Annotated in this window: 113 protein-coding genes and 3 tRNA genes (2 of these 116 cut by a window edge); 67 read left to right on the forward strand and 49 right to left on the reverse strand. The window is 35.2% G+C overall.

Going from position 1 to position 115,343, the window contains the following annotated elements:
- On the forward strand, positions 1-121 hold the end of the coding sequence (locus tag QWY87_RS14535; protein ID WP_290292543.1) for a (deoxy)nucleoside triphosphate pyrophosphohydrolase. 260 nt of this gene lie to the left of the window's left edge; only the last 121 of its 381 coding nucleotides appear in the window; its start codon lies off the left edge, out of view; the stop codon is at positions 119-121.
- A 146-nt stretch (positions 122-267) separates the two neighbouring features.
- On the forward strand, positions 268-1,077 hold the full coding sequence (locus tag QWY87_RS14540; protein ID WP_290292546.1) for a Cof-type HAD-IIB family hydrolase: 810 nt from the start codon (positions 268-270) through the stop codon (positions 1,075-1,077).
- On the opposite strand, the gene QWY87_RS14545 is transcribed toward QWY87_RS14540, so the two are convergent.
- On the reverse strand, positions 1,074-1,892 hold the full coding sequence (locus tag QWY87_RS14545) for a DUF6090 family protein (RefSeq protein ID WP_290292549.1): 819 nt from the start codon (positions 1,890-1,892) through the stop codon (positions 1,074-1,076). The genes QWY87_RS14540 and QWY87_RS14545 overlap by 4 nt on opposite strands.
- 110 nt (positions 1,893-2,002) lie before the next feature.
- On the opposite strand from QWY87_RS14545, the gene QWY87_RS14550 reads away from it, so the two are divergent.
- Positions 2,003-2,800 carry an aldose epimerase family protein gene (locus tag QWY87_RS14550; protein WP_290292552.1) on the forward strand — a complete coding sequence of 266 codons (798 nt, stop codon included), beginning with the start codon at positions 2,003-2,005 and terminating at the stop codon, positions 2,798-2,800.
- An 84-nt stretch (positions 2,801-2,884) separates the two neighbouring features.
- A complete protein-coding gene (locus tag QWY87_RS14555; protein WP_290292555.1) occupies positions 2,885-4,432 on the forward strand; it encodes a serine hydrolase in 1,548 nt (515 codons plus the stop codon).
- Between the two features lie 11 nt (positions 4,433-4,443).
- On the opposite strand, the gene QWY87_RS14560 is transcribed toward QWY87_RS14555, so the two are convergent.
- Both QWY87_RS14560 and QWY87_RS14565 read right to left on the reverse strand, forming a co-directional pair.
- Positions 4,444-5,499 carry a flavin monoamine oxidase family protein gene (locus QWY87_RS14560; protein ID WP_290292558.1) on the reverse strand — a complete coding sequence of 352 codons (1,056 nt, stop codon included), beginning with the start codon at positions 5,497-5,499 and terminating at the stop codon, positions 4,444-4,446.
- Between the two features lie 202 nt (positions 5,500-5,701).
- Positions 5,702-6,133 carry an Ig domain-containing protein gene (locus tag QWY87_RS14565; RefSeq protein WP_290292559.1) on the reverse strand — a complete coding sequence of 144 codons (432 nt, stop codon included), beginning with the start codon at positions 6,131-6,133 and terminating at the stop codon, positions 5,702-5,704.
- Between the two features lie 106 nt (positions 6,134-6,239).
- On the opposite strand from QWY87_RS14565, the gene QWY87_RS14570 reads away from it, so the two are divergent.
- The 20 genes from QWY87_RS14570 to QWY87_RS14665 all read left to right on the forward strand — a co-directional run bounded on the left by QWY87_RS14570 (position 6,240) and on the right by QWY87_RS14665 (position 22,384).
- Positions 6,240-7,118, forward strand: coding sequence for a PPK2 family polyphosphate kinase (locus tag QWY87_RS14570; RefSeq protein WP_290292560.1), 879 nt, complete (start codon positions 6,240-6,242; stop codon positions 7,116-7,118).
- Between the two features lie 45 nt (positions 7,119-7,163).
- Entirely contained in the window at positions 7,164-7,724 is a 561-nt protein-coding gene (locus QWY87_RS14575) for an Ivy family c-type lysozyme inhibitor (RefSeq protein ID WP_290292563.1), read from the forward strand.
- A gap of 111 nt (positions 7,725-7,835) precedes the next feature.
- Complete coding sequence (locus QWY87_RS14580) at positions 7,836-8,159, forward strand: hypothetical protein (RefSeq protein WP_290292566.1); 324 nt, start codon at positions 7,836-7,838, stop codon at positions 8,157-8,159.
- Between the two features lie 158 nt (positions 8,160-8,317).
- Complete coding sequence (locus tag QWY87_RS14585; RefSeq protein ID WP_290292568.1) at positions 8,318-9,265, forward strand: sugar phosphate isomerase/epimerase family protein; 948 nt, start codon at positions 8,318-8,320, stop codon at positions 9,263-9,265.
- Positions 9,266-9,519: 254 nt separating this feature from the next.
- Positions 9,520-9,942, forward strand: a complete 423-nt coding sequence (locus tag QWY87_RS14590; protein WP_290292569.1) for a SoxR reducing system RseC family protein — start codon at positions 9,520-9,522, stop codon at positions 9,940-9,942.
- 1 nt (position 9,943) lies between these two features.
- Entirely contained in the window at positions 9,944-10,897 is a 954-nt protein-coding gene (locus tag QWY87_RS14595; RefSeq protein ID WP_290292572.1) for a Fe-S cluster domain-containing protein, read from the forward strand.
- Positions 10,890-12,218, forward strand: coding sequence for an electron transport complex subunit RsxC (gene rsxC / locus QWY87_RS14600; protein WP_290292574.1), 1,329 nt, complete (start codon positions 10,890-10,892; stop codon positions 12,216-12,218). Before QWY87_RS14595 ends, rsxC begins: the two co-directional genes overlap by 8 nt.
- A gap of 1 nt (position 12,219) precedes the next feature.
- Positions 12,220-13,230: an RnfABCDGE type electron transport complex subunit D gene (locus QWY87_RS14605; RefSeq protein WP_290292576.1), complete on the forward strand. Its 1,011-nt coding sequence runs from the start codon at positions 12,220-12,222 to the stop codon at positions 13,228-13,230.
- Between the two features lie 2 nt (positions 13,231-13,232).
- A complete protein-coding gene (locus QWY87_RS14610; RefSeq protein WP_290292578.1) occupies positions 13,233-13,820 on the forward strand; it encodes an RnfABCDGE type electron transport complex subunit G in 588 nt (195 codons plus the stop codon).
- Positions 13,821-13,825: 5 nt separating this feature from the next.
- A complete protein-coding gene (locus QWY87_RS14615) occupies positions 13,826-14,431 on the forward strand; it encodes an RnfABCDGE type electron transport complex subunit E (protein WP_290292580.1) in 606 nt (201 codons plus the stop codon).
- A 3-nt stretch (positions 14,432-14,434) separates the two neighbouring features.
- On the forward strand, positions 14,435-15,010 hold the full coding sequence (locus QWY87_RS14620) for an electron transport complex protein RnfA (protein WP_290292582.1): 576 nt from the start codon (positions 14,435-14,437) through the stop codon (positions 15,008-15,010).
- Positions 15,011-15,074: 64 nt separating this feature from the next.
- Positions 15,075-15,338, forward strand: a complete 264-nt coding sequence (locus QWY87_RS14625; RefSeq protein ID WP_290292583.1) for a hypothetical protein — start codon at positions 15,075-15,077, stop codon at positions 15,336-15,338.
- An 85-nt stretch (positions 15,339-15,423) separates the two neighbouring features.
- A complete protein-coding gene (locus QWY87_RS14630) occupies positions 15,424-15,558 on the forward strand; it encodes a hypothetical protein (RefSeq protein ID WP_290292584.1) in 135 nt (44 codons plus the stop codon).
- Positions 15,559-15,956: 398 nt separating this feature from the next.
- Entirely contained in the window at positions 15,957-16,745 is a 789-nt protein-coding gene (locus tag QWY87_RS14635) for a gluconate 5-dehydrogenase (RefSeq protein ID WP_290292585.1), read from the forward strand.
- A gap of 161 nt (positions 16,746-16,906) precedes the next feature.
- Positions 16,907-17,062, forward strand: a complete 156-nt coding sequence (locus QWY87_RS14640) for a hypothetical protein (protein ID WP_290292587.1) — start codon at positions 16,907-16,909, stop codon at positions 17,060-17,062.
- A gap of 164 nt (positions 17,063-17,226) precedes the next feature.
- A complete protein-coding gene (locus tag QWY87_RS14645) occupies positions 17,227-17,586 on the forward strand; it encodes a hypothetical protein (protein WP_290292589.1) in 360 nt (119 codons plus the stop codon).
- Positions 17,587-17,935: 349 nt separating this feature from the next.
- Positions 17,936-19,834 (forward strand): hypothetical protein, encoded by a 1,899-nt coding sequence (locus QWY87_RS14650; protein WP_290292591.1) that lies wholly within the window; start codon positions 17,936-17,938, stop codon positions 19,832-19,834.
- Between the two features lie 110 nt (positions 19,835-19,944).
- A complete protein-coding gene (locus QWY87_RS14655) occupies positions 19,945-20,829 on the forward strand; it encodes a transporter (RefSeq protein ID WP_290292592.1) in 885 nt (294 codons plus the stop codon).
- Between the two features lie 117 nt (positions 20,830-20,946).
- The gene (locus tag QWY87_RS14660) at positions 20,947-21,720 is read left to right on the forward strand and encodes a sterol desaturase family protein (protein ID WP_290292594.1); all 774 of its coding nucleotides are present in this window, start codon (positions 20,947-20,949) and stop codon (positions 21,718-21,720) included.
- 49 nt (positions 21,721-21,769) lie between these two features.
- Entirely contained in the window at positions 21,770-22,384 is a 615-nt protein-coding gene (locus QWY87_RS14665; RefSeq protein WP_290292595.1) for a MarC family protein, read from the forward strand.
- 322 nt (positions 22,385-22,706) lie between these two features.
- Here QWY87_RS14665 and QWY87_RS14670 read toward each other — a convergent pair.
- Positions 22,707-22,780: transfer RNA gene (locus QWY87_RS14670), tRNA-Arg, on the reverse strand.
- A gap of 214 nt (positions 22,781-22,994) precedes the next feature.
- Between QWY87_RS14670 and QWY87_RS14675 the strand changes: the two genes are divergently transcribed.
- The gene (locus QWY87_RS14675) at positions 22,995-23,300 is read left to right on the forward strand and encodes a hypothetical protein (RefSeq protein ID WP_290292596.1); all 306 of its coding nucleotides are present in this window, start codon (positions 22,995-22,997) and stop codon (positions 23,298-23,300) included.
- Between the two features lie 60 nt (positions 23,301-23,360).
- On the opposite strand, the gene QWY87_RS14680 is transcribed toward QWY87_RS14675, so the two are convergent.
- The gene (locus QWY87_RS14680; protein WP_290292598.1) at positions 23,361-23,570 is read right to left on the reverse strand and encodes a hypothetical protein; all 210 of its coding nucleotides are present in this window, start codon (positions 23,568-23,570) and stop codon (positions 23,361-23,363) included.
- A 795-nt stretch (positions 23,571-24,365) separates the two neighbouring features.
- Here QWY87_RS14680 and QWY87_RS14685 point away from each other — a divergent pair.
- From QWY87_RS14685 to QWY87_RS14700, 4 genes are all read left to right on the forward strand, one after another.
- Positions 24,366-26,312, forward strand: a complete 1,947-nt coding sequence (locus tag QWY87_RS14685; protein WP_290292601.1) for a cupredoxin domain-containing protein — start codon at positions 24,366-24,368, stop codon at positions 26,310-26,312.
- Between the two features lie 99 nt (positions 26,313-26,411).
- Complete coding sequence (locus QWY87_RS14690) at positions 26,412-27,425, forward strand: pirin family protein (protein ID WP_290292604.1); 1,014 nt, start codon at positions 26,412-26,414, stop codon at positions 27,423-27,425.
- A 260-nt stretch (positions 27,426-27,685) separates the two neighbouring features.
- A complete protein-coding gene (locus QWY87_RS14695; RefSeq protein WP_290292607.1) occupies positions 27,686-28,099 on the forward strand; it encodes a hypothetical protein in 414 nt (137 codons plus the stop codon).
- A gap of 168 nt (positions 28,100-28,267) precedes the next feature.
- Positions 28,268-28,390 (forward strand): hypothetical protein, encoded by a 123-nt coding sequence (locus QWY87_RS14700; RefSeq protein ID WP_290292609.1) that lies wholly within the window; start codon positions 28,268-28,270, stop codon positions 28,388-28,390.
- On the opposite strand, the gene QWY87_RS14705 is transcribed toward QWY87_RS14700, so the two are convergent.
- Positions 28,381-28,803 (reverse strand): hypothetical protein, encoded by a 423-nt coding sequence (locus QWY87_RS14705; protein ID WP_290292610.1) that lies wholly within the window; start codon positions 28,801-28,803, stop codon positions 28,381-28,383. The genes QWY87_RS14700 and QWY87_RS14705 overlap by 10 nt on opposite strands.
- Before the next feature lie 368 nt (positions 28,804-29,171).
- Here QWY87_RS14705 and QWY87_RS14710 point away from each other — a divergent pair, with 368 nt between their 5' ends.
- Positions 29,172-29,522, forward strand: coding sequence for a hypothetical protein (locus tag QWY87_RS14710; protein ID WP_290292613.1), 351 nt, complete (start codon positions 29,172-29,174; stop codon positions 29,520-29,522).
- Between the two features lie 143 nt (positions 29,523-29,665).
- On the opposite strand, the gene QWY87_RS14715 is transcribed toward QWY87_RS14710, so the two are convergent.
- Positions 29,666-30,472 (reverse strand): 7-cyano-7-deazaguanine synthase, encoded by an 807-nt coding sequence (locus tag QWY87_RS14715; RefSeq protein ID WP_290292616.1) that lies wholly within the window; start codon positions 30,470-30,472, stop codon positions 29,666-29,668.
- 444 nt (positions 30,473-30,916) lie between these two features.
- Complete coding sequence (locus QWY87_RS14720) at positions 30,917-31,063, reverse strand: hypothetical protein (protein WP_290292618.1); 147 nt, start codon at positions 31,061-31,063, stop codon at positions 30,917-30,919.
- 794 nt (positions 31,064-31,857) lie between these two features.
- Here QWY87_RS14720 and QWY87_RS14725 point away from each other — a divergent pair.
- Positions 31,858-32,313, forward strand: coding sequence for a hypothetical protein (locus tag QWY87_RS14725; protein WP_290292620.1), 456 nt, complete (start codon positions 31,858-31,860; stop codon positions 32,311-32,313).
- A gap of 161 nt (positions 32,314-32,474) precedes the next feature.
- Here QWY87_RS14725 and QWY87_RS14730 read toward each other — a convergent pair.
- Both QWY87_RS14730 and QWY87_RS14735 read right to left on the reverse strand, forming a co-directional pair.
- A tRNA-Leu gene (locus tag QWY87_RS14730) sits at positions 32,475-32,558 on the reverse strand.
- Between the two features lie 66 nt (positions 32,559-32,624).
- Positions 32,625-32,697: transfer RNA gene (locus QWY87_RS14735), tRNA-Lys, on the reverse strand.
- A 110-nt stretch (positions 32,698-32,807) separates the two neighbouring features.
- Here QWY87_RS14735 and QWY87_RS14740 point away from each other — a divergent pair.
- Positions 32,808-33,326, forward strand: a complete 519-nt coding sequence (locus tag QWY87_RS14740; RefSeq protein ID WP_290292621.1) for a shikimate kinase — start codon at positions 32,808-32,810, stop codon at positions 33,324-33,326.
- A 1-nt stretch (position 33,327) separates the two neighbouring features.
- Here the strand turns inward: QWY87_RS14740 and QWY87_RS14745 are convergent, their stop codons facing one another.
- From QWY87_RS14745 to QWY87_RS14760, 4 genes are read right to left on the reverse strand one after another with little or no spacing between them, the layout of a single operon-like run.
- Positions 33,328-33,825, reverse strand: coding sequence for a phosphoribosyltransferase family protein (locus tag QWY87_RS14745; RefSeq protein WP_290292622.1), 498 nt, complete (start codon positions 33,823-33,825; stop codon positions 33,328-33,330).
- 6 nt (positions 33,826-33,831) lie between these two features.
- Positions 33,832-34,425: a class I SAM-dependent methyltransferase gene (locus QWY87_RS14750; RefSeq protein ID WP_290292624.1), complete on the reverse strand. Its 594-nt coding sequence runs from the start codon at positions 34,423-34,425 to the stop codon at positions 33,832-33,834.
- Positions 34,412-34,783, reverse strand: coding sequence for an RNA-binding S4 domain-containing protein (locus QWY87_RS14755; RefSeq protein WP_290292626.1), 372 nt, complete (start codon positions 34,781-34,783; stop codon positions 34,412-34,414). The genes QWY87_RS14750 and QWY87_RS14755 overlap by 14 nt, the downstream gene beginning before the upstream one ends.
- A gap of 16 nt (positions 34,784-34,799) precedes the next feature.
- Positions 34,800-36,323 carry a GFO_1087 family putative carboxy terminal peptidase gene (locus QWY87_RS14760; protein WP_290292629.1) on the reverse strand — a complete coding sequence of 508 codons (1,524 nt, stop codon included), beginning with the start codon at positions 36,321-36,323 and terminating at the stop codon, positions 34,800-34,802.
- Between the two features lie 142 nt (positions 36,324-36,465).
- On the opposite strand from QWY87_RS14760, the gene QWY87_RS14765 reads away from it, so the two are divergent.
- The 5 genes from QWY87_RS14765 to QWY87_RS14785 all read left to right on the forward strand — a co-directional run bounded on the left by QWY87_RS14765 (position 36,466) and on the right by QWY87_RS14785 (position 41,134).
- Entirely contained in the window at positions 36,466-36,975 is a 510-nt protein-coding gene (locus tag QWY87_RS14765; protein WP_290292632.1) for a GFO_1088 family ECF-type sigma factor, read from the forward strand.
- Complete coding sequence (locus tag QWY87_RS14770) at positions 36,962-37,429, forward strand: PG0215 family putative anti-sigma factor (RefSeq protein ID WP_290292635.1); 468 nt, start codon at positions 36,962-36,964, stop codon at positions 37,427-37,429. Before QWY87_RS14765 ends, QWY87_RS14770 begins: the two co-directional genes overlap by 14 nt.
- Positions 37,430-37,459: 30 nt before the next feature.
- The gene (locus tag QWY87_RS14775; RefSeq protein ID WP_290292637.1) at positions 37,460-37,981 is read left to right on the forward strand and encodes a GFO_1090 family protein; all 522 of its coding nucleotides are present in this window, start codon (positions 37,460-37,462) and stop codon (positions 37,979-37,981) included.
- Between the two features lie 10 nt (positions 37,982-37,991).
- Complete coding sequence (locus tag QWY87_RS14780) at positions 37,992-38,549, forward strand: GFO_1091 family lipoprotein (protein ID WP_290292639.1); 558 nt, start codon at positions 37,992-37,994, stop codon at positions 38,547-38,549.
- Positions 38,550-38,680: 131 nt separating this feature from the next.
- The gene (locus tag QWY87_RS14785) at positions 38,681-41,134 is read left to right on the forward strand and encodes a M1 family aminopeptidase (RefSeq protein ID WP_290292641.1); all 2,454 of its coding nucleotides are present in this window, start codon (positions 38,681-38,683) and stop codon (positions 41,132-41,134) included.
- A gap of 55 nt (positions 41,135-41,189) precedes the next feature.
- Here the strand turns inward: QWY87_RS14785 and QWY87_RS14790 are convergent, their stop codons facing one another.
- Positions 41,190-41,582 carry a helix-turn-helix domain-containing protein gene (locus QWY87_RS14790; protein WP_290292642.1) on the reverse strand — a complete coding sequence of 131 codons (393 nt, stop codon included), beginning with the start codon at positions 41,580-41,582 and terminating at the stop codon, positions 41,190-41,192.
- A 287-nt stretch (positions 41,583-41,869) separates the two neighbouring features.
- Here QWY87_RS14790 and QWY87_RS14795 point away from each other — a divergent pair, with 287 nt between their 5' ends.
- The 10 genes from QWY87_RS14795 (at position 41,870) to QWY87_RS14840 (ending at position 53,481) form a co-directional block, all read left to right on the forward strand.
- Positions 41,870-42,988, forward strand: a complete 1,119-nt coding sequence (locus tag QWY87_RS14795) for a M14 family zinc carboxypeptidase (RefSeq protein WP_290292643.1) — start codon at positions 41,870-41,872, stop codon at positions 42,986-42,988.
- Between the two features lie 94 nt (positions 42,989-43,082).
- On the forward strand, positions 43,083-43,568 hold the full coding sequence (locus QWY87_RS14800; protein WP_290292644.1) for an Lrp/AsnC family transcriptional regulator: 486 nt from the start codon (positions 43,083-43,085) through the stop codon (positions 43,566-43,568).
- 129 nt (positions 43,569-43,697) lie between these two features.
- On the forward strand, positions 43,698-45,677 hold the full coding sequence (locus QWY87_RS14805) for an alpha-ketoacid dehydrogenase subunit alpha/beta (protein WP_290292645.1): 1,980 nt from the start codon (positions 43,698-43,700) through the stop codon (positions 45,675-45,677).
- A 73-nt stretch (positions 45,678-45,750) separates the two neighbouring features.
- A complete protein-coding gene (locus QWY87_RS14810; RefSeq protein ID WP_290292647.1) occupies positions 45,751-46,257 on the forward strand; it encodes a lipocalin family protein in 507 nt (168 codons plus the stop codon).
- A gap of 11 nt (positions 46,258-46,268) precedes the next feature.
- Positions 46,269-46,943, forward strand: coding sequence for a YiaD family glycine zipper/OmpA-like lipoprotein (locus QWY87_RS14815; RefSeq protein WP_290292649.1), 675 nt, complete (start codon positions 46,269-46,271; stop codon positions 46,941-46,943).
- 96 nt (positions 46,944-47,039) lie between these two features.
- Positions 47,040-47,654 carry a nucleotidyltransferase family protein gene (locus QWY87_RS14820; protein WP_290292650.1) on the forward strand — a complete coding sequence of 205 codons (615 nt, stop codon included), beginning with the start codon at positions 47,040-47,042 and terminating at the stop codon, positions 47,652-47,654.
- 54 nt (positions 47,655-47,708) lie between these two features.
- Positions 47,709-48,467, forward strand: coding sequence for a sulfite exporter TauE/SafE family protein (locus QWY87_RS14825; protein ID WP_290292651.1), 759 nt, complete (start codon positions 47,709-47,711; stop codon positions 48,465-48,467).
- A 109-nt stretch (positions 48,468-48,576) separates the two neighbouring features.
- On the forward strand, positions 48,577-50,226 hold the full coding sequence (locus QWY87_RS14830; RefSeq protein ID WP_290292653.1) for an MFS transporter: 1,650 nt from the start codon (positions 48,577-48,579) through the stop codon (positions 50,224-50,226).
- Between the two features lie 35 nt (positions 50,227-50,261).
- A complete protein-coding gene (locus QWY87_RS14835; RefSeq protein WP_290292655.1) occupies positions 50,262-52,637 on the forward strand; it encodes a GH36-type glycosyl hydrolase domain-containing protein in 2,376 nt (791 codons plus the stop codon).
- 247 nt (positions 52,638-52,884) lie between these two features.
- On the forward strand, positions 52,885-53,481 hold the full coding sequence (locus QWY87_RS14840) for a 3-keto-disaccharide hydrolase (protein WP_290292657.1): 597 nt from the start codon (positions 52,885-52,887) through the stop codon (positions 53,479-53,481).
- A 101-nt stretch (positions 53,482-53,582) separates the two neighbouring features.
- Here the strand turns inward: QWY87_RS14840 and QWY87_RS14845 are convergent, their stop codons facing one another.
- From QWY87_RS14845 to QWY87_RS14855, 3 genes are read right to left on the reverse strand one after another with little or no spacing between them, the layout of a single operon-like run.
- Positions 53,583-53,756, reverse strand: a complete 174-nt coding sequence (locus tag QWY87_RS14845) for a hypothetical protein (RefSeq protein WP_290292659.1) — start codon at positions 53,754-53,756, stop codon at positions 53,583-53,585.
- A 10-nt stretch (positions 53,757-53,766) separates the two neighbouring features.
- Entirely contained in the window at positions 53,767-54,366 is a 600-nt protein-coding gene (locus tag QWY87_RS14850; RefSeq protein WP_290292661.1) for an SOS response-associated peptidase, read from the reverse strand.
- A gap of 31 nt (positions 54,367-54,397) precedes the next feature.
- Complete coding sequence (locus QWY87_RS14855; RefSeq protein ID WP_290292664.1) at positions 54,398-55,804, reverse strand: exonuclease domain-containing protein; 1,407 nt, start codon at positions 55,802-55,804, stop codon at positions 54,398-54,400.
- 101 nt (positions 55,805-55,905) lie between these two features.
- Here QWY87_RS14855 and QWY87_RS14860 point away from each other — a divergent pair, with 101 nt between their 5' ends.
- Positions 55,906-56,088: a CPXCG motif-containing cysteine-rich protein gene (locus QWY87_RS14860; protein WP_290292665.1), complete on the forward strand. Its 183-nt coding sequence runs from the start codon at positions 55,906-55,908 to the stop codon at positions 56,086-56,088.
- A gap of 18 nt (positions 56,089-56,106) precedes the next feature.
- On the opposite strand, the gene QWY87_RS14865 is transcribed toward QWY87_RS14860, so the two are convergent.
- Both QWY87_RS14865 and QWY87_RS14870 read right to left on the reverse strand, forming a co-directional pair.
- Positions 56,107-57,333 carry a multidrug effflux MFS transporter gene (locus QWY87_RS14865; protein ID WP_353959176.1) on the reverse strand — a complete coding sequence of 409 codons (1,227 nt, stop codon included), beginning with the start codon at positions 57,331-57,333 and terminating at the stop codon, positions 56,107-56,109.
- A 109-nt stretch (positions 57,334-57,442) separates the two neighbouring features.
- Positions 57,443-58,717 (reverse strand): alpha/beta hydrolase family protein, encoded by a 1,275-nt coding sequence (locus QWY87_RS14870; protein WP_290292670.1) that lies wholly within the window; start codon positions 58,715-58,717, stop codon positions 57,443-57,445.
- 1,346 nt (positions 58,718-60,063) lie between these two features.
- Here QWY87_RS14870 and QWY87_RS14875 point away from each other — a divergent pair.
- The 5 genes from QWY87_RS14875 (at position 60,064) to QWY87_RS14895 (ending at position 64,321) form a co-directional block, all read left to right on the forward strand.
- Positions 60,064-60,642, forward strand: a complete 579-nt coding sequence (locus QWY87_RS14875; protein ID WP_290292672.1) for a TetR/AcrR family transcriptional regulator — start codon at positions 60,064-60,066, stop codon at positions 60,640-60,642.
- A 37-nt stretch (positions 60,643-60,679) separates the two neighbouring features.
- The gene (locus QWY87_RS14880; protein ID WP_290292674.1) at positions 60,680-61,348 is read left to right on the forward strand and encodes a Rossmann-fold NAD(P)-binding domain-containing protein; all 669 of its coding nucleotides are present in this window, start codon (positions 60,680-60,682) and stop codon (positions 61,346-61,348) included.
- 12 nt (positions 61,349-61,360) lie between these two features.
- Complete coding sequence (locus QWY87_RS14885; protein ID WP_290292676.1) at positions 61,361-62,356, forward strand: NADP-dependent oxidoreductase; 996 nt, start codon at positions 61,361-61,363, stop codon at positions 62,354-62,356.
- Positions 62,357-62,379: 23 nt separating this feature from the next.
- Complete coding sequence (locus QWY87_RS14890; protein ID WP_290292678.1) at positions 62,380-63,540, forward strand: iron-containing alcohol dehydrogenase; 1,161 nt, start codon at positions 62,380-62,382, stop codon at positions 63,538-63,540.
- Between the two features lie 103 nt (positions 63,541-63,643).
- Positions 63,644-64,321 carry a type 1 glutamine amidotransferase domain-containing protein gene (locus QWY87_RS14895; RefSeq protein WP_290292680.1) on the forward strand — a complete coding sequence of 226 codons (678 nt, stop codon included), beginning with the start codon at positions 63,644-63,646 and terminating at the stop codon, positions 64,319-64,321.
- Between the two features lie 61 nt (positions 64,322-64,382).
- Here QWY87_RS14895 and QWY87_RS14900 read toward each other — a convergent pair whose 3' ends face one another.
- From QWY87_RS14900 to msrB, 4 genes are read right to left on the reverse strand one after another with little or no spacing between them, the layout of a single operon-like run.
- On the reverse strand, positions 64,383-64,646 hold the full coding sequence (locus QWY87_RS14900) for a glutaredoxin family protein (protein ID WP_290292681.1): 264 nt from the start codon (positions 64,644-64,646) through the stop codon (positions 64,383-64,385).
- Between the two features lie 19 nt (positions 64,647-64,665).
- On the reverse strand, positions 64,666-66,072 hold the full coding sequence (locus tag QWY87_RS14905; protein ID WP_290292683.1) for an FAD-dependent oxidoreductase: 1,407 nt from the start codon (positions 66,070-66,072) through the stop codon (positions 64,666-64,668).
- 4 nt (positions 66,073-66,076) lie between these two features.
- Positions 66,077-66,619 carry a peptide-methionine (S)-S-oxide reductase MsrA gene (gene msrA / locus QWY87_RS14910; RefSeq protein ID WP_290292684.1) on the reverse strand — a complete coding sequence of 181 codons (543 nt, stop codon included), beginning with the start codon at positions 66,617-66,619 and terminating at the stop codon, positions 66,077-66,079.
- Complete coding sequence (gene msrB, locus QWY87_RS14915) at positions 66,609-67,070, reverse strand: peptide-methionine (R)-S-oxide reductase MsrB (protein ID WP_290292685.1); 462 nt, start codon at positions 67,068-67,070, stop codon at positions 66,609-66,611. Before msrB ends, msrA begins: the two co-directional genes overlap by 11 nt.
- A 414-nt stretch (positions 67,071-67,484) precedes the next feature.
- Here msrB and QWY87_RS14920 point away from each other — a divergent pair, with 414 nt between their 5' ends.
- The 4 genes from QWY87_RS14920 to QWY87_RS14935 all read left to right on the forward strand — a co-directional run bounded on the left by QWY87_RS14920 (position 67,485) and on the right by QWY87_RS14935 (position 72,813).
- Positions 67,485-68,096, forward strand: a complete 612-nt coding sequence (locus tag QWY87_RS14920) for a DEAD/DEAH box helicase (RefSeq protein WP_290292687.1) — start codon at positions 67,485-67,487, stop codon at positions 68,094-68,096.
- A gap of 57 nt (positions 68,097-68,153) precedes the next feature.
- Positions 68,154-68,798 carry a thiamine phosphate synthase gene (locus QWY87_RS14925; RefSeq protein WP_290292688.1) on the forward strand — a complete coding sequence of 215 codons (645 nt, stop codon included), beginning with the start codon at positions 68,154-68,156 and terminating at the stop codon, positions 68,796-68,798.
- A gap of 136 nt (positions 68,799-68,934) precedes the next feature.
- The gene (locus tag QWY87_RS14930; protein WP_290292690.1) at positions 68,935-69,423 is read left to right on the forward strand and encodes a heavy metal-binding domain-containing protein; all 489 of its coding nucleotides are present in this window, start codon (positions 68,935-68,937) and stop codon (positions 69,421-69,423) included.
- Positions 69,424-69,471: 48 nt separating this feature from the next.
- On the forward strand, positions 69,472-72,813 hold the full coding sequence (locus QWY87_RS14935) for an AsmA family protein (protein ID WP_290292691.1): 3,342 nt from the start codon (positions 69,472-69,474) through the stop codon (positions 72,811-72,813).
- Here QWY87_RS14935 and QWY87_RS14940 read toward each other — a convergent pair.
- The 3 genes from QWY87_RS14940 to QWY87_RS14950 form a co-directional block, all read right to left on the reverse strand.
- On the reverse strand, positions 72,805-74,025 hold the full coding sequence (locus QWY87_RS14940; RefSeq protein ID WP_290292692.1) for an alpha/beta hydrolase-fold protein: 1,221 nt from the start codon (positions 74,023-74,025) through the stop codon (positions 72,805-72,807). The two genes, QWY87_RS14935 and QWY87_RS14940, sit on opposite strands and share 9 nt — an antisense overlap.
- A 100-nt stretch (positions 74,026-74,125) precedes the next feature.
- Entirely contained in the window at positions 74,126-77,683 is a 3,558-nt protein-coding gene (locus QWY87_RS14945) for a M1 family aminopeptidase (RefSeq protein WP_290292693.1), read from the reverse strand.
- Positions 77,684-77,686: 3 nt separating this feature from the next.
- Complete coding sequence (locus QWY87_RS14950) at positions 77,687-78,574, reverse strand: ABC transporter ATP-binding protein (protein WP_290292695.1); 888 nt, start codon at positions 78,572-78,574, stop codon at positions 77,687-77,689.
- 334 nt (positions 78,575-78,908) lie between these two features.
- On the opposite strand from QWY87_RS14950, the gene QWY87_RS14955 reads away from it, so the two are divergent.
- Together QWY87_RS14955 and QWY87_RS14960 are read left to right on the forward strand one after the other, a co-directional pair.
- Entirely contained in the window at positions 78,909-80,021 is a 1,113-nt protein-coding gene (locus QWY87_RS14955; protein WP_290292698.1) for a sensor histidine kinase, read from the forward strand.
- On the forward strand, positions 80,018-80,722 hold the full coding sequence (locus QWY87_RS14960; RefSeq protein WP_290292700.1) for a LytR/AlgR family response regulator transcription factor: 705 nt from the start codon (positions 80,018-80,020) through the stop codon (positions 80,720-80,722). The genes QWY87_RS14955 and QWY87_RS14960 overlap by 4 nt, the downstream gene beginning before the upstream one ends.
- Positions 80,723-80,846: 124 nt before the next feature.
- Here QWY87_RS14960 and QWY87_RS14965 read toward each other — a convergent pair whose 3' ends face one another.
- The 4 genes from QWY87_RS14965 to QWY87_RS14980 form a co-directional block, all read right to left on the reverse strand.
- Positions 80,847-81,089 carry a cold-shock protein gene (locus tag QWY87_RS14965; RefSeq protein ID WP_353959177.1) on the reverse strand — a complete coding sequence of 81 codons (243 nt, stop codon included), beginning with the start codon at positions 81,087-81,089 and terminating at the stop codon, positions 80,847-80,849.
- Positions 81,090-81,124: 35 nt separating this feature from the next.
- Complete coding sequence (locus tag QWY87_RS14970; protein WP_290292703.1) at positions 81,125-82,087, reverse strand: fatty acid desaturase family protein; 963 nt, start codon at positions 82,085-82,087, stop codon at positions 81,125-81,127.
- A 610-nt stretch (positions 82,088-82,697) separates the two neighbouring features.
- Positions 82,698-83,156 carry an FKBP-type peptidyl-prolyl cis-trans isomerase gene (locus QWY87_RS14975; RefSeq protein ID WP_290292704.1) on the reverse strand — a complete coding sequence of 153 codons (459 nt, stop codon included), beginning with the start codon at positions 83,154-83,156 and terminating at the stop codon, positions 82,698-82,700.
- Between the two features lie 144 nt (positions 83,157-83,300).
- Complete coding sequence (locus QWY87_RS14980) at positions 83,301-84,131, reverse strand: FKBP-type peptidyl-prolyl cis-trans isomerase (RefSeq protein WP_290292705.1); 831 nt, start codon at positions 84,129-84,131, stop codon at positions 83,301-83,303.
- 126 nt (positions 84,132-84,257) lie between these two features.
- Between QWY87_RS14980 and QWY87_RS14985 the strand changes: the two genes are divergently transcribed.
- A complete protein-coding gene (locus QWY87_RS14985) occupies positions 84,258-85,073 on the forward strand; it encodes a DUF1853 family protein (protein WP_290292709.1) in 816 nt (271 codons plus the stop codon).
- Between the two features lie 3 nt (positions 85,074-85,076).
- Here the strand turns inward: QWY87_RS14985 and QWY87_RS14990 are convergent, their stop codons facing one another.
- The gene (locus QWY87_RS14990) at positions 85,077-86,102 is read right to left on the reverse strand and encodes an NAD(P)-dependent alcohol dehydrogenase (RefSeq protein ID WP_290292712.1); all 1,026 of its coding nucleotides are present in this window, start codon (positions 86,100-86,102) and stop codon (positions 85,077-85,079) included.
- A gap of 43 nt (positions 86,103-86,145) precedes the next feature.
- On the opposite strand from QWY87_RS14990, the gene QWY87_RS14995 reads away from it, so the two are divergent.
- Positions 86,146-88,338, forward strand: a complete 2,193-nt coding sequence (locus tag QWY87_RS14995; RefSeq protein ID WP_290292714.1) for an amino acid permease — start codon at positions 86,146-86,148, stop codon at positions 88,336-88,338.
- Positions 88,339-88,365: 27 nt separating this feature from the next.
- On the opposite strand, the gene QWY87_RS15000 is transcribed toward QWY87_RS14995, so the two are convergent.
- The 7 genes from QWY87_RS15000 to QWY87_RS15030 all read right to left on the reverse strand — a co-directional run bounded on the left by QWY87_RS15000 (position 88,366) and on the right by QWY87_RS15030 (position 96,935).
- Positions 88,366-90,624: a carbohydrate binding family 9 domain-containing protein gene (locus QWY87_RS15000; RefSeq protein ID WP_290292716.1), complete on the reverse strand. Its 2,259-nt coding sequence runs from the start codon at positions 90,622-90,624 to the stop codon at positions 88,366-88,368.
- Positions 90,625-90,715: 91 nt separating this feature from the next.
- The gene (locus QWY87_RS15005; RefSeq protein WP_290293720.1) at positions 90,716-91,729 is read right to left on the reverse strand and encodes a zinc-binding alcohol dehydrogenase family protein; all 1,014 of its coding nucleotides are present in this window, start codon (positions 91,727-91,729) and stop codon (positions 90,716-90,718) included.
- A gap of 131 nt (positions 91,730-91,860) precedes the next feature.
- A complete protein-coding gene (locus QWY87_RS15010) occupies positions 91,861-93,168 on the reverse strand; it encodes an MFS transporter (protein ID WP_290292718.1) in 1,308 nt (435 codons plus the stop codon).
- 84 nt (positions 93,169-93,252) lie between these two features.
- Positions 93,253-93,759 carry a peptide-methionine (S)-S-oxide reductase gene (locus QWY87_RS15015; protein WP_290292720.1) on the reverse strand — a complete coding sequence of 169 codons (507 nt, stop codon included), beginning with the start codon at positions 93,757-93,759 and terminating at the stop codon, positions 93,253-93,255.
- The gene (locus tag QWY87_RS15020; protein ID WP_290292722.1) at positions 93,749-94,015 is read right to left on the reverse strand and encodes a peptide methionine sulfoxide reductase; all 267 of its coding nucleotides are present in this window, start codon (positions 94,013-94,015) and stop codon (positions 93,749-93,751) included. Before QWY87_RS15020 ends, QWY87_RS15015 begins: the two co-directional genes overlap by 11 nt.
- A complete protein-coding gene (locus QWY87_RS15025) occupies positions 94,012-95,574 on the reverse strand; it encodes a protein adenylyltransferase SelO (protein ID WP_290292725.1) in 1,563 nt (520 codons plus the stop codon). The genes QWY87_RS15020 and QWY87_RS15025 overlap by 4 nt, the downstream gene beginning before the upstream one ends.
- Positions 95,575-95,672: 98 nt before the next feature.
- Positions 95,673-96,935 carry a cation:proton antiporter gene (locus QWY87_RS15030; RefSeq protein ID WP_290292727.1) on the reverse strand — a complete coding sequence of 421 codons (1,263 nt, stop codon included), beginning with the start codon at positions 96,933-96,935 and terminating at the stop codon, positions 95,673-95,675.
- A gap of 161 nt (positions 96,936-97,096) precedes the next feature.
- Between QWY87_RS15030 and QWY87_RS15035 the strand changes: the two genes are divergently transcribed.
- Positions 97,097-97,972, forward strand: coding sequence for a sugar phosphate isomerase/epimerase family protein (locus QWY87_RS15035; protein ID WP_290292730.1), 876 nt, complete (start codon positions 97,097-97,099; stop codon positions 97,970-97,972).
- A 121-nt stretch (positions 97,973-98,093) separates the two neighbouring features.
- On the opposite strand, the gene QWY87_RS15040 is transcribed toward QWY87_RS15035, so the two are convergent.
- Positions 98,094-98,714, reverse strand: coding sequence for a YqaA family protein (locus QWY87_RS15040; protein WP_435389584.1), 621 nt, complete (start codon positions 98,712-98,714; stop codon positions 98,094-98,096).
- 248 nt (positions 98,715-98,962) lie between these two features.
- Here QWY87_RS15040 and QWY87_RS15045 point away from each other — a divergent pair, with 248 nt between their 5' ends.
- The gene (locus tag QWY87_RS15045) at positions 98,963-99,484 is read left to right on the forward strand and encodes a 5' nucleotidase, NT5C type (protein WP_290292732.1); all 522 of its coding nucleotides are present in this window, start codon (positions 98,963-98,965) and stop codon (positions 99,482-99,484) included.
- Here the strand turns inward: QWY87_RS15045 and QWY87_RS15050 are convergent.
- Together QWY87_RS15050 and QWY87_RS15055 are read right to left on the reverse strand one after the other, a co-directional pair.
- Positions 99,479-100,456, reverse strand: a complete 978-nt coding sequence (locus tag QWY87_RS15050; RefSeq protein WP_290292734.1) for an NAD(P)-dependent alcohol dehydrogenase — start codon at positions 100,454-100,456, stop codon at positions 99,479-99,481. The genes QWY87_RS15045 and QWY87_RS15050 overlap by 6 nt on opposite strands.
- 340 nt (positions 100,457-100,796) lie before the next feature.
- The gene (locus QWY87_RS15055; protein WP_290292736.1) at positions 100,797-102,584 is read right to left on the reverse strand and encodes a helix-turn-helix domain-containing protein; all 1,788 of its coding nucleotides are present in this window, start codon (positions 102,582-102,584) and stop codon (positions 100,797-100,799) included.
- A gap of 180 nt (positions 102,585-102,764) precedes the next feature.
- On the opposite strand from QWY87_RS15055, the gene QWY87_RS15060 reads away from it, so the two are divergent.
- The 3 genes from QWY87_RS15060 (at position 102,765) to QWY87_RS15070 (ending at position 106,880) form a co-directional block, all read left to right on the forward strand.
- Positions 102,765-104,948 (forward strand): amino acid permease, encoded by a 2,184-nt coding sequence (locus QWY87_RS15060; protein ID WP_290292738.1) that lies wholly within the window; start codon positions 102,765-102,767, stop codon positions 104,946-104,948.
- Positions 104,949-105,021: 73 nt separating this feature from the next.
- Complete coding sequence (locus tag QWY87_RS15065) at positions 105,022-105,804, forward strand: SDR family NAD(P)-dependent oxidoreductase (protein WP_290292740.1); 783 nt, start codon at positions 105,022-105,024, stop codon at positions 105,802-105,804.
- Positions 105,804-106,880, forward strand: coding sequence for a DUF1295 domain-containing protein (locus QWY87_RS15070; RefSeq protein WP_290292742.1), 1,077 nt, complete (start codon positions 105,804-105,806; stop codon positions 106,878-106,880). Before QWY87_RS15065 ends, QWY87_RS15070 begins: the two co-directional genes overlap by 1 nt.
- Positions 106,881-106,893: 13 nt before the next feature.
- Here the strand turns inward: QWY87_RS15070 and QWY87_RS15075 are convergent, their stop codons facing one another.
- Positions 106,894-108,132 (reverse strand): alpha/beta hydrolase-fold protein, encoded by a 1,239-nt coding sequence (locus QWY87_RS15075; protein WP_290292744.1) that lies wholly within the window; start codon positions 108,130-108,132, stop codon positions 106,894-106,896.
- A gap of 210 nt (positions 108,133-108,342) precedes the next feature.
- On the opposite strand from QWY87_RS15075, the gene QWY87_RS15080 reads away from it, so the two are divergent.
- Positions 108,343-108,933 carry a pseudouridine synthase gene (locus QWY87_RS15080; RefSeq protein WP_290292745.1) on the forward strand — a complete coding sequence of 197 codons (591 nt, stop codon included), beginning with the start codon at positions 108,343-108,345 and terminating at the stop codon, positions 108,931-108,933.
- Between the two features lie 230 nt (positions 108,934-109,163).
- Here the strand turns inward: QWY87_RS15080 and QWY87_RS15085 are convergent, their stop codons facing one another.
- The 6 genes from QWY87_RS15085 to QWY87_RS15110 all read right to left on the reverse strand — a co-directional run.
- A complete protein-coding gene (locus QWY87_RS15085) occupies positions 109,164-110,264 on the reverse strand; it encodes an MBL fold metallo-hydrolase (protein WP_290292746.1) in 1,101 nt (366 codons plus the stop codon).
- Between the two features lie 70 nt (positions 110,265-110,334).
- Positions 110,335-110,907, reverse strand: a complete 573-nt coding sequence (locus QWY87_RS15090; RefSeq protein WP_290292748.1) for a TetR/AcrR family transcriptional regulator — start codon at positions 110,905-110,907, stop codon at positions 110,335-110,337.
- A 51-nt stretch (positions 110,908-110,958) separates the two neighbouring features.
- A complete protein-coding gene (locus tag QWY87_RS15095) occupies positions 110,959-112,269 on the reverse strand; it encodes a DEAD/DEAH box helicase (RefSeq protein WP_290292751.1) in 1,311 nt (436 codons plus the stop codon).
- A 23-nt stretch (positions 112,270-112,292) separates the two neighbouring features.
- The gene (locus QWY87_RS15100; RefSeq protein ID WP_290292754.1) at positions 112,293-113,615 is read right to left on the reverse strand and encodes a DEAD/DEAH box helicase; all 1,323 of its coding nucleotides are present in this window, start codon (positions 113,613-113,615) and stop codon (positions 112,293-112,295) included.
- Positions 113,616-114,241: 626 nt separating this feature from the next.
- Positions 114,242-114,703 carry a monoheme cytochrome C gene (locus QWY87_RS15105; protein ID WP_290292755.1) on the reverse strand — a complete coding sequence of 154 codons (462 nt, stop codon included), beginning with the start codon at positions 114,701-114,703 and terminating at the stop codon, positions 114,242-114,244.
- Positions 114,704-114,710: 7 nt separating this feature from the next.
- Positions 114,711-115,343, reverse strand: the 3' portion of a protein-coding gene (locus QWY87_RS15110) for a sulfite oxidase (protein ID WP_290292756.1). Its footprint extends 588 nt past the window's final position; only the last 633 of its 1,221 coding nucleotides appear in the window; its start codon lies beyond the right edge, outside the window — the gene reads right to left on this strand; its stop codon occupies positions 114,711-114,713.

The raw sequence follows: 115,343 nt of genomic DNA on the forward strand, positions 1-115,343 counted from the left end.
AAGTGGTGAATTCACCTTGTCTGAACATGATGAAATTGCCTGGGTTACCGCTGCTCAAATGAAGGCTTATCATATGTCAGGGGCAGACCTTCCTATTATTGATCATCTAATTAGAAATTGAAGAAATAGGTACAAGGCTCAGGATGGTGATTTATTACCTTTTTATGCTTTTAAAACCGCTAATTAGACCTATATTTGCACGAAATTTCAAGCGCCTTATAGTATTAAAATCTTTCCTGAATATAAGCTCCAATTAAACCCGTTTCCATGCAAACTAAATTGATCTGTTCTGATATTGACGGAACCTTGTTGAATAAAGACCGTGAATTATCTACAAAGACCATTGCAGTGATTAAAGACATGGCACCTATTCCATTTATTTTGATCTCTTCAAGAATGCCTCAGGCTATGGAACATTTACAGGAAGAATTGGATATTACACATCTGCCACTGATCTGTTATAACGGTGGATTAATAATTGAAGGGGAAGAAGTAGTTCACAGTACAGAAATAAATTTGGATATTACCAAGGCCTTGGTCGATTTTTGCTCAGACACTGAAATCCACAGTAGTTTGTATCATGGCAGAGAATGGTATGTACCGGGAATGGATTTTTGGGCCAATCGTGAAAGCAATAATACAAAGGTAGTGCCTGTATTACAGGCAATCGAGATGACACTTGAAAAGTGGAAGTCAGAAGGTAAAGGAGCACATAAGATCATGTGTATGGGAAAACCAACAGAACTTGATTCTTTGGTTGCTTTTATCGAAAGCAATTATAATGATCAAATTATTGGTTACAGATCGAAACCAACTTATCTCGAAATTTCTCCTAAAAGTATTTCTAAAAAAACATCCTTAGAAACTCTGTTAAGTCTTCAATACCCTGAATTAGGACTTCAAAATGTAATGGCTTTTGGTGATAATTACAATGATGTGGATATGTTGAGTGCAGTAGGAGTAGGGGTTGCAGTTGAAAATGCTATTTCTGAAGCTAAAGATGTCGCTGATCATAAAACAGCTTGCAATATTGATGATGGGGTTGCCATGTTTTTGGAAGGATCGCTTTGTTCTTAATTATTTTTTTCAATATCAGACACAATTTCCTGAGCAAGATTTATTGTAGTTGCGTATAGATTGCGAAGCCGCATCGATTGAAAGCGCCTACCAAATACCATAACCTCTAATTGTTTATCAGAGAGTAAGCTCTTTTCATCAATTTTTGCTATACTTCTAGGGTCATCTTTATAAAATTCTGTTTGCCTGGGCCATGGATTTGTTTTGTTGTAGATCCATGAATAATTTTCTTTTACATAAGGTTCATACATTAGTTTGATATCTGTATTGGCATTTTCTTCCCTGCTAATTAATTGTTCGATATGTCTGTAATAATTTAATATTTTCACCTGTAGTTCCTCATTGATATAGGTTATTGAATTTGAATTGATAAGTGCGTCAATTCCACTTTTATTGACCTCAATATTATGTTCTAGCATTAAGGAAAGGATATACATCTGAATATTATCATCAATTGGTTTTAAGGTTTTAAATTGTTCTAAAGCAGTGTTACTGAAAAGGATGGCAGTGTCTGAAATGGACAGGAGATTTTCTGCCTGTTTCAAGTCGTCTTCAAGATTCAGTTTCAAAGTTGCTAAATGTTTATTTGCTTGGTCTGCATTATTTTTGTTCTGATTCCAGTTATTGATTTGCAAGGCGATTAGGATACCAATAACTACAAGTATGATCTCTCCAATGGCATATCTCATATACTTTATAGGTCGGTTATCATCTGCCATTTTTTTACGGATTTTTCTGAAAAAGGGGATCATGAACTTTGATAGTTTAGTGATAAATATAAGGATTACGACTAATTCTTGCTTCTCGATATTCATGAATATTGAATATTTTTCTCATTTCATGCATGCAGATTGCATAACTAAAAGTTGAGATTACCATAAATTAGTAGCAATTCAATCATATATTTGTAAAGAAAAACCGTAACATGAACCAGCAAGTTATTACCAGCCCGGATAAAGAGTCAACAGTAGTTATAGATCAAGGAGAGCTTGTTAGTTACAGTAAGTTTGGAGAAGAACTGATACACCAAAAAGGAGATAGAGGATGGGGCAATGCTGATACAGAGATGTTTCCGATCATTGGCCCAACTGAAGCCAATAATTTTAAAGTAACAACTGAAAGGGGTGAGGCTATTCAAGATCAACATGGACTATTGCGTGAAATGGCATATGAAGTGGTTGATCATTCCCGAGACACTTTGGTTTGTAAAAAGGTCTATAAAAAGAACACTAAAATTGAGAATTCGAAGTATCCGGCTAAATCTTCAGAACAATGGCTTTCCTGGCCATATGACTTTGAATTTAAAAAAATATTCAGTCTTAATGATGAAAAATTAAGCATTGAATTTGAGGTCGATGGTGAAAAAGGGATGCCTTTTATGTTAGGGTATCATCCTGCTTTCAGGCTTTCAGGCCATAATACAGAAAAAATAATGGCCAATGACAAAGAGATAAAGCTTCAAGACGTTTTAGATGCAGGAGCTATTGCCTTTAAAGTATTGGATAGCTCTGAAATCAAACTAATCAAAGAGCAAGGGTATCATATCCAGCTCGAAACAGAGGGGTTTCATAATTTTATGCTCTGGACTGAAGTTAAGGGAATGCTTTGCATAGAACCTATTACCGCTTATCCCTATACTGCAGGTAAACTTCTGGATAAATCCTTGTTTAAGGCATGTGATGGAACCGCTCATTTCAAAGTTAATATAAAGCCATTTAAGTGATCCATACACTTTTGAGTAAATAAGCTTTCAGCCGATATTATGGTTTACAATTTTACTAAATTGCCCTATAGCTAAATCTATATTATGAAATCAACACAATCCTTTTACAGTTTAATGTTTATTACATTATTCATCTCCTTTACGGCCTTTAGTCAATCAGATAAAGAGGTTGATCTGAAAGCTCTTGATGCCTATTATGCCAAAATGGTTAAAGACTGGGATCTTCCTGCTGCATCGATAGGTATCGTTAAAGATGGAGAATTAATTTTTACAGGAAACTACGGCGTTCTGGAAACGGGTAAAAAAGGTGGACCTGATGAGAACACTTTATACGCCATCGCCTCTAATTCTAAGGCCTTTACTTCTGCCATTATTGGGATGCTTGTACAAGAAGGAAAGTTGAAATGGGATGATAAAGTGAAAAGCCATTTGCCCTATTTTGCAGTTTACGATGAATGGGTTAGCGAGCATGTCACCATCCGGGATTTGTTAAGCCATCGGGTAGGTTTGGGTACTTTTAGCGGTGATAATATCTGGTATAAATCAGACAAATCATCTGAAGAAATAATAAAAAGCATCAAATATGTACCCAAGGCCTATGATTTTAGAGCTGGCTATGGCTACTCTAATTTAATGTATATCACGGCAGGGGAATTAATCAAAACAGTAACGGGGAAAAGCTGGGGAGAAAATGTTAAAGAACGAATTCTGATTCCATTAGAGATGAACCGAAGTATCACATCTTTAAATGATTTAAAGATTAAAGGTAATTATGCAACACCTCATAAAAGAGAAAAGGATGAAAATTTTGCCATTGACTGGGTTGATTGGGAAGAGGTTGCTGCTACCGGAGGACTTATTTCAAGTGTTTCTGATGTATCTAAATGGATGGTCTTTAATATGAATCATGGCATACATAAAAATGATACACTTTTAACTGCTGCCACCAGAAATATGATTTGGACACCGCATAATAATTTTAGTATTGACCATACTAAGCCGAATGATTTTGGGCGCCAATTTAGCGGATACGGTCTTGGATGGGGTCTAAGTGATTATCATGGAAAGTTACGCGTAGGACATACTGGAGGTTATGATGGCATGATCACAGCTGTGACGATGATTCCTAGTGAAAACCTTGGAGTTGTTGTTTTGACCAATGGAACAAAAAGCCCGATTATGGCAGCGACTTATTATGCGCTGGATCAATTCTTAGGGATTGATGGAAAAGATTGGTCGAAAAAGCATTTAGAACGCACTAATGGGCGGCAAGCAAAAAATGACAGCAGAATCGCTGACCGAATAGCTGCTCGTGTATTAGATACCAAACCAACGTTGGATGAGAAAAAGATTCTGGGAGATTATTACGATGATATGGTAGGCAAAATAAGTATTAGTAATGATGGCGATCGTTTAAGTTTAAAATTCGAACATCACCCTTTGCTTTCAGCTAAATTGACGCATTGGCATTATGATACTTATGAAATTCACTGGGATGAAGACCAGGCATGGTTTAGTTTTGGAACGATCAAAATTAATGCAGACAATAACCTTAAAGTGAAGGGCTTTGAATTTGATGTTCCGAATGATGATATCTTTTTTTACGAATTAAAACCAAAAAAAATAAATTGATGGTATTGTAGTTATTGCAATTTTGAAGCAATCTCTTTGGCATTGCGAACGGCACCTTCCATATACCCGGGAAACGCAGAGGCCGTTTCTGTACCGCCTATAAAAAGCCTTTCCTTTAAAAATGAATTTCTATATAGTTGATGCCCATTATTCTGATGCGGAAACAAATGGCCTTCATAAGGTGTATAAGTAAGCGTTTCATGTTGCCATATGAGCTCTTCATAGTTCAAATAATTTCTAACCCTTTGGCCATAGTACTTTTCAAGTTGTCTCATGATTAATTCAAGCCTTTCTTCCTTAGATATTGAATAATAAGCATTATTCAAAAAGCCTTTTAAAGCAAATCTATCTTGTTCAAAATTTGAATGATCATACATTTCGGTTACAGGACCTTGGTTACTAAAAATGGTACTGCTCAGCTTCATTTCATCCCAAAACGCATCCGAATAACTAAGTCCTATTTTAATTGATTCTCCCATCCAGGTATGGGTATTCTGTGCTATTTCATGAAGCTCTTCTGGTAATGAGGGACTAACTTTTATCGTATTAAGAAATAGAAAGGGTGGAAGTGTTGATACCACATGTTTAGTTTTGAATACGCCTTGATTTGTATTTACCAATAGAAAATCTTTACTTCCCTCAATGCTTTTTACCACGCAGCCCATAATTACATCTGTAGTTTTGATCTGTTGCGCTAAACTATTGATTAATAAATTGCTCCCTCCTTTGATTCTATAACTGGGTTCTTGATTTTGTGGTAAAGGCACAAGTTGGTGAGGGCTGTTTGTTGTTGGCTCATAAATGGCTGTTTCACCTAATTTCTGTTCAAATATATCAAGTTTTAGTTCCTTTAATAAAGCTAATAGTTGGCTGTGTTGCGGGCTGATCCAAGTAGCACCCATTTCAAGTGGCGTCTCATTATTACTTACTGTTAAAATACGTCCACCCGTCCGATTTCTCCCTTCAAGGATACTAATTTCCAAGCCTTTTTCTTTTAGATAATAGGCCAAAGCTAATCCAGTCAATCCTGCTCCAATGATCAGTATATCTTTCGTTGTGTCTTTCATGAGTGAATTTTGAATCCTAAAAGTAAGGCCTTAAAAGTATCAATTATTAACAACATTGCTCCACGTTTTCTAAGCGTCTATTCTTCATGTAATTACAATATAAGCAGAAAGATGTCGTTTTAATCCAAAATTTAAATGATTGGTTCGATTCGGTTCTTTTCCCCTCAGAGATATTTGGATTGGGCCATGAGTTTAAATTTTTTTATTCCTCAATTATGATGGTGTATTTTTGTCTGTCAGAATCCTTTGCAAAACAAAAACCGTCTCCGACCCCCGAAATAACATGAGGGAGTTTAACTTTTATTTTAAAGGTGTAAGTTCCAGCTTCTGTTGGTTTCCCAAAAATTTCAAAAACCCGGCCATCACTTCTGTAACCCAAGCCTGCGGGAAGATTTCCCGTCATGGAGAACTCATATTCAAAAGTTTCTTCATCTGCATTTTGGATATAGGCTGAAATAATCTCAGAATAACTGGATCCTACTTTACCAATTAGCATGTTTTTCCTTGGAAGTTTAGGGACAATCTTATCATTGCATTCAAGCAATTCATCAGTTAGCATTTCACAAGAATAGGAAAATAGTAAAATTGGCAAGACAAGAAGAAGTCTTTTTCTGAGGAGGAGCCGAAATAACATAATTCATAAGTTTATAATAGCTGCTAATTCAAATTCTGTGCCAAGCAAAATTCAAATTGTTTTTTTTATCTTTAGCCATAGCATTAAGCTTACTAAAACGCCTTAGATGAAAGATATCAATACCTCCATTTTTAAAGTGGACAGCACTATAGAATTAAATGTACTTCCAACTAAAATTAAATTGGAAACAGATACGAAGGAAGTAGAAAAAGAATTAAGACGGGTACGCAAAAAACTAGGTAAACTTCAAGACACTTTATATGCCCATGGAAAATATGCAGTATTGATATGTATACAGGGCATGGATACCGCAGGTAAAGATAGTATGATCAGAGAGGTGTTCAAAGATTTCAATTCTCGTGGAGTAGTGGTGCATAGTTTCAAAGTGCCAACCCCTCTTGAATTGGGTCATGACTATTTATGGAGACATTATATCGCTTTACCTGCTCGGGGTAAATTCGGTGTTTTTAACCGAACACATTATGAGAATGTTTTGGTTACAAGAGTGCATCCTGGTTATATCATGGGTGAGAACATCCCGGGAATCAATTCAGTTGAAGACATTACAGAAAATTTTTGGGAAGAGAGATTTGATCAGATCAAAAATTTCGAAGACCATATTGCAAAAAACGGAACCATCATTTTCAAATTCTTTTTACACCTTTCAAAAGAGGAACAGAAAAACCGTTTAATAAGGCGTTTGGAGAAAGAGGAGAAGCATTGGAAATTTTCTCCAGGTGATCTAAAAGAAAGGAAACTTTGGGATCAATACCAATTCTGTTATCAAGAAGCGATTAATAAAACGTCGAAGCCTCATGCCCCATGGTATACAATTCCTGCTGATGATAAGGCCACTGCCCGCTATCTTGTAGCCAAAATCTTATATGATACGTTGAAAATTTATAAAGACATCCAGGAGCCTGATTTAGATGATGAAGTGAAGGCAAAAATAAACATGTATATTCAGCAGTTGAATGAAGAATAATATGAAGATGAATATTATTGAACAAGAATTAAAATGTAATTGATTATGAATAAAATTGTTTTTTACCTATTGATATTGTTAGTAATTGTATCATGTAAGCAAGAGAAAAAATCAAATGAATATATCGATTCTCCTATAGATGTTCCGTTACCTATTGAAACTGAACTTCAGTTGGAGGAGGAAACAGAAGCCGAATTGCCGATTGTACCATTGGCTTATTTAAAAGCATATTCAGGGAAATACGCAACTCAAGAAAATCTATTGACAAATGGAGTCTTGTCGCAAAGACTTCAGAATTTGGAGCGGTTTAATTATAAAGCGCTGATACAAAATTATAACACAGAGACAAGCCTCGTTATCATAGACAATATTGTTCATATGAGTGGATGCAAACAGCACAATTGCCCGAGTAATGCCTATGACTTTTTTATCGATCTTGACAATGATAATATAAATGTCTTTTATTTTAGAAGTAATATGTTGCGTGTTTATCAGGAAAAGGGCTTGATCGAACTTCCTGCTGAGTTTGCAAAGGACTTAAATACTAAAAAGGACAATGCAGGGATCGGAAACCCGGATTCTATAGAGTCAAAATATGAGCTATAGAAGGTGTTGGTAGCAAAAAAGAACAGATAAAATTTTTGATTTCTCATATACTAAATACTGATATTTAGAGTTTTAAATAGAGGTGCACCTCTTATTCGCGCCTTTATTGTTATGAATATACTTCTCTTAATAGATGTTGGAAGCACCATTCTAGTGATCATTACGATGATCCTATGGATTGCTATAATGATCGAAAAATTCATACATCCTGCTTATAAGGATTTTTTCAGAGGAAGCCGTTTATGGCCTAATGATGAAGATGAAAGACGGCGAATTAAAAAATGTATTCAAGGCGTAGGGTTATACTATTTTACAGCTGTCTTGGTCTTACTTTTTTCTCCTGCAATGGCATTAATTATGGGATTTGGAGGCATTTTTTACACGATCGTAATTTATTATTGGCTGGTGATCGTCAATAGACAGAAAAGAAATTAGTTCTACATTATTTTTTAGGATTCAAAGTTGCGTTTTATAAGGCTTTGATTGTCTTCATTTTTTAGATACATTTATTGTTCAAGATTTAATTAATCAAACAACACCTTTAATATGCCAGCATATGTTGTGGTTTTTAATTATTTGTAAACAAATCAAGAATGCATTATTCAAGAAGAACATTTGTTCAAAAGGCAACATTAGCATCTACTTCACTTCCTTTATTGCCCCTTACGTCTATGTCACCATTATTTGAGGAGCATAATGATACGCTTGATGTGAGCATATTTTCAAAGCATTTGCAATTTTTAGATGTAAAAGAAGTGGGGCAGGTTGCAGCTGAACTCGGATTTAATGGTATTGATTTAACTGTGCGTCCAAAAGGGCACATATTACCAGAGGATGTTATTTCAAATCTCGCACCAGCAATTCGTGACATAGAAAGATCAGGATCATCATGTAAAATGATTACTACGGCCATCGATAATGCTAATAAAACCGAGGATGTAGACATTATTAAGACTGCAGGTGACTTAGGTGTGAATTTCTACAGGATGAATTGGTTTAAATACCATGAGGGTATGAGTATGGTTGCGTCATTAAACCTATATCAAGAAACCATTCAAAATCTAGTAAAGCTTAATAAAGAACATGGTATCACGGGCTGTTACCAAAATCATGCAGGTACTAAAGTTGGAGGCTCTTTTTGGGAAATTCAAAAAATGCTTGAAGGTATTGATCCAGATTATCTAGGTGTACAATATGATATTCGCCACGCAGTAGCCGAAGGTGGTTTTTCTTGGGAAAACGGACTACAACTTTTACATCAAAAAATTAAAACCCTTGTATTAAAGGATTTTAAATGGGCAAAAGTAAATGGTGTATGGGAAGCCGTTAATGTACCTATAGGAGAAGGCATGGTTAATTTCACTAAATATTTTCAATTACTTAAGGCCTACAACTTGAACCCGCCTGTCTCCTTGCATTTGGAATATCCTCTTGGAGGTGCTGAAAAAGGTAAGTTTTCAATATCAGTTGACAAAAAGATAGTTTTTGATGCCATGAAAAAAGATCTTAGCAGCATAAGAGAATTATGGGCTAAAGCTTAGTATTTTTCAAATATTTTTTGCTGTTTTCTCCTGTTTGGAGGTTTCATGTTGTTAGCTAACAATTTGACCGGCTCTGTATCTTGTTTCCAAATTCACTTCATAAATAGACCTTTACTTAATGAAAAATTTGATTCAAATTCTGACTTAGGTCATATTCTATAACTTGTTTATGCCCTAATTTTGTAAATCGATGATGAAGCTTTTAAAGAGCGTTTTAACTCCTTTCTTTTTGAGCATAAGAATTTGAATAGTTTATGAAGCATTCAGGGGCCATATCAAAAATTACCAATTCAACCATTACGGTTTCATTAGAGCCTAATATTAATTGTGAGGGCTGTAAAGCGAAGGCCGCATGTGGTGCATCAGAATCTAGTTCCAAAGAAATTGAAATTGACAATCCCAATCTCATCCAGAAACAAGCAGGGCAAAATTTTGTATTAAATGAAGAAGTAGCTGTTGTATTAAATGAAGAACTTGGCTTGAAAGCCGTGTTTTGGGCTTATTTGTTTCCATTTATGCTATTGGTAAGTGTATTAGTTATAGCCTCATCGTTCTTTTCAGAAGGGCTGGCAGGTTTAATAGCACTCTCAGTGCTGATCCCATACTACATTACATTGTATATATTGAATGCCTTTTTCAAAAAGAAATTTAAAGTATCAATCCTAAAAATGATTTAAGATGATAATATCGATTTTATATAGCGCTGTACTTCTTGCCTCAATAGGCATCGTGGCAGCTGTTATATTATACGTCGTTTCCAAAAAGTTCTATGTTTATGAAAACCCCTTAATAAGTGAAGTAGACGAAATTCTCCCTGCTGCTAATTGTGGTGGTTGTGGTTCTCCGGGATGCAAGGCATTTGCCGAAAAACTAGTTAATACTGAAGATATTTCAGAGTTGTTCTGTCCGGTAGGAGGTAATGATGTAATGAAACAGGTTGCAGGGCTTTTAGGGAAGGAAGTAGCAGAAAAGGATCCAACCGTAGCTGTATTACTATGCCAGGGAGGATGCGATGTAAGGCCAAAAACTACCATTTATCAGGGGCCTCGCTCATGTGCTATTTCATCACTGGTTTATGGTGGAGAAACAGATTGCCAATATGGTTGTTTAGGTGATGGCGATTGTGTAGATGTCTGCGATTTTGATGCCATGTATATGGATGAAGAAACTGGCTTGCCAGTTATTATTACTGATAAATGTACATCCTGTGGTGCTTGTGTAAAAGCTTGCCCAAGAGATATTATCGAAATGCGACCGCTCAACAAAAGAGATTTAAAAATATTTGTTGGTTGTCTTAACCAGGATAAAGGGGGAATTGCCAAAAAAGCCTGTAATGTAGCCTGTATCGGCTGTTCAAAATGTGAAGACATTTGTCCGAAAGATGCCGTTGTTATGACAGATACATTGGCTTATATAGATCCTGCTTTATGTACCTTATGCAGAAAGTGTGTTGAGGTATGTCCTACACATTCAATTATTGAAACAAATTTTCCTCCCAAAAAAGTTAAAATCCCAAAGGATAAAAAGCCGAAAGTAACTCCTGCTAAAAAAACAGAAGTAAAACCGGTTGTCAAAGCCAAGATTGAAACGAAAGCTGATGTAGAATCTGAAAAACCCAATATAGATGCTTAAAACATTTCCAAAAGGAGGAATTCACCCAGCTGAAAACAAGATTACTTCGTTTAAAGCTATAAAAAGAATGCAGGTACCTAAGGTTGTATACGTACCGATTGCACAACATATTGGTATACCCTCTGAAATTGTGGTAGATCGAAAAGACAAAGTTGAAATTGGTCAGGTAATCGCAAAGTCAAGCGGATTTGTTTCTTCCAATATACATTCTCCAGTAGCAGGAACTGTGACCAAACTCGATATGATGGTGGATAGCAGTGGCTATAAAAAACAGTGTATTGTAATCAGAACCGACCAAAAGAACGAATCGAATTTTGACATACAAGATTTCCCATTAAAAAAGGAAATCACTATGGATCAAAAGGATATTCTACAACACATTACAGACTCTGGAATTGTTGGTTTAGGGGGCGCAACTTTCCCATCTCATGTCAAATTAGACCTTAAAAATGACAATCATGTTGATTGCCTTATCATCAATGGTGTTGAATGTGAACCATACCTTACTGCTGATCACAGGCTCATGCTTGAAAAGGGAGAAGAAATTATTGTTGGGATACAAATTCTTATGCAGGCATTACATATTAAAAGTGCCATAATTGGAATTGAAAACAACAAAAAAGATGCGATCAAAGTTCTTAAAAACGCAGCAGCCAGTGATGACAGAATCAAAGTAGCGGCATTAAGAGTAAAGTACCCTCAGGGGAGTGAGAAGCAACTCATCAAATCAATTTTGAAAAGAGAAGTTCCAAAAGGGGGGCTACCGATGGATGTAGGCGTAATTGTGCATAATGTTGGAACCATTTTCGCTATTTATCAGGCTATTCAATATAACCAACCCTTAATTGAGCGTGTTGTAACAGTTACCGGTAAGAAAGTAGAGGATGCCTCTAATTTCTGGGTTAAAATTGGGACACCTATAAAAGATTTGGTCCAAGAAGTTGGCGGCTTGCCAGATGGGACAAGAAAAATTGTCAATGGAGGCCCGATGATGGGTAAAGCCATTAAGAATACAGATGTGCCTGTTACCAAAGGAACCTCTGGAATATTGATTATTGCTCAAGAGGAGGCAAGCAGACAAGAATCTAAAAACTGCATTCGTTGCAGTAATTGTGTTTTTGTTTGTCCGATGGGATTAGAGCCTCATTTGCTGATGAACTTATCTGAGAAAGGATTGTATGAACGCGCTTCAGCAGAAGATATCATGACCTGTATTGAGTGCGGATCTTGTAGTTATGTATGTCCTTCACACAGACCTTTATTAGACTATATCAGATTCGGTAAAAATATTGTTAAGAAACTACAAACTGTTAAGAATTAAGATGGTAGACGAAAAAATTATAATATCAGCCTCGCCACACGTACATTCTGATAAAACATCAAAAAAGGTGATGTATGATGTGCTCTATGCTTTGATTCCGGCTTTTATGGTTTCCATATACGTATTTGGATTAAGTGCATTGATCATGACTTCAGTAGCTGTGATTTCCTGTATAGCTTTTGAATACCTGATTCAGAAGTTTTTATTAAAAACAACCATTACAATAACTGATGGTTCGGCCCTGATAACCGGTATTTTACTAGCCTTTAACTTGCCTTCTACACTTCCGCTTTGGATGGTAATCATAGGAAGTTTGGTTGCGATTGGGGTTGCTAAAATGTCTTTCGGAGGCTTAGGATTTAATATTTTTAATCCTGCTTTGGTAGGTCGTGTATTTTTATTGGTATCATTTCCGGTGCAAATGACTTCATGGCCGACTCCAGTTGAAAACAACACAAGTTTATTTGATGCCGTTACAGGAGAAACTACACTGGGTATTATTAAGGAAGGCCTAATGTATGGCGAAACCATGTCAACACTTTCAGATAAAATTCCAAGTATGATGGATTTATTTCTGGGAATCACAAGCGGTTCTGCCGGAGAAATGTCTGGCTTGGCATTGATAATTGGTGGAATATACTTATTGATTCGAAGAGTCATTACATGGCATATACCTGTCACTATTCTTGCTACGATGGCTGCTTTTACCGGAATATTTTGGTTGGTAAACCCAGAGATGTTTGCTAATCCATTGATCCACATCCTTTCAGGTGGTGCTATTTTAGGAGCTTTTTATATGGCAACAGATTTGGTTACGAGCCCCATGACAAAAAAAGGGATGGTCATATTCGCAATCGGTATCGCCGTTATTACGGTTGTTATTAGATTGTATGGCGCTTATCCTGAAGGTATTTCATTTGCCATACTCATCATGAATGCCTTTGTACCGCTTATAAATACATACTTTAAACCAAGGCGTTTTGGTAGTAAAATCACAGCAAAAATCGTGTAATTATGACTAAGAAAAAATCCACATTTATAAGTATGACCCTTACACTTTTTGCCATTACTCTTATTGCAGGTGTTTCGCTGGGCTTTATAAATGATATTACCAAAGGGCCCAAAGAGCAAGCCAAATTGGCCCGTAAAATAAATGCTTTAAAAAATGTGCTGCCAGAATTTAATAACAATCCCGTAGAAGATGTAAAGCGGATAAAAACTGATTTGGCTAAAGACAGTATTGAGATCTATGCAGGCTTTTTAAATGAAAATCAATCAGGAACTGCAGTTGTTGGATCGTCCGAAAAGGGTTTTAGTGGTTTGGTAAAAATAATGGTTGGTTTTAATCCAGATGGAAGCATCAAAAACATAGCAGTTCTCGAACAAAAAGAAACACCCGGTCTGGGAACCAAAATGAAGGATGAAAAATTTATCAAGCAATTTAGAGGTAAACATCCGTCATCGTATAATTTAAAAGTCAAAAAAGACCAAGGTGATGTTGATGCATTAACTGGAGCTACAATAACAACAAGGGCTTTTGGTGAAGCCGCCCAAATGGCATATGATGTATTTGTAGAAAATCAAAAAACAGCTAAAAACTAAGCATAATGGCAGCAGAAATTAGTCATAAACAAAACTTTTTAAAAGGAATAATAAAGGACAACCCTGTTTTCGTAATGCTTCTGGGTATGTGCCCAACTTTGGGTGTTACCTCATCGGCATTTAATGGTTTGGGTATGGGAATAGCCACATTATTTGTGCTCCTGATGTCAAATATTGTTGTCTCTCTTGTAAAGTCTCAGATTCCAAGTAAAGTGAGAATCCCTGCATTTATTGTCATTATTGCATCGTTTGTAACGATTGTAGAAATGGTTTTAGAAGCATTTATTCCATTTTTATATGAACAGTTAGGAATTTTCATTCCTTTAATTGTAGTGAACTGTTTGATACTCGGAAGGGCAGAAGCCTATGCTTCCAAAAAAGACCTTATGTCGTCAATAATTGATGCTTTGGGTATGGGAATTGGGTTTACGATTGCCTTAACCTTGCTTGGAGCAGTTAGAGAAATACTAGGAAGTGGCAGCTTATTCAATTTGAAAATGGTTTCAGAAGATGCGAGTACCTTAATTCTGTTTATTCTGCCTCCAGGAGCTTTTATAGCCTTGGCTTATCTCAGTGTGCTATTTAATAAAGTATCAATTAAAGAAAACTAGAACATGGAATATATTTTAATTCTTATAACAGCAGTTTTTGTAAACAATATTGTACTCTCACAATTTTTGGGAATATGCCCTTTTTTAGGCGTGTCAAACAAGGTTTCAACTTCTGTAGGGATGTCAGGAGCTGTTTTGTTTGTCATGACCATTGCGACCCTTGTTACCTATTTACTACACGAATTTGTTTTAGTACCAACCGGTTTAGATTATTTACGTACGATCACATTTATTTTAGTTATCGCAGCATTAGTTCAAATGGTAGAGATTATGCTGAAGAAAGTAAGCCCGCCATTATATCAGGCTCTAGGTGTGTTTTTACCCTTAATTACAACAAATTGCGCAGTATTGGGAGTCGCTATTTTAGCTTTAGGCTTAGAAAGCGGAAACCTTTTAAAGGCAGTATTCTTCGCCATAGCGAATGCTATTGGTTTTGCATTGGCACTGATCGTTTTTGCGAGTGTTCGAGAGCAGTTAGAATTAGCGGATATTCCAAAAGGAATGAAAGGAGTTCCTATTAATTTATTGGTAGCAGGTTTGTTATCACTGGCATTTTTAGGGTTTACAGGGCTGGTTTAATTTTCTTTTCAATTGGTACAAACCTAATCAACAAGTAGCGCGATCACCTTGTAACTTTGTGGTGATGCTTTACTCTAATTACTTTTCTTCATTTACCAAAGACAATGGACCTCCTAACTTGAACCCTGATCAGTTCAGGCGCTTGATGAATATCATCTATTTGGAAGGTGTTATAACGGGCATCAGAAGAATCAAGGACAAGGAGAAAACCCAACCTTTCAAATACGATATTTTAATATTTAAGCATGACAATGTGCTGACTGACCTTACAGGGAATTTAAATCCGAGAGAATTATTAAGGGAGATGTATATGTTATCTAGAAATTGATGTTACGCATACGTTTACGACACAATAAGTCGTAGCGATATCCCTTATGTAAGTATAATTTTGAGGAATCAAATATGACATTAAGATGGAAGAAGGATTTTTTAATATACTAGGCATAAGCGGTGCTATTTTTGTCAGCGCAATTTTAGGGTTTAAACTATTATTGAAACTTGTTAAATACACGCAAGATTATAAAGAAAAAAATGCAGCCAAGATTTAGAAAATCACAGTTGTTCAATTGCTTCTTGTTGTTGCAATAATTTTCATGAAGCATCCATAGAATAATGATAGTTTTTTTAATTAATTATTGTATCTTCGATCGGCTTAAAAATTTTCTGAGGGGATCTGATTTAAGCTACATACATTACGAATTTAATACGTATCAACCCAAGTAATTTTTTACTTGGGTTTTTTTATCACCCATAAAACATTATTTTTATTTCTGCATAATATGATGGCTATATATTGATAATGGTCTCATTTATGCTAATGAGTTTATAATTGACATTGCAAACCAGATACATAATTTTGAGTTGTTTTTTAAATACAATAGATGTGATTTAATAAGACTAAGTTGTCTTTGCATTATGATAACTGAACACGTATTATATTTGACTTATGGAATTATTCGATTTAAAAGGTAAGATAGCGCTTATTTCAGGAAGTACACATGGCCTTGGAATGGCTATGGCTAAAGGACTAGGCCTTGCTGGCGCCACAATTATAGTGAATGGAAACTCATCACAGGAAAAGATTGCCAAAGCGGTAAAATATTATGAAGCAGAAGGGATAAAAGCATTTGGCTATAAATTTAATGTGGCTAATGAAAATGAAGTGGTAGATGCAATTACTAAAATCGAAAGTGAAGTTGGTACTATTGACATATTGATTAATAATGCAGGTATCATAAAACGAACTCCATTGGTTGAAATGGAAGTTGCAGATTTTAAAGAAGTCATTGATATTGATTTGGTAAGCCCTTTTATTGTCTCCAAACATGTTGTAAAAGGCATGATTGCAAGAAGACAAGGAAAAATAATCAATATTTGTTCGATGATGAGTGAATTGGGTCGAAATAATGTTGGAGCCTATGCGGCAGCTAAAGGCGGGTTAAAAATGCTAACTCAAAATATGGCTACAGAATGGGCCAGACATAACATTCAAACAAATGGAATTGGTCCTGGTTATTTCGCAACGGAGCAAACAAAGCCAATTAGGGTTGACGGGCATCCGTTTAATGATTTCATCATTAATAGAACTCCTGCTGCAAGATGGGGTGATCCTGATGATTTAGCGGGAACGGCTGTTTTTTTATCATCCAAAGCCAGTGATTTTATAAACGGTCAGGTAATTTATGTAGATGGAGGCATACTTGCTACAATAGGAAAGCCTTCAAATGAATTATAATAGAAATGAAATTATTTTCTCATGGTTTTCATAAACTTTTTCATTTTGCTTAATTGTCATCTGAATAAACATTTTGGTCAAATAAAAATATTTTTGTAATATTGATTATTCCCTTGATATATAAGTGATAAGAAAATTTAATCTATCTAATAACTTCTAATATGAAAACAGAATTACATGATGATTTAAATCCAACTAAAAAGGTTGGTAGTTTTGCAAGAAGGAGTTACAAGATTTATTTAGAGCATTACAAATCTAGAAATTTAACCCCTACTTTAAGCATGGATGAATTTTTCGAGAATTATACATCAAATTAATACAGTACCCTCTACTTTCCGTACTTGAAATCTTTGGCATATTTTACATCAAAATGTGTTTACCACCGCTTAGTTAAAAAACGAGCATTACGATTCAAATGGTAAACTGCTACCTAACGAAGGTTTTATCTAAATTTGCGATACATTATTAACAGGATATTGATATGTCAATTGAAGAAATTGTTGGAGAATACACAATAATCGGAACCAACCAGGATGCGGGTGATAACACCTATAAAGGATCACTGAATTTATCACTTGATTCTAACAATAGAATTGTTGCAGAATGGATCATAAACCATAATCAAAAGCAACTTGGTACGGGCTTTTTTAAGGATGATATTCTGGTCGTGAACTTTCATTATCATGGGGACGATGATCATATTTATAAAGGTGTTGCAGTGTATAAATGTATTTCTAGAGATATACTTGATGGGTTTTGGTCTGAAAAACATGGCGATCCGCTTTACATTGGTGAAGAAAGAGGCTTTAGGATTAAGAAGGATAAAGATTTGGTTAATTAATCCTTTGTGACTGTGTATTTCACCTTGTTGCAGTTTTATTTACAATTTTTATAAAGCGGATAATCATCTTATTAAGATAAAACTTTCTGTGATAAAAGTGTTTGGCTTCCAATGTGTTAGACACAATAATAAATGATTCTTGCATGAAATGTTCACTGGCACTCAGATGTAGTTTATGGACGTATAATGGGTTCTGTAGCTGTTGCCAGCTTACATGCAAACGAACAGTTTGTAATTGATCTGGAGGCTGCAAAACAAGAAATTAAAAATAGTAGCGAATAATCAAAATATAATTTTAAAAATATCTAAATTTATAGGAGCAAAGCAGTGATAACAATAATATAAATCGATGAAAAAACCAGCCGTATTTATTTTTACAGTTTTACTGATGCTTCAAATTGACACTATTTACAGCCAATATTGTGTGCCATTTGAAATTGTAGAAACGGACTTTCAGGTAGAAACTAAATTTGTAAACGTTGAAGCAGAGTGGTATCCCAGTTGGATTAAATACAATAACGATAGCATCGTGTATCCCGAATCGCTTGAACCTTTGGTTAAATGGAAACATCCACATATGAAGGATGGTCTGCCGAGTGCGATGCACGAAGATTCTTATGCTTCAGATATCAGTAATTTGCAAGGACCCGTTCCTGAGAATGCTAAAGTTCAATACTTTCAGGTTAAAGAAAAAGGAGATGAATTTTCAGGCATGTGTCCTTCTTTTGCCTTTGTGGATGAATTCACCATGGTAACTTTGTCCTTTGGCAGGAAAAACACCACTTTATTGCTTCTCGATATACGTGATACGATTAAAGTTGTTGACGCTATTAAAATCCCCGGAAGAGGGCATAAGGCTATGGAACTGGCCAGTAAAAAGGCTCGCATGGCTTTATTCAGAAATACTTCAGGAGGGGCTTATTTTTTTCTTTCCAAGAACAATGAAGTTATCATTCCAGGGCCAGAATACAGTATTTTTTATATTCCGATTGAAAACAAAAAATTTGTCAGAGACAGAGCGCTATCTTATGATATTCTGGAAGAAATTGAAAAAGGGGACCTTTTTATTGAAGGCATTTCTGCCAAGGAGGGACGTAACAAATTAACAGCGGTAATGCCCGATGCACAAGGTAATATCTGGTATACTTCGAAAATGGGTATCATTGGTGTCATCGATTTGCAAGGTTTCAAAAAGGGGGATTTTAAAGATAAAGGATTGTGCCCTAAAACCTATTCCTTCTATATAGGGAGCTTTGGCTTGTTAAAGAAGATTGAACATTTCTTTGGGAAGAAGTACGAACGGCTTGAAGATGTAGAGTTTTACAGAGAAGGGATGTCTGATGAGGAGTACAAAAAAGAATTTCGGGATTTTTTTATGATGGAACCTGAAACGCGCGAAGAGATACAGAATTCTTTTTCGATTGGGCCAGATGGCGTATACATTGTTTCAAATATTGCCTTGTATAAATTTAGGTTTAACGATGAGAAAAAGACCATAGAAATGGATGCCAACTGGAAGAAAACCTTCCATGATCAAGGAGATCAGATCTATCCCAATGACGGGACTCAAAAAAAAGGACAGTTAAATGATGGTAGCGGCACAACACCCACATTGATGGATGATCGGTTTGTCATTATTGCTGATAATGATGCACGGCAAATTAACGTGAACATCTATGCACAAAAAGATGGCCACCTTGTTAGCCGGCACAGTGTGTTCGCCAAAGACAGTAGCGCTTGCGAAAACTCAATAGTAGCCTATAAGAACAGTTTGTTTATAGGTAACACGTCGAATTATATTGATCCGTTTGACTTTAATGATACGCCTGGCGGAATTGACCGTTTTGATTATAATGAACAAACAGGGAAATTTGCAAGGAAGAAAGATTGGCCCATAGAGCATATCGATGCCAAAACGGCAACGCCTAAAATGTCTACTGCAACAGGTGTTATCTATGTTTATAATCGAGAAGAAGCATCCGATGATGGGCATCATGATTGGCAAATGACGGCGATAGATTATGAAACAGGTAGGAAAGTTTTTTACTTACGGCCCGAATTTGAAAAAGGTGAATTCAAAGAAAGTATCTCGTTTTTGATGAAATCGTTTTCAATGGGTTTAAAGAATTACGATCAGAAAGTATTCAACAATATATGGGCTACGTATACTTTTGGCCCCAATAATAGTATATTTATTGGTGCTTACAGGGGATTCTTGAAATTCTCTTCAGATCCAAAACCAAACTAGCTGCTTTCATTTGTAATGGTGTTAAGCAAATACTAGTATCATAAAACTATCCTAATGAAAAAACTATTTTGACCTGCTTTCAGATTAGAATATTAATTTTTTGCTCTTTTTTGTGGATTCAAATGGAAGGGCAGGAATTAGAGCCCAGATCTATCACTAATTTGCCAGTAGGATCCAATTTCGTAGTAGGTGGATACGGATTTTCTCGTATAAACACCTTATTAGATTCAGCATTCCCTATTAAAGAAATAGATTCAAGAGTACACACAGTGGCGGGTGCTTATGTACGGTCTATCAACTTCTTTGGTTTATCGTCGAAAATAGATATCATCGTGCCCTATTTCGCAGGACATTATGAAGGTGAGTATCAAGGGAGGGAAATTGGCATAAACCGCTCGGGATTTGGGGATATACGCATGCGATTCTCTTTTAACTTTGTAGGGTCAAAGGCTATGGATGCGAGCGAATATCAAAAGTATTCACCAGATTTTGTTTCGGGATTAAGTGTTCAGGTTATAGCCCCAACCGGATTTTATGACAGCCAATATTTAATCAACATAGGCTCAAACAGATGGGTGATAAAACCACAATGGGGTGTGGCTAAAAATTATGAGAAATGGATTTTGGAAGGGTATTTGGGCGTCTGGTTGTTTGGAGAAAACAATCATTTTCTTGAAGGAAATTCATTGGAACAGGAGCCATTATTTACAATTAAAGGACATGCAATTAGAACCATGAAAAGTAATAGATGGATGTCTTTTAGTGCAGGGTATGCAGTAGGAGGTAATACCAAAATCAACGGAACACTGAGGGAAACACAAATATCAACCCTGCGTTTGGCATTTATGTATGCACTTCCTATATCAAAAGCAGGCAGCTTGAAGTTTTCGGCGATATCCGGAATTCGTTTTCAAAAAGGGAGTGATTATAACAGTCTTGCGGTTGCCTACCAATACAAATGGCTGGATAAAAAAGAAATGCTTAAACTAAAATGAGAATGGAAAAGCCTTTTTTTGTTTAAATTGTTGACAATCTCTATATTCACAGATAATACAAGTTATTTTAACCTGATAACAAATGATGCAATAGCTTAGTTCGCATTTAACAATGGAATGAGAATACAAATACATATGAATTTAGAAACGATTAGAAGCATTGACTTGACTGATTATAAGACACTTGTTTTCTTGTTCTTGATCATCTTTTCAATCATTCTATTAAGATATGTGGTTTTTTCTTATTCGTATTATTTCTTGTTTCATGTAGTTTTAAAAAAGAAATACGCAGACCGAGTGCTGCTGACAGAGTTACCATCTGCTGATCAAATCAAAAGAGAAGTATGGCTTTCTCTTTATAGTACTTTCATTTTTGGGTTAATTGGGCTAGGTCTATTAGCACTCTGGAAAAATGGATATACCCAGATTTATTCAAATATAACTGACTTTCCGCTTTGGTACTTTCCGGTTAGTATCATAGTATTCATGGTTTTACATGACACCTACTATTACTGGCTGCATAAATGGATGCATGACTTTAAGTGGCTGCGCCGTTTTCATTTAGTTCATCATAAAAGCATCAATACAACGGTGCTTACTTCTTTCTCTTTTCACCCTGTGGAGTCTTTTTTTCAGGCTATAATTTTGCCAATTTTATTTATGCTTATTCCTATGCATCTTATCGCCATTCTCATCATACTATTGCTCATGACCATTTCGGCGATTATCAATCACGCCGGTGTAGAGATATATCCAAGGAATTCTTATTTTGATGGATTTCGAAAATACATAATAGGGGCCACACACCATGACATTCACCATCGTCATGCTAAAAAGAATTTTGGCTTGTACTTTACCTTTTGGGACCGGTTTATGAAAACAGAGTTTTGATTTTCAATATTAATAACAAATAGAATATTTTTATACCTTATAAAAAATAATGGAAAATTTATATACATATTCGCTAACTGTTTTTATGAGCTTTTTCGCAATTATGAACCCAATAGCAAACACACCAATTTTTATAGGACTCGTTAAAGGAGAAAGTAAAGAAAATAAAAAAAAGGTAGCTAGAGTCGCAACAATTACAGCGTTTTTTATAGTTACTTCTTTTGTTCTGGCAGGAAAATTTATTTTTGAAGCATTTGGACTTACTATTCCAGCATTTAAAATAACTGGGGGTATTCTAATATTCTATGTCGGGTTTGAAATGTTAATGTCTCAAAAGTCTAAAATTCACGATAGTAGTAATTCTGAAGCAAATATGGGTATGGCAATTTCACCTTTAGCCATTCCTATTCTTGCAGGCCCAGGAACTATTGTAACAGCAATGAATAGCGTTACAAATGCAAGTTTTATTCAGATAGGCATTGTTATTGCCATTTTTGCCTTAATGATTGTTCTGACCTATTTAGCATTTATTCTTAGTGACGTCATAGTAAGAAAAGTTGGGTCCAATTTAATTTCTGTTGTCGGAAAATTAATGGGATTAATCCTTGCGATAATTGGAACGGGAATGGTCACAGAAGGGATCAAATTAAGTTATAACTTATAATACTGAAGGATATCCTGAATATCCTCCATGTTGAGAATGAAAAGACCTAATCCGTCTAGCGACGGATTGCCTTAACGGATTACTTACGTGATCCTGAATGCCCTCCATGTTGAGAATGAAAAGACCTAATCCGTCTATCGACGGATTGCCTTAAAGGATTACTTACGTGATCCTGAATGCTATCCATTTTGAGAATGAAAAGACCTAATCCGTCTAGCGACGGATTGCTTTTTTATTTGTCGAACCTTTAGGCAAATGAATTTGCCACGGTTTCTCCAAATAAAAAAGACCCGCAATTTGCGGGTCTTTTTTCATTCATCTGTGATCGCGACAGGATTCGAACCTGTGACCGTCTGCTTAGAAGGCAGATGCTCTATCCAGCTGAGCTACGCGACCATTTATTCTTTTGCCTTTGATAATTGTGAAATTACAATACAGAATCTCCTTATCTTAAGCGGGTGCAAATATAAACGGACATTCCAAATAAAACAAACTATATGTTATAATTTTTTGTCGAATTTTCTCTCTAATTGACTGTCAATGTTTCAGGTTGAAATTCAAAGAAAAAAAAATTACTATCTTTGAAGAATTAATCATAATCCCCCTCGCTATGATAAAGCCACTACTATTGCTGTTGTGCATCTTATTTATTCCTGTCACGCTAAGTGCCCAGGTTCGCATTACAGAAAAAAAAGTTGAAGAAGTTCTTATTCAGCTTGAAAACGCCGAAGTTGATATTATTCAAGTTAAAACCATGAGAAAATGGAAAGCACTTGAATTGAGCCATGAGATGAAACCTCAAATGGATTATAATATTGTTTTGGTAAAATATATGTCTAAAGGATCAAAGAGAACGGTCATTATAGATCGAAATCTTGTTCCAATCAGATATGACTATCTGGATAGGATGGAATGATTCTTTTCGTATGAAACTATGCGTTTTACTTAATTAAATTCTAAATAAGTTACAGCAGTATTATTCTTTTAGGTTGTCATCTGCTTGATCTAAGGAATAACCTTTCTGCTCGTATACATATTTAATGAAGAAAAACGAGAAATATAGTCCAACGATTCCAAGAAGCATAAAAGCCACTATTTCTAGTCCATGAATCAATCCAGCAATTGAAAAAGTTGCCGTTATAAGTATAATTGCGGCAATAATTCGAAAGTGTTCTATTTTTGACATAATTACTTGTTTGATACAATAACGTAATAATATGGGCAAATAGTATGCCGCTACGTATTACTTGTTCACAAAGTTTAGTTAATAACTGTCACAATTATGTGGGGTTTTTATATAGTTTCAGCACTTCAATATGATAAATGTCATAGTGCTCTTAAACTTTAAATGATACATTTGAATGTGTCTTAAAGGTTTTTGAGGGGAATATTTTTAAGTTCACACACAAGATTAAAACTCGACCAGAAGGTCCGAATAATGTATTTTATTCGGACCTTCTTTTGTTTGTAATCGATACTTAAAAAGGCGTTACCTCATATTTGTTCAACTTTAAAAGATAAAAATTGAACATTTTTTAATAATATTATTGTTTTGTTCATATATTATAGTATATTTGTTAAACAATAAATTAAATAATGAGCGTTAATAGTTTTCAAATAAATAGTCCCATTTTAAGATTACAACGATTAGACATGTTAGTATCTTTAGAGAACTATTCGTTCATTAAAATAAATTTCTTGAATAAATCAGGAAATTTTAAAAATGGGTTTGATTTTAGAGATAATTTAATTTATTCTTTGTTTTATGGTCTTTTAAGCGTTTTTATAACTGAAAAAATTTTCAATTAAATGTCGCATAGTATAGATTTCATAATTTGGTTTTGGTTTGATTTTTTCACAAAGAAAGATGATATTAAACTGATTTCATTTCCTAAAAGAGTGCATAGTTGAGACTAACCCATAATGTTTCAACATTGCACTTTTTGATTAATAATAAATAATAATAGATAAACAAAATATCATGAACATTCTATCAAACTACCGTTTTTTAATCCTTTTTATTTCATTGATAACCTTGTCCGCATGTAGTAGTGATTCGGGTGACATTGAGGTTGATCCACCAATTACCCCAGAAATACCTGAATTTGAAGGACGCATAACCGTTTATAACCTTGCGCCAGCTTCAGAATCAGAAATTTCGGGAACTGCAACTTTTACTGAAAACGAAGACAATTCAATTACTATTGACTTAGATCTTGCAAATACGCCTTCGGGTGAACAACTTCCAGCTCACATTCATGTTAATTCAGCAGCAGAGGATGGTGAAATAGTATTAACCTTAGGGCCTGTAGATGGTTCTACTGGAATGAGTAGTATTACGATCAACGCTTTCGATGATGGAACTGCAGTAACTTACGACACACTTATTACTTACGACGGTGCTATTAATGTCCATCGCGATGAAGGAGAGTTGTTCTGGACCGTGATAGCTCAAGGTGATATTGGTGAAAATGTACTTACCGGTGTATCGAAATCATATGATCTGAATGAAAAAATGGCACCTGGTATCCAAGGTACAGTTACTTTTTATGAACGTCTAAATGGAGAGTCTTTATCTGTTATACAATTAGTTAATACACCTGAAGACGGAGTTCACCCAGCGCACATTCATAATGGCAATGCCTTAGAAGGAGGAAATATAGCAGTTTCTCTGAATCCAGTGGATGGAACATCAGGAACAAGTAAAACAAACATAGCGCAATTAGATGATGGCTCGTCTATATCTTATGATGATTTAATAGAATTTAGTGGACATGTAAATGTTCACCTAAGTGCCGAAGAACTAGCAACAATAGTGGCGCAAGGAGACATAGGTGGAAATGAACTGTCCGGAACGCAGATGATGTATATGTTAGGAGAAAAAGATGCTCCAGGAATTTCTGGTATGGTACATTTTTACAAGAGAATGAATGGCGAAACCCTTGCCATGCTTGAATTAATGAATACTCCTGAAAATGGGGTACATCCTGCTCACATTCATAATAACTCCGCTGCAGAAGGCGGAGGAATCGCTGTAAGTTTTACACCGGTTGATGGAACAACTGGAATGAGCTACACAAATATTGCTGCGCTTAATGACGGTACTGCAATCAATTACGAAGGATTAATGGACTTTGATGGATATATTAATGTGCATTTAAGTGCAGAAAACCTGGCTGTTATAGTGGCCCAGGGAGATATTGGTCAAAATGAATTAACAGGTATGTCAATAATATATGACTTAGGCGAAAAAGATGCTCCCGGTATTTCAGGAATAGTGACTTTTTATGAAAGAAAAAGTGGTGAAGCATTAGCTATGCTTAATGTAATGAATACGCCGGCAGGTGGTGTTCATCCAGCTCACATTCATAATAATTCTGCCGCCGTAGGAGGAGGGATCGCATTTTCTTTTAATCCAGTAAATGGAGATACAGGAATGAGTTTGACGCATGTAGCACAACTTGATGATGGAACTTCTTTTACATATGATAATATTGAGTCTTTTGATGGATATATTAATGTGCACCTAAGTCCTGATAATCTTGCAACTATAGTAGCTCAAGGCAATATAGGATCAAACCTGAATGATGATGGAGGAGAAGGTGAAACGGTTACCTATTCAGTTGGTAATACCGGTTCAAGTGCCTATCTCTTTACGGGTGCTGATTTAAACAATGAGTCAAATCCTGACTTCACATTCAAAAGAGGTCAGACTTATGTATTTGTTGTAAATGCTCCTGGTCATCCATTTTTAATAAAAACAACGGCATCTTTAGGAACTGGTGACACATATGATGATGGTGTTGCTAACAATGGAGCAGCCACTGGAACAATAACCTTTACAGTACCTATGGATGCGCCAGATACACTTTTCTATATATGTGAATTTCATTCGGCAATGGTCGGTACTATTAATATAATCGATTAACATTCCCCCGAGTATGATTGATTAATCCCCCTGATAATTTAAAAAACCCGGTTTATCCGGGTTTTTTATTTAACTATCTTTACAAGAAATCATGATAAAATGACTAATCCAGTAATACAAATTACCCCGCTTGGCTTTCCGTGGGAAACGAGTGATCCCTTCTTGTTTTGCGTACACCATGAAGATTTTTATCCAAAAGGGAACAAGAAGCTAGGGCCAGATGTCTCTTTAGAAGGACGCAACTTAGGCAATGACTTTAACATTAAAGATGGGTTTAGGATGTACCACGGCGAAACAGTACCTGGATTTCCAGCACATCCTCATCGTGGATTTGAGACCGTTACAATCGCGAAAAAAGGTTTGGTAGATCATTCTGATTCGATAGGAGCGGCCGGAAGATTTGGAAATGGTGATGTACAGTGGATGACAGCTGGGCGAGGAGTGCAACATGCCGAGATGTTCCCGCTATTAAATCAAAAGGAAGAGAACCCCTTTGAATTATTTCAGATTTGGTTGAATCTTCCAAAAGTTAAAAAAATGGCTGATCCTCATTTTGCTATGCTGTGGAAAGAAGACATTCCAGTTTATGTTTATAAAGATAAGAATGGGTTTGGCACCAAAATAGATCTCATTGCAGGTCAAATGGAGGGGGTTACGGCTCCCAGTCCAGCCCCTGATTCCTGGGCGGCTGACCCAAAGAACGAAGTCGCAATTTGGACTATTAAGATGGAGGCGAATGCAACTTTTCAATTGCCAAAGGCTTCTGAAGGCATCAATAGACGCTTATATTTTTATAAAGGCGGCGCTATGAAAGTTGCAGATAAAGACATCCCAACATATCATGCAGCAAGATTGCAAGCTGAAGGTGAAGTAATGTTAGAGAATGGGGAGGAAGATTCTTTTTTACTTCTTTTACAAGGCAGGCCCATTGCAGAAACTGTAGTTCAACACGGACCATTTGTTATGAATACGGCTCAAGAAATACAAAATACGATGAATGTTTTTCAGGCAACGCAGTTTGGTGGATGGCCTTGGCCCACTTATGATCATGTGCACCCTCATCACGAAGGACGTTTTGCAAAATTTGCCGATGGAACTTTAGTTAAAAAATAAAGCTCAAAAGTGATAAAGTAAATTTTTTTAATTTTTTTTCCATTATGGGTTGACTTTTGTCTTTTAAGCGCACTAATGGATACTTAAATCAATCAAAATAAAGAAACTTTTCCCCCGAAACCCCTGTTAAAGCAGGGGTTTTTTTATTTTTCCTTATAGATCATTATATGTAACATTTATTACTTTTTATATGATTTTTATCACAACTTTTATCTGAATATATTTTTAATTTTACCTTGTCGTGATGTAAAATTTGAATTATGAAAACTTATAATAAATCTTGGAAACAAAAAGTTGAACATAAAATAAGTAACGATTGGACTTCGTTTTCTAACCCTATGAGTTTGAAAATTGAGGAAGATAATAGCAGTACCATTTTCATTTCTGCATCCTTGGAATTCACTAACCTACATAAAAGAGAAATAGATAAAAAACAACAAGGTTCTTTGTACTATAAAATTTTGGTAAATGACCAAGAGCTGGTTGAGTACCATGTTATAGATCCTTCGAATGATAGAAAGCATTCTGATGTTAGCCTCCATGCGGTGTCTCAAATACCTGCTGGAGAGAATACCATAGAAGTATTCTATAAAGTTTCAAAAAATAGTTCTTGGGAACTTTTAGGAAATCAAAGTAAAAGACATTTGAGTGTTTTGTCTTTCCCACAAAGCTAACGAAAGACCGATTATCCATTTTTTTTGATTTTTATTTAACAGAGCATCCCTGTCAGAATGTCTATATTTACATTGTATTTAGCCGATTGAATCATAAGATAAAACATAATCTATGGCTTGTTTTTAAAGCTCTAGAAGTTCAATCCAGCAATATGTTAATTTGTTTATATGGAAGGATTTGATATTGTAATGGTTATTGCCATTATTCTCTTCGCCAGATTAGGAGTGCGTTTGGTCACTGAGTATATCAGGCTTAAAAAAGATCAGAAAAGTAATTCAAATCAAGATTGATTGGCAGTTATCCTTTCAGTGATTTTACCACCAATATATGCCATTGGTATATAAGCAAATACAATATCAATTACTGCAAACCAAGTAGGCCCCGGAATCATATAGTTGACCATAATTCCTCCAATTAAAAATAATATACCAACCACTAGCGCAAATTTCATTTTGTTATTAAATGCAACCAAACTAGCTACAATGCCACCTGCTAAAGTGCCTAAGGCGTGGGCTAAAAACGGGAAAATAAAATATTCATAGGATAAGGTGGGCATAACAGCCACTAAGGCCTCCATGTTGTCGGGGTCAATTCCTTCGATCGGAAGGAGTGTATGACCAGCTTTGATGAGTCCCATATTGACAATACTACCAACCACCCATCCTAAAATAACAGCTAAAATATTTTTAAGTATCGGATTCATGTGCTTTGTTTTCTTATCGTAAATAACATTTTTCTAGGACATATTAGAAGTTTATTCATCTTGATGAGCCAGAAGATTAATATACTTAAAAAAAATTAATTGAAGTCAGCGGTGTATAAATCAATGATTAAATGTTTTTTTTTGTTTAATAAATTGTAATTTAGTAGGGTATGGGCATGTTATTCTTTTTCTTTTTGATTTTACTGTAAAATTTTATTAATTTCAGGAAATATTAAATTGACAAAACAATTCGATAAAGAATAGATGCTATTGGTATATAAATAGATGCCATTCATCCTAATTCGATTCATGTCATATGAAATAATATTTTAACTTGTATCATATTAATAATTTAAACCTTTATAAAAATGAAATTAGTAGTTAGCGAAATAAATCATTATTGGGTTCACTTTCAAGCCGGACGTACTAAGAGCAGTCTGTTATATCCAAGAGCAATCATAAAATGCTATCATGATGATGATTATGTATTACAGGCAAGTTTCTATCCTGACGGTAAGAGCCTTCCTGAAAATTATCATGATGTTAATTCTAAATTAGTGTATTTGCGCTATCCAATGTCTATGTATGCAAATGTTATTGATATACTTAGAAATGAAAAACCAGTTTACTTTAGTTATTCTGAAAAAACAAATCTTGGTTATATAAGAACAGGTAAAGAGCCCATTGGTGAAGGAGAAAACGACGCCGACTTCTTTTAGGAAGAACATCGTTCATATTTATCATAAACTACTTTAGCTGTCTAAATAAATTCTTTTAAACATAAGAATTCATTTTGCTAAAACAATAAGGCCCAGTCACAATCTGTTGTGTACTGGGCTTTGTTGTTTTGATTTTAATAATTTTAAGCCAGAGGGTCTCTTTTTTTACCCTTGAATAGACCTACATTGATGAGTTGTGATCTTAATCCTAATTTTGCGGGCCAGAATACTTTTCTATAGTAGAATGAAACAGCTCTTCTGCTAGCAGGGATGCGCCATCCAAATGATTCATCTAACGCAACAATGCATGGTCTGCATATGCCACATGGTTTTTCGTTTTGAGTAGGGTAGTGGCAAAACCAGGTCATATTCATGATATCCTGCCAACCTAGATCATTAGAAATCTTCCTCATTTTAATTTTAGTAAGCTCCATTAGGGGGAAGGTAAAATATTTAAATATTCGAAAATCATCTAAAGCCATATGAATTGGGTCAATAATAAAGCTTTCCTGTCCACCAATCATGGCTTTCTTAAGTAGGGGCTTAAGATTAAAATGACTTGGATCTGGATTTTCATGATCTTGAACAGAAAGTTGCATTTGGGTAATATTTTTAGAACAACAGAATCTTGCTAGCCATTCATATTGTGTGCCGACATGGTATTTATTCAGTATAGATCTATACGCATCACTGATTTCAGAATTTGGAGGGATGTCTCCTACAGCATTGTATTGAGTTGGTTTTAATAATTCAGCAGTAAAAGGATGGTTTAAAAAAAGATAATTTTTAATCTGCTTCATGACTCTTATTTCCTTTCCTGTTGAAGGACGCTTCTCATGAATTAAATAATAGGGGCTAACCTCACATTTATAAATTAGCAATAGTTGTAATAGTTGAAAGGTAGAATCCCATCCGCCTGTCCAAAGTAAGTTCACTTTTTTATTTTCCATCTTGCATAGCATATTGAATTCACAGCACTTAGATGGTAAATTTAAAGTTTATTTTTTTATTTCCGATTCTTGAAAATTAGTGCTTGCATTAAATTTAAAACCAATTGTATTAAAATTGGCAGCCATAATGGCGCAAAAACCCACCAGAAAGACCAATGAATAACAGCAAAATATTTTAATAGCGCAAAAACAATAGTTAGTATTGACGCGGATACCATAAACCAATTTTTGTCTTGTAGTCTTATCATTGTATTCAAATAAAATGTACTACAAAGTTATAATTATAAAATTCAAGTAGATTGATTTAAATCAGTCGGGTTTGTTCCACCACACCCAAACATTGAATGTAGTTTTTCCAAAAAACCTGGTTTAGAGTCATATTCAGCCTTAGTATGCCTGGAGTCGATTCTGTTAAGACAACAGCCCGTATTTAGTAAGGATTATTTAGTCTTTCAACAATGATCCTAACTTATTCTTTAGCTCCAGCATATCATGTCTCAGTTCAAAAAGTTCTTGAATGCTCATGCCTTTAAACACAGTATCATTCATTCCCTCATATCTGACGTACAAATCTATAGTTTCTCGATCCATAAATTAGATAACGAATTTTTTCAAAAAATAGTTTATTGCGAATTAATATGGCCTCAGATTTATGACATTGCAGGTCGCACAAATATCATTGGTGTGTTATTAATTTTGATAGTTATTGGAGCTCATAGAAGATATAAACGTAAGCGTTGCGTATATTAGATATTCAGGTCACTATATATACCCCCGTTAAGATTATTTTTTGAAGGGGTTTCTTTTGCTGATAATTCTCATGCTTTATTATTTATGGTCATTCTACTTTTAATGTATGAAAAAAATCAATAATAAAACAATTGGATACTTGTTCATAATTGCAGGGTTTTTGATCATAATCACAAACGCAATTCAATATTTTTTCAGCAATTATTCAACACTTTTAACTACAATGACAATAGGTCTTTCCCTTGTAGTTGTCGGCTTATTTTACTCTAAAAAAGAGAAGTAATAAGGTCATTCAGACCACCATGCCAAAACTGCATTCTCTTGGTGACCTGAGTCACATTATGTTATGGATTTATTTAACTATATTTGATAGTAAGGTTGGATATTTTGAGTTGATCCATCCATTTTACAATATCAGTTTTTGAAAAAATCCCCTGTTTTTAAAAACTTTCTCATAGGATATTGTTGAAAAACCCGAGTGAAATCAATCGCTCGGGTTTTTTATTATATACTTCCTCTAAATAGATTATTTCGACACATACTTAAACTTGTCCTAATTCTTCATTTCAAGAAAATATGAGACTTCATTACTTTAGTTGTTATTGATATTTGTATCGAAAATAAATCTTAACGATATGAAAAATTTAAAAATTATTCTAAAAAATCATTCTATTCTAGTATTAATTGTTTTGACTGTAATGTGTAACTCTTGCATAGATCCTGATGATATTGAATTTAAGTTTGGCGACACAAATTATGTCGATGAAACATTTTTTTCACCGCCCAATTGGATTATTGGCAAATGGGAAGCCGCTCCACTAAATGATTTAGGCGAGAAGGTTGTATTTGAATTTACTTCAGATAATATTATTGACCCCTTTTATGGGGATCGTAACGAGGTGATCAACCTTCATAGGAGTTTAGGCTTGAGAGCAAATGTCGATGAAACAAAATCAGACATCATGTATGACATGATTATTTATTGGGGTATAGATCCTTACAGGTATTCGTTTCAAAAAATTGATGAAAACACCTTGTTTGTTAAAGAAGGTTTCATAGATGGACAAATCGAGCTTAAAAGGACTGAATAATATCATTCACAGGAATGATCGATTTTTAAGCATTAATTTGTCAATAAATAGAAGTGGTAGGTGTTAGTACAACCTGTTAAAACTAGCTTTTAAGAATGCTGACATTAATAAAGGTCGCTTTGTTAAATAGTTGATAAATAAAAAGAAAACTCAAAAAAAAGTGCGCATGACTGGACTCGAACCAGCACGTCCTTGCGAACACAGCCCCCTCAAGGCTGCATGTCTACCAATTTCACCACATGCGCATTGTAAGTAAATACAAATCTAAAAAAAAATCCGTCAGAAGACGGATTAATTATTTGAACTTTTAGTGACCTGGCTGGGGCTCGAACCCAGGACCCTCTCCTTAAAAGGGAGATGCTCTACCAACTGAGCTACCAGGTCAAATAATTCGGATGCAAAGATACATGGTATTATTAATTAAACAAGCGTTTTTTTTAAAAAAAAATTAAAGATATTTGTCGGCAATTTACAACACTATGAATCAGTAATTTATGAAGACGGTACTTTTAGGATATATGGGCAGTGGAAAATCAACAGTGGCAAAATTGCTTGCAAAAGCCTTGAATCTGTCTTTTACTGACCTCGATGATTATATAGAAAAGAAGGAAAAAAAGAGCATTAAAGAATTATTTAAGGCTAAAGGAGAAATCTATTTCAGGTTACAGGAAAGCAAATATTTAAAAGAAGTGTTAGAAGATGCCAGTCCGGGCATTATAGCGCTAGGAGGAGGAACACCCTGCTATGCAAATAATATGGAATTGATAAAACAATTTTCAGAGTCTTTTTATTTAAAAGGCAGTATTGCAACAATTAGTGAAAGACTGCAATCCGAAAAAAGTCAGAGGCCCTTGATTGCTGCCTTAAACGAAGCGCAATTAACTGAATTTATAGCAAAACACTTATTTGAAAGAAGGGCTTATTATGAACAAGCTTCTAAAACTGTTATTATAGATGGTAAATCGGCAGAAGCGATCAAAGATGAATTGTTAATTGGTTTAAAGACGATTTAAACTATTCTAAGAAGGCCTGTGCTTCTTTTCCTTCAAATTCCACACAGATGTGCTCTTGCATAGATGTAGACAGTGAAATGCCCTTAAAATCGGCTTTGATGGGATACTTTTTGTGATTTCTATTTACCAGAACCACAGTTTTAAAACGTTTTAAAGGTACTTCCAAAAACAATTTGGCGGCATAGATCAATGTTGTTCCTGAATTCAACACATCATCTACCAGGATTAAAGACTTATTTTTATACTCCGAAGCAGGTATGCTCGTCGTAATTGTTTCAAGTGGTTTCTTTTTATCGATTATCACTTCACATAATACCACATCAATAGGTGATATCTTTTCGAGCGCCTCCTTAATTCTTTTGGCAAAAATAAAGCCATTCTCTTTGATACCAGCTAAAATGACCTGTTTCTCACTGATATTTGATTCATAGATCTGGTACGCGATTCTTTTGGTCTTGTGTTGGATCTGCTCATTACTAAGGATAATCGTTTTTTGCATCTGGAATTAATTTACTTTCTCAAAATTAATAAAAAGTTCTTTCCCTTGCCTAGGTTTTATAGAATTATAACAAGGAGCCAGGGTCTTAAGATGAAATCGTTTTTTAAAGTCAATGGTATAGGCATCCTCACTCCCTCCAAAGGGAGGCCCGATATCATCAAGTCTAAAATCAAAAAGCAACCCTACAAGCTTTCCGTTAAGCTTAAGTAAGTCTTTCATTTTGTCAATATAATTGACTCTTAAAGAAGGGTCTAAGGCGCAGAAAAAAGTTTGTTCAAAAATTAAACCGTAGCTACCTTCATGGGTAAAAAAGTCTTCTTGTAAAATTTTGTCTTTAGGAAAATCAGGAACACTTTTCTTGAAATTATCAAGTGGCTCTTTGGCTATATCCACAATGCTGACATTCGTAAAACCTTGTTCAAATAAATAAGCGGCTTCATAGGCATTTCCGGCTCCAGGAATAAGAATGGATACATGTTTATCTTCTAATTGATCTATGTACTCCTTAATCGGTGTAGAAATAGCACCAATATCCCAGCCAGTTTGATTTGACTGGTATTTTTCACTCCAAAAAGATTGGTCAAGTTTATCCTTCTTCATCATTATAGGTGTCAATATCTCTTCGGTCTTTTTTGGTAGGTCTTCCGGCGCCTTTCTTTCTGTAGTAATCTTTAGAGAACTTTAAAATATCCTGATTTTCAAAGGCTTCTTTTGGCGTAACGTCCTTTCTGTAAAGGTCAACCAGCTTGGCGCCAACTCTGTTTGCGGGTACGTCAATAACTACCATCTCATAGTTGATTTGATTCTTACGTATGGTAATTTTCTCCCCTGAAAACACATCTTTTGATGGTTTTACATTGGTTCCATCTATTTTTATGTGCCCCTTTTTACAAGCCTCTGTGGCTATACTTCTCGTTTTATAATAACGAGTACACCATAAATACTTGTCTATTCGCATCGTTAAAAAATATAAACTAATCTTTCAATTGTTTTTTAATAAGATGGTTAAAATACATTTCATTGCTAAATCTATCTTCTGGAAGGGTCATTTTAATTTCCTTAGCCTGAAGCTGAAATTTCGATAAATTCTGTTTTGAAACAATTCCTGCAATATCATCTAGGGCAACTTTTAACATGGCTTCATTTCTGTCACCAAATGGTAAAACGTTATTCCAGTTAAATGTGTCATCAATTTCAATGTCAGGTTCAAATCCCTGAATATAGTCGCTTCCACCATCCTTATTAAACACTTGAATACAAATGGGCTGCATGGCGTACTTATGATTTGGATTCGCATTGTCTTCACCTAAAAAATCCATTTCTCGTGGTGTGTCATATAATGTGATTGAACCTACATTTTTCCCTTCTGTTTTTGTCCCTATTAATTTAACACTAGACATATAAGGTCTCAACCCATTGATCAATAACTCACTTGCAGAAGCTGTAGAGCCAGTAGTTAATACATACAAGCGATCTAACGTATTTAATCTGTTAATTGGCTCTTCTCCAATAACCTCTAAGTCTGTATTTTGAATTTGAAGTGTGTTCTCAAACCTATCGGCAGAATTATATTGGGAGTGCTTTGCGTTAAATTTAGTTTCGTAAAAAATACCATTTGCAGCCTGAGCATAAATCATACTGGCCAGATAGGTTGTTGCCAAACCTGAACCACCTCCATTAAATCTCAAATCAATTACAAGTTCATTGATTCCTTCACTTTTGAAAGATGCAAAAACAGCGTTTAATTCATCATTATACGAATCTGCAAAAGAGTTATATAAAAGATATCCAACTTTCTTTCCACCAATATCAGTAAATACTTTCTGAAAATGAACAGGATTGGCAGCAACCACCGCTTTTGTCATGGTCTTGTCAGCCAACTGAGTTAAGACTCCGTCATTTTCTGAAACAAAAGAAAGTGTAACAGTTTCATTCGAAAGGCCACCAAATGCGGCATCTATATTTCCTTGGTTTAGCACAGTTCCATTAATTCCATTTACAATATCTCCTCTTTTCATTCCAGCCAATTCAGCAGGAGAATTTTGTTCAACCAATAAAATTGCGATTACAATATCTCCAGCTTCGTTTATTTGAATGGTGCGTTGTGTAAAGCCAAATCTAGTTCTGATTCCTTGAAAAGCATTGTTTTGAGCCACATAGTCATCTATAAACCATGAATACCTGTCTATAGCATTTTCATCGCCAACTCTGATTGCATGATTATAACACAAATCATAGAAAAGGGTTCCATAGTCCGTATAACCGTTTAAAAAGGTATAATACTCCTCTAGATCATCATCTTTACTATCTGCAAGCTTGTCCGAATCCAATTGCCAATTATACCAGGAATTCATTCCTTGCCATATAAAACTATTGATTGGATCATCTAGCGTAACCTTATCTGTTGTAGGAGGTGTTACAATAATTTCGTTCGAATCACTACAACTTGTAAGCCCCAGGAAGAGCAGGGCGAAGGCCCACATTGGTAAATATTTCATAGTTTTTAACTTTTTTCTTTTCTATAGGACGTAAAAATAATGCTTTTTTTACTTTTTTTTTGAAATCCTTGTAACAAATAAGAAGATGTGTCGTGTTAAAGGTGTAGCAAGATTTGATAAATTGCTCTATTAATTAGAATTGATGAACCAAAAGGAATTTCTAGAAACGGTTTTACCCTTTAAAGACAAAGTTTTTCGTTTAGCGAAAAGGTTGTTAGTATCTTCAGATGAAGCTGAAGACGCAACACAAGAGTTATACTTCAAGCTTTGGAGAAACAAAGAAAAGATTGAAAACTATGATAATGTAGAAGCTTATGCCATGATGATGACAAAAAATTATTGTCTTGATCAGTTAAAATCAAAACGAGCTTCAAATTTAACACTGGTTCACAGTAATTATAAAGATGAATCTGAAACACTTGAAACAAATGTAGAATTCAGAGATAGCGCGAGTATCATTAAAAAAATGATGAATGACTTGCCAGAAAAACAAAGAATGATCATACAGTTAAGAGATATAGAAAATTACGAATACGCAGAAATAGGAAAGATCATGAACATGGAGCCCACAGCAATTAGGGTAGCCCTGTCAAGAGCGAGAAAAACATTAAGAGAGAATTTTATTAAAAAACAGAATTATGGAATTGGCTAAAATCGAAAATTTATTAGAAAAATACTTTGAAGCAAAAACCACCATACAGGAAGAGGCTGTTTTAAAAGAATACTTTGCACAAGAAGAAGTTGCGGCTCATTTAGTTGAGCATAAAGAAATGTTTAATTTCTTTAGCGACAGTTCACTAGAAACTTCTAATAGAACAATAGAATTAACTAGAAAAAATGAAAGAATAATACCTCTTAAATGGTTGTCAATAGCAGCCATGTTGGTTTTCTTTATCGGAATTTATTCGATTTACCAACAAAATGAAACAGAAAAAGAAGAAGCCAGATTGGCTTATATGGAAACCCAGAAAGCCCTTGAATTGATTTCAAGCAGTTTAAATAAAGGGACAGGAGCAATTGCTCATCTGGATAATTTTAACAAAGGTACGGATGCAATGGCCCAGCTTCAAACCTTTGGGGATGCACAAAAGAAAATATTCAATTAATAATCTAATAAACAATAAAACAATAAGATCATGAAAATCAATAAAATCATTTTAGTAGCAGTATTGGTGATGTCTGGATGGATTGCCAACGCTCAAGCACAATTCGATAAGTTTGAAGACATCGACGGCGTAACTTCTGTAGTCGTTACACAGAAAGCCTTTTCATTAATGAGTAAGATAGGATCTGAATCAGACGAAGAGTATATGGACCTGATCAAAAACATTGAGTCTTTAAGAGTTTTTGCCACTGAAAGTGCAGAGGTAGCAATTCAAATGGAAAAAGCAGCAACAAGTTATTTGAAGTCAGCCAATCTTGAAAAGTTGATGACAGTGAAAGAAGATGGTAGCAACATAACCATTTACGTAAAAGAAGGTAAGTCAGAAGATTTTGTGAAAGAACTGTTTATGTTTGTCAAAGACAGCGATAAAACTTCAAAAGAATCTGTGATCATTTCATTAACAGGTGACATAGACCTAAATCAGATTGCCAAATTGACCGACAAAATGGACCTACCTGGTGGTGAACACCTTGAAAAAGCAAGTAAACAATAAGCGATATATTATGAAAAACACAATCAAAAAACTCTCCTTTATAATTATAGCTACAGTTTTACTTGTAGCCTGTAATAAGCAAGCCACAGTGCAGGAATACTATGTACAGAAACAAGAAAGCGATAATTTTATAGCCATAGATCTTCCGGCCAGTCTTTTAAAAGTGGAAGAAGGCGCTTCTGAGGAAACAAAGAAGACCATGGCAACGATTAAGAAACTAAACATTCTCGCCTTTAAAGTAAATGAGACGAATGCAGCAGAATATAAAACTGAATTAGCTGAAGTTAAAAGTATCCTTAAAGGGGATAATTATACTGAGCTCATGCGCATGAAGCACGAAGGAATCAATATTGTAATTAACTATCAAGGAACTGATGATGCCATTGATGAATTTTTGCTCCTGGCCTCGGATAATGAAAAAGGATTTGCCCTTGCCCGCATATTGGGTGACAAAATGCAGCCGGAAAAAATAATGAAGATGGCTGAAGATTTTAAAAATATAGATAAAGAAGGAGCAGGTGATGCTCTGTCACAATTATCAGACCTCTTTGGAGATGTGAGTATGTAATTCTTTATTCTTTTAAATACCTTAAGCCGCTTTAGCAATACTAAAGCGGCTTTTTTTAACCATATTTTAACGTGTCCTTTACTTTATATTCTTATATATTTGCCGCTCAAACCGTTAATTTTAAAGAATATATGAGAATTCAATTATTATTGCTATGTTTTTTCCTTAGTATTGGCTTGTCTTTTGCGCAGGAAACAGATGAGATAAATTCTGAATACAGAGCTGAAAGAGAAAAACTAAGTAATTTGGTTCACACCAAATTAAAAGTGAGTTTTGACTACGCTAAGAGTCAAATGCCAGGAGAGGCCTGGATCACTTTAACACCACACTTTTACAATGTTAGTGACCTTGAGTTAGATGCTAAAGGGATGTTGATCCATGAAATCACCTCTAATGGAAAGGAGTTGAAATATGAATATGATGGAAGCATCTTAAATATTAAGTTAGGAAACACCTACGCTAAAGGTGAAGAATACACTGTATATATAAAGTATACCGCCAGACCTGAAGAAGTAGAGCAAGAAGGAAGCATTGCGATTACCAGCGCTAAAGGCTTGTATTTTATTGATCCGTTGGAAACGAATCCTAATAAACCTACTCAAATCTGGACACAAGGTGAAACCGAATCAAGTAGTTGTTGGTTTCCAACTATCGATGCTCCTAACCAAAAAACATCACAGGAGATCTATATGACTGTGCCAGATCAATATGTTACTTTGTCAAACGGACTTCTAAAAGAACAAACCAAGAATAGTGATGGTACACGCACAGATTATTGGAAATTTGACAAGAAGCACGCTCCATACTTATTCTTTATGGGAGTTGGTGATTTCAGCATCGTAGAAGACAAGTGGAAAGATATTGCTGTAGATTACTATGTTGAAAAGGAATATGAACCCTATGCAATGGGAATTTTTGGGCTAACACCTGAAATGATAGATTTCTTTTCTGATTATACAGGGGTTGAATATCCATGGTCAAAATACGCACAGATTATTGGACGGGATTATGTAAGTGGTGCTATGGAAAACACAACTGCTGTTATTCATGGTGAAATGGCTTACCAGACTGCTAGTCAGCTGGTAGATGAAAACAGCTGGGAAAGTACGATTGCACATGAATTATTTCACCATTGGTTTGGTGATTATGTAACAGCTGAGAGCTGGAGTAATCTAACCGTAAATGAATCTTTCGCTAATTATAGTCAATATCTTTGGTATGAATATAAATATGGTCGTGATCATGCTGATTCACACAGACTTGATGAAATAGAGGGCTATATGACGCCTGATAATGAGTTAAAAGACTTAGTCCGTCATCATTATAACAGCAGAGAAGATATGTTTGATGCGGTGTCTTATAACAAGGGTGGCGCAATACTGCACATGCTTCGCAGCTATTTAGGTGATGATGCTTTTAAAGCAGGGATCAAGCAATATTTAAATGACAATGAATACGGAACAGGAGAGGCCCATCAGTTGCGTCTGGCCTTTGAAAAGGTTAGTGGTAGAGATCTTAATTGGTTCTTTAACCAATGGTATTTTAGCAATGGACATCCAAAGCTAGAGGTAAAATATGTATATAGCGAAGAAGCTAAGATTGTAACGGTTCAGGTTGAGCAAACTCAATTGAATCTATTTAAGTTTCCTTTAGCAATAGAAGTGTTTGAAGGAGATAGCCCTAAGCGATACGAAGTGTGGGTAGATGAAAAGAGTAAATCCTTCTCATTTAAATACACAGAAAAGCCAGATTTAGTCAATGTTGATGCTGACAGAACGCTTCTTGCTGAAATTACTGACGAAAAATCTGTAGAGAACTTAGTTCATCTATACAAAGTTGGTAAAAAATATGAAGATAGAAGAGAAGCAATTGAAGGCTTGGCAAGTGAGCAAAGCAATGAAGAGGCTTTTAAAACGATACAAGCTGCCCTAAGTGATTCATATTATGGATTAAGGATCATGGCAATTGAAAAAATTGATTTGTCGAATGACAATGCTAAAAAAGCCATCAAAACAATTGAAGGTATGGCTACCAATGATAAAAAGACCTTGGTTCAGGCCAAAGCGCTGAAAAAACTTTCAGAACTTGACGATGAAAAATACCTTGACCTATACACGAAGTCTTTATCCAGTCCTTCTAGCGCCGTTAAGGTGAGTGCCTTAAAATCGTTGTATTGGGTAGATAAAGACGCTGCTTTAACATTTGCCAATTCTATTACTGATGATTTGGAAAAGGAAAGCTTAAAAGAGGCGTTAATACCCGTATTTATAATGGATAAAACAGAAGCTCAGGTGGCTTATGTTGCTGGTAATTTGATTTCTGGAATGTTCTTCTCTGAGGATAATGAGATTCAAAACATTTATAAAGATGGTTTTCAATGGGTAGCTGGTAGTTCAGATGAAGAAGCCACGCAAAATTTAGTAGACTCCTTTGTTTCACTAGGTACACAGTATGCACAATATGGAGCTGATAAAATAGCTGTTCAGGTGATGCAGCAGGTTCTTGGTGTAAAGCAAGCTTCAGATTTCGAAAATAAAGAAACGTTGATTAAAATTGTAAAAGACGGAATCGCAAGTCTTGAGTAAATAAATATGCAACAAAGATTTTTAAGAACCCTCAGGAGTATTACTTCTGGGGGTTTTATTTTATGTATTCTTTAAAAGTTCCGTCATTAAAGAAGATGACAATCCTTTCTATCTTTTTTGAACTAGGTGCTGTAATTAAGTTTTCAGCACTCATCGTAAGATCAACAATATTCTCTTCTTGCTTTGTTATCTTTTCTGAGGCAATAGGAGAGGGCTTATCATCTTTCGGAAAAGTTCCCTTGCCATTCAGGAGCCAATACAATTCGACATCTTCAAACTCTTTAACAACCTTCAAAACAAAATCCAGACTCGGCTTGTTTCTTCCAGATAGCAAGTGGGAAATACTAGACCTGGGAACCTGAATTTTATCTGCAAAAGCAGCAGCCGATAATTGGTGCAAATCCATAATAGTTCTTATCCGGCCTGAAAATTCTGAATTGTTTATCATTGTAAATCGTAATAATTTTACAAATGTAAATATTATGATGATAGCTTCCTAAACATCGGATCAATAAGTTATTTAAATTCAATTATGTATTTAAGTGATACGTTAGTATAATACACATTAAACAATGATATACAGTGTTTTAATATAAAATATAATTAACAATAAATATATGTTATACTAAGATAATTACAATGTATTTAAAGGCATGTGTTACGTTTACATTTGTAATCAAATTAATGAAATATATTGTTTACAATTGTAAATAACTATTTGTTTACATTTGTGAAATGAAAAAAATTGACATTGAAAAGATCACATCCTGGTATAAGGAAAATCATGTAGTCGGGCTTGATGATCGTTACCTAACGTCAGATAATATAAGACCGCATTTGACTGCTTTAAATGAGCTTTTTAAAGTTGAGAAGATTGGCGAGTCATTTGAAGGTAGGGCTATAAATAAAGTTATTTTTGGTAGGGGCAAGATTAAAATATTTCTCTGGACGCAGATGCACGGAAATGAATCGACAGGTACAAGGGCTCTTCTTGATCTGATGGAATTTTTCACCAAGCCTGAGGCTGAAGCAAATCTTGCAAACTATATTTTAGAGGCTGCTACGATATATTGTATACCTATATTGAACCCTGATGGCGCTGTGGCTTATACCAGAGTAAATGCTCAGGGAATTGATTTAAATCGCGATGTAATAGATAAAAAAGCCAAAGAAAGTCAATTGCTGCAAGATTGGCTGAAGAAAATAAACCCGGATTTCTGTTTTAATTTACACGATCAACGGACCATATTTAGTGTAGCTCCTCATAATAAAACGGCAACCCTTTCGTTTTTAGCCCCATCAATTGATGAGAAGAGGAGCCTGAATCAAGGCAGAAAGGAAACAATGACGGTGATAGCTGCTATGAATGATTTATTACAGCAGTTTATCCCCGATCAGATAGGCAGGTATACCGACGAATTTTATCCTACAGCTACAGGAGATAACTTTCAAAAGATGGGTCATAATACCATTTTGATTGAATCGGGTCATGCTAAAGGTGATTATAACAGGTATATATCAAGGGAGGCAACGTTTATGGCATTACTTGAAGGAATGAGATGTATTGCTGCAGGATTAGGAACGGATAATCATTTGAGTTATTTAAGGATTCCTAATAACGAAAAGAAATACCTTGATGCCATTTTTAAAAATGTAAGTGTTGCTGGAAGAAAGACTGACATTGGCGTGCTATTTATTGAAGAATTAGTGCAAGAAAAGGTCTGTTTCCGACCAAGTATTGATCAAATGAAAGACCTGGATGATTATAATGCAGATGAAATAATCAACGGAGAAAACCTTGATTTCGAGAACAAAAACGCTGCAGAGAATTGGCTCAAAAATAGATTTAATTAAATATAGCCCATTAAAAGGCAATCTTTTTTAATAAAAAGCGTATTTAATTTACAAATATTTATCATATTTGCAAATTAAACAAAACATTGTACTTATGTCAAAATTCAAATTGGATGAACTTGATCATCAGATTTTAGAAGCCTTGATTGAAAATGCCAGGACGCCCTTTACAGATATCGCAAAAAACTTGTTGGTTTCAGCAGGTACGATTCATGTTAGGGTTAAGAAAATGGAAGATGAAGGGGTTATAAAAGGGTCAACCCTAAGTGTTGATTATAACAAGATGGGTTATACATTTATAGCCTATGTAGGATTGTTTTTAGAGAACTCTTCAACAACTCAGGCAGTCATAGATGAAGTTAGAAATATAGCTGAGGTTACAGTAGCGCATTTGACTACTGGTAAATTTTCTATTTTTTGCAAGATTAGAGCAAAAGATACGATGCATGCCAAAGAAATTATTTTTAGACTTGACAGGATTCAAGGGATCAAGCGAACTGAAACATCTATTTCATTAGAAGAAGTGATCAACGATAAGAAAAGGTTGATGCATCAGATCTTTAAAGAAATTGCTTTCTAAAAAGGAAACATTAAAAAATCAAGGTCCTCCTCATTATTATTTTAATGAGGAGGATTTTTTATTTAATATGATTGAAAGATGATAAATTATTCGATATTTGGGTAATTATTCTATCGATTATATTTCCCTATGAACTTTGACTATGACAGCCCGCATCTGAAGGATACAAAACTTCTTGATCTATATAAGGCGATGATAAAATCGCGATTGATTGAAGAAAAAATGCTTATTCTCCTGCGACAGGGAAAAATCTCTAAATGGTTTTCCGGGATGGGGCAGGAGGCAATTTCTGCTGGGGTGACCTTAGCCCTGCAGCGTGATGAGTATATCCTTCCAATGCACAGAAATCTAGCAGTATTCACCTCTAGAAACATCCCATTGCACAGACTTTTTTCTCAATGGCAAGGTAAGGCTGGTGGCTTTACTAAGGGTAGAGACAGATCCTTTCATTTTGGAACCCAAGATTACAAGATTGTTGGTATGATATCGCATTTAGGGCCTCAATTAGGCGTTGCGAATGGAATTGCTTTGGGTCATTTGCTTAAAAAAGAGAAAAAAGTTACCGCTGTCTTTTCAGGAGAAGGAGCAACCAGTGAGGGAGATTTTCACGAAGCATTGAACGTTGCCTCTGTTTGGAATTTACCGGTCCTTTTTTGTATTGAAAATAATGGCTACGGCCTGTCAACACCTGTTGCTGAGCAGTTTAAATGTGAGCATATCGCAGATAAGGGTATTGGCTATGGAATGGAAAGTCATATCATTGACGGAAATAATATTGTTGAAGTCTATACTAAGGTAAGTAGTCTGGCAGAAAGTCTCAGGCAGAATCCACGCCCTGTTTTATTAGAATTTAAGACCTTTAGAATGCGGGGCCATGAAGAGGCCAGTGGCACCAAATACGTGCCAAAAGAAATATTAGAAAAATGGGCTTCAAAAGACCCAATTGAAAATTTTCAGGCTTTTCTGCGAAAGAATGACATATTAACAGAACTTGATGAAGTAAAGATAAAAGAAGGATTTATACATGAAATCAGCAGAGACCTGGATAGGGTTTTTAGCGAAAATGAGATTGAATCTACTTTAGAAGATGAATTAATTGATGTGTTCAAACCATTTGAAGCAGAATTGATTGAACCTGAGGATAAAAAATCTCGTATCAGACTCGTGGATGCAATTTCAAAAGGCTTGTTTCAGAGTATGGAACGATTTGATGAAATGGTTATTATGGGGCAGGATATTGCATCGTATGGCGGGGTATTTAAAATTACTGAAGGGTTTATGGATGCCTTTGGTAAAGATCGTGTAAGAAATACGCCAATTTGTGAGTCGTCTATTATTGAAGCTGCTTATGGATTATCTGTGAACAATATTAAATCTGTAGTTGAATTACAATTCAGTGACTTTGTGACTGCTGGATTTAATCCGGTAGTAAATTTATTGGCCAAATCTCATTATCGATGGGGGCAGGCTGCAGATGTTGTTTTGCGTATGCCTTGTGGAGCAGGTGTGGGGGCAGGTCCTTTTCACAGTCAAACTAATGAGGCCTGGTTTACCAAGACGCCTGGTTTGAAAGTTGTTTACCCGGCATTTCCAGCAGATGCCAAAGGCTTGCTTTGTGCCTCGATAGAGGATCCTAATCCGGTTATGTTTTTTGAACACAAGCAATTATATAGATCTGTTTATCAGGAAGTACCAGATTCTTATTATACGATTCCACTCGGCAAGGCAGCTTTGATTCGTGAAGGAGACGAAGTGAGTATTATCAGTTTTGGGGCCGGAGTGCATTGGGCTTTATCCAGTCTTGAAAAAATGGGTGTTAAGGCTGACTTAATTGACCTAAGAACTTTAATGCCTTTGGATGAAGCTTGTATTTTTACCTCGGTAAGAAAAACGGGAAAGGTAATTATTCTTCAGGAGGACAGTATGTTTGGCGGTATCGCTTCTGATATTTCAGCCATGATTATGGAAAATTGTTTTAAATATTTGGATGCCCCTGTAATGAGGGCGGCATCTCCTGACATGCCCATTCCTTTCGCCAAAAACCTGGAAGCTCTTTATTTGCCCAACCAAAAGTTTGAAATAATGCTAAAAGAGATACTTGATTATTGACTTCATTTGGAAAGGTTTTAAAAAGAATTATTTCGTAAATTTGAGATTCTAATTAAAACTAAAAACTTATCCGATGAAAAAACTACTATTCTTCTCATTGATTCTGCTGCTTGTCAGTTCTTGTGGCTCAACTCAATCAAATACAGAAGCCAAACCCAGCAAAAAAACCTTAAAAGGGACATGGGAAATTACAAACATTAAATTTGTAGGAGAACAAGGTCTGTACAAAGCAAACCTCTTTGATATGTCTGATTCAGCTTGCTTTAAAGGTAGTGAGTGGGTATTTATTCCGAATAATGGCTCTGGAAAGTACTCTATTAAAGAAGGATCTCAGTGTGAAGCTGTTGCTACAAGGATTCATTGGTCTTTTTATGAACCAGGTGATGGAACTTATCAATTTCAATTCAAGTATGTAGACGAAAAGAATAAACCAATTGACGCTGCAAACCGTGGCTATCGATCAACGATAGATTCGCTTGAAGAGAATACAATGCTTATGAGAGTAAAAACCACTCATGAAGGAAAAGAGTTTGACGTAGTATTGACATATACGAAGGTTTCAGAAGATTTCGCTTTATAAAAAAATAAAAAATGTTGAAAAAAATTAAAATATACGGATTGTCTTTGGTAGTTATTCTATCATTGAATTTAAGTTGTACAGCCATTCAAAATTCTAACAAAACCCAAAGGGGAGCTGGAATAGGTGTTGCAGCTGGAGCATTGGTCGGAGGGCTAATAGGAGGAAATATTGGTGGCGCATTGATTGGTGCTGCTATTGGTGGCGCTGCTGGAGGCCTTATTGGTAACCAAATGGATAAACAAGCAAATAAAATTGAAGAAGCCGTTCCTGGTGCTGAAGTAAAGCGTGTAGGAGAAGGAATTCAGATCATTTTTGATGACAAGAGTGGTGTTAATTTCGGTTTTGATAGTGCAGATTTAACTGCAGAAGCAACTAAGAATCTAGATGCAGTGGCAGAGATATTTATGGAATTTCCTGATACCGAACTCATGATCGAAGGTCATACAGATAGTGTGGGCGATGATAATTATAACTTAAAATTATCTAAGAGAAGGGCTGATTCTGTTGTAGCGTATTTGAAATCAAAGGGAGTTGCCGGTAACCGATTTAAGGTTGAGGCCTTTGGTGAAACCAGACCAAGATTTGACAATAAGGATAAAGAAGGTCAGGCAAAGAATAGAAGGGTCGAGATTGGTGTTGCTGCAAATCAACAAATGATAGAAGATGCTAAGGCGCAGGCTGAATAAAATGACGGACTCTGTCCTCTGTTTTATATAATACTTTAACTAAAAGATGATTTTAATTAGCTTAGTAAGAATTCATTTTATTTTAGTAGCTCTGTAATGAGTGGGGCAAACTTTACATCCAATATAGGAGCTGTGGTCTTAGCGGCTGGAGCTTCTAGTAGGATGCAAGAAATCAAACAATTGCTACCCTGGAAGAAGACAAACTTACTCAATCATGTCATAGGGCAGTTGAAAAGTTCAGATGCATCTCATATTTATGTTGTCATAGGTGCAAACCAAGATGAGATATTCAGCGAGATAGACACTACAAATATAACCGTGCTTGTCAACGAGGATTGGTCATTGGGTATGGGTACGTCCATCTCCGTCGCGGCTAGTCATATAGAGAAAATCTCAGCCCAGTATGACGGATTGTTACTCACAACATCTGATCAACCACTTATTGAGTTAAACACCTATAACAAGCTAATAAATAGCAGTATAAATCACGATAGGATTGTTGCGTGTTCTTATGCGAAAGGTTTTGGCATACCAGCCGTTTTCGGTAAAGCATATTTTACTGAATTGAAATCATTAGGTGAGGATATTGGCGCAAAATCAGTGATAAAGAATCATCTCAATCATTTGGTTTTAATTGAAGATCCTCAGGCTGAATTCGATTTGGATACAAAAGAGGTGTATGATAAATACCATAATATATATGGTCGATAAGCATTCGAATCGCTTTATAAATGATTGCCTTATAATTAAATCTAAACTATAAATTTGATAGCATTACTTGAGAGTTTTCAGATTTCAGGCTTTGACTTGTTTTTAGCGTTTTCAGCAACTTTACTTCTGGGCATTGGAAAATCTGGCATCAAAGGATTAGGGGTCGTTATTGTTACCTTAATGGCCCTGGTCTTTGGAAGTAAGGCGTCAACTGGAATCTTAATGCCAATGATGATTACTGCAGATATTTTTGCAGTTATTTATTATCACAGGCATACACAATGGGTCTTTTTGAAGAAACTATTACCTATGATGGTGGTGGGGGTGTTACTTGGTGTTTGGTGGGGTAATGATATTTCAGAAGAACTCTTCAAACAGATCATGGCCTTCTTCATCTTGGCTACGGTTGTCATCATGATCTGGATGGATCGAACAAAATCGTTTGGAATCCCCAGGCATTGGGCATTTTCGAGTTTTATGGGCCTTTTATCAGGAATTACGTCAATGATTGGTAACCTGGCAGGTTCTTTTGCCAGTATTTATTTATTAGCTATGAGGCTACCTAAAAATGAATTTATCGGGACGGCAGCCTGGCTCTTTTTTATCATTAATGTATTCAAACTTCCATTTCATATTTTTATTTGGAAAACGGTTGATGCACAAACTTTGCAATTGAACTTACTTCTTTCTCCAGCTATCGTAATTGGTTTTTTTCTTGGCATTAGATTAGTTAAAATAATTCATAATGACCTGTATAGAAAGCTTGTATTAATTGTTACTGCAATTGGCGCTTTAATTATATTGTTTAAGTAGATACCGATTATATCCTACCAATATCAGTAGATTTGGTATAAGTTTTTGTGAGTACAAATCATTACATTTGAGAGAATTTATATAAAAATCTAATTTGTAAAGCGCATAAATGTCTACATCAAAACAGCCTCAAAAGAAAGTTAAATCAGCAGCGCTATCAACCAAAGAGGTTATTGGTTATGCGGTAGGCGATGCCGGTTTTAACTTTTACTGGATCATAATTGGGTCTTATCTATCTTATTTTTACACCGATATATTTGGTATCTCAGCCGCCGCAGCAGGAACCATGTTTTTGGTTACTAAAATTGTTGACGCCTTTACTGATCCGGCAATGGGTGCAATTGCTGACCGTAGCAACTCAAGATGGGGAAAGTTCAGGCCTTACCTGCTATTTGGAGCGCTTCCAATGGCAGGGGCTGCCATACTAACCATGAGTACACCTGACCTGGGAGATACCGGAAAAATCATATGGGCTTATGCAACCTATACGATGATGATGCTTTGCTATACCATATTAAGCACACCTTATTCATCTTTGGCAGGAGTCATAACTGCTGATGCCACTGAGAGAAATAAGATTTTTGGCTGGCGTTTTTTCTTTGCCTATTTCACCGGAATTATCGTTGGCGCGTTTACACCGGGGCTAGCTGAGTATTTTGCGAACGGAAATGAAGCATATGGCTGGAAAATGACAATGGTACTGTATTCTTCAGTTGCCACGATTTTATTTTTAATCACGTTTGCCACTACAAAAGAGCGCATACAACCACCTAAAGGACAAGACACTAAACCGATTGATGACATCAAGGACCTTTTAAATAACAGACCATGGATCATCTTGTTTATTTTGGCCATGATCATTATGATGACCATCGTATTTAGAGGAAGTTCTGCAACCTATTATTTCAAGTATTTTGTTGAAAGACCTGATTTGATGGGCGCCTTTATTGGTGTTCAGATGGCGGCCTATGCTGTTGGTTGCCTGCTATCACCATATCTGACTAAACTTATGGATAAGGCAAAACTATTGATGTTACTCATGGGAATTGTCGGTACTTTAAGTGTCGTGTTTTCATTTATTCCTAAGCCGTCAACAGTTGGAGTGATAACAGTTAATAACAATCAGGCAGTGAGTATAAATGCTTCTGATCTTATGGAAAATTCAAATGACGTAGCGGGAAGCTATAAATGGGTTGAACATCAGTCAGGTGTTTTTTGGTTCATTAAAGATTATATTACTATTGGTGACAGCTCTGATCATTTAGAATTGGAAGCCATTGCGGATGGAGCAGAAGGTAATCGGGTGATAAGTGTCTATAAGCTTGATACATCAGGCAATGTGATTATGGATAGTTCAGATTTTCCAATTGAACTCAAGTTGATGTTTTTATTAAATGTATTGATCAGCCTTGCTTTGGGGCCAAAATCACCAATTGCCTGGTCAATGTATGCTGATGCGGCTGATTTTAATGAATGGAAAACAGGAAGAAGGGCAACTGCCATGACCTTTTCTGCCGCCACTTTTTCACAAAAACTTGGTGGAGCCCTAGGTTCTGCCGGTATTTTATGGGTATTGGCCTCAATGGGTTATGCTGCAAATCAAATACAAGAAGGAGCCTCATTGACCGGAATTGTTTGGTTGCAAACCTTGGTTCCGGCTTTCTTTGCTTTTATAGCCATTTTTGCCCTTAAATTTTATGATTTAAACGGCAAGAAATTAGAAAAAATACAAAAAGAGCTCAGCGAAAGAAATTCTTAGTAAATCAATTTTAATAATTCAAGAAAAATTTCAGCATGTTACTAAAAACAACTGATAAGGGTGAAAGACTGAATCTTTATAGCCCGACAGCAATGCCAAAGGCTGCAGCCTTTCTTTGGAACACTAAAATGATGATTCACATGAATTGTCGGGGTTTTGCCGTTTCTCAATTTATGCAACCCGAACCTGCAAAATATGCTCATGCTCCAAATTTGGAAGCAAAAACGTTTATGCAGCCTGAGCAACCTTACTTTGCGCATCATGCCGGGCGGTTTTGCTATTTCAAAGATTTAGATCATGATGATTTGTTTTCAGTACCACATGAACCTGTCAAAAGTCAGATGGATGAATTTTGTTTTTCTGCAGGACAGAGTGATATATACTGGCTTCTGAAAAAAAACGACCTTGAAATTAAAATGCAATTGAGCCTCACTAAAAATGATGTAGTGGAATTGTGGTCGATCAAAGTAAGGAACAAATCCTCAAATAAAAGAAAAATACAGTTGTTTCCTTATTTTCCTGCGGGTTATATGTCTTGGATGAATCAATCCGCTGAGTATAATCAAGAGCTTGAAGCCATTGTTTGTAGCAGCATATCACCTTATCAAAAATACCAGGATTACGATAAAGTTAAACACTATAAAGACAAGACTTTCTTATTGGCCGGAACTTCACCTGATGCCTATGAAACAAACCAGGAAGCCTTTGAAGGAGAAGGCGGTTTACATAACCCGGCTGCCATACAAGACGGCGGCTTACAAAACGGTGAGGCACGTTATGAGACGCCTGCCTGTGCGATGCAGTATAATATCGAATTATCAGCCAATGAAGAAAGGGAATTTAAATTTGTCTTTGGCCCGGCTAAGGATAACGCTGAAATCAAAAGGGTTAAGAATCAATATCTGAGCCAGGTTGATGGTTTTTCAATTGCCCAGAATGAGTATGATGCATATATAAAAGAAGGTAAATCTTGTTTAAAAATAAATACGCCAAATAAAAAGCTTGATAACTTTGTAAACCATTGGCTTTCAAGACAGATCTATTACCATGGGGAAACTAATAGGTTAAGTACTGATCCTCAGACTAGAAATTATTTACAGGATAATATGGGTATGGGCTATATCAAACCCAATGTAACCAGAAATGCCTTTATAACAGCCTTAAGTCAGCAAGAATTCTCAGGCGCCATGCCTGATGGCATTTTAATAGAAGAGGGTGCCGAACTTAAATATATCAATCAGGTGCCACATACAGACCATTGTGTTTGGTTACCCGTTTGTTTAAAGGCCTACTTGGATGAGACCAATGACTATGATTTACTCAAAGAAGAAATTGCTTTTGCGGATAGTGATGTAAAACTCAGTGTTGCGGAACACATCAATAAGGCGATGCACTGGTTACTAGAAAACAGAGATGATCGAGGTTTGAATTTTATTAATCAAGGTGACTGGTGTGATCCAATGAATATGGTGGGTTATAAGGGTAGAGGTGTTTCAGGCTGGCTAACACTAGCTACTTCATATGCGATTCAAGTATGGCTTGATATATGCGAAGTACATCAAACAAAAACAGCTAAACCTCATTTCTTAAAAGCCATAGACAGTTTAAATGAATCTGTCAATACCTATTTGTGGGATGGTCAATGGTATGCGCGTGGCATTACAGATGATAATGTGGTTTTTGGTGTAAAAAATGATCATGAAGGGAGCATCTTTTTGAACCCTCAGGCATGGTCACTATTGTCTAATGCAGCTGATGCCGGTAAAGAAAAGAAACTCATTCACGCAGTTGAAACAGAATTAGAAACGCCCTATGGCGTTGAAATGCTCAGCCCTTCATTCACTGCCATGAGAGAAGATGTGGGCAGGGTGACACAAAAACACCCGGGTTCAGCTGAGAATGGTTCTGTGTATAACCACGCCGCTTCATTTTATATCTATGCACTTTATACCAAAGGTTATAAAGAAAATGCCTACCGATTGATAGACAAGATGATCCCGGGTGAGGAGGGTGATCTGATACAGCGTGGGCAACTTCCTGTGTTTATTCCTAATTATTACCGTGGTGCCTTTAAGCAATTCCCTGATACAGCAGGCAGATCGAGTCAGCTTTTTAACACAGGAACGGTTCATTGGATCTATCGCTGTTTGATAGATGGCCTATTTGGATTAACTGGTGAGCCATCAGGTTTGAGAATTAAGCCTCAATTACCCAATGACTGGAATGAGGTCAGTGTAGTTCGTGTTTTTAGAGGAGCCACCTTTCATGTTGTAGTACAGCAAGACAAAGAAGTTTCTGGTCTTCAGGTTTTTCTGGAAGGAAAATTACTAGCTGACAATTTGATAAGCGATTTTTCAGAAGGAGATATCCTGCATGTTGAAGTTAAAACACCTGTTGAATCAGCGCAGTAGCAGTTTCAAATTCATCTTGAGTAAAATGGGATATATTTCAGTTTAAACCCGTTGATATCAATTAAGTATACCTTTATAAGACAAGACGTGTTGTAGAGCGAATTTTATTTTCATACTTAATGTTTCTTCTTAATTTTAAGGCAGGATGCTAATTATGAATTATAGACGACAGCATATTTGTCATAATAAATAAGGTGGTATTCGAATAAATTAAGGAATCAATTTTTAATAATTAAACAAAAAAATAATGAAACAAGTTAGCTTAATTATGTTGCTGGTATGTTTGGGTTTAGGACCTGTATTAATGGCGCAAACAAGTTTATTTAATGGCAAAGACCTTTCTGGATGGGTGCCTTATGGTACTGAAAAATGGTATGTAGAAGATGGATTGTTAATTTGTGAGAGTGGCCCGGATGCGCAATATGGTTATTTGGCAACAGAAAAACATTATAAAAATTTCGAATTAAACCTGGAGTTCAAACAGGAAGCTGATGGCAATAGTGGTGTATTTATCAGATCAACCATCGAGGGTGTTAAAGTTAGTGGGTGGCAGGTAGAAGTGGCCCCAAAAGGGAAACATACTGGAGGTGTTTATGAATCTTACGGAAGAGGCTGGTTGATCAAACCTGAGGCTGAGAAGGAAGAAGTTCTAAAAGAAGGTGAATGGAACAAAATGAAAATTGTGGTTAATGGAGACACTTTAACTTCTTATTTGAATGGTGTTGAGATGATTACGATCACAGATGCAACAATAGGCGCAGGTGAAGGATCTGTAGCTTTACAAATTCACGATGGAGGTGGTATCAAAGTAAAATGGAGAAATCTAGTTATAAAGGAATTGTAATTTTGTAGTAATTTTAAGTTATTTTGAGTAAAATCCTCGAGGCAATCGCTTCGAGGATTTTTTTTATATAAATTTACTACATTCTCTTATCCATGATCCTGTTAATTCTTTAAATCTCGAATGGTCACTATCATGGCTAAAATCAATAGAATATTTCCAATAATGCCTGTATATGATCCATTTTGAAGATTGTCAAAATCCAGTTTTGAGACATTGACAATCAAAAGAATACTACTCACAATAATGGCAAAGTATAATATGTATAATTTATTCATTTTATTTTATTTAAAATAAGGTGTGTTGTTGGTATAATCCCGGATTCGTGGTAAAATCAAATCTGGGTTTTACTGATTCGGCATGCAGCCAACTTTGCATTTCTTCCTGGCTGTACAAGGCAAAAGGCATTCTTAATTTTGTATTGTGAATTTCTTTCATGACGCCTTGGGCTTCTGTGGTGACAACGGTATAGGTTTTTGTATCTGCCCAATGATCGTATAAACCTGCCAGTGCAAAAAGTTCATTATCAAATCCAATCTCATATTTAATTTTAGTGTTGCCAACATGCTGCCATTCATAAAAACCATTAACGAGAATCAAGCACCTGTTATTGACTATATTCTTAAAAGATGGCTTTTCTTCTAAGGTTTCAATTCTTGCATTCAATGTATAATTTCTATTCCAGGAAGCATCAGCCCAATAGGGTATAAGCCCCCATTGGTATAATTGAATTTCATGTTCCTCCTGATCAGTAATCACCGGGGTTTTTGGGAAATCGAAAGCTTTTATCACTTCGCTCGGATCAAATTGATCTAAACCAGTAATCTTGGCATCAAAATGCCTTTTTAATTCTTCTTTCTTTTTTGTGATTTTCGTTTGGTAACACATATCGCCAATAACTTAAAAAAAATCTAATTATTTACATTTGAAAATTTACCTGCTCTTCAAGGGCAACAAATTTACTTTCATTCTTGTTTCTGAATCCTCTTAAAATTCTTTGCACATCTCTATTGTCTTTTTTAAGAATCAAAAATTCTTTTAATTCTAAAAGCGAAGAAATCTGTTGTTCCTGGTCAATATATCCAAATCCCTGGTAAATGCCGTTTTCAATTAGAACGAATGCCTTTTCTTCATTATGCCTTCCTTTTTGCGGGATGACATAACTCTTGCTGTCATTGCTCATATAGGCTATGGCCTGAGAAACCCTGTCATTATAGGAAGCTATATCTTCTTCTCCACTACATATTCCTTTACATTTCTTAATTTGATAATGAAAGCAAGAATTCACATTTGATTGTAAATGACAGTACTTAGGGCAAAGTTCAAACTTTTCACATACCTGTTCCATAAACAGCCTGCTTTCAGTAGTATTGTAAAACTTAGTGATAGGGTTAGGAACACTTTTTAAACTGTTCCAAGCTAAATGTATCAAACCAGCTCTATCCTCATAACTGAATATTCCATAGCCTTCATTATTGCGTCTTTGAGCCCGATTATATACCGGATAATGATGTTTAATCTCTGATGATTCCAATAATAAGGCCAGTAATTCTGAGCCGGTTACTTCAAAAGTGATGTTCACCGTTTGTTGGCACATGGCCACTTCTCGGTTCTTTTTATCATAAAAATGACTTAATACTCTTTTCTTAATATTCAGTGCTTTTCCAACATATATAATATCATCCTTGTTGTCCCTAAAATAATAAACACCGGTTCTTTCTGGTATTTGATCAAAAATTGACTTGGCCAAGCCTGGTGGCAAGGTTGCTTGCCGAGATCCTGGCTTTAAAAAGGATGAAAAAACGCTTTGATCAGCATCTATGTTTAATAGTTTTTCAAAAAGTATGGTTGTAGCTCTGGTATCACCCATGGCTCGATGGCGGTCATTGAGCTGGATACCAACTGAATTGCATAATTTCCCAAGACTGTAGGAGGGAAGCCCAGGAATCAATTTTCTTGAAAGACGCACCGTACAAAGTTTCTTCCGTCTAAACGGGAAGCCCAGATCTGCGAATTCCTTATGGATTACATTATAATCAAAATTGACATTATGGGCCACAAAAATGCAATCACTGGTTATTTCAATGATCTCTTTGGCTATTTCATAAAACTTAGGTGCATCAGCCACCATATAATCATTGATGCCCGTTAACCTTGTTATGGTATGCGGAATACTCCGTTCCGGATTAACAAGACTCTCATATTCCTGAATTACCTTCTGGCCATCATGAACAAGAATTGCAATTTCAGTAATGCGATTGCCTTGAATACCCATACCCGTGGTTTCAACATCAATAATGGCGTATTTATTCTCTTTGATCTCCATAGAATTAAGGCAAATTCATGATAAATTATTTTCCTTCTAAATTAAGAAAGATATTTTTTACTTAAATTGAATTTTTAAATAATCTGAAAAGTATTTCAATTTTGGACGAACATTTTTTTCAATGCCCTTATTGTTGGGAAACCATTTCAATGCTTATGGACCCTTCAAGTCATGAACAGCAATATGTTGAAGACTGTGAAGTCTGCTGTAATCCGATGGAAATCAATGTAAAGTTTCAAGACAATGAATTGGTGTCATTCGAGGTTAAGAATCTAGAGCAATAATCAGTGATCAAACAGGCTCTATGTCAGTTTTGAAATCACTTTTTCACGCTGGCGTTTGTTATCTAGTCTCAAGTAAATTACAATCAGAATTGACAAAAAACCACAGATCAAGAAACCAATAAATAGAGGTAAAGCCCTTTGGTCAACAAATTTCCCAATGTAAATGCTAATGGGTACGGCCATCATAGTAGATAAAAACCCTGTAATGGCAGCTCCAATTCCAGCAATATGACCAATGGGTTGCATGGCCATAGCTCTTAGATTACCAAATAAGAAACCAATAGCGAAAAACTGCATGGCGAAAAAGGCCAATAGTACAATGACGTTTGGATTAGGCGTATTATAAAATAGGATCAAATACAATAAGGATATTCCGAAAAAACTAAACAGGGAAATATTAATAATGCGTTCCATCCCATATTTTACGACTAGTGTTCCATTTAAAAAAGTAGCAGACCCGATAGATACCGCCAATCCGGCAAAAATGAATGGAAATTCCTCTTTTAAGCCATATTGCGCATGAAATATCTGTTGGGAAGCACTTAAATAAACCATGAATGAGCCCGTCACAAAACCTGAAATAATAGTGTATCCAATGGTTTTTTTATGTTTTACCAGTTCTCTTAAACCATCCGGAAATATATGTGAAGTAAACTTCACTCTTTTTTCAAGGGCCAGTGTTTCTCCTTGTCTTTTCCAAAACCAAAAAGAAACCAAAATGCTGAATATCAATTGTATATAAAATATAGCTTGCCAGTTATAGTGATCCAGCACAAATTTACCCATAGCCGGAGCGATAATAGGAACGAGGATAAAAACTACTGTGATAAATGACATAATTCTGGCCATATAGTCTCCACTATACGTGTCTCTTACCATGGCAATAGCGATGGTTCTTGGAGCCGATAAACCGACACCTTGTAAAATTCTGCCAAATACCATCCAAAAAAGGCTTTCAGAATTAATGCAAATCAAACTAGCAATGATAAACACAGTAAAGCCCATGTAAACAACTGGTTTTCGTCCTAAACTATCTGAAATAGGTCCAAAAAGCAAAGGGCCAATTCCAAGACCCAGAAAGATCATCGTGATCAATAACTGTGTATCACTTGACTTAGTAGTGCCAATAGAAAAACCAATATAATCTAAAGCGGGGAGTAGCGCATCAATAGCCAAAGCCACAATTGACATCAGGGAGGCCATCATGGCAACAAATTCGAATTGTGAAGCTTTTTGATTTTGCATCCGGCAAAAATACGCCAAATTAATGATACGATTGACTAATGAAATATGATTTAATCAAATGCTAATACCAGTTCCCAATTGCCTAAGCATTTCTTAACATACAAGAGTATTACAGTGTTTTGATCCACTTTAGCATGGAATCCATGTATTTAGGATGCAAGGATTGCCAATAAGGAAAATCAGTATTATCAAGTTGCATCATAGCATGATTTGCTCCTTCTAATTCTGTGTATTGATTCTTTTTGTTTCCTTTCTTTCCAATTGTTTTTTCAATTATCTCAAGGCTATTTAATTGAATAATCTCATCTTTTGATCCTTGAATAAGCAGCATAGGAGATGTGTTATGTTCAAAATAGGGTAGCGGTGAATAGTCTAGTTTTTTATCGAAATCTACCTGATCTAACTCGGGTATCCAGACTTTATCAAACCAAGTTTTAGACTTATTTACTTCAATTTTTTTTTCTAAATCTTCTCTTGATATAATCTCTGCTATATATTGAAAAACAGCACCTTGTAATTCTGAAGCATCAGCAATGTCAGCATTCCCAATAACTTCGGCATTTCTGTTTTTCCAATAGTTAAGATCACTTTCCCAGAGCGTAGAAGCAGGGCAACTGACCACGATACCAAAGGCTAATTTGGGTTGTTCTTTTAGTATATAAGGAATCTTTGTACCACCTTGACTACTACCTTTTATACCGATGTCGGCAAAATCTATTTTTTCTGATTGATGCAAAAATTCCAGGGCATGCAGGTCATCGGCACAAAGCTCAGGTATGGAAGACATTTCCCAATTACCATCCGAAATACCAGTCCCACGTTTATCGATGTGAAAGCTAATATAACCGGCTTTGGCCAATAGCAAGGCCTCAGCTCTAGAACCACTACGATCTTGATTACCCGAAGAAGTGACTATATAAATGGCTTTACCATTATGATTTTCAGGATAATAGATGGTGCCATAAAGCAATAACCCCTCAGATCTAAATCTAATATCCTTGGATTTGAAAGTAGCAGATTCTGTCTGATTTTCTTTTTTGAGTTTCAAATCATACGAATTACCATCAACATGAAGAACAGTCAATAGCTCATTGTTCTTATTTAAAGTAGAACTGAAATCATATCTGTAATAATCACTTTGAAGGGCAAATTTCAAAGTATCGTTTTCAACTTTAATATCACCAGCAGGAATACCAAAAGCATTTTGGCTTAAACTATTGAATTTAATTGCATAGAATTCATCAGTTGCTTGAATATCAAATTCTACATCAGTTTTAAATTTACCATGCTTAAAAGTACCAGTATACAAACCGGAAAAATCATTTCCTTGAGCAATAATTAATTGAGAAAAAGAAAAAAGAAAGAATAGATAGATGTATTTCATTAACAATTGATTCTGTTTATACGACTTAGTTTTGTGTAAAAAGTTACAAAATGTAACCAAAAGTTTCAGAAAGGAAGTTATGGATTAAATAAATATACCTTGGGCAGGGTATGGTTTCACATATTCTATTTAACATAATATTAATTATAGAACATTTGTAGTAATTCTCGTATAGCCGTATTTACGGCTATTTAATATAAAATCAGTTCTGTCTCCTTTAGGAACAGAACGGCACCGATTTTATGTTAAAGGGAATTACGGGATTGAATCACTTTATAAACTTTCTAGATCAAAATTCTTATAGAACATTTATAGTGTTTACCGTATAGCGCTTTTTAGCGCTATTTTACATACGGCATAAAAAGGAAAGATTGAGAATCTTTACTTTTTTGAGCGAGCTGATGCGGCTGGCAAACATTTCTAATTTTTTTTTGAGTTGATTGATCTGTTTTCAGTTATACTAAATTCCTTATAGAACATTTATAGTATTTACCGTATAGCGGCTGAAAGACGCTATTTAATATAAAATCAGTTCTGTCTCCTTTAGGAACAGAACGGCACCGATTTTATGTTAAAGGTAAATACGGATTCCTATCCTCAATTCGAATCCGAACAACAATTCCTTATAGAACATTTGTAGTAATTCTCGTATAGCCGTATTTACGGCTATTTTATATACGGCATAAAAAGGAAAGATTGAGAATCTTTACTTTTTTGAGCGAGCTGATGCGGCTGGCAAACATTGCTCGTTTTCCAAAAGCAATCTTTGATATTCTATTTTTATCTTTTGTCTTGAAACAAAAGAAACAAAAGTTCAAGGCTGCAATTGAACTAACAGCCCTTACTTTATAAATACCGAGTGCGGTTGGGTGATTTCCTTGAGCATCTCTTCGGAACTACCCAATCTTACTAAGTATTTATTTTGAAAGTGCAGCCATTTCAATTGAGGCCGGGTTTAGATTCATATCATATTAGTTGTATAGTATCTGATACATTGTATTCTACGTAAGATTAGATCTCTTAATTTATTGGGATTTAGTAATTGTCGTGAAACTCCCGTATTTGAATAAATATACAGGAAATAAAATTCTGCGCGATTCTCATAGATAGTTGGATTAGATAAAATTAGAGACAGCTCCATTTGTCCTGTGGCATGGTTAAATTGATCATTAAGATAATTTCTAATCGTTCATCGTGAAGAGCTTTGAGTCACATAAATTGTAATATTGGTCATTATTAATAGTGCTCACTTATTCTCACCTTGAGATTAATTCATAGTTAAACTTATCTAAAAAAGAATGAACATTCATTTTTATTTGTATCTTTGTACTCTAGATTAAGATCACATGGCTAAACTTCAAAAGAGCATAGACAAGAGAAACGCACTTATAAAAGCAACCATTGAATTGGTGAATAACAATGGTTTTCATGCAGCTGCCATGAGTAAAATTGCCAAAATGGCAAACGTCTCTCCTGCTACCATCTACTTATATTTTGAGAATAAGCAAGACTTGGTAAATCAAACTTATATCGAAGTCAAGGAAAAGTATACGCAGTACGCTTTTGAAACATATGATGAAAATATGGCTGTTGAAGCCGGTTTTCAAATCATTTGGAATCGAATTGCAGAATTCAAACTCAAGGAATCTGAAAATGCATTCTTTCTAGCCCAATGTGATAATACACCTATGATTGATGAACAAAGTAGACAAGAAGGTATTAGACATCTTCAACCCCTACTCGACCTTTGGACGCGTGGTAAAAAGGAAGGTATCATAAAACCATATGCAAATTACATCTTATATGCTTATTCAATAAATCCTTTGTCATTTTTGATGATGGCGCAGAAACAGGAGGCATTTCAATTAAATCAAGACCATCTTGAAGATGCATTTCAGGCAGCCTGGAACAGTATAAAAAAATAAAATAAGCTAAAAAGAAAGGATCATTAAACAATCAAAAATGAAAAAAACAGCCATAATATTAGGAGCCACAGGCTTAACAGGTTCAATTCTTTTAGAAAAGCTTATAAATGATGATCGCTACACAACGATCAAACTTTTTTCCAGAAAAGAATTAGGTGGGATGCCTTCGAAAGTGAATCAATATGTTGGCAATTTATTTGAATTAGAAAAATTTAAAGTCGATTTTACGGGAGATGAAGTGTATTGCTGTATTGGGACAACAGCTAAAAAAACACCAGACAAAGCGGTATATACAGCCATCGATTATGGAATACCAGTTGCAGCCGCTAAACTTTCAAAAGAAAATGGAATACCTACATTTTTAGTTGTTTCAGCGTTAGGTTCTAATGCAAATAGCAGCATCTTTTACAACAAAACAAAAGGTGAAATGGAGCGTGATGTGCTTTCAGAAAAAATTCATAACACATTTATATTGCAACCATCAATTATTGAAGGTCAGCGAAATGAACAACGAATTGGGGAGAAAATTGGTTTGGCTGTTTTCAAATTGGTTCAACCTTTATTCTTCGGAAAATTAAAAAAATATAAAATTACTAAAGCGGAACATATTGCTCAGGCCATGGTAAATTTGGCAAATACACCTTCAAACAAACAAAGAATAGCTTCACATGACATAGAAGCATTAGCAATCAATACGAATCTATAAAATAACATACCCATGAACAAAGCAATTTTATTAGAGAAAAGACCAGTTGGTTTACCTCAATTGTCCGATTTTAAATTTGTTTCAAATGAAATTGAAACGATAACAGAAGGAGAATTGTTATTAAAAACAACCTATGTTTCTGTGGACCCTTATTTGAGAGGAAGAATGAATGATGTCAAATCATATATACCGCCATTTGAATTGCATAAACCCATTTCATCTGGGATTATTGCTGAAGTAATTGATTCTAAAAACACTGCATTTAAAAAAGGTGATTTTGTATCCGGAATGTTAGAATGGAAAGAGTTTCAAAAATCTAATGGAGAAGGTTTGATAAAAGCAGATGCTTCGAAGGCACCAATGTCAACCTATTTAGGTGTTTTGGGATTAACTGGTTTAACTGCCTATTTAGGTTTGACCGAAATAGGAAAACCGAAAAAAGGTGAAACAGTTGTAGTTTCTGGAGCGGCTGGAGCTGTGGGCAGTATCGTTGGCCAAATCGCTAAATTAAATGGATGTAAAGTTATTGGTATTGCAGGAAGTGATGAGAAAGTAGCCATGTTGAAATCTGATCTAGGATTTGATGAAGCTATTAATTACAATACAACTAAGAATATGGCAGCAGCCATTAAAAAGGTGGCCCCCGATGGTGTAGATATTTATTTTGACAATGTTGGAGGTCCAATTTCTGATGCTGTTTTATTAAACATTAATCAATTTGCACGTTTTATTATTTGTGGTGCCATTTCTATATATAACAATACAGAATTACCAAAAAGCATTAGCGTTCAACCATTTTTAATAAGGAATAGTGCTTTGATGCAAGGTTTTATTGTTTTCAATTATGCTGAAAAATACCCGGAAGCCATCAAGCAGTTATCACAATGGCTGGCAGAAGGGAAATTAAGCTATACAGAAACCATTGTTGAAGGTTTTGATGCAATTCCTCAAGCATTTTTAGACCTTTTTGAGGGCAAGAACAAGGGTAAAATGCTCGTAAAAATTTAAAGAACACATTAAAAATCAATATTATGAATAATTTCGATTTTCAAAATCCAACAAAAATATTGTTTGGTAAAGGGCAAATAGAAAAACTCAGCAATGAAATTCCAGAAGGCGCAAAAGTGTTATTGCTTTTTGGAGGCGGGAGTATTAAAAAAAATGGCATCTATGAACAAGTTTCAAAAGCACTCTCAAATTTTGATGTTATAGAATTTGGAGGAATACCAGCTAATCCAGAATATGAGGTTTTGATGGAGGCTTTAGATATTATTAAAGCTGAAAAAATTACATTTTTATTAGCTGTAGGTGGTGGATCTGTAATTGATGGAGCAAAATTTTTATCAGCAGCAGCCTTATATGATGGTGATGAGCCTTGGGATATTTTGACCAAAAATAAACGCACCATCAAAGGAATGCCTTTTGGTACCGTACTTACATTACCTGCAACAGGTTCAGAAATGAATTCGGGTGCAGTGATCACTAGAAAAGAAACCAAAGAGAAATTTGGTATGGGTGGTCCTGGTTTATTCCCGCAGTTCTCAATTCTAGACCCTGAAGTTGTAAAGTCGATTCCACAGCGTCAATTAGCAAATGGTTTGGCAGATTCATTTACACACGTTTTAGAACAATATATGACCTATTCTGTGGAAGCAACATTACAAGATCGTTTTGCTGAAAGCATATTGCAAACCATTATTGAAGTTGCTCCGGCTATCATAAAAGATCCTTCAGACTATAAAGCGGCTTCCAATTTTATGTGGAGTTGTACGATGGCCTTAAACGGATTGATTCAAAAAGGCGTGCCCTCAGATTGGGCTGTTCATGCAATGGGGCACGAATTAACCGCATTATTTGGTATCGATCATGCACGGACCTTAGCCGTAATCACACCAAGCCATTATAAGTATAACTTTGAAGCTAAAAAAGAAAAATTAGCGCAATATGCTGAGCGTGTCTGGAATATTACTGAAGGAAGTACAGACGATAAAGCCTACGCTGCGATTGAAAAAACAACTGAATTTTTCCATTCTCTAGGAATAGAAACAAAACTATCTGATTATACCAAGGAATATGAAGGAACTGCAGAAGAAATTGCAAAACGTTTTACAGACCGTGGTTGGTTAGGATTAGGTGAACATCAATCGTTATCACCAGATAAGGTTGAAAAAATTGTAAAAATGGCTTATTAATATTTAACATAATATCTTATAAATCATTAGGATTAGAGGTTGCTATGATAAATAACCTTCTGAAAAAGATTCAGAAGAATTAACAGGATTATAAAATAAAAACATGAAAATATTATTTGTATTAACATCTCATGATCAATTAGGAGATACAGGAAAGAAAACAGGATTTTGGGTGGAAGAATTTGCCAACCCATATTATACATTATTAGACAAAGGGGCTCAAATTACAATTGCAACACCTAAAGGAGGTGCCGCACCAATAGACCCGAGTAGTGACTCACCGGATGCTGCCACTGAAGACACAGAACGTTTTAATAACGACGATGAAGCTAAAGGAAGTATAGCCAATACTAAAGTTTTGGCAGACATGAATCCAGACGATTTTGATGCTGTTTTTTATCCAGGAGGACATGGCCCATTATGGGATCTAGCAATCAACACGGCTTCGATTGCTTTAATTGAAAAATTTAATAGTCAAGAAAAACCAATTGGCTTTGTATGTCACGCGCCAGCAGCTTTAAAAAATGTTAAGGATGCAAAAGGAAATCCTTTAGTAAAAGGGAAAAAGGTAACCGGATTTACAAACACCGAAGAGGCTGCAGTTGGCCTTACTGATGTTGTTCCTTTTTTAGTAGAAGATATGTTAAGTGAAAATGGAGGAATCTATTCTAAAAAAGACGATTGGGCAGCTTATGCTATTCAAGACGGAAATCTAATTACGGGTCAGAACCCTGCTTCGTCTGAGTTAGTGGCCGAAAAATTGTTAGAGAGTTTAAAATAATTCTTTTAAACCATAAATGAAAAAGGTTGTCTATAAAAGACAACCTTTTTCTGTTTTAGGATTATAAGATATTCTTATTAGTCACTAGTTTATCCAACCATTTTATGAGTACTTCTTTTTGAGGGTTTCGCAACTTCTTTTTACCAATAGTAATTGTTGGAAAATTAAGTTTTCCATTTTCATAAAGTCCACGAAGTGCTTCCGCATTGGCTTTATCATGTTCTACATCTAAAAATTCATAGGCAAGCCCCGTATCATCTAAAAACAATTGATAATATTGTGTTTTATGACATCTTGCAGCTCCATATAATTTTATAGTTGGCATAGCATCCATTTGAAAGTATTTATGTTAAATAATTCCTTATCCCATAACTCGCTAATACGCCTTCTCCTGTTGCTGCTGCAACCTGCGCAATAGCACCTTCTCTACAATCTCCAGCTGCAAATATTCCATCCACAGAAGTTTGAGCTAATGCAGATGTTTGGATAAAGCCGCTGTTATCTAAATCAACAACCCCTTTAAAGGATTGGGTATTTGGAATCAAACCAATAAAAATAAAAGTACCATCTGCCTTGAGTACAGCTTCTTCACCAGTTTCGTTATCTTTCATTAGCAAACCTTCAAATAAGCCATTTTCATTTGGAACAAATGCAATTGATGTTTTATTCATATAGGTCGAAATATTATCGATAGTTTTTAATTTTTCGATGTATGTTTCTGAGGCTGAAAATTTTTCAGATCGATGTACAATCTTTACACTTTTACAAAAACCAGCAAGAAATATCCCTTCTTCTAAAGCTGAATTCCCACCGCCTATTACAATAATATCTTTATCTCTATAAAAAGCGCCATCACAGGTAGCGCAAAAATGAATTCCAGAACCGATTAATTCTTCTTCATTAGGAATTCCTAACATACGATATGTAGAACCTGTAGATAAAACCACTGTTTTTCCTGAATAAGTAGCTCCCTTAGTTTGAATAGAAAACAAACCATTTTGCTTTTCTATGCCAACAACTTCTTCCCCAGTTTTAATGGCAGCGCCATAAGTCTTGGCTTGCTCTTCCATTTTTTCCATTAATTTAGGACCAGAAATGGATTGAAACCCAGGATAGTTCTCTATTTTTTCGGTTAGAAAAGCATTCCCTCCTATGGTTGATTTCTCGAGAATTAAAGAATCAAATCTGTCTCTTTGCGCATAAATAGATGTTGTAAGACCAGCTGCTCCTCCACCAATGATTATTGTGTCATAAATTTTATGTTCTTTCTCGATGTTTATTGAAAGAAGGTCTGTTAATTTTACATTATCAGGATTGGTATACGGTACATCATCAATCAAGATGGTTGGAATAATTCTTTTTCCGTTATTGATTTCTTCAACTTTAGCAGTTGCCCATTCATAGGCATCCACATCAATAAAATCGAAATGAATACCATTATCTCTTAAAAAACTTTTAGCCCTTCTGCAATCCGGACACCAATCTGCTCCAAACAATTGCACCCTTCCTACTTCATTTATTCCTAACAATGAAGCAAGTTCAATATTATCAGGATTGGTATAAGATTTACCTTTAAGAATGAGCGTTGGAATGATCCGTTTCCCATTATTAATGGCTTCAACCTTTGCTGTTGCTTCTTTATCCAAATCAACATCTATGAAAGTGTAGGCAATATTATTTTCTTTTAAATAGGCTTTGGCCCTTCTGCAATCTGGACACCAGTCTGCTCCATAAAGTAAAATATCTATCATGGTTTTAATTTTTTAATTTATCACTGTGAAGCTTGCGCAACTTCGCTAATTTTGGTGTTATAACAAAACTGCAATAGCCTTGTTCTTGATTGTTTCGATAATAATCCTGATGTTCTTTTTCGGCTTCAAAAAACACATTTAATGGCGAAATTTCTGTTACAACCGGGTTTTTATAATATGGTGTGATTTCTTTTGAAACCACTTCAGCAATTTCCTTTTGAAGCGCGTTGTGATAATAAATTACCGAGCGGTATTGCGTACCGCGATCTGCACCTTGCTGGTTTAAAGTTGTTGGATCATGTGTTGTCATGAAAATAACTAAAATATCCTCATAGGAAATCACATCAGCATCAAAAGTTATCTGAATCACTTCGGCATGTCCAGTTAGGCCCGAGCATATTTCTCGATATGTTGGATGACCAGGAACATTACCTCCTGAATATCCTGATACTATTTTTTCAACTCCTTTTACTTCTTGAAATACTGCTTCAGTACACCAAAAACAACCACCTCCTAAGGTAGCTACTTGTATATTTTTATTTATCATGACTTTTTTCTTTTTCTAGTTGCATAGATTCTGAATTGATACAATACCGTAACCCGCTTGGCTCTGGCCCATCTGGAAATACGTGTCCTAAATGTCCATCACAGGTATTACATTGGACTTCAACGCGAACCATACCAAAAGTTGTATCTCTTTCATATTTAATGGCATTCTCTTTAATAGGTTGCGTAAAACTTGGCCAACCAGAACTTGAACTAAATTTAATTGTTGAATCAAACAAAGGTGTATTACAACATATGCAGTTGTATTTTCCTGCGTCATGAATACTACAGAGTGCCCCACTATGTGGTGCTTCTGTACCTTTTTGTCTTGTAATTCTGAATTGCTCCGGACTTAATAGCTCGCTCCATTCAGCCTCCGTTTTTTCAACGCGTCTGTCTGGAGCTAGGTTTCCTTTTACTGAAAAATGAATCACTTCTTTCCAAGTTAGCATAATCTATTCCTTTCTTAAGTTTAATTTTTAATGGCATAAAAGCCAAATTCATTTCATAATGCTGACTTAGTCGGTAATTTACCGATACCTTTCTTCATATAAAAAAACACTTAATTCAGTACGTTTTTGTGCATATGACAAGGGTAAATAACGATTAAATTAAACCAAAAAATTTCGTTTTAACGACCTGCAGAATATTTAAAACACATTCCACTCCCCTCTCAGATAGTCATCTGAAAACATACAATTCCTTTTCTTATGGTGTTGACCTGCTTTAGTATAAGCGAAGTAAAACAACACGTTTGGTTTTATATCCAATAGAAAAAGTCACTTCTCTTATTAAATTGGTCTGCAGGTAGTATATTTGCTTAATTATCATGAATACGACACCGAACCATTATTTCTATAATTCATATGCCTTTTAAAAAATTACATCCTGAAATAAAAGAGAAACTAGAGGAGCTAGAAATAGCTACTCCTACTCCTTTTCAGCGAAAAAGCATTCCTGTCGTAAAAAGTGGCGCCAATGCTTTTTGCGCGGCTTCTAAAGATAGTGGAAAAACGACTTCACTTATACTTACTACTTTGCAAAAATTAAAATGCGAGGCAGTTGGAGATATGCCAAGAGCTGTGGTTCTTGTAGAAAATAAGGAAAAAGCCCTGGAATTATATGAAGCTTTTTTAGTATTTACCAGATACAAGTCCTTACGGGTTTATGCTGCGTATGAACAGCTTCATATTGATGTGCAAAAATCAGAAATATTTGAAGGTATTGACATCCTTATTTCTACGCCTGCCTCAATGAAAAAGTTACTCTTATCAAATGGAGTAAGTACGTCTCAATTAAAGATACTTAGTATTGATGACGCTGAGTTTCTAGTTCAGCCATCAGCTTATACGGCAGTTTTGTTGATTACCCAAAGTATTGGAAAATGTCAATATGTGCTATACTCAGAAAAAATGCACCCTATTCTAAAACGCTTTGAATCCAATTTTATGGAATACGCTGCAAAAGTTACCGTTTAGGATGCCAATGATGTATGACCAGTTAAATGCAACAACTTTAAATTTACAGAGCAAAACATGATAATACCTAAACTGCATTATGTTTCACAGGGAAATTCACCAAAAGAGCATTTGGATAATATTCAAAAGGCATGCACATCAGGTGCAGAATTGGTGCAATTAGATGTAAAAAATGTTTCTGAAAAGAAATTTTTAAAGTTGGCCGTAGCCGCCAGAGAAGTCACTTCTCATTATCAAACCAGATTAGTCATTAGCCATCATTATAAAATAGCTAAAGAAGTAAAAGCCGATGGTGTCTATTTATGGCAAACTGATTCCTGCCCTACTATAGCCAGAAAGCATTTACACAGCTGGCAAACCATTGGAGCAGCGGCAAATACTTTGCAAGAATGCGAATCATTAATTGCTAAAGAAGTCGATTATATTAGGTTAGGCCCCTTTAGAATAACTGAAACTAAAGACAACTTAAGTACTGTTTTAGGCTTGAATGGTTATACTGTAATTCTTGAAGCTTTACATACTGATACACCTATTCTTGGGGCTGGAGGAATCACAACAGAAGATGTTACAGCCATATTAGAAACAGGTATTTCTGGAATTGCCGTATCAGGAGAAATTACCCGAAATTTCAATAGTATAAGAACGTTTAACCAATTGCTAGTCGCATCGTCAACCGAAGAAAAACCTTATACTTTTCAATAAAAGCAACTATTTTCTGATGACGTTCAACTCTACTCAAAACGTGGATTTTAGTGCATGACTGTATTAAGAGCTTCATAATTATTTCTTACATTAGCTTAATTATTCTAACCCAATTATTTGGTTAAAACTACTTCTTATGAAAATTAAATCGCCTATTTTAAGCCTTTTTATCCTGGTGTTCTCAATGTTTATGTTTGTTTCATGCGCTGAGAAAAAGGCTGAAAAAAAATCTGAACCTATCGAAGAAACCAATGCCATTGTTGAATATAAATGCCCGATGGATTGTGAACACGGAAAAACATATCATGAAACGGGAAACTGTCCGGTTTGTAAAATGGACCTGAAGGAAGTTGATGCTAGTCATGCCGAGACCTGCAAGAAGCACAAAGATGGTAATTGTACTTGTCAAGGAAATAAGTGTAAATGCAAAGACTGTAAAGAGCATGCTAAAGAAATGACTTGTGAGCAACACAAAGACGGAAAATGTTCATGTGAAGGAGATAAATGCAAATGTAAAAATTGCAAAGAACACGCTACGGCTATGACCTGTACTCAACACAAAGATGGTAAATGTACTTGTGAAGGTGATAAGTGTGAATGTGCTAATTGTGCTGAACACTCCTAAACCCATAAGAAACCCTGTACTAACGAATAGTAAAAGGTGTTTCCTGCTATGCTTAAGAAAATATTTAGAAGTCTTTTCAAAATTTTCGGTGTACTAATAATTATTATAACATTAATAATTTTTGGAGCATCCTATTATATCGAGAACCATAAGGAAAGTTTGTTAGACTTTATGGAAGGAAGCTACAGCGATAATTATTATGGTAATTTAACTTTTGATGATGTTTCCATAAATACATTTAAAAACTTCCCTAACGCTGCTGTAACCTTAAAGAACTTTGCGATTTCAGACAGTATTTCAAATTACAACTATGGTAGTTTGGCCTTAGAGCAAGTGTTTTTCACTATTTCTGTAAGAAACATATTCGACAAAAAAATCCAATTCAAATCATTGCAAATCCGCAACGGTGATTTAAAGCTAATTAAAAAAGAAAAACATAAGACACCATTGCGTAAGCTATTCTCCAAGCGCACTAATGACTCACTTGGTATTGCCCAGAATTCCAACACATGGTTTTTTCATAAAAATGTGAACGTATTCGTTCATAACGTGCATGTTTCATTGGAGAATCAGGTTAAAAACAAAAGAATAAACTTTTTAATAAATGAATTTGATTCTCAATTATCCTTTACAGATAGTATTATTTATGGTGATAATAAATTGAATCTTGAGATAAAAGAATTGGGTCTAAATGTAAAGAATGGAACTTTTTTTAATGGTACTCAGTTGAGCGGTGATTTCCCCTTAACTTTCAATAAAGTAACTGAGCAAATATCGACTCCTTTTTTTGATTTAAACATTGACAATCAGGCGCATAAGCTAAAGGTTGATATCAGCACTAGTGATCAAGGGAAATTCAAAATTGCCTTAGAAAATACTGCTACAGATATAAAAAAAATTAGCCACTTCCTTAGCCAAAATATTGAAGAAAAATTGCAAAATTTCAAAATATCTAAACCCTTTTATACCTATGCAGAAATTGAAGGAGGCTTAGGACCTGGAAGCCTTCCTCTGATTAAAATTAATTGCAGAACTAAAAATAATGACATTTTCATTAATGATAGCACGCATATAAAAAATGTGTCTTTTTCAGGTGATTTTGTGAATACGATAGACAAGCAGATGCCAATGGTAATCGGCCAAAAAAAAGGCTTTCAGATTCATGTAGATAGTTTAATTGCTGACTTCAATAATTCGTCAATAAACATCAATCATATTCAGGTATCTCATAAATTTAATAACAAATACCAAACAAAAAATAATAATTGGTTTCCAAATATGGATAGTCATATTATAATTGAAAATGGTGATTTTATGATGTTGGATACCCTAAAGAATAAGCGTATATCTGGCTATATTAATGAACTGAACACAAAACTTAATTTTAATAAGAACACCATCAACTCATCTATTCAATTGGATATTCAAATGAAAGAAATGGGCTTGAACCTTTCCAATGGAACTTTTTTCAATGACGCTCATTTAGTTGGTAATATGACATCGACTTTTAATAAGTTAAGCAAACACATTGAAGTACCTTTTTTTAAGTTAAAAATTGACAAACAAGAATTTAATGTAAAGGCGGACATAAATACAAATAATGCCGGAAGTTTTATTTTTGTTTTAGAAAATCACCAGACTAAATTTAAAGAAACAACCTCACTCCTATCTCAAAACATTCAAAGAAAACTGAACAGCTTTAAGGCTTCTAAACCTTTTTACACCTTTACTACTCTAGATGGAAGCTTTGAACGAGGGAGTAATCCTTTGGTATCAATAGATTTTGAAACATTCGACAATAACATTGTCATAAACGATACTATTCATTTTGATAATGCAAATTTTTCTGGACAGTTCAGCAATAGAATCTATGATGATGAACGAAGAAAATTTGAGAGTAAAAAGAATCTAAAAATAAAATTCAACGACTTAAAGGTCGAATATGACAGCATAGCCTTGAATTTCAATTATGCAACATTTTTAAGTACACCAACAGTAAAAAATTATATAGACTATGAGTTTACTGTAAAAGAACCTGCCAACGTTTTAAACTCATTTTTTAATAATACCAATTTTATTTTTACAAAAGGAACGCTTGATTTTATTACCAGCTACAAAGGTGAAATTGATGAATTAAGCTATTTGTATTATAATTCGAATAGTAGTTTAAGGCTTCTAGAAAGTAATATTTTACACAACGCATTAAATTTAGAATTTCCAATCGATACGCTTCAGGTTAAAATTGTAAATACAAATGGTTTTCTTGAAAATTTGGTTATTCCTATGAATAACACAAAAAACAGTTTGCATTTTAAAGGTGAAATTGACAATGTAACTTCTTTAATATTTGAAGACGGAGATGCAGCTAAAACGAATCTTGAGATGTTTTCAGATCGCATTATTTGGAAAGACTTTTTCGCCATGTTTAAGGCCCTTAAAAAAAGTAAAAATAGAATTGATGAAGAAGGGAAAACGGTACTTTTTAGTGAAACCATTAAAGTCATTAAGCAAAAGTTTAACCCTACATTTAATTTACTGATAAATAGTTTTAAATATGATGATACCCAAATAAACAATTTGACTTCAGAAGTCTTATTGTATAATGAGCATGTGTATTTAGGCAAAACTGGATTCAATTATAGAGAAGGTGAAGTATCATTAGAGTTGGATTTTGATATTTCAAAAACCGATGAATCATTGTTTGATATAAGTCTTGAGTTTACAGATATTGACTTGGAGCCTTTTTTAAAGGAGTTTGATTATTTTGAAATCTCATCTTTACAAAATGCAACAAAAACTACTGGAATCATTTCTTTGGACACAGGGATGTCGGGTGTAATACATGAAGTTAACGGGCTAGACACGAGAAGTTTAAAGGGCTATATAAATTTTGATTTAAGAAAACTTGAATTAAGTGATTTTGAGCCTATTCAAAAAATTGGAGATAAAATTTTTAAAGATAAACGCCTTGAAGATATTAAGTTTGCAGATATTTCACAAGAGATATACATTGCCGACAGAACAATAGAACTGCCGAGAACCGAAATACAATCTACTGCTTTTAATTTATTTATTGAAGGGCATTTTAATTATGATGACAACACAAACTTTTGGCTATCTATTCCGTTGGCTAACTTTAAAAAACGAGATATAGTTACTATTCCCGATAAACAAGGGTTTATTAATTCAGGGAAAAAAGTTTTTATTCAGGTTAAAAATAATGAAGACGGCGAATTAGATTACAAACTGCACCTTTCAAATAAAAAACTATATAAGGAAAGAGGTAATCTCACCCAGTATAGAGAAAATCATAAGAATAATCGGAAATTAAGAAATCATAATGAGAAAATGAAAAGAGTTAAAAACAGAGAATTAAAAAGACTAGAATGATGCTATTTTAGCTTTTATTTCTGGCTGATCTTCGTCGAGTTCTAATGACTTCTCATAGGCTTTCTTAGCCTTTTTTCTTTCACTGATTGCAAGATAAACATCCCCTTTTCCTTCATATAAGACTGCTGAATTAGGAAATCTGCTTATTCCTTTGTCATAAATCAGTAAAGCTTCCTCAGCATTATCATTTTTCAAATAGTAAGAGGCGAATCGATCTAACCAGAAATCTCGAGAAACCAACTCCAGGAAATCATCAAATTCTTCCATATATGAATCAAAACGTTCATAATTATCTTCATTCATGGCATTATAAACCAAAAAATGCTTTGTTTCTTTATGGATGTCAGTTGGAAGGTCATAGCGTTCTCCTCTTTTTTTATAATAGGCCCGTAATGCATCTAATCCACCGTATTGATCATAAGCTTTAAGACTTCTCAACCTGATTGGTTTATAGTCATTAAAATAATCACTCAAACCCTCATGAATTGTTTTAAGAGGTGTTGTATAATGATCTTCTCTATCCAAAACTGTATACCTCCAAACTTGTTCTGTTTTTATGGGTTGTTCAATTATTGATAAAAAAGTGCTGTCTTGAGTAATCCAATGTTCTTCTGGCGCTGCTGTAACCAAAAGAAATTTATTTGATTCAATAGCATCACTCTTTAATAACTTTACTTTTTCCATTCTTTCATCCGTAGCATGTGTGGGGCTTGCTAAAATAAAAGCGCTAAAAAGGTTATTCTTTTCTGTGAGGACCTCAAATCCCAAGCCAGCGGCCATTTCCCAACCAAAATAGATACGTTCCTTTTCCTTTTTTGTTCTATAAGTGGCATCGATATAAGGTACGAGTTCAGTTTCCAGAAAGCCGAGAAAACTATCTGATTCCTCATAAAATAAAACCCTTCTTTTCTGTCTGTCTGTATTAATTCCTACAACAATAAATTTAGGCGTCTTATCTCGAAAAGCCAACATTTCTTTATAGGCTATTCCAAGCATAAAATATTCTTGTCCGTCTAAAACATATAGCACTGGGTAGCTTTGTTCCGACACATCATAATCATTTGGTAAATAGATTTTTATAGTTCTATCTTGATTTAAAATTAAAGATTTAATCGTATGATTAAAACCTATAGTAATTTCAGAATCTTCTTCTTGTGCAAAGCTGTTTATACTTAAAAAACAGCATGCGAGTACAATGATTAATAGTTTCATTTAATTGCTTGGTTTAATGATAAAGCCCAAATGTAAACGCTTGAATTCTCAAACAATCACATTTGAACTTTTTTACCATTTATTTAACTTTAAATTACCCTTATAGACTTATTATATTATCTGTAAAGTTTTCATCAGACCTTGTTCCATATGGATCTATAGCAATATACTTAGGTAGTTCTTTTACAATGATCTTAATGATTGTTTCTTCTTTATTAATAGTATTTGATTCATAATATAGAAGCGTACTATCATCTTTCACAATAGAAGGATGTGCTGTAAATACTCCGATTTTAATGGGTTCATTTATAGCTATTTCCTTGATTTCTCCAGTATCCAATGTTTTAAAACGTTTTGCTTTGACTTTTGCAGTAATCTCATAAGTTCCATTCACTAATACTTTATAAGAACTATCTTCAATTCCTAAATCATAGGTAATCACTTTTTTAAACCAATCATCAATTAAAATATGTTGCTCTTGAGATGTTACTTTATAGAGCTCTTCTAAAAACTCAATAGAAGTGGCATCTAATTTATTTTTATTTCGGTGTTTGTCTGTTATGGTTTTCAAGACATAATTTACTTGCTTCTCTCCTATTAAATCTCTTAAGGCCAACATTACAGTTAAAGCCTTTCCATAAGAAATATAGCCTTGACTTGTTACCTTATAAACGGGAGGTTCAAGTTCGTTTGCATAAGACCTTCCTGTAAAATAGCGCCTTCTAGAGTCTTCGTTCAATGTAAATATTGCTCTTTTTCCGTACATCTTTTCTAGAACTACCGCTTCTGTATATTTTGCAAATCCTTCTATTAATAAAGAACCTCCAGCTACAGGTTTTGCAGATAAAGTATGGCCCCACCATTGATGTGCCACTTCATGAATCGTTCTTTTGGCCACTAAATTAAAAGTCTCTGGATTACTTTGGTCGGTCAAATACAATCTGTCTTCTACCATTGATATCATACCGGGATGTGCAAATCCACCAAAAGGCCAATGTGCAGGAATTTCTGCAATTCTGATATGACCAAAATTGTAGGCGCCAAAGTTTTCTTGACAATAATCTAAGGTTTGTTTTATGCTGTTTTCAACGTTATCAATATTAAAGTGATGCTTGGCATCATAATACTGTTCTATTGCAATTTCGTTATGTATAGTCTTCTGAGTTTTATACTTCGCTGAAAAATAGGCGACTACTGGTAAAATTTTATCCTTGGATTTATAATGGTAATAATTTCTTTCATTTTCAGACCACGCTTTAATTAAGCTGCCAGAGCTTAATGCCGTTTGACCTTTTTCAGTAGAAATAATTGTTTCAAACCTGATTTTTTCATTTTTGACATCTTCCATTAAGACATGCGCATCGGTATTATTCTCTTCTACTCTTTCGGGTAAACCTCTTTTTTGGCGTTCAAAACTATTTGTTATTTCTAATCCATTACCATAACCTAAAACAGGTTCAAAATTTCTATCACTTATATAGCTTCCGTTTTTAACAATCGAATTGTCTTCATCATAGCCTTTTAATGACTTCTCAAATTCATAGCTGAATTTCACAGAATCATTTGGCTGTAATGCTTTTTTGAACTGAAATAAATAAGTGCTAAAAAAGCTATCATGCGCTACCAAATCTGCATTTTCTATGGCTATTTTTTCTAAAGAAATTCTTTCGTGAATAAAAACTTTTGACAGTGGTTTGTCACTTTTATTTTTCAATATATAATGGGCCTTTACCGTATATTTTCTTTCATTTGGATAAAGTGCTACTTCTGTTTTTTTAGAGGTAGCAATCGGTCTTTCTAAGATTTCATATTGTTTAAATTTACGCTCATAGTTTTCTCTAAAATCCAAATCATCATTACTGGTTTCATAAACAGACAGGATGTTTACATTATAAAAAACCAGACTTCCTGCTCCAATAAATAATAGCATTAAAAATGTAAAGGCAATTTTTTGCAACGCCGACCATCCATATTTTAGTTGTTTTAGTTTTGTTGAAAAAGGAGCAACTACGCCTCTATTCCAAATTTTAAACGAAACAATCACTAATAACAATCCCAATGCAAACCAAAACAGAGCCAAGTGATCAAATAAAATTGAATCGTCACTGAATCCATTCATATTGTTATACGTTACTCTTGGCATAAAACCAATACTTGTTAATGGATGTTCTAATCCTAACATGCCTGATTTCAAACTGAGAATAACGATTAAACCAAATATTCCCATTCCCATGTATTTATGTTGCACCAGATTATTTACAAATAAGGCTATCATAGAGTAGACTACTAACTGAACTCCGTAATAATAAAATAATGAAGCATATAAACTAAATTCAAAGTTTGAATAGTTTAAACCTACTTGAAACAGCATACATATGATGATTCCAGTACTCATTAGAATTATGGGTAACAACAACAGGGCACTTAATTTTGATAAAAAGAAAACCCAATTCTTACCAGGTGTCGCATCAACAATACTATTGAAATTTAAATTGCGTTCTTTCCAAACGATTTCTGAACTATAGAACGTAATGAGGATCAAACTAAAAATTGATAGTGGATCGACAAATAAATCTAATAACTGATTAGTAAAAGGATAAACGCTCACACCATATTGACCTCCGCTAATAACAGTTGAATATAATTCTGAAAAGACAATAAATAACCACATTAATAAGACCGCAATAAAGGGCAGACTTCTAAAAACATTTTTCAACTCTATGCTTAATAAAGAAAAGAAGGCATATCGTTGCGCTTTAAAATTATGCAATGCTTTGATTGGTTTGTAAGTCAATAATTGTTGTTCCTCTTTATTAGCTTGGGGTTCTTTTTTAACTTTTTTAGTGATTTTCCTAAATGAAAACAGTTTATAGGTTACTAAAAGAAATCCAACAGAAACAAGCATCCAAATAATTCTATTCATTAGAAATATTCCTGAAAAAGAAAGCAATTGTGTATTCTTTTGAAAAGGTGTCCAAAACTGTGTTTGTTCAAAAAATGCGGCTATTCCAAATGGGTCTGCAATTGCTGCTATGACCATGCTTTCTGGAGAAGCCGGAACAGCTTGTGCCATTAATGGCGAATTTAAAAAGATAGAACTCACAAAATATAGCATATAAACAAACACGGCACTTACATAGGTTGCTGTACTATTTTTAGTTAGTGTACTTACAGAAAAAATAATTGTAGAACATATAAATATATTAGGAACAACAATGTATAGCCAAGGTTGCAAATAGGTCATGAACTGAAAATCTGCGATTCTTGCTGTATCTAAATTAGAAGTAGTAATTCCCAAAAAATATCCAAAAAGAAAAGGCGAAAATGCAAGAACACTAAAAATGAATGTTCCTATAAAACGACTCCAGAAATAGTGACTCTTTTTAATTGAAGAACTATAGATTAAACCCTCCAGATCATATTGTTTGTCTCTAAGCATAGCGCTTATGGCAAAAAACATGGTTATAAATACACTTGCCAGCGTAAGGATATTTGTATAAAAATATACTTGATATACAGCGTTAAAGTTAACACCTGCAGGTGCAAAACCTTGTCTGCCTATAAATACGCCTAATGCTAAAAACAAAAGGGCGAATATGGGAAAAGCGCGTTGTTTTAATTGATAATAAACTTCAAATTGGATTAATTTTTTAAACATAATTTATGCTTTTTGTATTACTTGATTAAACAATGTTGTGAAGTAATAATCTTCTAAATTTGGTGTTATCATTTCAAAACCTGCCTCAGGTTTGTTATCAGAAAGGACCCTGATTTGCGTTTCGCCAGAAACCAGCTTTGTGGAGATTACATCAAAGGTTTTTTTATAAACATCAAGATTTGCTTTAGGAATAATCTTTGTCCAAATTTTCCCTTCGATGCTTGCAACCAGTTCTCTTGGATTTCCTTCTGAAATGATTTCACCATGAGCAAGTATTGCCATTTTAGGACATAAATTTTTTACATCTTCTACTATATGAGTAGATAGAATAACAATGACGTTCTCCCCTATTTCACTGAGTAAATTTAGAAAGCGGTTACTCTCTTCTGGGTCTAAGCCAGCTGTAGGTTCATCTACAATAATCAATTGTGGATTGGCCAAAAGGGCTTGAGCAATGCCAAAACGTTGACGCATTCCACCAGAAAAAGTATAGACAGATTTTTTTCTATGTTGGTACAGGTTTACCTGTTGTAATAAAGCATTCACTTGATTCTTGCGCTCCTTTTTATCTAGAATACCTTTAAGAATGGCTAAATGATTGAGTAACTTTTCTGCCGAAATTTTTGGATAGACCCCAAATTCCTGAGGTAAATAGCCCAAATTCTCCCTGACATATTGAGGATTCGAGATAATATCAACATCGTTAAATATAATGCTGCCTTCACTCGGTTCTTGCAAGGAGGCAATGGTGCGCATTAAAGAAGATTTTCCTGCTCCGTTAGCTCCCAATAAGCCAAACATACCGTTTGTAATTTTTATAGATATACCATCAATAGCTTTTACGCCATTGGGATAGGTTTTACTTAGATTTTTAATTTGTAAAGTGTTCATATAGATTGGTTTATTTTATGTTTAATTGACATTATTAAAACGTCTTCTGATATTCCATTTATAACCCATTGTGTTTTGATTTGTGCGTGTATTCATATTGCTATATATAGTTTTCATAATGATTATTTTAATGTTCGAGACAAACATATGGGCATTGTTTAGGCTATCGAATTATTAATGACAAAGAGGATATAAATGAGCTTACATGATCTTATAATCAGGCTCAATTGAGTTCATGCAGAAAAAGTGCTGGTTCATGTCAATTATCATAGTGTCTGCCAATTTAGTTGCCCAGAACAGATAACATATTTACTTTTGACCTATGATTCAGTTTTTGAAAAAATACAAAGCGTTTTTTATTGGATTAATTATAGTACCAATAATAGCTGTACTAGAATATATTGGGGTTTTCATTATTCCAGAAAATGGGCAATTAGAAGTCTTCTTCGTTATTATTTTTTGGTGGTTATTAATTTCATTACCAATACATAACTGGAAATATTTGAGACGGTATAAAAAATCCTTTTTAAGAATTTCATCTCTATTGCTGTTATTCCTTACAGCGCTATTTATAGATGGCTTAATGGATATACCAGACAATCCAATAACATTTGTCCTTTTAATGGGATTCTGGCTTGGCTCTGTTTATGTTTTGATTCCTTCGTTTATTAAAAAATATTGGAAATTGATTCTAATTATTTATGGACCACTATTTTTATATTTCCTTTATTTAAGATTGTTTTCTGGTGATGTAGAAGCCTATTTAGAAATTAAACAAGATTTTCCTTTTTTCATATTCTTTTTACCGATTCCAGTACTATTTCTTGTTTGGGTCTTTGAACAATGGAAATGGATACAAAACCTGAAGGCAGAAAAATCAAAGTCAGAATTAGAAATGCTGCAGGCACAAATTAATCCACATTTCTTTTTTAATACATTGAATAATCTTTATGCCTTGACCATTAAACATTCGGATAAAGCACCAGAAGTCATTTTAAAATTATCCGAAATGATGCGCTATACTATTTATGAAGGAAAAAAAGATTTTGTTCCTATTAAGGACGAGATTGAATACCTTTCCAACTATATTGAATTGCACAAAATAAGGTATCGCAATAAAGTTGATATCCAGTTTAATCATGATATTGAGAGCAACATTGAAATTGCTCCACTGTTATTTATCATTTTTTTAGAAAATGCTTTTAAACACGGTCTTGAAAAAAATCATGAAACGGGTTATATTCACATGAATTTAGAAGGTAACACTCAGCAAATTCATTTTAAAATTGAAAATAATTTTGAGTTGGAGAAAGAAGATGACACAACTGGTATCGGCTTGACTAATTTAAAAAGGCGCTTGGAATTGACCTACCCAAATAAGTATGAATTGAAGATAACAACCGAGAATAAAGTATATGTTGCCGACCTTAAAATTAAGCTAATATGATGAAGTATATTATTGTTGATGATGAGCCTTTGGCACATGATGTTATAGAATCCTTCTGTGAATTATTGCCCCATTTAAGTTTAGAAAAACACTGTTATAATGCTATGGAAGCGATGCAGTATTTGAATAACAATACAGTAGATTTCATGTTTTTGGATATCAATATGCCAAAGCTAACGGGCTTTGACTTTTTAAGGACGCTTACGAATCCGCCTAAAATTATTGTGACCACTGCCTATAAAGAATTTGCTTTGGAAGGCTATGAACTTAACGTTTCAGATTATATATTAAAACCTTTTAGTTTTGATCGTTTAGTGAAAGCGATAAATAAAGCCATTAGCGAGGTGCCAAAAAATGTACATACTACAATTGCCCCAGACTCAAGTGAGGTTCCTTCAAGATTATTTTTAAAGGGTGATAAAAAATACCATCAAATTCATTTGGATGACATCTTATATATAGAAGCCTATGGTAATTATTCTAAGGTATATCTAAAAGATGAAATGATTGTGAGTCATGAGAAAATATCTCATTTTGAAGAGCTGTTAAATGCCTCTAACTTTTTGCGCGTTCACAAATCATTTATTGTGGCCATTAACAAGATCAAATTTATAGAAGGTAACCGAATTTTAATAAATGACCATAAAATACCAATTGGTCAAACATATAAAAGCAATATTAATAAGCTTTATAACAGCTAATTATAGCTTCATCTACGGTCTGCCTCACTCCTACAGATAAAAAGATCACCTGTACAGTATATGGTCTTTCTAAAATAAAAAAACCATCTATTTAGATGGTTTTTAAAATTGCTAAATGCCTTATTTAAGCTAAACTTACTTTTACCGCACTTAATCCTTTCTCGCCTTGTTCAACATCAAATGTTACATTGTCGTTTTCTTTTATTTGATCAATAAGGTTTGATGTATGCACAAAAATTTCTTCATCAGAGTCTTTAACCGCTATAAATCCAAATCCTTTTGCGTTATTGAAAAATTTCACTGTACCTTCTTTCATAATAGTATCTTTATTAGTATTCATTAATTTATTAAAAAACTGTTTTATCATTATTCTATATTTTAATTTATTCTCGAATTCATCTTTTATATAATACTTGCTTTTGGTTTTTCCCCTAATAAACGGAGCATCTTCATGTGATCTAAAATGGCATGAAAAATTGATTTTTTAACATGATATGGCATACCAAATTCTTGTGCTGTATCTGACACTATTTTTGTTAGTTTTTTATAGTGTACGTGACATACATCTGGCAGTACATGATGCTCTACCTGGTAATTCAGGCCACCAATAAGCCAAAATAACAGGTTGCTTTTTGGTGAAAAGTTACTGGTGGTAGCAAATTGATGTCCATACCAATCATCGTCCATAACACCCATTTTATTGGGAAGCGGAAACTTGTTAGTCGGCATAATATGTGCAATTTGAAAAACAATACTCACTAAGATTCCAGTCACAAAATGCATGCATAAAAATGCCAATAAAATAAGCCACCAAGCTTGTGGCAACATAATCATAGGCAATATGAGTGCATATGAATAATACAAAATTTTCCAAGCTGTCATGCTCATTAGTGCTTTGTTGTATTCATTTTTCTTATCTAAAAACCCCATGGATTTAAAGCGTTTTAAACGCACAAAATCTTTACTGGTAATCCAAAATAGCGTCGATATCGCATAGATAAACCATATATAAATATGTTGAAACCGTTGTATTGAATTGTGTTCAGCATTTGGGGAAAATCTTAGAAAAAATGGGGTATTAATATCATCATCTGCATGATCTATATTGGTATAGGTATGGTGCAATACATTGTGTTGTATTTTCCAAACCCTTGCATTGGCTCCAATAAGATTTAAGGTATAGCCTAAGAGTGTGTTTATTTTCTTGTTTCTTGAATACGAACCGTGTATGGCATCATGCATAACGCTCATGCCGATTCCTGCCATTCCCAATCCACTTAATATATACAGTAAAAAAAGAGACCAAACGGTTGTCGCCATTCCTGAAGCGAGCAGAATTAATGGTAAAAAAAATAAGGCCAACATAAATACAGTTTTAACAACCATAGTTGAATTGGCATTTCGACTTTTGTTGTTGGTCTTAAAATATGTATTTACCCTGCTTCTTAATGTTTTTGAAAAGTTGGAATTTATGTCTCTTGAAAATTTTAGATTTTCGATGTTATTATTTTTTATTTATTCTTGCTACTTCAATAACCCTATGATTTCAACTAAGAGATTTTTGTACAATTCTTAACTAAATAATAATGCATAGAAGCTTTTTGACGAATTAGACCTATTGGACTAATGCATGTCTATAAAAAAAATGAAGAAAGCGAAAGGCTGATTAAAGTTGTAAGAAATTAAAAAAGAAAGCCGTCTAAATAATTTACCCCACAAAGGTACACTAAATTAGTGTGGGCCTTTCTAATAATGTGTTAAATAATTGATAATCAATTTCATACTGTTTGCAGGCCTTCCCATCCAATACTACAGTCATTTTTGAGCAATAGTGTTACAAGAGATGAAATTTAACAAGAGATAATCCGATATATTTCAAACGGCTATTAGAAGAAATTCAAGTAAACAACTAAAAAAAGGAGCTTATATTTAAATAATATAAACTCCTTTTTTTTATTAAATTGAATTCTTAATACTAATTTATCGAAATTAAATTTACTTCAAAAACCAGCACTGATCCACCGGGAATACCATTATAGTCACAGCTTCCATAGGCTAGATGAGCTGGGATGAGCAATAAGCCGCTACCACCTTCTTTAAAATATTGAATACCTTCTGTCCAACCCGGAATTACACGATTTAAATCAAATGAGATACCATCTTCATCACTTTGATCAAAAATATCACCATTAGTGAAAGTTCCTTTGTAAGCTACTGTTACATTAGAATTTTGGGTTGGTTGAGCCCCTGTTCCTGGTTCATCAATAACATAAAACAATCCTGAGCCAGACTCAGAGGCATCTAAATTATTAAAATCTATAAATTCAATTATTTCCTCTTCATTTTCTGCTCTATAATCCTTATCTAAACAATTTTCGTCATCATTACACGATATAAAAAGAAGAACAAAAAAGGCAATAAAAAATGGTTTCATATTTAGATATTTTTTTATTTAATCCGCCGAAACTACAAAATAAAATATTGTTAAATGTTAGAATTAACCTAAAGTTTGACTTCGTTTTCTTTCAGCTGTAATTGACTGATATCATTGGTCAATGATCAAATTTAAATCCAGTTTCTAATTGACTGAAACTAAATTAACTTCAAAAACCAGCACGGAACCACCAGGAATATTCTGACTCCCAAACCTACCATACGCTAAAGATGAAGGTATCAATAGTTTTCCCTTACCCCCTTCTTTAAAAAACTGAAGCCCCTCTATCCATCCAGGAATAAAATTGTTCAGTTGTGTGGTGATACCATTTTCATCGCTTTCGTCAAACACATCGCCATTCGTAAAATATCCTTTATAAGCAACTGTCACAGTTGATGTCTCTAAAGGGAAATCTCCATCTCCCTGTTCATCAATAACATAAAACAATCCTGAATCACTTTGAACAGCCTGTAAGTCGTTATCAGAAACATATGCTAAGATTTCAGATTTATTTTCAGCGACATAATCTATCAATTCAACTTCGAAAATAATAACAGAGCCAGCAGGGATTTCACCATAATCGTTACTTCCATAAGCCAAATGTGCCGGAATTAGCAACATACCGCTTCCGCCTTCGTTAAAAAATTGCAGGCCTTCTACTAAACCTGTTATTTCAGATTGTAAATTAATTGAGACCCCTTCTTCATTATTCTCTAAAAGAACTTTGCCATCAGTTAGCATCCCTTTATAACGCAATGAAACATCCGAGGTTATCGTAATTTCCGTCCCCTCACCTTGCTCATCTACCACATAATGCAGGCCTGATCCTGTAGCCTTGGCATCCAAATTGTTTTGACGAATGTATTCTTGTATTTCTCTTTCGTTTTCTGCTTTGTAATCAACTGATATAGACTCTTCGTCATCATTACACGATATAAAAAGAAGAACAAAAAAGGCAATAAAAAATGGTTTCATATTTCAATTTTTTTTAATTATGGCGGCAAATATACTTAATTGTATTTGTTGTTAATTAAAATTTGCGTTAAAATAAACACAAGATTATTTATAGTCTCCAAGTGATATCTCTTACATTAGCTATTCATGGATTTAACAGATAAAAACATACAACTGCAATATCAAGGATATGTGAACACGCCCTTATTATGGCAGCTTAATTCGCTTTATGGCTTGAAGCAGTTTGAGTTTTCTGAATCTTCAAAACAGATATTTCCAGATAGTATTCCTGAAAGGATGCGACTTGGAAATCGAGTAGAGAAATTTGTTTATCATGATTTGAGACATAACCTGAATATTGAGATGCTGCTTGAAAACCAACAAATTCAGGATGGGAAGCTTACCATAGGTGAGTTAGACTGTGTTTTAAAACAAGACCACCTTCCGATTCATCTGGAAATTGTCTATAAATTTTACCTGTATGATCCTGAAGTAGGCAGTTCTGAACTTGAGCACTGGATCGGGCCGAACAGAAATGATACCTTGCTCAAGAAGCTCAATAAATTAAAGCATAAACAGTTGCCGCTACTTCACAATAGGCATACAAAAGAAGTTTTGAATAAAGTGAATCTGCTGGCTGATGAGATTAATCAAAGAGTCTATTTTAAGGCTCAGTTATTTGTGCCTTATCAGGCACATGTTGAATTCGATCAATTAAATGAGCAGTGTCTAAAAGGTGTTTATATTCATGCCTCAGAAATTGAACAACTATCAGGTTGTGAATTCTTTATCCCAACTAAGGTTGATTGGCTTCAAGAAGCCAGACCTGAGGTTGATTGGATGCCTTTTATTAATTTCAAGGAACTTATCAAGCCTATATTACATGAAAAAAGAGCTCCCTTGTGTTGGATAAAATTCCCGGATGGTAAACTTCAGAAATTTTTCGTGGTTTGGTGGAGCTAATCATTACAGTTTTAATACGGCACTGGCAACTTTATGGCCGCCGTCAACATAAGTATAAGCTTCTACAATCTCTGAAAATTTAAATCTTCTTCCGATTACTGGTTTGATATGATCCAGTTCCACGAGTTCAGAGACAACTTTTAAATCTTCTTTTTTGAAAATTGCCACCCCGGCAACTACTTTTTTAGATCCTGAAATCGAAGTAGACATGACCTGGCTATATTCTTTTAATCCTGCTGCGGCCAATAAGATTGTTCCATTTTTATTCAAAGAGGCCTTACATTTTGAAAACTCAAGTTTACCGACGGTATCGTAAATAATATTATAGGTTTCAGGATTTTCTGTAAAATCTTCTTTCTTATAATCAATGACATGATCAGCACCCAGAGATTTGACTAATTCAACATTCGAAGTACTACATACCCCGGTTACTTCAGCGCCAAAATATTTTGCCAATTGAACCCCATATACACCCAAGGCACCGGAAGCACCATTGATCAGAATTTTTTGTCCTTTCTTGATTTTTCCAAAATCCCTGAGATATTTTAAGGAGGTCAATGCACCAAATGGTATCGATGATGCTTCTTCATGAGAGACCTTTTCCGGCTTATGAACTATTGCCCCATTCTCTTTGATCACGAGATACTCGGCGTGACATCCGAATCCTTCCTTTGATCCGAAAACGGCATCGCCTTTGCTGAACGCTGTTACCTTGCCCCCCGATTCTTCTACTATTCCCGAAAACACTACACCCAAAACAGGGTTTTTAGGACCTTTAAATCCAAACATTAGCTTTGTTATAAATTTAAATCCAAAGGGGACGTTCAAACCTCTGATTCTTGCATCTCCTGAGGTTACAGGTGTTGCTAGAACCTTTACAAGAACTTCATTTTCTTTTGGAATAGGCTTCTCGATCTCCTGAATTGTAGCTACTTCAGGAGGACCATATTTCTTTGTAATAATGGCTTTCATAATCCTTTGACGTCTGGTAAGTGTTTTTGTTACAACCATATCCCATGATATTTTCATTTAAATTAGTAAATTACTCATCCAAACTGATTGGGTCCTATTTATGATCAACGAACCAAAAACCATTAAAAAATTCGGAACCTTTGGAGGTGTTTTTACGCCTACCCTACTCACCATATTAGGGGTGATCATGTACCTGCGTTTGGGCTGGGTAGTGGGGAATGCCGGCCTTCTCGGAGCCTGGTTAATCATTATTATTTCTTTTCTAATCACTTTATGTACAGCACTTTCGATGTCGGCGATAACCACAAACATACGGATTGGTGCCGGGGGTGCCTATGCCATTGTATCTCAAGCCTTAGGCCTTGAGGTTGGTGGTAGTTTAGGAATTCCGCGATACATTTCACAAGGCCTGGCCGTTACCATGTATATTTTTGGTTTCAGAGAAGGCTGGTTAGGTATTTTCCCCGAACACAATGCCTTTTTGGTTGATATTAGTGTATTTGTAATTCTCTATACCATAGCCTATATCAGTGCAAACCTGGCCATTAAGACACAGTTTATCATTATGGCTATCATTGTCTTATCCTTGATCTCGATTGCCGTTGCAGCTTATGATGGTTCTATGACCATTCCTACAAGTGAGGCATTAAGTTGGGGATCCTTCAAAGGATCCATAGAAAATGATTTTAGTGGCAGTAATTTCTGGATTGTATTTGCCGTATTCTTTCCGGCAGCCACGGGGATCATGGCCGGGGCCAATATGTCTGGTGAATTAGAATTTCCAAAAAAGAGTATTCCCAGTGGAACCCTTTGGGCCATTGGCGTCAGTTTTGTGATTTATATGGTACTTGCCTTCTGGATTGCACGAAGTGCGACTGAAAATGAACTACTAAATGATTATTATATCATGGTTGATAAGGCCTTTTTTGGCCCGCTGGTTATTGCCGGAATCCTGGGAGCAACTTTTTCGTCAGCTTTGGCTTCGATTGTCGGTTCCTCTAGAATTCTTTTTGCCATGGGTGAACATCAGGTACTGCCCTATTCTAATTTTTTAAAGGGTCAAAGTAAAAATGGTCAGCCCAGAAATGCCATGATCGTTACGGGTATACTCATCTTTTCAACCTTGCTGTTAAGAAATATTAATGCTGTTGCTCCTTTGGTTACACTGTTTTTTCTCATCACATATGCCATGATCAATATTGTAGTGATCATCGAGCAAAACCTCGGATTGATCAGTTATCGTCCGGTATTTAAGATTCACAGGTGGGTACCATGGTTCGGATTGTTTTCGTCTGTATTTGCGATGTTTATCATAAATCCTGCCGTTAGTTTGATCTCTATCATGATCGTTTTAATGGTGTATTGGTATCTCCAAAGACAAAACCTGGAAACACCCTTCGAGGATGTTAGATCAGGTTTATTTGTTTCCTTTGCCGAATGGGCTGCCAAACATACATGGGGCATGAAAAATATGCAGCAAAGGGCATGGAAAGCCAATTTGATGGTTCCCGTAAGAGATATCAGTGGTTTAAAAGGAAACTTTGAGTTTTTAAGAAATATTGCCAAACCCAAAGGCTCTATCAAATTATTAGGAATAGAACCTTTTTCAGCCTCGAGCTCCCTGGCCTCAGAGTTAGAAGCCATTTCAGCTGCATTCAGACAAAAAGAAGTGTTTTCATCTTCTTCGGTCATCCATACCCAGGAATTTGCCAAGGGTATTAATTATGGGAATCAGGCCCTTCAAGGAGCCTTTTTCAGGCCCAATATTGTCTTTTTGAATTTGCAGGACCACGATAATTATGAAACCGAACTCAGGCCGGTTATGAAAGAGTGTATTAGGTTAGAAATTGGTGTTTTGTTGTATTTATCTCACCCTACAGCCTTATTAGGGCAGCGTAATACCATTAATGTATGGGTAAGTGACAGGCGTGGTAACTGGAATTTAGGATGGGATATCGGAAATCTAGATCTTTCGATACTAGTGGCTTATAAACTGAAAATGAATTGGGGCGCACGTATCAGGCTCATCACAGTGGTCAATAATCCGGATGAAGAAGAGAATGCGAAAGAATTCCTAAATACTTTAACGAGTCTGGCTCGATTGCCGCAAACCATGACCGAAGTGTATGTTGGCGATTTCTATACAGTTGTGAAAAATGCCCCAAATGCCGATCTCAATATTTTTGGTATGGATGAGGATCTCAAGTTTGAGTTTGTGAAAGAAATGTCACATAAAACAAAAAGTTCTTGTCTTTTTGTAAGGGATTCGGGTCATGAGAGTATTTTAGCTTAAAACGCTATAAAAGTGGCTCCTCACTTCTTATTTATTAAACCAATAGACAAGTTTGACCGTTAAAGATTGAGTTGTTTCTGTATAAGGAGGTAGTTCATCGTTATAAGTATATACTATGAATAGATCAGATGCAGGCTGGTACCTCCATTGAAAACGTGAATTCAGATTAAAATTTTTGGACTGTTCATTATACTGAAACAGGGTAGCAAAAAACAGTTTATTGGTAAAAGTAATATCTGCTTTAGCACCTATTAGCCAAAAGTCAGTTGTATTCCAAGGTGCAGGCATCTCAATATTATTATAGCTAATTACCGAACTAAGACTCACATAGGGTTGAAACCTATAACCCAACTCGTTATTGATGCTAGTCCATGAACCGTCTTGATAATAGCCTCCAAATCTGGTTCCGATGCTATAAGTAAACATACTTTGCGGCTTTGAATTGTAATTCATTCTCAAAGCATTCCAATGGTGTTTTGAACCAGCCGGTAATTCTGGTTTACCAGTACCTGTAGGATCGAAAGGTTCAAGGAGTTCAACATATTCATCGATAAAGGTCAAACGAAATGAACTTCGATTTCTGAAATTGAAATAGTATTGAAGTAAATTTAAATAGTCGGTATTCTTTAAATCTTCATCGAAGTAAAAAATACTGGTCCATTTTGGGCCATGACTTAAAAGCGTGTTATTCTTTTCAGGATAAAACAAATAGCCTACAAAAGGATTCGCTTTGAAATAGCCCGTTCGAGGCACAAAACCTACCTCAGCTCGATAATCATCGGCTACATATTCTTCCTTAAAGCCAAAGTTCCAGTTTTGTGTTTTGTATTCAATATTAGCCGCTTGTGAAAATCCATTACCTTCATCATCAGGTGAGAATGATTTAAAAACAAAAGCCTTACCCGTCCATAAATTATTGTAGGAGGCCAGGTTATATTCCAGTCCCAGATTTCGGTTGAACTTAGGGTATAATTCTCTGTACTCTTCTGTATCCATGGGATAAGATGTAGATTCCTTGTTTACAAACATCAGCCCGATACTAGATTGACTGAACACTTTTCTCTGAAACGTTAGTGCTGCAAAATTCTGACTTGGCAAACCTGTTTCTTCATCACTGGCTGTCTGCATATCCATGAGGCCCATACGCCAGTTTTCATTCAAATTACCACTTACCCTTACCCCAGCATGAATGGGTACATCCAATCCAATTCTCCTTGAGAAAAACGGTCTGATATTAGCATAACCAAAACTGGCAAACAAATCAGCATTTTCAAGAAAGAACTGTCTTTTTTCAGGATAAAATAATTCGAAGCGATCAAGATTAACAATTTGCTGGTCTACTTCAACTTGTGAAAAATCAGGGTTAATTGTCAAATCGAGGTTTAATGATGAAGTCAAGGCAAATTTTACATCACCTCCTATTTTGGTTTCGTAATCTGTTTTATTACCATCTATATTATCAGCATTGACACTTCCTAAAACATAAGGAATTAAAGAGAAATTTACACCTGTAGGTGGTGGTGCTTCATCCCAAACTAAAACACCTGAATAGGCCAGAGTGGATGTTGAAAATTGTCTTGGAACAGGGGTCCAGCTCGATTTTTCACTAGTTTTAAGGTCAAGTCTGCTGAAGTTGATCCCCCACTCCTTTACGTCTTTTTTATACCGTATAGATTTAAAGGGTATCGCCATTTCCACCACCCATTTATCCTTGTCTTGTTTCACTTTAGATATCCATTTGCTATCCCAGTTAAGATCAACACTACTCCCGTTATTCATAGTGCCGTCCCATTGAGCTCCAGCTGCGTTGGCACCAAAAGAAAATCCGGTGGTTTGGTTGTTAAACGGGTCTAAGAACAATAAAAAATTATCATTTTTCCCAAAAGAAAAATCCCTTCTTAATGATTCTACATAATACGGGCCTGGTGGATTGTGATAGAAGATAGCTGCCAAATAAATGTGCTTATCATCGTAACACATACGAACTTCTGATTGTTGTTCCGCTTTACCGGTATCTTCAGGTAATACCATAAAAAAATCATCAGCTACGTCTGTTTCTTCCCAAGCCTGTTCGTCAACAACTCCATCAATCGTTATAACAGCACTGGTTTTTCGAATAGTAAGTCGGTAATCAGCATTCTTTTTTTGCCCTTGAATGGAATACGAAAAAATAAAAAAGAATAGAAAAGCTATAAAAGTTTTTGCTTTTGAGAAGCATAAACACCACTTGAAAAGCTGGCTGAGATTTGTGCACTTTATAAGGCCATTTGAATAATTGCTATTCATATATCCTAATTAAATTTAAGCTTAAATATAGTGAATTAATAAGGAGATTATCCTCATAAATTACAAGGATTTTCAGTTGATTTTATTACTTTTAAAATGTGATGACCGTTTTACCGATTGTTTTTCCAGACTCTTGCATTTGATGTGCTTTTTTTAAATTTTCAACAGTAAAACCTGCTAAAGAGGTTGTTAATGTTGTTCTCAAAACTCCTTCATCTAATAAACCTGATAAATGATTCAGTATTTCATGTTGTCTTTCAATGTCATCAGTTGTATACATTGATCTCGTATACATAAATTCCCATGAAAAAGATACGCTTTTACTTTTCAAAAGATCAAGATTCAATGGTTTGCTGCTCCCTGTAATTGAAACAATGTGCCCCTGCGGTTTTATAATATCAGCTGCAATGTCCCAATATCCTTCCAGGTCTACAAAATCGAGTATATAATTTACTTCACTATGCCCTATTTCTTCCAAGCCTTCTTTTAACTTATGATGATTGACTACAAAATCTGCCCCTAAATCTTTGCACCAGGCTATTGAATCTGGTCTTGATGCTGTGGCGATAACAGTTAGGTTTCCTAGTCTTTTAGCCAATTGTATAGCAATTGAGCCAACACCTCCTGCTCCTGCCAATACCAGAATTGATTTGCCTTTATCGGTATAAGGATTTACTTTTATTCGGTCAAAAAGAGATTCGTAGGCAGTCAAACCGGTTAAAGGAATTGCTGCTGCTTCAGCTATGCTTAGGTTTTTAGGCTTGTTTCCTACAATCCTTTCATCTATTAATTGGTATTCAGCATTGCTCCCACTTCTCATAAGGTCTCCCGCATAAAACACTTCATCGCCAACACTGAACAGTGAACAAGTATCACCAACTGCTTCTACAATTCCTACAGCATCCCAGCCAATTACTTTGGGTGTATCCAGAACACTGTCTTTGGCCGCACTTTCTCTAATTTTAAAATCCACCGGATTCACTGAATTTGCCTGAACTTTAACCAATAAATCATAACCTGATGCTACTGGTTTTTCAGTTTCAAATTCAATAAAACTATTTGGGTCTGAAATGGGTAGCGATTGTTTAAATCCTATTGCTTTCATCATCTTGTTTTAATTCAAATTAGTAATTAAAGTATTTTCTCAGTATTTGATGGCTAGAAGTTATGACTTTTTCGCTTAAAAAAAACGCAGATTTGATTCTATGTTCATTGAGAAATGACAAAGAACGCTGCTTACTTATTTTGAGGATTTTTGACCTTCAAAGAGGCAATGAATAAGAAAGCGAGAAATGCCAGTGTGACATAACTGATATAGCTGTAAGAACCAAATTTTGTAAAACAGAAACTAAATAAACTAGGTGCAATGGCACTTGCGATGACTAAAAAACTCATCACCTTACCAGTAATAGCGCCTAAGTATTTTCTACCAAAATAGCGAGGCCAGGTTACCGCATTCACAACGGCAAAAAGTCCGCTAAAAACACCTAAGCCCGTTATTAAGAGATATACACCCCAGGTGTTGGATAGAAACAATAAACCTAAGGACGCCAAAACACCACTTAATAACATGAGGTATAAGAAAATTTTGTGGTGAATATGATCACTTAATATATTGCACAGCGTGGATACTGAAATCGCAATGACTGAAATGGGAACAAAAATGGCTATGGCCTGTGACCTTGAATAATCCTGGCTTCCAAATATGGATACAACATGAAAGGTAAATCCGGTAATAAAAAAACTATTGAAGGCTAATGTTAATCCAAACATCCAAAAGGCCCTGGTTTTTTTTGAGGCTTCAAGTGTAAACTCTTGGGTGACTTTTTTAATATCCACCTTTTTCATAGCCTTGAGGTAACCATCAGGATTCATATTAAAATCTTCAGGTCTGTTCCGGTACAATTGGAGAATACAAAAACTAAAAATAAACAAACTAACGGCCATTATTTGCCAACTCACTTCCCAGCCATGGTCTTGAATCAGCTTGTTGATTAAAATTGGTGAGCTAGAAAAACCCAGGCTTACACCAATACTACTAATCGAATTCACCTTTCCTCGGTTCTTGTCAAACCAGATCATGATCATATTACGCGATGCCATGGTTAAAACCCCTTGTCCGGTAAACCTGATGAAAAAAAATAGAATAGTCATTAAGGCAAAAGGCACCATCCATGAATCAAAATCTAAAATAGCTTTGATACCTTCACTTATTTCCACTGAAACAGAACATAACAGCAACGACACGCCCAATAAAAATGCTGCAAAGAAGGCAACATATCTGGCTCCATAGATATCAAATAACACGCCTGCTTTAGACACAAAAAAAGCACTTATTAGTGTGCCAATCATGTAGGCATTACTAAACTGATTTCTACTTAAACCTAAAGCATCTTTAACGGGGTCAGTAAAAACTGATACGCCAACCGTTTGACCGGGAATACTTGCAAGAACACCTATACTCCCAATAAAGAGTACAATGTAACCATAAAAGAAAGGGAACTTCTCAGGATTAATAAATGAAAATTTGTTTGATTTTGACATGAAATTTTAATCATTCAAATGTAAAGGATTTATGAAGAAAACTGCAAGAAATCTATAGTTATTCAGCCACTATCCACCTAAGGTTTAGACATGCCTTATACGCTTCAATTGATCCTGAAACTGATCTGCAATAACGCTAAGTTTTGGATCAATATACTTCGTGCAAAACGGTTTTGACGGGTTCTTCTTATAATAATTCTGTATCGCTTCAGGTGAAGGCCTGAATAATTTAAATGGATGTACTTCAGTTATCAGTTTATGATCAAATTCAGGTTGAAACGATGAAATTATGGATTTAGCTTGTTCTTCTTGTGATCCTGAAAAGGTATAAACCGCTGAGCGATATTTCTTACGCATCGAATGCTTAGAGCTGCTTTTATGCGTATGCAAATGAACCTCTATTAAGGTAGTTAGCGAAATGTCATCCTCTTTATAATGAACGATAACCGCTTCAGAAAAAGCACTATGGGCGTCAAACGAAGCAATCCAGCCTTGCTCAACTTTTATAACGCCATGTAAAGCCTGAAAAACCGCTTCGGTACACCAATGGCAACCACCTCCAAATCCAATTTTAATAATTCTAGCGTCCATCTTCTATAATCTTCACTTCTTTTAAAAAACCAATTACCTTGTCTGGAGACATTTCACAAGGTTTAATGTAGGTTTTGTCTTTACACATATAATAGTTTAAGCTAATAAAATCAGTGCCTTTTAATTCCTTTCCATAAATCTTAAAAGATTTTCCATCATTAAAAGTTTGCTTTGTGATACCGTACTTTATATTGCAAAACATTCCTTGGGTATAGCCCTCAGGAATTTTATCTATAAGACTGTCTAAAGAAATCATGAACTGCAAGAAAGCATCGAACAACCAACTTTGTTTCTTGCCCAGTCAGGCCTTTTTGCAAACCATTTTTTATGTTCAAGTTGTTCCTCATAGGGTTTTTTTAGCAAATCAAACAATTCCTCTATCACTCCATAATCGCCTTTATCAGCAGCATCAATGGCCAATTGAGCCATATAATTTCGAAGCACGTATTTGGGATTAACCTGATTCATGCTTTGTTTTCTCTCTTCATAAGAAACGGTTTCCAATTTCAGTCTGGATGCATAGGCTTCAAACCATTTTTCCCATTCTTTTTCGATAATTTTAGTTATTTCACTAGGTACATAAAAGGCATCCGCAATAATTTCAAGTCCATTTGAAACTTTTTTAGCGCCAAACTGACTTAAATTTCTAAAGAAAATACTCATGTCAGTTTCTGTTAGATGTAAGATTTTCTCCAGATCTTTAATCAATAATGCATCTGCCTCGTTTTCTTGAAATAAACCGAGTTTAGTGCGCATCATATCATTGTATTTTATCATATACTTTTTTCCATAGGCAGCTAAAATAGTTTCCAGCCCACTCGCCTCTTCAATAAGGGGGTAAAGGGCATTGGCCAGCTTATATAAGTTCCATTGAATAATTTCAGCTTGAGTTCCAAATTTGTAGCGTTTAAATTCTCTGTCTGTTGTATTTGGCGTCCATCCAAAATCAAACCCCTCTAACCATCCATATGGGCCATAATCTATGGTAAGACCTAAAATAGATGTGTTATCTGTATTCATAACACCATGAACAAATCCAACACGTTGCCAATGCACTACCATATCTAAATTGAGATTTACCACTTCATTAAAAAATGCCAAGTAAGTCTCTTTAGATGGTTGCCCAAGGTGAGAAAAGAAATGTTTAATGGTATAATCAACCAATGTTTTTAAGGTTTTAACGTCTCCTTGAGCTGCTAAAATCTCAAAATTTCCAAAGCGCAAAAATGTAGGCGCAATTCTCGATACAATAGCTCCCTTCTCATAGGCCGGGTTTCCGTCGTAAAGAACGTCTCGCATCACCTTGTCTCCTGAGAGTGCTAATGACAAGGCTCTTGTACTTGGTACGCCTAAATGATGCATTGCCTCGCTGCATAAATATTCACGCACAGATGATCGCAAAACTGCCAAGCCATCGGCTGTTCTAGAGTATGGAGTTTCCCCAGATCCTTTAAGCTGCATGGCCCATCGTTTACCCTGGTGCGCTACTTCAGCTAAATTAATGGCCCTTCCATCACCCAACTGACCTGCCCAGTTTCCAAACTGATGCCCACCATAACACATGGCATAAGGATTCGTATTGGCTAATACAGTATTTCCTGTAAATACGTTTAAAAATGCTTCACTCTTTGCTTCTGCTTCAGACATGCCTAAGGCTGATAGCATTTCCGGAGAAACATGTATCATTTCTGGTTTAGAGGTTTTCTTAGGCGTCACGAATGAGAAACAAGCCTCTTTTACCTGTCTTCTGTTATTTTCAAGAATTGGGTCGGCCGGTAATTCTGTATTAAATGTATCTTTTATATGTAAATTCATATTATATATTTCCATTGATTAAACTACATTCATAGACGTAATTTATACTATTACATTACGCTATAATAATGCCTTATAAATCTTTTCTTTAACAGCTGCTAATCCAGGTAAACAGGATCTAAATTTTTGGTAACCTTCTTGACCAAATGACCTACTGTTAAGCCTTGAACGATAATCGAAAAAACAACTACAACATATGTAATTACCAAAAACAAATCTCGATGCATATCTTGGGTAAGTCCTAAAGCCAGCGCAATTGAAATCCCTCCTCGCAAACCGCCCCAAGTCATGATCAGGTTTGTTCTTGGAACAAAATCCAATTTCTTTTCAAAGAATTTTACAGGAAGAATGAGAGATAAATACCTGCAAATCAAGACCACCGGGATCGCAATGATTCCAGCGATAAAATAATTCATTTCAAATGAAAGCACCAGCATTTCCATACCGATCAATACAAATAAAATGGTGTTCATCAGTATATCGATCAACTCCCAAAACTTATCTACATAATTCTCTGTTATTTTTGACATGGCTGAATTTCTAACCGTATCATTTCCTACGATTAACCCAGCGGTCACCATAGCTAACGGAGCTGACAAATGAAGCTTATGAGCTAACACGGTTCCTCCCATCACAGTGGCCAACGTGATAATTACTTCAATATCATAGTCATCGATAGATTTCATTAATTTAAAAGTGATCCACCCAAGAACCAGACCCAGAAAAACACCTCCAAAAACCTCTTGACTGAACAATTTAATAACATCAATGGTATCAACTTTTTCCGTTCCAAATTTTGCAATATTATAGATCGTAAGAAAGACGACAACTCCCACGCCATCATTAAACAAAGATTCCCCCACAATTTTAGTTTCCAGTTTCTTAGGTGCCCCTGCTTTTTTTAATATACTCAAGACAGCAATTGGATCTGTCGGAGAAATCAATGCACCAAATAGCAAACAATAAACGAGTTTGACTTCCATGCCCAAAAGTGGCAGCAGGTAATACATTGAAAAACCCACCAGAAATGTTGAAAATAACACCCCCAAAGTAGAAAAGGCAAATACAGGCCATTTTTGAACCTTTAACTGGTTAAAATTGGTGTGCAAAGCTCCTGCAAAAAGCAAGAAACTCAGCATGATATCTAAGAGTACCTGCTTAAAATCTATATGTGTAATGATGTATTTTTCAGCATCCAATAAAGCTGAATTGAAATAACTTAAGGCAAATACAGCCATCGTGAAAAGAATAGTAATCAACATCAAGCCAATCGTATTAGGCAACTTTAAGAACCTAACATTGATGTAGCCAAAAACAGCTGAAACGGTGACTAAAATTGAAATGATAAAAAAGTAATCCATGGCATATATAATTATCAACACAATTTAACCCATTCCCATAAGCCAGCAAAAATTATTTAGTGAACAAGCGTTTTTTCATAGAATCAAGTTTTTTAGCTAAAGATTTTACTATTTACTGACTTTTATTCTTATTTTTCACATTCTAAAACTAAACGATGATCATGAAAAATTTAATGAACAGTAATGCACTAAAATTAGTAACGCTCTGCATAGCCATTTTCAGTACTATTAATGCTGTAGCCCAGGATCAATTTGGCGGGCTAGCACTATACACAGTAAGAGATGCAATGGCTGTTGATGCCAAAGAAACACTTAAATCTGTAGCCGAAATAGGTTATAAAAATATTGAAGCAGCAGGTTATAAAGACGGAAAGTATTACAATATGTCTCCTGAGGACTTTAAAAATTATTTAGCAGAATTGAATTTAACTCCTGTCAGTACGCACCAATCTGACATCAATATTGATGATGCAGATACGATGTTCGCAGATGCCAAGGCAGCAGGATTTGAGTATTTTGTTGTGCCAATTCCTCCTATGGGATTGTTTAAATATTACCAGGAAACCCAGAGTATGGGAATGACAGGTGGCGCAGAGAACCTTGCTGAGATTCTAACTACCTTAGGTAAGAAATGTGAGAAAGCTGGTTTAAAATTGTTGTACCACAACCACGACTTTGAATTTATGAAAGATAAAGATGGTGTGGTGGTTATCGATTATTTACTAGAACACTTAGATCCAAAATATGTAAATTTTCAAATGGATCTTTACTGGGTGACAAAGGCTGGAGCTGATCCGGTAGTATACTTTAATAAGTATCCAGGAAGATTTAAATTATGGCATGTAAAAGATATGGATGATCAAGGAAGGTTTGCACCTGTAGGTAATGGGAAGATCGATTTTGCTAGAATTCTCAAAGACAAAAAGCTCTCGGGTATGCAATATTATTTTGTGGAGCAAGATAAAACCTTTGATATGGAACCTCTTGAAGCGATAAAAATAAGCCACGAAGGCATTAAGAAAATTGGATTTAAGTAAATCTAATCACATATAATAGAAAAAAGTAAGCAGGTATTGGTCATCAAGACAGTACCTGTTTTTTTATGTCAAATTTTAGGTGTTGGGATTCAACATCTATTCTAATAATAGAATAATCTAGTTAGATGATATTAAAAATGACGACAGCATAAAGATAAAAACGCACAAAACGCAGCAGTCCGAAAAGCAAATAATGTTGGAACTTATATTGTATCAACCCTGCAGCAATACTAGTCATGGAGAAAGGAATAGGTAATAAGGCGCCTACTACAATTAAAAAACCTCCCCATTTGCGAATCATTTTTACATGTTTATACATTTTTAATTCGAGGTACTCATAAACTTTAGGCATTTTTGCAATGGCCCTTCCTATGAAATAAGAAATAATACCTCCTAAATAAGACAAGGCTGCCAGCATTGACAAATAGAAAATTGGCATTTGTGTTTTATCTGCCCAGGCTATAAAAATTTCAGGTGGAATTAATCCCAGAAGAGATTCAGAAGCAAAGAATACCGACAATATGGCGATAGGGCTATATGTTGTAGTAATTGATGTAAATAAATCATCAAAGTCTATCACAAAGGCATGAATGATCCATAAGGATACGATAAATGCAACAATAGGCAGAACAGCCTTCCCTAAACTTGACCTTACAAAAGCATAAAAGCCAGTATATGAATAATACTGGTGAAGTAATCTGATCCTTGATTTTTTTACACTTTGTTTAGGCATTGTACTCATCACTGTTTGAAACCTCAATTTTAAAGAATTGCAAAGATAAGGCATATTCATTATTTGAAGAACATCTTTGGTCTTCTTAACATATTTATAAGACATTTATTTTATGAGAGTGATTATTAGGTATTAAAATGCTTCACTTCTTTGCGAAAAGTTCAAGAAATTCAGGAAGAAACAATCACTTCAATAAAATTTTCATTGAAGGATTGCCTGTTTTCAATTATTGACTTATTTTACAGAAAATTTGAAATATGGTTATTTTTGTAGATATGGATGATGTGATTGCCGACACCTACGGGAAACACATAGAAATGTATAACACAGAGTTTAATAAAAACCTTCCTCTAGCTCATTTTAAAAGTGGTGAAGTTTGGCAAAATGTACCTGAGATGCACCAAGACAGTATTCGTAAGCATGCACGAACAGATGGTTTCTTCAGAACACTCAAACCCATAAAGGATAGTGTTTTGGTATTAAAGGAAATCTGTCAAAAGCATGAAGTTTACATTGCCAGTGCTGCCACGCAGTTTCCAAATTCACTGCGTGAAAAAAGTGACTGGCTTGATGAGTATTTCCCTTTTATCAGCTGGCATTACCGAATCATGTGTGGTCATAAATTCATTTTAAAAGGTGACCTGCTCATAGATGATCGTACACTTAATTTGGATAAATTTGACGGCAACACCCTTTTATTTAATTCCCCGCATAACGCCCATGACAACGGGCATGAGCGTGTAAGTAGCTGGAATGAAGTTGGCAACAAGCTATTATAAGCTATTGATTAATACAATGTTTCCCTTTTTCCGGCCACTGTCAACATATTGATGCGCTAAAGTAATTTCTTCAAGAGCATAACTTTTATCGATCCAGGTTGTTAAAGATCCATTTTCTAAAAAGCCCTTTAATTCTAGGAAAAGAATTTTAAGTTCAGGTATTGGCTTCAACCCTGTGGCTGAAAATTTAGCTTTTTTTCCTCCAAGGATTCCAGTTTTTATCATCTGGTATAATAACGGGAGGCCAAGAACCGGAGATATAAATTGCCCTCCTGATGTCAATGCTTTCTTGCATGCTGAAAATGACAGGGTACCGACGGTATCATAAATGATATCATACAACTCGCCTTGTCTAGCAAAGTTAGTTTTAGTATAATCGATTACATGATCAGCGCCAAAATTTTTGACCAAATCAATGTTGGAAGTGCTGCAAACACCAGTCACTTCAGCCCCAAGAATCTTTGCAAGTTGCACAGCAGCGCTTCCCAAACTTCCAGAAGCACCATTGATCAATATTTTCTGGCCCGGTTTCATATTCGCAATACTTTTGAGGAAATTTATTGAAGTTAAAGCCCCATCACAGACAGGTGCGGCTTGAGCAAAAGAAATGTTTTCTGGCTTTTTAAGTACCACTCCATCTTCTGGAACACAAACATATTCGCAGTTTGTTCCGGGTCCGAGTACAATTTCTCCAAACACAGCATCTCCAATGCTGAATGCGCTTACTTCTTTTCCGGCAGAAACAACAATTCCTGAAAACCCTGTTCCAGGAACTGGATTTTTGGGTTTGGTCAGGCCAATAAATAACCTCCCATAATATGGTTCTCCTTTTCTCATCATGCTATCAGCCGCGGTTACACTTGATGCTTTTATCTGTATGAGTATTTCATTTGCATTTGGTATTGGTTTATCCGTTTCTGTTAGTTTTAAAACTTTTGGAGATCCGTATTGCGTTGTGATAATTGTTTTCATGTTTTTGTTTTATAAGATTTGTCATTTACTATTTTAGAAGTTTTTATCGATTCTAAAGAAATGATGCTAAACTGTTGATGATATAAATGATTATTGAAATTAAAATGCTGATCATGATATGTAACTGGATTAAATAAACTTCCGTTTGAGTTTACAAAGATGCGATCAGAAGCAGTGCCGGTCGTTCCAGTTTTAAAATCAGAACCAATTTTATTTCAAAGGAATTGAGCTTATACTATGAGGTATCCTATTACTAATCAGCAACTAGAGCACTTTTAATTAAAACAAAAATTATAATAAAGGTCTTGGTATGTTATTCGAATTGTTTTAAAATCAGAACTTAAATCGCTCTAACTTGATTCCAATATGCCTTGGGAGTGATTCCCATATTTTTCTTAAAAAAAGTATTGAACACAGTTTTAGAATTAAAACCGCTATCATAAGCAAGAGCCAAAATGGTTAAATGCTTTTGAGAAGGATCTTGAACCTTTTCTTTAAAAGCCTCTAAACGGAGTGAATTGATGTATTCAGAAAAATTTTTCTCAAGGCCTTCATTTAACAATTGTGACACATAATTAGGAGGAAGCTCAAGTGATTCCGCCAAATGACGCAATGTAAGGTCTTGGTCTAGAAATGGTTTTTCATTTGACATTATTGATTCCAGCTGCAGTATATATCTATTGAGTTCATCCTTGCTAAATAATGTTTTTTTGTATTTTCTTTTTTCGGCTTGAAATTTTGTAGCCGCTCCTAATGCATTTCTCATAAGGGTTTGAAACTTCTTATGTTGATGCAAGGGTTTTAAAACCGGTTCTGTATATAGCAATAGCATCATAGGTAATCTATAGCTAATTCCCTGTTCAATCAATCTAAAAACAGCTTCGTATTGCTTTAAGATGGCATTGATCAAAATTAAAAAGTTTAAAGCAGCTCCCATAGATTCAGACTCCAGATGCGATTCAAGCTGATTCATTCCAATTGCCACTTCTTTATCATTGTTTAAAGCAGCATAAGCCAAAGTGGTTCCACCTAATTTTGTGAGGTCTGCAGCATTATTGTTAGTTAATGATTGAAAATATACCAGCCCTTTTTCAGGACTACCCGATAAGACATAAGAAATTCCAATATAAAGTGGTGGAAAGGGTAAATCAGTCTTTAGGTCTAAACTTCTGAAAAGCCAATGAATTGCCAGTTCATATTCTTCTTTTAAATAATATAGAAATCCTTTATAATGGACATTCATTGCCGATAGAGGCGCAATTTCTAAGGCCTTATCGAGATAAACAGCTGCATCATCTAGCTTTCCTTCAACGGTAAGGAAATTGGCTAAACTCAAGTACATTTCATCTGTTGGTCTGATTGCTATAGCCTGATTGACGTGTTCATAAGCTTTTTTAAGGTCCCAATTCTGATAGCAAGATATCCAAGCCATATTTAGTTGGGACTCTGGCAGGTTTGGATCTAACTCTAGCGCTTTATCAAGAAATGGTTTTGCCTGCATAAAGGCATCTTGGGCAGGCATCAAGCCCATTGTTCCAAGAAAAGCAAAAGCCTGGTTTACACCTAGATATGCCAAAGTAAACTGCTCTTCTTCCTCAATAAGATCCTTAAAGATGGAGATGGCTTTTTCAGTCTCAGGCAAAGTCAACTTCATAAGGTGAAACTTTGCTTTTAAATAAAGCTTATAGCTGTTTACTGATATATCGAGCACATCAACCAAATGGTCTTCAATATCAAAGTGACCAATATGTTCTCTGAGTCGGTCTGCTATAAAAAGACTGATTTCATCTTGAACAGCAAAAATATCTTTTATAGATCTGTCAAAAGTTTCTGACCAGAAATGAAAATCTTCTTCTACATCAATCAACTGAGCAGTAACCCGAATCAGCTCTCCCGAAAGGCGAATGCTGCCTTCTAATATGATGGCGACTCCCAATTCATTACCTATATCGCGAATCGGTAAATTTTTATTTTTAAAAAAGAAAGAAGAAGTGCGCGAAGTAACCTTTAAGTCTTTGATTTTGGCCAAGGCATTAATGATCTCTTCTGTCATGCCATCACTGAAATATTCATTCTCCTTATCAGAACTCATATTTACAAAAGGCAATACTGCTATCGATTTATTCATGTTTTACCTTCTGATTCTTTAGTAGTTGGATGTCAAAAGCTCGGAATGCTTTATGCATGATACAAATATATCAAATAACGGGCGATATAAATATCTTGAACCAGAATCAAACTGATATACATTTTTAAAAAAGATTGGCTATATTCACCCTCTTATTAGAATCTAAAGGCACAGAGGCTTATGTCTGCAAAAAAGAAGTTTGGAACTTTTGCAGGGGTGTTTACCCCATCCATTTTGACAATACTTGGTGTTATCATGTATATGCGACTCGGTTGGGTTGTTGGTAATTCAGGACTCTTCGGAACGATCGCCATAATTATTATTGCACATATCATTGCTGTTACAACTGGTCTAAGTGTTTCTTCGGTAGCGACTGACAAAAAAATTGGCGCTGGTGGAATCTACTATGTACTCTCCAGGAGTATGGGTATTCCTATTGGCGGATCGATCGGTATTGCCATTTTTATCGGGACTGCCTTTTCCATATCCCTTTATTTAATAGGATTTTCTGAAAGTTTCAACAGCTATTTTGACTTGGGTATGTCAACCAACGACTTTCGTATAACTGCTACACTAGCGCTATTATCATTAACAGTATTGGCATTAATCAGTACTTCAGTGGCCTTAAAAGCCCAGTTTTTTATACTTGCAGCGATCTTGATTTCATTGGTATCTATCTTTTTTGGGTCAACAGAATTTGCTCCTGAATCAGTTAATTTACTTCCTTCTGAAGGCTCAGTTCCGTTGGAGATGGTCTTTGCCATATTCTTCCCTGCGGTTACTGGATTTACAGCTGGTATTGCTATGAGTGGTGATTTAGAAGATCCAAAGCAATCCATACCCATGGGTACGTTAATGGCTATTGGCGTTGGATTATTTGTCTATGTGGCTTTGGCTATATTTCTTGCCTTTGCTGTAGACCCAGCCCTATTGAAAAGCGATTATAATATTCTCATGAAAATTGCCTTGTTTGCTCCGGCTGTTGTGGCAGGAATTTGGGGAGCAACTTTGTCATCTGCCATTGGTGGTATTCTTGGAGGCCCTAGAATTTTACAAGCCATGTCTATTGATTTGGTCACACCAAAAATATTTGGCAAAGGAAAAGGGAAAAATAACGAACCTGTCAATGCCTTGTTTCTTGTTTTTTTAATTGCCGAAATTGGTATATTAATTGGAGAACTAGACGTTATAGCCAGACTGGTTTCAATGTTTTATCTAACAGCATATGGCTTTATCAATATCTGCTATTTCTTAGAAAGTTGGGCCAACCCTGATTTTCAACCTTCTTTTAAGATTAAACGATGGATTGGATTAGTCGGTTTTATGGCCTGCTTCGCCGTAATGTTCAAATTGGATACAACAGCCATGTTAGGTGCTTTGGCAGTAATTGGGGCCCTATTCTTAGGTTTGCAGCGTAAGGAAGTCAAACTTCAATCGAATGATGTATGGCGAAGTGTATGGGAAAACATTGTCAACAAAGGGCTAAAGAAAATAGATTCTAATGCAGAGGAGAATTCTAACTGGAACCCCAATATTATACTGTTTAGTGGGCAGAGCGATCATCAGCGTTTTTTATTGGAATTAGGAAAAACTGTTTCAGGTAGAACAGGCATGGTAACCAACTTCAAACTAATAGTTGATAAGGATGATGACAAACCTCTAAAACGAACCGAACAGGTCGTTATGGATGTTAATTTTAAAGAGTTAGGTATTTTTGCAAGGCAATTAAAAGTGAGTAATATTTATGAGGGTATTACCAATATAGCCTCCACTTTCGGGTTTTCTGGTGTTGAACCCAATACCATTATGATGGGTTGGCCCAAAGGCTTGGAAAACTCTAAAGAATATTCCAAAATGACCCAAACTTTGCTCCATTTGGATTATAACTTACTCTATCTTGATTTTGATCTTAAAACGAAATTTGGCAATTATAAAACTGTTGACCTCTGGTGGCGTGAAACGGATAGCAAAAATGCTGAGATGATGTTGAATATTGCACGATTTATTATTGCCTCTCCTAGATGGGACAACCCACATATTAGGGTGCTATTTGTCAATAATAACAATGTGGAAAGTTCAGTTATAGAAAATAAAATTCATGAGCTAGTTGAAGATCTTAGAGTAAATGTTGTGATCAAAATCATTAATAATGCAGTTGAACAAAAGGCGTTCTATGATATTATTGAAGAAGAATCTTCAACAACAGATCTAACTCTAGTGGGAATTCCAAACTTTCAAATAGAAAAACAGGCAGAATTTGTATTGAAAACAAACCATTTGTTTGAGGCCATAGGTTCTACCCTGTTGGTTAAAGCTGCAAATAATTTCAATGTTTTGGATCTGAGTTTTATTGACGAAGAATGATATTGCTATTTTTAAATCTTTATTAGAATGCTTATTAAAGGTCAAATTAAGTATATTCACATTGCAAAACTTGATGACTGACTTTAAGACAAAATACGGACCATGGGCCTTGGTTGCAGGAGCATCCGAAGGATTGGGAGCTGCCTTTGCAGAGGCTCTGGCTGAACGGGGATTGAACCTTATTTTGATAGCAAGGCGATTGGATAAATTGGAAGACCTGGCCCAACATATAAGCAACTTATATTCGGTCGAAACTATTGCTCATTCATTAGACCTAGCAGATTTTAAAGCAGTTAAAACTTTTGTAACACAACGCAAAGAATCTATTGGTTTACTGGTCTATAATGCGGCATATTCACCTATTGGGTATTTTGAAAATATTTCGGAGCAAAGCCTTGAGCAAATAGTTGATGTCAATATTAAAGCACCCCTGTTACTTTCAAAACTGGTATCTACACGAATGATTGAAAGAAAGAAGGGTGGAATCGTTTTGATGGCTTCCCTTGCCGGAGCTCAGGGAAGCCCAAAAATTGCCACCTACGGCGCTTCAAAAGCATTTAATTCTGTTTTTGCAGAAGGACTATGGAATGAATTAAAGAAGTATCAAATCGATGTGCTTGCCTCTTGTGCAGGTGCCATTTCCACTCCCGGTTATAAAAATGCCCAAAACACAAAAGATGCGCCGGGTACGCTGTCTCCTCAGCGCGTAGCAGAAGACACCTTGAAAGCACTTGGTAAGGGCCCGATAATTATTCCTGGTTTCACAAATAAACTAGCGTATTTTTTTATGAATCGCGTATTTCCAAGAAAATGGGCTATTTCGATAATGGATAAAAACACTAAAGATCTAACATAATGACACAAGCACTTGGTTTCTTTACACCCTGGATCATCTACCTGCTCATAACTTTTTTGCATTATTTCATGCCTGGACGCTGGGTAACCGGCTATGTAAAACATGCTGAGACTGGCGAATTATTGAGGTATAAACTAAATGGGAGATTGGTTTTATTCACTTGTATCTTGCTCTGGCTTTTGGTGGGTTTTATGGGCTGGGTTCCTTATGACTGGCTCTATGCAATCAGATGGTATAGTCTGGCCGGTGCCTTTGTTTTTGGGTTGGTCTTTTCTTTATGGATTGTATTACCCTATCCTTCAACCGGAAGATCCTTGTTATTGGATATATTTTTAGGCCGACTTGAGAATCCACAATATAAAAATGGGAGAATCGATGCAAAAATGTGGTTATATCTTATTGGAGCTGTAATGCTTGAATTAAATATATTGAGTTTTGTTGCCCACCACTATGACGTTTTCGGAACTATTTCACCTGGCTTATTACTTGGTGCAGCCATGTTGACCTATTTTATAATTGACTATTTAAGTTTTGAAAAAGTGCATTTGTATACTTATGATTTTTTTGCAGAGCGTGTAGGTGTCAAACTGGGATGGGGCTGCCTGACCTTCTACCCTTACTTTTATCTGATCGTTATCTGGGCGACTGTAAATTTACCTGATCCAAAAACTCCTTTATGGGTACTTGTTTGTTATACGCTTCTTTTTTTACTGGGCTGGACGCTGGCTCGTGGGGCAAACATGCAGAAATATTTTTTTAAGACATCTCCTAAGAAAGCATTTTTAGGCATCAAGCCTGAAACCATATCTGACGGAAACAAAGTATTATTGGTGAATGGTTTTTGGGGCCTCAGTCGCCACATTAATTATTTGGGAGAAATACTAATGGGTACCGCTATTGCTTTGATCGTTGGTTATCCTGGAGTATTATGGGTATGGTTGTACCCTTTGTATTATGTTGCTCTTTTACTGCCAAGACAATTAGATGATGACAAAAGATGCGCCACTAAATATGGCAATCTATGGCAAGAATATACTCAAAGAGTTAAATATAAGATCATTCCGTATCTGTATTAAATACATTCCTTATCTACTTCCCTTTTAAACCTTCTAAACGTTCTTTATGAGCATCAGAACCCGATAATTCATAGGCCTTTGTTACATTCTTTAGTGCATTCTCTGTGTCGTTTTGACTTTCATAATAATCAGCCAATGAATCATAGGCATTCGCATCATTAGGAAAGTATTCCGTATTCAATTGAAAATACATAAGGGCCTTGTCAAAATTTCCCATATCCATACTCATATAGCCACTCATATTGAATAGAAAATTAGGGTATGGAGCCACAGCGTAACCAAAGTGCTCTTTTAGTTTTTTCTCACGACGTTTGATTATCTGGTATAAAACATCATTTGGTGTTTGCGGATCATTAAACTTATTAATATCCTCCATTTGATACCATGAAAATAGCCCAATCATCCCATCCATTATTGAAGGTAAAGGAATGGTTCCATGCAGGTCATTAGGATAAAATTTCCATTGAAAATTTAGTTCGTTCTCTTTATTGGCCTTCATTATTTCCGACATTTCGATAATGGATCTGGCAAACAATGTATATTCCGTAGTGTCTTTCATCACATTATCAATCGTAATATCGGTGTCAGCCATGTGCAATTGCCCCCCTAGCGACACAAACAAAGACTTACCTGCAAAACTTTTTTGACTTAAAATATCTTTTGATTCCTTAAGTAATTTCTGTTGATCCCAATCCATACTTGGGTCAATCGCAAGATAATTTTCGAATAATTCAGTATGATTCAATAACATATTCACGGTAAAAAGCCCACCGTATGAATGTCCTATCAATGTTCTGTAATTTGTCACAGGATAATGATCCTCAACAAAAGGAATTAATTCTGACTCAATGAATGAGGTAAATTTATCTGCTGCTCCATTTTCTTGATTATATGCCTGCCCTCTTCTTTCAGAAAGTTCTGAGGTAGTAAGGTCTCTGGTTCTGCTTTCAGCATTTGAAATACCAACAAGAATCATATCAGGCATAAAACCTCCACTATAAAAACTGTGAACAGTTTGCAAAGCATTAAGCATAACATCTCCATCCAATAAAAAGACGACAGGATATTTAGTGTCACTACCTTCTACATAACTGTCCGGAAGCACCACATAAAACTCTCTTGTCTCGTTTAAGACCTCAGAGTGAACACTGTCTTTAAGTCCAATCTGAATAAGATAATCTGATTGAGCCTGACCTTTAAGGCTAATAAATAAAAAGGCGATAATTGTTGATAGGAGTAATTTCTTGATCATAAAATTAGGTTTAAAAGAGGTTTGTTTATAAAGTTTTTGAAAGAATCAATAATTGTGCCTAAATCTAAAACCACGAAGATTTTATCTTTTTTCTCCAGTAATTTGATTTTTTCTTGATCTCCTTCTAACCAGAATTTAACTTAAGAGTGCAATTAGATAATGTATGGGTTTGAGTTTAATTTGAAGCAAGTTAGCGTAACTTTGCATTAGATGGAAATACAGGCAAAACATTATAAAATATACAAACCTTTTGGCATGTTAAGTCAATTTCACTCCAATGCGCCAAAAGAAAAATATAAGAAACAGTTTTTAGGTGAACTTTATGATTTTCCTGAAGGGATAATGCCTGTAGGAAGGTTGGATGAAAAATCAGAAGGCCTGTTATTACTGACTACTGATGGTGAATTATCATATCAAATAAATAATTCAGGTATAGAAAAAGAATATTGGGCCCAATTAGATGGAAATATCACTGAAGAGGCAATTGAAAGACTCTGCAGAGGAGTTGATATTGGCTTACTTGGCAAAATTTACAGAACAAAACCCTGCAAGGCTCAAATACTTGATCAAGCACCAAATTTACAAGCGGCGTCTATCAAACTTCGAATTGGCAGACATAGACCTAGTTCCTGGATTAGTATCATCTTGACAGAAGGAAAATTCAGGCAAGTAAGAAAAATGACGGCGAGTGTTGGTTTCCCAACTTTAAGACTGGTGCGAAGTCGCATTGGCAATATTCATTTGAATGAATTATCTCCTGGTCAAATTGAAAGTATCTCTATAGATATGAAACAAGTCTAGGAAATTAAATCAATGAAGCTCCACACAGTAAATACTATTTGATATCAAGACTGATTCTATGTCTTGAGCAATGTTTGATTTAGAGTCAACTCTAAGTATATGATCGCGATCTTCAAAATCGAAGTCAATTTGAACTATGTTATCAAATGAATCCAAGAGTGATAATACCTCCGGTTTTTGAAAAGATTCAATATCAGTCTTGAATATTGAAATTGTTGATGTTCTAGGGTTTATTTCCACCATGATGGGTCATTATTTGAGTTATTCGTTATTTTAATTTCTTCTCCTATTCTAGGAGTTATAAGATTTACATTGAGTTCTTTTGCTTTTAATGAAATCCTTTCAACAGGTTCCGTCCAGCTATGCATTCCTAGTTTAAAAGCGCCCCAATGAATCGGCATAACCATTTTAGCCTTGACGTCTAAAGCAGCTTGTGCTGTTTCTTCAGGAAACATGTGAATTTCAGACCATAGCTCATTGTATTGTCCACATTCCATCATAGCAAAATCAAAAGGCCCGAACTTGGCACCAATCTCTTTAAAATGAGGTCCATAACCGCTATCCCCACTAAAAAAAATACTTTCCGATTCAGACTGTATCACCCAGGAACTCCACAGCGTATTCGACCTGTCAGTTAGCCCTCTTCCAGAAAAATGTTGCGCCGGAGTACAGGTAAATGTTAAATTTTCAACTTTCGCTTCCTGCCACCAATCTAACTCTATGATACGATCAGAAGGAATATCCCATTCAGCCAAATGTGCGCCTACTCCTAAAGGAACATAAAACATATTTACTTTGTCCTTGAGCTTTTGTATCGATCCATAGTCCAGGTGATCGTAGTGATCATGGGAAATTAATACAGCGTCAATATTTGGTAATTTTTCAATTTCGATAGGAAGCTTTTTACTGAATCTGTTTGTGCCTAACATAGGGTGCGGAGCCGGAACTTTGCCGAACATGGGATCTATCAAAATATTTGTTTGCTCCATTTGAATTAAAAAAGTAGAATGCCCAAACCATATCAATCTTGTTTTATCCTTGTAAGTCACAATATCCAAAGAGTCTATGCTTTTAACCAGGATATCATTTTTAGGAGTCGTATTAGGAATAGGGTTAAAAAAACCCACCAAACTCTTTCTCATATCAGAAAAACTCATATCTAGCTTTACATCCTGCTCGTTCACAAATTTTCCTTCTTCATAATTATCCGATTTAACATAAATCGCCTTTTGCTCTTTTGTAGCAGAACCGCCAAATTCAGGACTGAAATTAACAAACAAAACTATTGTCAAAAAAAGTAATAGCAACAAACTCATTATAATTAATCCCATCTTTTTAAGTATTTTAATCATGCTTTCTCCCTTATTGCCGAACAATTATTCGATTTTGTGTCAAAAAATTTTAACTTTTAATAGCGTCCCACATCAGTGAAAACATTAAATCATTATCTTTTTTATTCAATTTCAATTTATTGCTTAGAATTAATTTGATCGTTTCAGACATCATTGAACCAATCACCGCTGATAATATTTCATTATCAACATTCTTAATCAAGCCCTCTTTTTTGCCAAGATCCAGCAATGAATTTGCCATTTGAGCCTTTTCATCTTTTATTTCACTTGGAATCAATTTATAATAAGGAGATTGTTTAACCTGATGCAAGAAACTCATTTCTTTGCTATGGTTAATACCGAAATCAAGCCAGTAAAGCCAAACGGATCTTAGTTTTAGTTTATACGGAAGCCCGTCTTTCACTTCTTTGTTACTGCTTTGTGAAACATTCTTTATAAGTTTAGTAGCAATTGAAACAATAAGATCTTCCTTGTTCTTATAATAAACATACAATGTTGAGGGAGAAACACCAACCTTTCGAGCCAGTTCCGCCATTTTAACACCAGCAAAACCTTTATCAAATACAATGTCAATTGTTTCAGTAACAATTGATATTCTTTTGGTTTCATCTTTGAGTTTCATTTGGCAAATATAAATAATTAACCGAATATTTATTCGATTAATTATAATTTGTTAAATAACACTTACACGAACCTTCTTTTTCTTGAGTCTGGTATTATTTAGCTCAGAAACCAATTGAGCTGCTAACGTAACCGGGACAGCAACAAAAGTACAATCCTGCTTTAATTCGATTACTCCAAGCTGGTCTTTATTAAGGTTACCTTGCTTAAAAAATAATCCAGCAATATCTCCTTTCGAGATTTTATCCTTTCGGCCTCCCGATATAAATAGGGTTTGCCAATATTGAGCCTTCTTCACCCCCTCCTTCAATGTCTTCTGTACTTCTACATCCTTCATAAAGTCTGGTAAATACTCTTTTTCCCAAGCCAAGACATAGGCGGTTCCTTTTGCATTAACCCTTGCAGTTCTACCATTTCTATGGGTAAATTCTTCCTTCATTCGCGGCAGTTCATAATGAATGATGAACTTCAATTCTGGAATGTCAATGCCTCTTGCAGCCAAATCAGTAGCAACAATTACCTGATACGTTCCGTTCCTGAATTTTATCAAAGTTCTTTCTCGGTCCTTTTGTTCCATCCCTCCATTAAAACAACCATGACTAATCTGGTGCTTCTCTAAATAATTACTTACTTCCTGAATACTATCCTTCAGATTACAAAAAATGATACCAGGCTGGTTTCCCAGATGAAGTAACAATTCTAATAACTTTGGTAATTTATTTTTCGATGAGGATTCAACCCTTTTAACCACAAGTTTAGACACAACATCTTTTAAGTAATTAATAGTCTTTGGATTTTTAAAAGCTACAAATGGTTGGATATCTACCCCTTGAGTAGCCGATGTCAATATCCTTTTACGAACACTAGGCAGCTCTTTTATGATGGCTTTCATTTCTGATTCAAATCCTGTTTCTAAAGATTTATCAAATTCATCCAAAACTAAGGTATCAATATAATAGGTTGAGAACCTGTTACTACGCACATGATCATTTATTCTTCCGGGTGTTCCAATCAGTATTGCAGGTTTGTGCTTTAGATCAATCTTATCTTTTGAAACCGCTCTGCCTCCGTAAACTGCGTTGACCTTAAAACCTGAACCCATCTCTCTGACAACCTGTTCGATTTGAATAGCTAATTCTCTGGAAGGTACCAATATGAGTGCCTGTACCTCTTTGCAATCTGCATCTAAAGCTTTTATTATTGGTAATAAAAAAGCTAGTGTTTTACCAGTTCCTGTAGGAGACAGTAATATTGTATTTTCATTTGTTTCTATAATAGGAATAGCTTCCTTCTGCATCTTATTCAACTCATGTATCTTGAGTTTCTCGAGAATAGCCTGTTGTTCTTTGATAATATTTGCCATGGGTGTGTCTGGTAGAAAATATTTTATTTTCTTTTATTTACAATTGGTGGTTTAACCTTATTCTTTAAATGATCTGCCAAGATCTTGTCTACTAACTCATCTTTGGTAAGGTGATGAAATACAGTGTGGATCTGGCTCCTGAATTCAGGTGAAATTTCACGGTTTGGTTTGCTTTTAAATATTTTTTTTGCCCATAGCAAAGCATTGTTTTCTTCTATATTTTTAGCAGCAGCTTTTTGGTGCTTTGTAAAGCTTAGACCAAGCTCTTTTTCGAAATCAGGAATTTCAATTTCCTCTTCTTTCTGGATTACACTCAAAGAAAAACCTTTTGCTCCTGCTCTGGCTGTTCTACCACTTCTATGCACATATGTTTCATAAACAGCTGGTAAATGGTAATTCACTACATAAGAGATTTCCTTAACGTCTATTCCACGAGCTGCCAGATCTGTTGCTACCAGAATATCGATATGTCCTTCTCTGAATTGCCCCATAATTCGATCGCGAATGCCCTGACTCAGACTTCCATGTAGTGCTCCTGAAGAGAATTTATTAATCGCTAAATTTTTGGCCAATTTATTAACAGCTGCTTTGGTTTTACAAAATATGATTCCTCTTTCTCCTTCTCTTGAGCTTAAAAAATGCATCAAAACATCCAATTTTTCAATAGGCTCTACTACTACATATTGATGATCAATCCCTTGATGTCCAACAGTATCCATGTCAGCACTCACCTGGGTAATATGTTTTGACATATAATTTTGAATCAACTGTTTGATCGTGCCTGGCATGGTTGCGGTAAAGAGCCATGTTCGTTTCTCTTTAGGAAGTGAAGTGAAGATCTCATCTAGCCCTTGTTTTAATGAGCCAATCATTTCATCAGCCTCATCGAGAACCAAATAGCCTATCTGGCTCAAATCAACAGCACCTCGCTTCATTAAATCAATTAACCTTCCTGGTGTAGCAACTAAAATATGAGTCGCTTGAGTCAAACGCTCAATTTGTGGTTTAATCGGAATTCCTCCACAGGTTGCTGCTATAGATAGCTCAGGCATATTACTGGCATATGACTGAAGATTTTGAAATATTTGTTGACCTAATTCACGGGTCGGAGCAAGTATCAAAGCCTGTACATTAGGTTTAGTTGCATCTACTAATTGTAAAAGAGGCAAACCAAAGGCTGCGGTTTTACCTGTCCCTGTCTTTGCCAGACCAACAAAGTCTTTTTTTTGTTCTAAAAGAATAGGGATCGATTTTTGTTGAATATCAGTAGGAACATCTATTTTTAGTTCTTTCAAACTTTTTTGAAGCGCTCCATTAATACCAAGGGAAGAAAAATTTGGTGACATATATTTATTTTAGGCAAAGATAGGTAGCAGAATCGAGTCAATCACATTGCATCGATAAAGATTTACTGTATAAAAAAGGCCCCTTAAAAAGGAGCCTTTAGTTATGATTATCTAAATCTTCGTTTGACATTCCAATTGACTGCCTTCGCGTTGCTAAAGTAAAGTGTCTGAACACCCTCCTTTGAGCTTACCATTGTTTTAATTTCGTTAATTTTCATAGGTTATATAATTTGAGGGCGCAAAATTACTATAAATATTAATATAAACAACAAAAAATAATAATATTTATTATAAAATATTTCAACAAGCTGACAGAGACAGCTTTAACAAGCATTAAAAAGCCTTAACAAGCAGTAAAATAAGGTTTTTTTACTTCCTGAAAATTAATCAACATATACAATAATACCCCGATTAGCACAGTAATTAACACTAAAATAGACTCTTAATTCGGTGTGTTTAATTTTTTCTGTCGCAAATTCAATCACAGCCTTATGCATTTTTTGTTCGATTTACTGATGATTACCATCATTTTAAGTCTCATTTCAAGTATAAAAAATCGCAGATCATTTGCTTGCTTATATTCATCAAGCTCAGGCTCATGTTGATACAGCTGATTCATTAGATAATTAATCTGATAACTTGTACCATTCAATATCTTGAAGGTTCTCACGTCTCCCCTTGCTATAAACTGGATAGTTCTTTACAAGGTAATTCACAATCACTTCCTGTTGCGCTCCTAATTCCCATAAATTTTGTGTTTCTTGCATCCATCGAATAGTAGCATTCCACCGTTCTTTATTCATTCTGTTTTGAATAATCAATTGGGCTGAATGACAAGCGGTGCAATGTGCAACAACAACCATTAGGCCTTCACCTTCTTTTAATCCGGTACGCACATGAATCCCGTTTTCAATTTCATTACTAGTGAAGACAGGGTCATTGGGGATATTTTGAGGTTTATTATTGGATTGAACATACAGAAATAAACCCCCAACAAACAGAATTAGCATTCCGATAACTACAATAAAACCAAAAAGCTTCCTTTTGTTTATCGAATCAAGGTCATGATTTTTATTTCTATTTTCCATAAATTCCTTACACCACTTTTACTGCTATTCTATGACAGGCGTTATTCAAGTAGCCTTTTGGGTTCCAGCCTGGAACAAGCATAGGTTGAGCAGTATTTTCAGTATCGATAGCCCTTGCCCAGATTTCATAATAACCGGCTTGAGGAAATTTGATTTGAGCCTTAAAATGTTGCCAGGCCAGTCTATTTATTGGTTTTTCAAGTGTGCATGCTTGCCATGTAGCTCCAAAATCAATTGAATACTGCATTTTGGCGACCTCTAATTCTCCGGCCCAGGCATGCCCTCTAATATTTAATTCTTTTGTCAAATTGAATACTGCTCCCGATTTAGGGTATGTAATCAACGATTTTACCGGCATTGATTCAATAATCTTCATATCCTGCTCTGGCACATCTTCACCAGGAGATACGTTATATTTAGGAACTCTATAAGAAGTTCCTTTCATTTTCGAACCATCATGCTCCTTGTTTCTCACACTAATTCTATTGATCCATTTGCCTGATGCCGACGCCGGCCAGCCACCTGCTATCAAACGAAGAGGGTATCCATGAGCCAAGGGTATAGGCTTATCATTCATCATATATGCAATCAATGTTTCATCTTGAATTGCTTTATCAAGCGGAACACCTCTTGAAATAGG

The sequence above is a fragment of the Lutimonas halocynthiae genome (assembly GCF_030409835.1).
Taxonomy (GTDB): domain Bacteria; phylum Bacteroidota; class Bacteroidia; order Flavobacteriales; family Flavobacteriaceae; genus Lutimonas; species Lutimonas halocynthiae.

Coding starts and splice junctions, on each gene's coding strand:
- QWY87_RS14875 (WP_290292672.1), top strand. CDS start 60,064: ATGGCTAAACTTCAAAAGAGCATAGACAAGAGAAACGCACTTATAAAA.
- QWY87_RS14970 (WP_290292703.1), bottom strand. CDS start 82,087: ATGTTGGCCTTATTTTTTTTACCATTAATTCTGCTCGCTTCAGGAATG.
- QWY87_RS14675 (WP_290292596.1), top strand. CDS start 22,995: ATGATAAAGCCACTACTATTGCTGTTGTGCATCTTATTTATTCCTGTC.
- QWY87_RS14710 (WP_290292613.1), top strand. CDS start 29,172: ATGAAATTAGTAGTTAGCGAAATAAATCATTATTGGGTTCACTTTCAA.
- QWY87_RS15030 (WP_290292727.1), bottom strand. CDS start 96,935: ATGGATTACTTTTTTATCATTTCAATTTTAGTCACCGTTTCAGCTGTT.
- QWY87_RS14570 (WP_290292560.1), top strand. CDS start 6,240: ATGAAAGATATCAATACCTCCATTTTTAAAGTGGACAGCACTATAGAA.
- QWY87_RS14895 (WP_290292680.1), top strand. CDS start 63,644: ATGAAAATATTATTTGTATTAACATCTCATGATCAATTAGGAGATACA.
- QWY87_RS14890 (WP_290292678.1), top strand. CDS start 62,380: ATGAATAATTTCGATTTTCAAAATCCAACAAAAATATTGTTTGGTAAA.
- QWY87_RS14615 (WP_290292580.1), top strand. CDS start 13,826: ATGGCAGCAGAAATTAGTCATAAACAAAACTTTTTAAAAGGAATAATA.
- QWY87_RS14850 (WP_290292661.1), bottom strand. CDS start 54,366: ATGTGTTACCAAACGAAAATCACAAAAAAGAAAGAAGAATTAAAAAGG.
- QWY87_RS14755 (WP_290292626.1), bottom strand. CDS start 34,783: ATGCGAATAGACAAGTATTTATGGTGTACTCGTTATTATAAAACGAGA.
- QWY87_RS14870 (WP_290292670.1), bottom strand. CDS start 58,717: ATGAAATACATCTATCTATTCTTTCTTTTTTCTTTTTCTCAATTAATT.
- QWY87_RS14905 (WP_290292683.1), bottom strand. CDS start 66,072: ATGATAGATATTTTACTTTATGGAGCAGACTGGTGTCCAGATTGCAGA.
- QWY87_RS14690 (WP_290292604.1), top strand. CDS start 26,412: ATGACTAATCCAGTAATACAAATTACCCCGCTTGGCTTTCCGTGGGAA.
- QWY87_RS14975 (WP_290292704.1), bottom strand. CDS start 83,156: ATGAAACCATTTTTTATTGCCTTTTTTGTTCTTCTTTTTATATCGTGT.
- QWY87_RS14845 (WP_290292659.1), bottom strand. CDS start 53,756: ATGAATAAATTATACATATTATACTTTGCCATTATTGTGAGTAGTATT.
- QWY87_RS14625 (WP_290292583.1), top strand. CDS start 15,075: ATGCTTTACTCTAATTACTTTTCTTCATTTACCAAAGACAATGGACCT.
- QWY87_RS14650 (WP_290292591.1), top strand. CDS start 17,936: ATGAAAAAACCAGCCGTATTTATTTTTACAGTTTTACTGATGCTTCAA.
- QWY87_RS14965 (WP_353959177.1), bottom strand. CDS start 81,089: ATGATAAAACAGTTTTTTAATAAATTAATGAATACTAATAAAGATACT.
- QWY87_RS15050 (WP_290292734.1), bottom strand. CDS start 100,456: ATGAAAACAATTATCACAACGCAATACGGATCTCCAAAAGTTTTAAAA.
- QWY87_RS15080 (WP_290292745.1), top strand. CDS start 108,343: ATGGAAATACAGGCAAAACATTATAAAATATACAAACCTTTTGGCATG.
- QWY87_RS15020 (WP_290292722.1), bottom strand. CDS start 94,015: ATGATTTCTTTAGACAGTCTTATAGATAAAATTCCTGAGGGCTATACC.
- QWY87_RS14645 (WP_290292589.1), top strand. CDS start 17,227: ATGTCAATTGAAGAAATTGTTGGAGAATACACAATAATCGGAACCAAC.
- QWY87_RS15060 (WP_290292738.1), top strand. CDS start 102,765: ATGTCTGCAAAAAAGAAGTTTGGAACTTTTGCAGGGGTGTTTACCCCA.
- QWY87_RS14865 (WP_353959176.1), bottom strand. CDS start 57,333: ATGCAAAATCAAAAAGCTTCACAATTCGAATTTGTTGCCATGATGGCC.
- QWY87_RS14840 (WP_290292657.1), top strand. CDS start 52,885: ATGAAACAAGTTAGCTTAATTATGTTGCTGGTATGTTTGGGTTTAGGA.
- QWY87_RS14780 (WP_290292639.1), top strand. CDS start 37,992: ATGAAAAACACAATCAAAAAACTCTCCTTTATAATTATAGCTACAGTT.
- QWY87_RS14765 (WP_290292632.1), top strand. CDS start 36,466: ATGAACCAAAAGGAATTTCTAGAAACGGTTTTACCCTTTAAAGACAAA.
- QWY87_RS14805 (WP_290292645.1), top strand. CDS start 43,698: ATGAACTTTGACTATGACAGCCCGCATCTGAAGGATACAAAACTTCTT.
- QWY87_RS14985 (WP_290292709.1), top strand. CDS start 84,258: ATGGATTTAACAGATAAAAACATACAACTGCAATATCAAGGATATGTG.
- QWY87_RS14980 (WP_290292705.1), bottom strand. CDS start 84,131: ATGAAACCATTTTTTATTGCCTTTTTTGTTCTTCTTTTTATATCGTGT.
- QWY87_RS14800 (WP_290292644.1), top strand. CDS start 43,083: ATGTCAAAATTCAAATTGGATGAACTTGATCATCAGATTTTAGAAGCC.
- QWY87_RS14565 (WP_290292559.1), bottom strand. CDS start 6,133: ATGTTATTTCGGCTCCTCCTCAGAAAAAGACTTCTTCTTGTCTTGCCA.
- QWY87_RS15105 (WP_290292755.1), bottom strand. CDS start 114,703: ATGGAAAATAGAAATAAAAATCATGACCTTGATTCGATAAACAAAAGG.
- QWY87_RS14750 (WP_290292624.1), bottom strand. CDS start 34,425: ATGAAGAAGGATAAACTTGACCAATCTTTTTGGAGTGAAAAATACCAG.
- QWY87_RS15100 (WP_290292754.1), bottom strand. CDS start 113,615: ATGTCACCAAATTTTTCTTCCCTTGGTATTAATGGAGCGCTTCAAAAA.
- QWY87_RS14855 (WP_290292664.1), bottom strand. CDS start 55,804: ATGGAGATCAAAGAGAATAAATACGCCATTATTGATGTTGAAACCACG.
- QWY87_RS15065 (WP_290292740.1), top strand. CDS start 105,022: ATGACTGACTTTAAGACAAAATACGGACCATGGGCCTTGGTTGCAGGA.
- QWY87_RS14835 (WP_290292655.1), top strand. CDS start 50,262: ATGTTACTAAAAACAACTGATAAGGGTGAAAGACTGAATCTTTATAGC.
- QWY87_RS15035 (WP_290292730.1), top strand. CDS start 97,097: ATGAAAAATTTAATGAACAGTAATGCACTAAAATTAGTAACGCTCTGC.
- QWY87_RS14940 (WP_290292692.1), bottom strand. CDS start 74,025: ATGAAACTATTAATCATTGTACTCGCATGCTGTTTTTTAAGTATAAAC.
- QWY87_RS14925 (WP_290292688.1), top strand. CDS start 68,154: ATGATAATACCTAAACTGCATTATGTTTCACAGGGAAATTCACCAAAA.
- QWY87_RS14545 (WP_290292549.1), bottom strand. CDS start 1,892: ATGAATATCGAGAAGCAAGAATTAGTCGTAATCCTTATATTTATCACT.
- QWY87_RS14935 (WP_290292691.1), top strand. CDS start 69,472: ATGCTTAAGAAAATATTTAGAAGTCTTTTCAAAATTTTCGGTGTACTA.
- QWY87_RS14815 (WP_290292649.1), top strand. CDS start 46,269: ATGTTGAAAAAAATTAAAATATACGGATTGTCTTTGGTAGTTATTCTA.
- QWY87_RS14585 (WP_290292568.1), top strand. CDS start 8,318: ATGCATTATTCAAGAAGAACATTTGTTCAAAAGGCAACATTAGCATCT.
- QWY87_RS14960 (WP_290292700.1), top strand. CDS start 80,018: ATGATGAAGTATATTATTGTTGATGATGAGCCTTTGGCACATGATGTT.
- QWY87_RS14590 (WP_290292569.1), top strand. CDS start 9,520: ATGAAGCATTCAGGGGCCATATCAAAAATTACCAATTCAACCATTACG.
- QWY87_RS14695 (WP_290292607.1), top strand. CDS start 27,686: ATGAAAACTTATAATAAATCTTGGAAACAAAAAGTTGAACATAAAATA.
- QWY87_RS14900 (WP_290292681.1), bottom strand. CDS start 64,646: ATGCCAACTATAAAATTATATGGAGCTGCAAGATGTCATAAAACACAA.
- QWY87_RS14725 (WP_290292620.1), top strand. CDS start 31,858: ATGAAAAATTTAAAAATTATTCTAAAAAATCATTCTATTCTAGTATTA.
- QWY87_RS15095 (WP_290292751.1), bottom strand. CDS start 112,269: ATGGCAAATATTATCAAAGAACAACAGGCTATTCTCGAGAAACTCAAG.
- QWY87_RS14745 (WP_290292622.1), bottom strand. CDS start 33,825: ATGCAAAAAACGATTATCCTTAGTAATGAGCAGATCCAACACAAGACC.
- QWY87_RS14605 (WP_290292576.1), top strand. CDS start 12,220: ATGGTAGACGAAAAAATTATAATATCAGCCTCGCCACACGTACATTCT.
- QWY87_RS15090 (WP_290292748.1), bottom strand. CDS start 110,907: ATGAAACTCAAAGATGAAACCAAAAGAATATCAATTGTTACTGAAACA.
- QWY87_RS15005 (WP_290293720.1), bottom strand. CDS start 91,729: ATGAAAGCAATAGGATTTAAACAATCGCTACCCATTTCAGACCCAAAT.
- QWY87_RS14560 (WP_290292558.1), bottom strand. CDS start 5,499: ATGAAAGACACAACGAAAGATATACTGATCATTGGAGCAGGATTGACT.
- QWY87_RS14810 (WP_290292647.1), top strand. CDS start 45,751: ATGAAAAAACTACTATTCTTCTCATTGATTCTGCTGCTTGTCAGTTCT.
- QWY87_RS15025 (WP_290292725.1), bottom strand. CDS start 95,574: ATGAATTTACATATAAAAGATACATTTAATACAGAATTACCGGCCGAC.
- msrA (WP_290292684.1), bottom strand. CDS start 66,619: ATGATAAATAAAAATATACAAGTAGCTACCTTAGGAGGTGGTTGTTTT.
- QWY87_RS14665 (WP_290292595.1), top strand. CDS start 21,770: ATGGAAAATTTATATACATATTCGCTAACTGTTTTTATGAGCTTTTTC.
- QWY87_RS14885 (WP_290292676.1), top strand. CDS start 61,361: ATGAACAAAGCAATTTTATTAGAGAAAAGACCAGTTGGTTTACCTCAA.
- QWY87_RS15085 (WP_290292746.1), bottom strand. CDS start 110,264: ATGGGATTAATTATAATGAGTTTGTTGCTATTACTTTTTTTGACAATA.
- QWY87_RS14630 (WP_290292584.1), top strand. CDS start 15,424: ATGGAAGAAGGATTTTTTAATATACTAGGCATAAGCGGTGCTATTTTT.
- QWY87_RS14680 (WP_290292598.1), bottom strand. CDS start 23,570: ATGTCAAAAATAGAACACTTTCGAATTATTGCCGCAATTATACTTATA.
- QWY87_RS14595 (WP_290292572.1), top strand. CDS start 9,944: ATGATAATATCGATTTTATATAGCGCTGTACTTCTTGCCTCAATAGGC.
- QWY87_RS15070 (WP_290292742.1), top strand. CDS start 105,804: ATGACACAAGCACTTGGTTTCTTTACACCCTGGATCATCTACCTGCTC.
- QWY87_RS14610 (WP_290292578.1), top strand. CDS start 13,233: ATGACTAAGAAAAAATCCACATTTATAAGTATGACCCTTACACTTTTT.
- QWY87_RS14760 (WP_290292629.1), bottom strand. CDS start 36,323: ATGAAATATTTACCAATGTGGGCCTTCGCCCTGCTCTTCCTGGGGCTT.
- QWY87_RS15075 (WP_290292744.1), bottom strand. CDS start 108,132: ATGATCAAGAAATTACTCCTATCAACAATTATCGCCTTTTTATTTATT.
- QWY87_RS14920 (WP_290292687.1), top strand. CDS start 67,485: ATGCCTTTTAAAAAATTACATCCTGAAATAAAAGAGAAACTAGAGGAG.
- QWY87_RS14945 (WP_290292693.1), bottom strand. CDS start 77,683: ATGTTTAAAAAATTAATCCAATTTGAAGTTTATTATCAATTAAAACAA.
- QWY87_RS14700 (WP_290292609.1), top strand. CDS start 28,268: ATGGAAGGATTTGATATTGTAATGGTTATTGCCATTATTCTCTTCGCC.
- QWY87_RS14775 (WP_290292637.1), top strand. CDS start 37,460: ATGAAAATCAATAAAATCATTTTAGTAGCAGTATTGGTGATGTCTGGA.
- QWY87_RS14720 (WP_290292618.1), bottom strand. CDS start 31,063: ATGGATCGAGAAACTATAGATTTGTACGTCAGATATGAGGGAATGAAT.
- QWY87_RS15055 (WP_290292736.1), bottom strand. CDS start 102,584: ATGAATAAATCGATAGCAGTATTGCCTTTTGTAAATATGAGTTCTGAT.
- QWY87_RS14790 (WP_290292642.1), bottom strand. CDS start 41,582: ATGATAAACAATTCAGAATTTTCAGGCCGGATAAGAACTATTATGGAT.
- QWY87_RS14795 (WP_290292643.1), top strand. CDS start 41,870: ATGAAAAAAATTGACATTGAAAAGATCACATCCTGGTATAAGGAAAAT.
- QWY87_RS14620 (WP_290292582.1), top strand. CDS start 14,435: ATGGAATATATTTTAATTCTTATAACAGCAGTTTTTGTAAACAATATT.
- QWY87_RS14715 (WP_290292616.1), bottom strand. CDS start 30,472: ATGGAAAATAAAAAAGTGAACTTACTTTGGACAGGCGGATGGGATTCT.
- QWY87_RS14660 (WP_290292594.1), top strand. CDS start 20,947: ATGAGAATACAAATACATATGAATTTAGAAACGATTAGAAGCATTGAC.
- QWY87_RS15010 (WP_290292718.1), bottom strand. CDS start 93,168: ATGTCAAAATCAAACAAATTTTCATTTATTAATCCTGAGAAGTTCCCT.
- QWY87_RS14820 (WP_290292650.1), top strand. CDS start 47,040: ATGAGTGGGGCAAACTTTACATCCAATATAGGAGCTGTGGTCTTAGCG.
- QWY87_RS14640 (WP_290292587.1), top strand. CDS start 16,907: ATGAAAACAGAATTACATGATGATTTAAATCCAACTAAAAAGGTTGGT.
- QWY87_RS14880 (WP_290292674.1), top strand. CDS start 60,680: ATGAAAAAAACAGCCATAATATTAGGAGCCACAGGCTTAACAGGTTCA.
- QWY87_RS14740 (WP_290292621.1), top strand. CDS start 32,808: ATGAAGACGGTACTTTTAGGATATATGGGCAGTGGAAAATCAACAGTG.
- QWY87_RS14580 (WP_290292566.1), top strand. CDS start 7,836: ATGAATATACTTCTCTTAATAGATGTTGGAAGCACCATTCTAGTGATC.
- QWY87_RS14950 (WP_290292695.1), bottom strand. CDS start 78,574: ATGAACACTTTACAAATTAAAAATCTAAGTAAAACCTATCCCAATGGC.
- QWY87_RS14770 (WP_290292635.1), top strand. CDS start 36,962: ATGGAATTGGCTAAAATCGAAAATTTATTAGAAAAATACTTTGAAGCA.
- QWY87_RS14635 (WP_290292585.1), top strand. CDS start 15,957: ATGGAATTATTCGATTTAAAAGGTAAGATAGCGCTTATTTCAGGAAGT.
- QWY87_RS14705 (WP_290292610.1), bottom strand. CDS start 28,803: ATGAATCCGATACTTAAAAATATTTTAGCTGTTATTTTAGGATGGGTG.
- QWY87_RS14995 (WP_290292714.1), top strand. CDS start 86,146: ATGATCAACGAACCAAAAACCATTAAAAAATTCGGAACCTTTGGAGGT.
- QWY87_RS15045 (WP_290292732.1), top strand. CDS start 98,963: ATGGTTATTTTTGTAGATATGGATGATGTGATTGCCGACACCTACGGG.
- rsxC (WP_290292574.1), top strand. CDS start 10,890: ATGCTTAAAACATTTCCAAAAGGAGGAATTCACCCAGCTGAAAACAAG.
- QWY87_RS14555 (WP_290292555.1), top strand. CDS start 2,885: ATGAAATCAACACAATCCTTTTACAGTTTAATGTTTATTACATTATTC.
- QWY87_RS14785 (WP_290292641.1), top strand. CDS start 38,681: ATGAGAATTCAATTATTATTGCTATGTTTTTTCCTTAGTATTGGCTTG.
- QWY87_RS14550 (WP_290292552.1), top strand. CDS start 2,003: ATGAACCAGCAAGTTATTACCAGCCCGGATAAAGAGTCAACAGTAGTT.
- QWY87_RS15015 (WP_290292720.1), bottom strand. CDS start 93,759: ATGGACGCTAGAATTATTAAAATTGGATTTGGAGGTGGTTGCCATTGG.
- QWY87_RS15000 (WP_290292716.1), bottom strand. CDS start 90,624: ATGAATAGCAATTATTCAAATGGCCTTATAAAGTGCACAAATCTCAGC.
- QWY87_RS14990 (WP_290292712.1), bottom strand. CDS start 86,102: ATGAAAATATCATGGGATATGGTTGTAACAAAAACACTTACCAGACGT.
- QWY87_RS14930 (WP_290292690.1), top strand. CDS start 68,935: ATGAAAATTAAATCGCCTATTTTAAGCCTTTTTATCCTGGTGTTCTCA.
- QWY87_RS14540 (WP_290292546.1), top strand. CDS start 268: ATGCAAACTAAATTGATCTGTTCTGATATTGACGGAACCTTGTTGAAT.
- msrB (WP_290292685.1), bottom strand. CDS start 67,070: ATGCTAACTTGGAAAGAAGTGATTCATTTTTCAGTAAAAGGAAACCTA.
- QWY87_RS14575 (WP_290292563.1), top strand. CDS start 7,164: ATGAATAAAATTGTTTTTTACCTATTGATATTGTTAGTAATTGTATCA.
- QWY87_RS15040 (WP_435389584.1), bottom strand. CDS start 98,714: ATGAGTACAATGCCTAAACAAAGTGTAAAAAAATCAAGGATCAGATTA.
- QWY87_RS14830 (WP_290292653.1), top strand. CDS start 48,577: ATGTCTACATCAAAACAGCCTCAAAAGAAAGTTAAATCAGCAGCGCTA.
- QWY87_RS14685 (WP_290292601.1), top strand. CDS start 24,366: ATGAACATTCTATCAAACTACCGTTTTTTAATCCTTTTTATTTCATTG.